Consider the following 115,343-nt stretch of genomic DNA (forward strand, 5'->3'; position numbering starts at 1 on the left):
CCCGGGGACGATCGTCGTCATCGCCATATCGGTGCTTGCGACGTTTACTTTGGTGAACCAGTCCCTGGTGAACATCGTCAGTCTGTTTCGCATTCTCGTGCTTCTGATCAGCGGGCTGTTGGGGTTGTTCGGCACGCTGTTCTGCCTGCTGGCTTTGGTCCTGTTCATGGTCAACCTGCGCTCTTTCGGCACGTTCTATTTGTCTCCGGTAAGTCCTCCGAGATTCAGGGAGTTGCATAAAATCCTGTTTCGGATGCCGTGGGGAAAAGGCGAGTTCACCAGCAAGGCGGGGAAAAAGGGATGAAAAACGTCATGCGTTGGGTCCGCTGCCTCCTTGCCGCGGCGCTCTTGATCGTTCCGCTTACGGGATGCTGGGGAGCAAGGGAAATCGAACATATGATTTACGTCAATACGATCGGGGTCGATTACGTTGAAAACCAGGTTGTCGTTTACATCCAAATGGTTAATTTCAGCGGCATCGCCAAAAAGGAGTCGGGACAGACGCAGCAGCAGAAGACCTCCGTCGGAAAAGCGGGAGGGGCTTCGTTCGATGAGGCGATTTTTAATTTGTACGCTTCCAGCCCGCAAAGGATCTCGTGGAGCAACGTAAAGTCGATCGTTTTCAGCGAGGCTGCCTTGAAGCATGGCATCGTGGATCAGGTGCTGGAGGTATGGGACCGTTATTACGAATTCCGGTATACCGTCTGGACGATGGCCACCCGGGATCCGTTGGAAGAGGTGCTCAATACGAAATCCATCAACGAGCTGTCGGTCGTATACTCCCAGCTTAACAGCCCGATGCGGATCTATGAACAGAGCTCGGTCATCGCCCCGCTGTACCTTTACAAGTTTATATGGAAATGGAAAGAGAAGGGCGAGACGGTTCTGCTGCCGTACGTCGAAATCATGCCGGGATGGACGGAAGACGGAAAACCTTCGCCCAACGTCAGCATGACCGGGGTCTGTTTTTTGAATAACCAGAAATTCCGGGGATGCCTCGTGTCGGAGGATATCCTGGGCCTGAGGTGGCTGGAAAAGAAAACGAGAAGAACCCCGCTTGCGGTCAAGCAGGAGAAAAAAGTACAGGCCATGTTGGTCATGAACAAAATCAAGCCCTCGATCCGTCCGAAGCTGAGGCAGGGCAAGCCCGTTTTCGACATTAGCGTGTCCATGCAGGCCATGATTCCGCAGCTGAACGCCAGACTGAACAAGAGGGAACTGGAAATGGAAGCCGCGAGGGAAGTGAGGCAACAGGTGATGAGAACCTACTTAAAAGCCCTGGAAATGGACGTCGACGCCTATGGGCTATCGGGCATACTCCGCCGGAATATGCCCGATGCCTGGCATCGATTAAGCGCCAAGGGGGAAATCGATCTGGATTCGGACAGCATCGGGAAGATCGATATCAAGGTGAACCTGATCAGCGGCGGCATTTCGAAATTGAAATAAACGCCGGTTGCCCGTCGATTGCTTCAGTTGCTGCAAGCCTCCTGCGCGATTTCCTGCCGTCGTTCGGCGGCTTGGAGCTGCCTGCGCTGCAAAACATAAGCCGCGAAGCTGAGCGCCACCATAAAAAGCGTAAACAAAGCGAGCATCCATGAGGTTTGGTTCACCTCCAGATGGTCCATGCACCAGCCGATGATCAGGGGCAGCACCGCTCCCCCGACGCCGCCCGAGGCGATCAGGATGCTTGGCGTCGATTCTTCGGTTCCTGCCAGCAGCTTGCTCGCAAAGACAAGGGCGATCGAAAAGATGCCGGACATAAACAACCCAAGCAGCAGGATGACGGCAAACGCGGACCAGACCGCGGCGGTAAAAGGAAATACGGCGAGCAGCACCAGCGTGGCGGCGCAGCTGTAAAGCACGTAAACGCGGTAATGGATCCGCTCGGCGACGGTCCCCGCGAAAATCCGCCCGATGGACATCGCGATCCAGAAGCAGGTGACGCTAAGCGCCGCGCCGGCTTCCTTCATGCCGATTTTTTCAATGAGAATGGCAGGCATGAAGTTGGCTAAACTCATTTCCGTGCCGACATAAAGAAAGAAAAAGACCATAAACAGCGCCAGGATTCCCCAGGATTTTCCCTGATACGGAAAACGTTTTTGGCGTGCAGCCTTGCTGATGTCCGAACCGCCGACGTTTGCTGCCGGCTTCTTGGCACGGAGCTCCGCGTCGATTTCCCCAAACGAGCTTTTGGCCCACAGCAGCAGCGTCGCCAGAGCGAACAAGGAAATGACGAGGAAGGAAAAACGCCACCAGCCTTGGGAGATGAATCCGCTGGCAATCAGCGGCATCACCATCGCGCCGACTCCGAATAAGACTTCGAGCCGGCTCATGGCAACCGCCGTTTTTTCCTTGATCGCCGCGATGATGATCGTCCCGATGACCGCTTCGATCATGCCGAACCCAAATCCGGCGCATACCGCGATCGGGTACAGCCATCCCCACGGCGGCAGCAGCAGGTACGCAAGCTCGGCTGCGCAAAGCAGGGAAATGGCGATCAGCAGCCCGCCCCTTTTGCCGAACCGCCGGTTGAGAAGCGGGGAGGCGAGGACGCCTGCCAGAAAACCGGCAAACTGGGTAAAAATGAGCGTGCCCCCTTGGCTGTATTCGCGGCCGTAATGTTCAAGCAGCACGGGGAGCACCGAGCCAAGCACCACATGGGCCAGCCCGATCAAAAAGTATGATAGACATCCGATCCATATCAATCGTTTCATGGTGACTCCTTTTAAAGGTGATATTTGCCTAATCCGGATTTCGACCGTCTTTCCCGATTAGTATGTATGTTTATCATACTCGAAAACGGCTTCCAAAAGGCAGCTAAATATTGAAAAATCTTTCTGAATGATTCATCCCGTTCCGAAGCGGGCACACTACCTTTACAGCAGTACACCGTTTTATTCGGAAGGAGAAGCATTGTACATGGAAACCCGGATCGTCATGGAGCAAAACATCGTCAAAATTTTGGACCACCATGAATATTGCGCGTTTGCCACCGTGGAGGGAAACAAGCCCAAGCAGCGGTACATGATGCTGTACAACAGGGGCCTCAGCATTTATCTCATTACGGACCGGAAGACGCATAAAGTGGAGGAGCTGGAGGAAAACCCGCATGTTTCCCTGCTGTTCGGGTATGAAAACGGGAGCGTCGAAGGCTGGGCGGAAATCGAAGGAACCTGCAGCATCACGAATGACGGGGAGCTTCGCGAACACTTCTGGAAACCCGAATTCAAAGCCAGCTTCACCGGACCCGAGGACCCGGACTACGTTGTTTTGAAAATCAAGCCGATCCGCATGATCCATGTGTCGGAAAACGGCGAAAGACATGAATGGATCGAGTAAAAACACGGGCTTTTTGCGGGATTTTAGGACTATATAAACGTATGTCACATCTTCCATAATACTCGGGACAGGGTCCCGGGTATTATTTTTTGGCCATTTGGATGCATTTGTCTTTATTTTGGCTGGAAATGGATTTAAACTACTAGTGGATCTAAAACATATTTAACCGCTGGTCACTTTAGAAAACGGTTACAAAAGGTCCATGCAATGTACTTATCAGGTACATATTTTCAAGGAGGGGTAACATGTCGAAGTCCCGTAAAAAAGTAGCAAAAACCATTACAGCCGCCGCCGTGGCATTCAATGTGCTGGCGCTCCCGTTTGCGGCCTATGCCGACGGAAGCACGGCGAACCCGAAGGTCAAACTCCGTTTGATGGAAACATCCGATTTGCATGTCAACATGGTCAACTATGACTACTATGCGGACAAGCCGACGGACGAATACGGATTCGCCAAAACGGCCAGCCTGATCAACGCTGCGCGCAAGGAAGCCAAGAACAGCCTGCTGTTCGACAACGGCGACCTGCTGCAGGGCAATCCGCTGGGCGATTACGTAGCGAAAGTAAACCCGCTCAAGCCGGGCCAAATTCATCCCGTGTATAAAGCCATGGACTTGATGGACTATGACGCGGGCGGCGTAGGGAACCATGAATTCAACTACGGGCTCGATTTTCTGAAGCTGGCCGAACAAGGAGCCGACTTCCCGATCGTCAACGCCAACATTTACAAGGACGACGGGGATCAGGATGAAAGCAATGACGTGAACTATTTCACCCCTTATACGATCCTGAACAAAAAAGTGATTGACGAAAACGGCCAGGAGCAGACCGTCAAAGTCGGCGTGATTGCTTTTGCTCCGCCGCAAATCATGCAGTGGGACAGCGCAAATCTGGTCGGCAAAGTCATCGCCAAGGACATCATCCAGACCGCCAAAAAGTTCGTGCCGCAAATGAAAAAAGAAGGCGCCGACATCGTCGTCGCGATTCCGCACTCCGGCTTCGAGGAGATTCCGCAAACGGAATTGATGGAAAACTCCGTGCTTTATTTGAGCCAGGTCGAAGGCATCGACGCGATCATGTTCGGGCATGCGCATAAAACCTTCCCGAGCGCCGAATTCAAGGGCAAAAAAGGGGTAGACCTCGAAAAAGGCACCATCAACGGCGTTCCTTCCGTCGAACCGGGGTATTGGGGGGACCATCTCGGCATCATCGATTTGGACCTTGAAAAGGTGGACGGCAAATGGAAGGTCGTCGATTCCAAAACCGAAACCCGCGCCGTATACGACGTAACCAACAAAAAGGCGCTGGTCGACGCCGACCCGAAAATCGTCGATGCGGTAAAAACCGAGCATGACGCCACGATCGAATACGTTCGCGGTCCGGTAGGCAAAACCACGGCGCCGATCAACAGCTATTTTGCGCTCGTGCAGGACGATCCGTCCATCCAAATCGTAACCAACGCGCAAAAATGGTACGTGGAAAAGAACCTGAAGGGCACGGAATACGAAAATCTTCCGGTGCTGTCCGCAGGCGCTCCGTTTAAGGCGGGCGGACGTTCGGGCGCTTCCTATTACACGAACATTCCGGCCGGCACGATCGCGATCAAAAACGTGTCCGACCTGTACGTATACCCGAATACGGTGCATGCCGTCGTCGTCAACGGCGAGGAATTGAAAAACTGGCTTGAATGGTCCGCGGGACAGTTCAATCAAATCGATCCTTCGAAAACGACGGAGCAGCCGCTTATCAATAACGACTTCCCGACGTACAACTATGACGTCATCGACGGCGTGACTTATCAAATCGACGTGACGCAGCCGAACAAATACGACCTGAAAGGCAACGTGGTCAACCCGAACGCGAACCGCATCAAAAACCTGCAATTCAACGGGAAACCGATCGATCCGAAGCAAAAATTCGTCGTGGCGACCAACAACTACCGCGCTTCGTCTTCCAAGCTGGCGAATCCGGACGGCAAACGGATCATCATGGCGGCTCCGGACGAAAACCGTCAGGTCATTATCGATTACATCCGCGACAACGGCACGATCAATCCTTCCGCGGACAACAACTGGTCGTTTGCTAAGGTCGACAAAAAGCTGAACGTCACGTTTACGTCGTCTCCGGACGCCAAAGATTTGGTAGCGAAGAGCAAAAACATGACGTATGTCGGAGACGGCGGCAACGGCTTTGCGAAATATGCGCTTGATCTGTCCGTAAGCGGGCCTGCGCCATCGACGGACACAACGACGCCTCCGGCGAAAACTCCAACTGTACCAACAAAACCGGAACAGCCTCCGGTTCCTGCGGTTCCGGAGAAACCGTCGCAGCCTGAAACGAAGCCTGCACCTAAACCGGAGACAGGCAAGCCGTCCGCAAACGGTAAAGTATACGTCATCAAAAAAGGCGACAACCTGTACCGCATCGGGCTTCGGTTCGGCGTGGACTGGGAGAAAATCGCCAAAGCAAACGGCATCACCAATGTCCGCGGCCTGAAAATCGGGCAGGAAATTATCATTCCGTAAGCCAAAGAGCCATATGAACAAGCCGGCAGCGATACGCTGCCGGCTTGTTTGGCGTTTGGAGAAGGATGGTTCAGGGATCGTCGATGTCTTTGCCGATCGTCAAAATTGGTATATATTTGAAGTGACTGCGTTTAGGAGGTGTTCTTTATAGTTAAGCGAAGCCATTATGCGTTACTTTTTTTGTCGATGTTGTTGGTATTGGTGATCGGCTGCAATCATAAGAAGCCAACAGTGATTCATGCTTCAACATCATGGGCTTTTAATTTTGTTAACTGGAACAACGCATTTTATAAAGAAACGGATGAAAAGCTGCACAAAGTCGGGCCGAAAATCGGCGAAGTTGAATCCTTTGCGACCGACGAAAACATAGAATATCACGGAACCTTTTCAAACGAATACGAAGTTGGTTCAGAGATTTACTCCGTTGAGGGAATAGATCCTGCGAAAGCCATCGCAGTGAAATCCAAGGGAGTGTTCACCTTGTTGATAGAACAATCATTGAACATGAATCAAATCCCCTAGGTCTGCAATACGTGGCATGGACGGGAGGCAACCATGAGCTAGCCTTGCAAAGCGTGCCCGATTTGGACATGGCTCAGGCCATGAACCGTATGTTTTTTTCCATAAACGCAAACTTCGGCTGCCGTTTCCGACTCGTTGGCCACGATCACGTCGTGCTCCCCGACAGTGACTTTCAGGCGCGATCCGCGGAACATGACCTTAAAGGAGAAGGACGTCCAGTGCCCCGGATTAAACGGATTCAGGCGCAGAACGCCGTCTTGAACCTTCAAGCCGCCGAAACCGTAAACCACGGACATCCAGGTGCCGGCCATGCTCGTAATATGACAGCCGTCCTCAGTGTCGTTGTTGTAATTGTCAAGGTCGAGGCGCGATGTGCGCAGGTACATTTCGTACGCTTTTTCCCTGTAGCCCAGCTCGCACGCGATGATGGAGTGAACGCAAGGCGAGAGGGAGGACTCGTGCACCGTGAGCGGCTCGTAGAAATCGAAGTTCCGTTTTTTAGTTTCCAGGTCGTAGCGGTCTCCCAGGAAGAACAGCCCTTGCAAGACATCGGCCTGCTTGATGTACGCCGAACGCAAAATGCGGTCCCAGGACCAGTTTTGGTTCAGCGGCAGGTGGACCGGATCCAGCTCTTTGACAGGCGTCAGGTCTTTGTCGAGGAAGCCGTCCTGCTGCAGGAATATTTGACGTTCGTCATCGAACGGATAATACATTTTGGCGATGATGTCCTTCCATTTCGAGGTTTCCGCTTCGGTCAATTCCAGCTTATCGATCAGCTCGCGATAACGCGATGGCTCGTTCTCCCGCAAATAATCGAGCACTTCGAGCGTATATTCCAGCGTCCAGGCCGCGATCCGGTTGGTGTACCAGTTGTTGTTGACGTTGTTTTCATATTCGTTCGGCCCCGTCACGCCAAGCATCATGTATTGATCCTTCGCGGCGACGTAGTTGACGCGCTCCTCCCAGAAACGCGAAATTTCGGCGAGCACCTCCAGGCCGTATTGGCCGAGGTAGTCGATATCCCCGGTGTAGTTCACGTAATTGTAAATGGCGTAAGCGATCGCGCCGTTCCGGTGAATTTCCTCGAAGGTGATTTCCCATTCGTTATGGCATTCTTCGCCGTTCATCGTCACCATCGGATACAGGGCGCCTTTCGCGAAGCCGAGCTTGCGCGCGTTTTCCTTCGCCTTTTCCAAATGCTTATAGCGGTATATGAGCAGGTTGCGGGCGATGGAGCTGTCGGCGGTGCTCAAGTAAAACGGCAGGCAATAAGCTTCGGTGTCCCAATAGGTGCTGCCGCCGTATTTTTCGCCGGTAAACCCTTTGGGGCCGATGTTTAGGCGGTCGTCTTCGCCGGTGTAGGTCTGGTTCAGCTGGAAAATGTTAAACCGGATCGCCTGCTGCGCCGCGACGTCTCCTTCGATCACGATGTCGCTGTCCCGCCATTTATCGGCCCATGCCTGAACCTGCTCCCGGTACAGCGTTTCAAAACCTGCTTCCAACGCGCTGCGGAGCGCTGCGCGCCCGGCTTCGATCAGCTGGCCCAGGCCATGGTCGCGGGAGGTGACGTTTGCCGCATATTTGTAAACGACGACCTGCTCATTTGCAGCCGCTTCGATTTGCGTGCGGAAGCCGACGTATTTCTCTTTCTCGACCTGCTCGGTTTCGAGCTTCACGGCTTCGCCGTTTTTGGCGACTTCAAAGGCCATGACCGAGGTCAGGTGGAAATCGAGCTTTTTCGTTTTGACGGTCAGCGCTGCATCGCGTTCCCCGAATTCCTTCGCAACTTCAACCCAAAATTTTTCGTCGTAGTTGGCGTCCCGGTTTTGCACGTCCCCGTCCAGATAAGGGGTGACCGTCAAGATGCCGTCAAAATTCAGCGGCGTAACCGCGTAACGAATGGCACCGATCTCTTGGCGGGCCATGCTGACGAAACGGATCGCATCGACGCGGATTTTTTTGCCGTCTTCGAATTCGGCCGTAAACGCGCGCGACAACGTGCCTTCCTTCATGTTCAGCACACGGGTGAAATCCGTGACCTTGCAGGATGCGAGGTCAAGCGGCTGTCCGTCGACGGCGATATCGATGCCGATCCAGTTGGTGCTGTTCAGCACTTTAGCAAAATACTCCGGGTAGCCGTTTTTCCACCAACCCACGCGGGTTTTGTCCGGATAATAAACGCCGGCCATGTAGCTGCCCTGAAGGGAAGGCCCGCTGTACGACTCCTCGAAATTGGCGCGCTGCCCCATGTATCCGTTTCCAATGCTGAAAATGCTTTCGGATATTTCATGCAGATGCGGCTGAAAATCCTCTTCAACGATATTCCATGGATCGAGCTTTAAATATGGTTTCATCATCATCGGCTCCTTTATGAGGTAAATGGGTGGGTGCAAATTTCTGGTCAAATTTCACGGCTCAAACTATAAATGAGTGGTTGACATTTGCGGTTACGGATCGTTCTTACGATCGCTGGTGCTCATAGATTTCTATGATTTAACTATTCAAAGTTGAAATCTGCTCACAAAGCATATGCTTTCGATGCTAGCTTTCCTTCGGAAAGCTTTCAGGTGACCGCAAGCTTATGCTTCCGAAGCAGCTTTTTTTCAAAAAGCTTTTAGCCAATTTCACAAACAAAATTTCCAGGGAAATATGTTGAAAATTAGCTGGATGGAAAGATTTCTGCAAGACGGTTCAGCGACATTTCCCGCAAAGACGACACAACCGCATCGGCCCGGCCCAGCGTCTTAGGAGAACCGACACCGATGCTGCGCATGCCTGCGCGGATCGCGGCTTCGATGCCGGCCTCGGCATCCTCGAACACGACGCAGGCGGCGGGATCGACGCTTAGTTCCCGGGCACCGAGCAAAAACACCTCCGGATCGGGCTTGGCGCTGACGGTTTTGGTCCCGTCGACGATGGCGTCAAAATAAGGAGCCAGCTTCGTATTGTTCAGAATCGTCATCGCGTTTTTGCTGGCCGAGCCAAGCGCGACAAGTATGCCGCCGGCTTTCAGCTCCTTCAGGAAGTCCAGCGCGCCCGGAAGGATTTCGGATTCATCCATGCGGGTAATGTAATCCACATACCAGCCGTTCTTTTTTTCGGCGAGCGCGAGCCGAGCGTCGTCATCGGGCGCGATGCCGCCGATGGAAAGCAAAATATCCAGCGAGGCCATCCGGCTTACGCCTTTCAGCCTTTCATTGTCCTGCTCGGTAAACTCGAAGCCAAGCTCTCCGGCAAGCCGCTTCCAGGCCAAATAGTGATATTTTGCGGTGTCGACCAACACGCCGTCCAAATCGAACAGGCAGGCGCGAATCGGAGTATGAAGCGTCATGGAAAGTCCCTCCTCGAAGTTTGTGCAAACGTTTGAACTCGAACGGAAAATAAAAGAAGCACCGTTGATGCTCCGCTTATTTTGTACTCGTTTCATGGGGGAACATGCCGCTTTGGCGCAGGGCATGCCTGCTGATCCCCAAGTTCCAAATCTATGCGGGAGAATCCCGCGGGGACGCCCCGATTGGGCGTCACGACTTCTTATCTGTCCGGCGGCCGGCCATCGCCCAGCGCGATTGGCAGCCATTCGTCCGGTTAGTTCTGTTTCGGCGGCGTGTAGACGGATGATTCCCGAATCACCAGCCGGTGGGGAATGATATAACGTTCTTGAAGATTTTTTTCCCCGTCGTGTTGAATGGACTGAATCAATGCTTGCGATGCGGTGTATCCGAGATTATATATGCCGATATCCATGCTGCTGACCGGAGGCGACGCGAGTTCCGAGATCGAAAGATTGTTGAAGCTGACGATGCATAAATCTTCGGGAACCTTGTAGCCCAATTCATGAAGGCCGCGCAGGACGCCCAGGGAAACAAAATCGTCCATCACCACCAGCGCCGTCGGGCGTTCGGGCAGATTCATGAAAAAGGACATGGCGCGGTAGCCGCTTTCCTGCAAAAATTCGCCTTCGACGATCCAGTCGCGGCGCATTTCGAGCCCGGATTCCTCCAGCGCGTTCGTGTAGCCCTTCAGGCGGTCGCGGGAAACGATATGGTTCGGCGGGCCGCTGACAAACCCGATCCGCCGATGCCCCAGCGAAATCAAATGTTTGGTAGCGTCGTAGGCTGCCTGCACGTTATCGTTGTCCACGGACAGGATGTCCGGATATTTTTCGCTTCGCCCGATCAGGACAAACGGGAACTGGTTTTTCTTCAGAAACTCGACGACCTGGTCGTCCCTTCGGGAATACAGCAAAATCGCGCCGTCGACCCGTTTGCCTTTGAGCAGCCGGGATACGGCTTCGATCTCCTCCTGTTCGCTTCCGCCGGAGCTGATCAGCACGTCATATCCCGAACGGTTGGCCTGGGTGACGATGCCGCGAATCAGCTCCATGAAGAACAAATTCAGAAACAACTCCTCGGCAGGCTTGGGAAGAATGACGCAAATGCTCTCGGTTGTTCTCGACACGAGGCTTTTGGCCATAATGTTCGGGTGGTATCCGAGCTCCTCCATCACGTCCCGCACCTTTTGAGACGTTTCCCGGCTGATTCTGGTATTGTTCGACAGCACACGGGACACGGTGGAGGGGGAAACGCCCGCCTTTTTGGCGACATCTTTTATCGTTACAGACATGGTGACCTCCCTGTGGAACCGTTTGCGTTCCTGGATAGACGGGAACCTTTGTTCAAATGTTCACCTTATTTTTTCACTTGATATCTTAATCCAAAGCATGTGCGCTTGTAAATACGGTTCATCCGGGTCTGTCCGAACAAGGCGCGGAAACGGCGAAAAATCCGGCAGATATCAGCCCGTTTCCAATATTGCAATCGCACCGGGCTGTCAAGGATCGGCCAAGCTTTGGCGTCGTTTTGGGGTGCCTGAAAGAAAAACGGCGAAGAAAAAAATGTCTTGCGCGTGCGTTTTCGGACAGCGTATCCTGCGTAGTAAGAAAGCACGGGCGGCAAACCATGGTGGTGCGGCAGTGCATGACATGCTGCCTGAACGTCCGTTTTCTTAACATTGTCTGATGACTTTGCGAAGGAGGAGAACATGAAGCATAGAGCGCAAACGGCAAGTCAGGCGTCCATTGGAAGATGGGGGCGCGGTGCGGCGGCTGCGGCATTGGCCGGCATGCTGCTGGCAGGCTGCGGCAGCGAAGGTCCCGGGGCGCAAAAAGCCCAACCGTCGGAACCGAACGCGGCAGTCGAAGGGCCGCGCGAATCCGCCGGAACAGATAGGAAAGGGGAAGCGCCCGGGGGAGCAGGAGAAACGAAAACGCAGGTTCGCGAGCAGCCGTCGACCGTTTATTACGAGGTATTCGTCCGGTCTTTCGCGGATTCCAACGGGGACGGCATCGGGGATCTCAAGGGACTGACGGAAAAGCTGGACTATTTAAACGACGGCAACCCGGATACCCATGACGATTTGGGAGTAGGGGGCATCTGGCTGATGCCGGTGCAGCCGTCTCCAAGCTACCACGGCTACGACATTACCGATTACCGGAGCATCAACCCCGATTACGGAACGCTGGAGGATATGAAAAAGCTGATCGAAGAAGCCCATAAGCGCGGGATCAAAGTGATCATGGATCTGGTCGTGAACCACACCAGCGTGAAACATCCCTGGTTCATCGAGGCGAGCCAAAGTAAAAACAGCCAACACCGCGACTGGTACGTATGGGCGGAGGATCAGGGCATCGCTCCATCCGGCGCCAGCGCGGCGGGCAGCGGCAATCCGTGGTTTCAACGCGGGGATTCGCATTATCTCGGCACCTTTTGGGAAGGCATGCCCGACCTTAATTTCGACAATCCGGAGGTGCGCAAGGAGGTCCAGGACATCGGGCAGTTTTGGTTGAAGCTTGGCGTGGACGGCTTTCGGGTGGACGGCGCCAAGCATATTTACGAAAACCTGCAAAGCGACCGCGGCACGGCAACCACGGACAAAAACGCGGCATGGTGGCAGGAGTTCCGCAGCGCCATGAATGCCGTCAACCCTGACGCATACATGGTGGGCGAGGTATGGGAACAATCCGCGGCCGTCATCGCTCCCTACTTGGACCGGGCCTTCGATTCGGCGTTCGATTTTAACCTTGCGGACAACATCCTCAGCGCCGTCCGGCAGGAGAAAGACAACAACTTGGCTTTTACGCTCGAGCGCACCCACCGGTTCTACATGGAGAAGTCCGGAAACCGGTTCGTCGACGCCGTGTTTTTGTCGAACCACGATCAGGACCGGGTCATGAGCCAGCTCGGAAACGACGAAAACCATGCCAGAATGGCCGCTGCGCTTTTGCTGACGCTGCCGGGCAACCCGTTTATTTATTACGGCGAAGAAATCGGCATGCTCGGCGCCAAGCCGGATGAGCATATCCGCGAACCGTTTGCATGGACGGCGGACGGGCAAAGCAAGGCCCAAACCTTTTGGGAAAAACCGGCCGTCAGCGGCGAAACCCGGGAGAAGGCCAATGTTCAAACCCAAACGGAGCAGGAGGATTCCCTGTTGTCTGCTTACCGGACGCTGATCCGCTGGAGAAACGAGCTGCCGGCCCTCCGCGACGGGGAACTGGCAAGCGTCGAAACCGGGAATCCGGCGATCGTTTCGTTCAAGCGCCAAAGCGCGGAGCAAACGGTGCTCGTGCTGCATAACCTTTCCGGCCAGACGCAGGAAGTATCGCTGGAAACCGCCGGCCTGTCGGCTTTCAAGGATCTCATTCAGAGCAGCAGCAATGCGGCCGCCATGAACAAAAATATCGTTTCGCTCCCAGCCTATTCCACCGTTATTTTGCATTAAATCCATCCGTAAATCGAAGGAAACCTGCGATAATCGGAGATACAGGAGGCTTTTGACCAGGAAATGAGCTAATTTAGCCGAAAATATGCTGTGCAAACGTTTTTACAAATCAAAAGACGGCGTGTATGATAAACCCATGATTAAAGCGCTTACTTGGAAATGAGACGATGGAAAATGGTCTGTCATACATAAAAAGCGGACCGTTATTGCTGATTGTGAAATCGTTTGCGCTAAAATCGGGACGTACAAAGATCAATTTCAGGAGAGGGGTTATTGCGAAATGAAAATGAAACAGTTTTTGGCTTTGGCTGCGACGCTGACCATGGCGTTTTCCATTACGGCTTGCGGCAGCTCGAACAAAACGGCCGAGGAGCCGGCACCGTCCAACAACAATACGGAATCGACGGCTCCGGCCGAAAATAACAACACCGAGGCTGGCGCGGAAGCGCTGCAACCGGAAGAGGGTGCTTCCCTGGTCGTTTGGGAGAGCAAAGACGAAAGAATGTTTACGGATGAAATCGCGAAGCAATTTACGGCGAAATATAATATTCCGGTCAAAATCGAAGAAGTCAATCCAACGGACCAAGTGACGAAGCTGTCCCAGGACGGACCTTCCGGGCTGGCCGCCGACGTCGTTATTTTCCCGCATGACAATTTGGGCAGAGCGGTTGAAGCCGGCCTCCTGCTTCCGAACGAAGCATTCAAGGACGAAATCACCAAAAACAATACCGAGGCAGCCGTTCAAGGCGTATCCTACGACGGCACGCTTTTCGGATATCCGAGAGCGGCTGAAACCTACGCGTTGTATTACAACAAATCCCTCGTGAAAGAAGCGCCTAAATCGTTTGAAGATGTCATCGCTTTCGGCAAAACGTTTACGGATAACGCCAAGAAAAAATACGCCATCATGTGGGAAACGGGCAACATGTACTTCAACTATCCGTTCATCGCCTCGACCGGCGGATATATTTTCGGCAAAAACGGCACCGACAAAGACGACATCGGCATCAACAACGAAGGCGCGCTGGAAAGTTTGAAAGTGTACCAGGAGCTGAAAACGATTTTGCCGGTGAAGAGCGGGGACATCAATCCGGACATCAAACGCAGCTTGTTTAACTCCGGCGACGTGGCCATGGACATCAACGGGCCTTGGGAGCTTGGCGGCTACAAAAAAGCGCTCGGCGACAACCTCGGCATCGCGCCGATTCCGACGATCGGCGGCAAAACAGCCATCTCCTTCTCCGGTATTAAAGCATGGTACGTCAACTCGTTTACGAAATACCCGAATGCGGCTCAATTGTTCGCCGAGTTCGCATCCACCAAAGACGCTCAGCTGCTGCTGAACGAAAAAGTCGGCTCCATCCCTACGAACAAGGAAGCGCTGGAATCCGACCAAATCAAAAACGACCCGTATATTTCGGCATTCGCAGAGCAAGCCAAAAACTCGCAGCCGATGCCTTCCATTCCTGAAATGGGCAACGTATGGAGTCCTGTGAATGCGGCGCTGCCGGAAATTTGGGACAACAATGCGGATCCGAAAGCAGCGATGGATAAAGCGGCTCAGCAAATTAAAGATTTGAACAACGGCGCAACCAAATAATAAAACAGAAGCTTGGCAGATCCTGTTGAATCGACCCGCCGCTCACCGAGCGGCGGGCGATTCTCCTTAAAACATCGTCATGTTTGCTGTTTTCGTCAAAAGAGCATTTTTCTCGCGTCGCTAGAGGAACTCCGCTTGGGGTCTGGTTTCACGCGGAACGCGTCAACAGATGCTTTCGCATAATTCGGGGAGGGGAGAGGGCTGATGCAAAGGCACCGCAGCAAGGCAACGATACTGTCGATTTTGAGCATGGGACTTGGACAAATATATAACCGCCAGTTCATCAAAGGCATCTTGTTCCTGCTTGTTGAAGCATGGGCTGTTTTTTATTTCAACAGCAATTTGGGTAGAGCGCTATGGGGGATCGTAACTCTTGGGGAAACACCCCGGAATATACCCAAAAAGATCGAGGGAGACCACTCCATTTTCCTTCTGGTCCAGAGCTTGATCACCCTTTTATTCTTGGTTCTGTTTATTATCGTCTACATCATGAACATCCGGGATGCCTATAAAACGGCGCAAAACCGGGAAAACGGCAAAAAGCCAAACAATTTTAAACAATCCGTCCGGTATGTGTTGGATTATAAATTTGCGCAATCCTTGTTGGCCCTTCCGACGATAGGCATTTTGTTTTTTACAATTATGCCGATTCTGTTTATGATCATGCTGGCATTCACGAACTATTCGTCGCCGAACCATATGCCTCCGGCGAAACTTGTCGATTGGGTCGGCTTTCAGACGTTTAAGGACCTACTGGCGCTGAAAACGTGGAGCCATACGTTTTTTGGCGTATTGACCTGGACGATTATCTGGGCGGTTCTGTCCACGCTAACCACTTATTTGGGAGGCCTGCTGGTGGCGCTTTTGATCAATCAGCAGGGCATCAAATTCAAAGGGCTGTGGAGGACGATCCTGGTTATACCATATGCGATTCCGCAGCTCATCTCGCTGCTTGTCATGCGGAACATGTTTAACGGCCAATTCGGCCCAATCAACCAATACCTTGGCTACTTCGGCCTTAGCGGTCTTCCCTGGCTTACGGATCCGTTCTGGGCGAAAGTGACCGTTATCGTCGTCAACATGTGGGTGGGTATTCCGGTATCCATGATTCTCATCATGGGTATCCTGACCACCATTCCGAAGGACATGTATGAAGCGGCGGAAATTGACGGGGCTAGCGGATACCAAAAATTCAAAATCGTCACGCTGCCGATGATCCTGTTCTCGACGGCGCCGACGCTGATCATGCAGTTTGCGGGCAACATCAACAACTTTAACGCCATCTACCTGCTGACGAACGGCAATCCGGTGGTCGGGGATTATCAATACGCCGGCGCGACGGACCTGCTCGTGACCTGGCTGTACAAACTGACGCTGGATCAGAATAAATACAACATGGCGTCGGCTGTCGGCATCATCATTTTCCTGATTATCGCCTCGTTCTCGATTTACAATTACCGGCGGACCAAGTCATTCAAAGAGGAGGATATGATCCAATGAGCGGACGCAAAGTGAGAAGAGGTTTCCGGCTGGGACTAAGTTATCTCGTTCTGGTCATCCTGTCCGTATGCGCGGTTTATCCTGCCCTTTGGGTGGTCTTGGGATCGTTCCGGCCGGGGAAATCGCTGTACAGCAAGACGCTGATTCCGGAAACCTTTACGCTGGACCATTATCGCGAGCTGTTTACTTCGAAAAGTTTCATGTTCGGCCAGTGGTATTTGAACACGCTGAAAATTGCCACGTGCTCAATGATCATCGGCGTATTATTGACGCTGCTGACCAGTTATGCCGTATCCCGGTTCCGTTTCCGTTGGCGGAAGACGGCGTTATCGACCGTGCTTATCCTGGGGATGTTTCCGGGCTTCATGAGCATGATCGCGATCTACCTTTTGTTAAAAGAGTGGCATCTGCTGGACACGCATCTGGCGCTGATCGTCGTGTATGCAGCCGGAGCTCCTCTCGGGGGGACGTTTATCGCTAAAGGTTTTCTCGATACGATCCCGCGCACGCTGGATGAAGCTGCCAGAATCGATGGAGCGAGCAACTGGAAGATTTTTACGCGCATCATTTTGCCGCTTTCTAAACCGATGATCACCTATATGGCATTAACGCAGTTTGTCGGCCCTTGGGTGGATTACATTTTTGCACGGCTCGTTCTGCGGACGAAGGAAAACTGGACGTTGGCGGTCGGGCTATACGATATGGTCGCTTCGAACCAAAACACGAACTTTACGGCGTTTTCCGCCGGAGCGGTCCTGATCGCCGTGCCGATCACCATTTTGTTTATTTTCCTGCAGCGCTTGCTTGTCGACGGATTGACGTCGGGCGCAAGCAAGGGGTAACGGTACGTTTATCGATGTCCATCATATAGAGACGTAATGAAGCCGCCAAATTGGCGGCTTTTTTCTATAGTAAAGCGATGAATATGAATCATGACCGACATTCCGATCATATCGATATAAATGGAAAGGGGCCCCTCATTAGTTTTAGAAAATGTTCAAGGAAGGGTTTGCTTGCCGCCATCTTGAAGTATAGAGAGAAGGGAATATTGGGGAGCGTGATCGTTATTGAAGAAACGTCCATTGCTGGTCGTTTGCGGGCTTGTGGTTGTCCTAGTCGTTGTCTTCGCTATTCAGCGGCTTTTTCAATCAGACCCGAACACAACATTTAAAAAAGAAATCATCGAGAAGATCGGGGATCGGGAAGTCTCCGCGGTGAAGCTGATAAAGTCGTCGGATGAAAAAACGTTCGCTCTTAGAAACAAAGAGGACATATACCGCATGTTGGATGCCATGTCTTCAGTAGAGCTTGAAAAAGCGAACCGCCATCAAGATGCTGCTAAAGATACGTATTCGATGCTCATATTAGTTCAGGGAAAGCCGACATTCAGCGTTTTTTGGGATGATAACAACAACGTGCAGATATTGGATTCGGAAAACGAAACTAATCATCTATACAAGGTCAAAAACGCTTCCGCTCTTGATCCGATTAAGAACTATTGGAATCATGAAACATGACTTAGCACGTTTAACATTCAGGCGAACTTACCGAGAAAATCATGTATGCATATACGGTGGAAGGACCAAAAGCCAAGCCCGTCTCGCCCGTTGAGAGGGGCTGTTTTTCCACGGGCATATCTCTATCTTGCTGTTATATTCTTAAAATCCGACTGTGCATGAATACGCGTGATATACTCCTAGTGACAAAACGGATGACTGGCAACGCATGATGAACGGAAGCCATAACTTCAAGGGAGGAGCGTGTTTGAAATGCACAAAGTGATAGAGCCCAAAATTCTTTATTTCGGAACCCCTGTCGTCCTGATCAGCACCTTAAACGAAGACGGTTCAGCCAATGTAGCCCCTATGTCTTCCGCATGGTGGTTAAACCAGACTTGCATGCTCGGGATGAGCCGCAAATCCAAGACCGTCCAGAACCTTATCCGCGAAAAAGAGTGCGTATTGAATCTTCCGTCGCCGGATCTTGTCGGCGCCGTCGACAAACTGGCTTTACTTACCGGCGCGAACCCAGTGCCCGATACCAAAATGCAGCTCGGATACCGATACGAACCCGACAAATTCGGAACGGCCGGACTCACCCCCGAACCTTCGGACTTGGTTAAGGCGCCCCGCGTTGCGGAATGCCCAGTTCAGTTAGAGGCATCTCTCGTTAAAGTACACGATATTGGCCAACCCAGCAGTCTGGTAGCGATCGAGGTTGCCGTCACTAGAGTGCATGTCGATGAAAACCTTCTAATGGCAGGGGAGAAGAATTACGTCGATCCGCTAAAATGGAATCCGCTCATCATGAACTTCTGCGAATATTTCGGATTAAGCGGCCAATTGCATCCCTCCAGGTTGGCGCCGGTATTCGGTCCGGTTTCCCGCGGTTGAACTGGCCCGTAAGCATCGACCCCCCGAAAGGATAAGCAAGTGAAAAAGGAGCAGTTGTCTCTCGGCAGCTGCTCCTTTTTTATGGATGATTTCAGGCGCGGCCCGGCATGGTACAATACTAGGCAAATACACCTCTTGCGAAGGAGAACGCCCGAATGTTCAAAATATTTATCGTCGAAGATGACAAGGGACTTGTCGGCCTGCTGAAGGAGCATTTGCACAAATTCGGCTACGATACGAAATGCGCGGCCGATTTTGGGGCGGTGATCGCCGAATTCGAACAGTTCCAGCCTCATCTCGTGCTGCTTGACGTCAATTTGCCGATGTTCGACGGATTTTATTGGTGCAGGCAAATCCGGAACGGCTCAACCTGCCCGATTATTTTCATCTCCGCGCGCGACGGCAAAATGGATCAGGTGATGGCGCTGGAGAACGGGGCCGACGATTATTTGACCAAACCGTTCGACTTCGAAATCGCCCTCGCCAAAATCAACAGCCAGCTCCGCCGGGCCTACGGGTCTTACGCGGCATCGCAGCAGCAGCGTACGGTGGGCGTCTCGGGGTTGACCCTCGATGTGGAACGGCTGGCGCTCTCCTTTAACGGGGACAAAACCGATTTGAGCCCGACCGAAGCCAAAATTTTGGACGAACTGATCGCAAGGTCCGGGCAAGTCGTCAGCCGGGACCGGCTGCTCGACAAAATTTGGGACGACCAATGGTTCGTTGACGACAACACGCTGAACGTCTATGTGACCCGGGTCCGCAAAAAGCTGGCGGCGGTCGGCATTCATGACGCCCTCCAAACGATCCGCGGGCAGGGATACCGTCTCCTGCCGAACTGGGGGGATGAAACATGAGGTTGTTCATCCGGGACCAGGCCCCTCTAGTCGCCGTCTATCTGCTGCAATTATTCCTCGTAACCCTCGTGTACTGGCTCGACGGCAGCCGCGATGTAAGCATCAGTCTCTACGCCGGTCTGCTCAGCGTATGTTTGTTGTCCGTTTACCTCGTGATCCGCTATATAAGAAACCGTATTTTTTACGTCCGGCTGGCCGCGGAGGTTTCTTCCACCGAGGAGCTGCTGAAAGACAAACATCAGACGCCGCTCGCCCAAAGCCTGCAGCGTTTGATCAAGCTCCAGTACCGGCGCTATCAGACCGATTTGCAGCATTACAAACATAAAATCGAATCCCATATGGAGTTCATTCATCAGTGGGTCCATCAGATGAAAACGCCGCTGTCCGTCATCCATTTGATGATCCGGAACAGGGACGAGGCCGAATTCGCCGCCATCGGCGACGAGCTGGACCGGATCCGCAAGGGACTCGACATCGTGCTGTACACCGCGCGCCTGGACACGTTCGAACGGGATTTCCATGTCGAGACGCTTGATTTGCGCCGGGTCGTGCGCGAGGTGACCTCGTCCCAGAAAAGGCTGTTTATCCGCAGCCATGTGTTTCCGCTGATCCGGCTGGACGAGCCCCTGCTCATTGCTTCGGATGAGAAATGGCTTGCTTTCGTGCTGACGCAGCTGATCACCAACGCGGTCCGTTATACGCGGGGCGAAAATCGCAAGATCGTGTTTTACGGCTATCGCCGCGGCGAACAAGCGGTGCTCGAGGTGCAGGACGAAGGGGTCGGCATTCCCCAAGGGGATTTGCCCCGCGTATTCGAGCCGTATTTCACCGGGGAGAACGGCAGAGAGTTCCAGGAATCGACAGGCATGGGGCTTTATTTGGCGAAGCAGATTTGCGGGAAGCTGGGGCATGACATTCAAGTGGAATCCGAGGCGGGGAAGGGGACGACGGTCCGGTTGGTTTTTTGAAAACTTGGTTCGCGCAGTGAAGCTTACAAAAGTGTAAGCTTGTGTAAGCTTACGGCATGGCAGCGGGAGAGGCATCTTCCCTATAATAAAACCATGAGATCGATCTTATGAAGCAAGGAGCCGGCAGCGTTGACGATTTTGGACGTGAAATACTTATCGAAAATTTACGAAGGGCAGGTGCCGCGGCAGGCGCTGGACAACGTTCGGTTCTCCCTTCGCGAGGAAGAATTCGTCGGGATCATGGGGCCGTCGGGAAGCGGGAAAACGACGCTCTTAAACGTCATTGCGACCATCGACGAACCGACCTCCGGCGAAATACAAATCAACGGCATCAATCCGCACCAGCTCGGCCGGACGGAAACGGCGCTATTCCGCCGCCGCGAGCTCGGATTCGTATTTCAGCATTTTAACCTTCTTGACGCCATGACCGTGGCCGAAAACATCGTGCTGCCGTTGTCGCTTGACGGCGTGCCGGTGGGGGAGATGGAGCAAAAATTAAATGATATCGCCTTAAAATTGGGCATTTCGGACATCTTGGACCGGCGGATTTACGAATTATCGGGCGGTCAGATGCAGCGTGTTGCCATTGCGCGGGCCATCATCCACAAGCCGTCGCTGATCCTTGCCGACGAGCCGACGGGCAACCTCGATTCCAAAGCATCGGACGACGTGATGAAGACGCTGCGGACCTTGAACGAGGAAGGGGCGACCATCTTGATGGTGACGCATGACCCGGTGGCGGCAAGCTTCTGCAAGCGCGTCATTTTCATCAAAGACGGCCGGTTTTACAACGAGATTTACCGGGGGGACAACCGCCAGGGATTTTTTCAGCGGATCATCGACATGCTGTCGCTCTTAGGAGGGGATCGTCGTGTCCTTTCTACAATTCGCTTATAGGAACGTCTCCCGCAACAAGCGCACGTATGCAGCCTATTTTTTGAGCAGCGCTTTTTCCGTCATGATCTTTTTCGTCTGCATGCTGTTTATTTTTAATCCGGGGATCCGCGAGTCCATCATGTATCCGATCGTCATGCAGACGATGATTACGGCGGTATGCGTCATGTATCTTTTTTTGTTCTTTTTTGTTCTGTATTCCGTAGGTTCGTTTTTGGCCTCGCGCAAGCATGAAATCGGGATTTGGCTGATGCACGGCATGACGAAAAGACAGCTGCACCGGATGATTTTTCTGGAAAACATGCTGATCGGCACCGGGGCCGTCGTCGCGGGCATCGCCTCGGGGCTCGTCACCGGGAAGCTGTTTCTGATGATCGGCTCCCTGGTGTTCGGCGTTCCCTCGATTCCGTTCCGCTTGACGTGGGAGGCGTTTGCGCTTACGACCGGCGCGTTTGCGGTGCTTTTTCTGATCATTTCGATGTGCACGTCGGGTTTGTTGCGGAATCTTTCCTTAATCGAGCTTTTTCAAGCCGGACGCCGTACCAAACTTGCTCCCAAAGGGTCCGCCTGGCTATCGGCAACAGCCGTCGTGCTCATCATCGCAGCCTACGGGTTTGCGGCGACGACGAGCGTTTCCGATCTGTACGTCCGCATGCTGCCCGTCACCGCCATGACCGTCGCGGGCACGTATCTGCTGTATAACCACGCAGGGGTATGGCTTGTCGAGCGGCTTCAGAAAAAGCGGGGCCTGTTTTGGAAAAAAACGAACATCGTCACGTTGTCCAATCTGTCCTACCGGTTAAAGGACCATTCCCGGATGCTGTTTATGGTGACGATCGTATCGACCGTCTCGTTCTGCGCCGTCGGGGTATCCGCCTCCATTAATACGCTGTCGGAACAGTTCCATAACGATTACCCGGCTGCGGTCAGTTATTTGGCGAAGGACGGCAATCCGGCGGAAGGGGAGCATCTGCAATCCATACACAGGGAGCTGCTGGCAAAAGGACTGCACCCGCGCATGCTCCAATTTCCGGTCAAAAATATTCTGGTCGCTCCGGAAGGCTCCGGCTCCGATCCGGAGGTGCTGTCCGTCATTTCGTTATCCAGTTATGAACGGGCGGTCCGGATGGCGGGCCTTTCGTACGGCGAACAGCCTCTAACCGGTTCGGATGCGCTCGCCATGGTCAGCTCCGAACGGGATCGGGCATTCATGAAAGCGAGGCCGCTGGCGGTGCATGCCGTTACTGGCGGGCGGCTGCATATCAAGGAAATCGGCTATACCCGGCATGTCGCCGTGCCGGAGCATATGCTCCGGACGGGGCTGCGGCAAATGGACGGCTATACCAACGGCCTCGTGGTCAGCGACGAATTGTTCGGCCGTTTGGAGTCCCGGGCGGGGATCGACCGCTATACCGCGTTTTACGTGGATGACTTCCGGAAAACGCTCGGAGTGGCGAACACGCTGGCCGATTCGGGCGAGGTGAGGTTTAACGAAAATCGCGGCTTTTCGATCGCCGTCAGCGGCACGCTGTACGTGCTGCAAATGGGGGCGTACCGCGCGATGCTTTTTGCCGCCCTGCTGATCGGCACGGTATTTTTCATCGCCGCGGGTTCCTTTCTGTATTTCCGCCTTTACGCGGATCTGGATTACGACCGGCGGCAATACGCCGCCATGGCCAAGCTGGGGCTGACGGACAAGGAGCTCAGCCGCATCGTGACGCGGCAGCTGGCGCTTTTGTTTTTCGTCCCGATCGTCCTGGCGGTCATTCACAGCAGCTTTGCCTTTATCGCGCTTCAAAGCCTCTTTTATTTATCGATCGCTTTGGAGATGGGGTTCGTCCTGCTTTGCTTTTTTTCGGCCCAGGCGATGTATTTTTTCTTCATTCGCTTCCACTACTTGCGGAACGTCAGGAAAAAGCTGCTGTAACGGGGCTTGGAGAAATCGAACGGGGCAACCGCGTTTTACCGAAAATCATATCGGCCTTTCTGATCATAAGAACGGAGGTTCTGCATGCAAAACTGGATAACGGATATCATGGAACAATTCGGATACGCCGGCATTGCGCTGGTCATTGCGCTCGAAAATTTGTTTCCGCCGATTCCGTCGGAGGTGATTCTAACCTTCGGGGGATTCATGACCACCAAAACCCATTTGACGGTGCCAGGGGTGATCCTCGCTTCGACGATCGGTTCGGTGGCAGGGGCGGTGGTGCTTTATTTGATCGGCTTGCTGCTGGAGGTCCGGCGGCTGGAGCGGATCGTCGAGCGGTGGGGGCATGTTCTGCGCGTCAAAAAAGAAGACATCCATCGGGCGGACCGGTGGTTTGCCAAATACGGATATTGGACCGTCTTTTTCTGCCGGATGATTCCGCTCGTGCGGAGCCTCATTTCGATTCCGGCCGGCATGGCCCGGATGAAATTCGGTTTGTTCCTGCTGTTTACGACGTTCGGGACGCTGATATGGAACACGGTCCTCGTGTATCTGGGCGCGGCTCTGGGCGAATCATGGGAAAGTATCGTGCACTATATGGACATGTACTCCCATTTCACCTATGCTGTAATCGGGCTGGTTGCTCTAGCAGTCCTATATCTTTATCTGCGCCGGGCGAGAAAAATGAAAGCCCAGCAATAACTTGAAGGAGTTGTGGAGAGTTTTGGAGTGGATGGAGTACATTAAAGCGGTGATCCTCGGGATCGTCGAAGGATTGACGGAATTTGCGCCGGTATCTTCCACCGGGCACATGATTATCGTGGACGACATGTGGCTGAAGACACAGCAGTTTTTATCCCAGCCGGTGGCGAACACCTTTAAGGTCGTCATTCAGCTCGGATCGATTTTGGCCGTCGTGGTGCTGTTCTGGAGCCGGTTCATGGATCTGCTGGGTCTCCGGAGAAGAAAACCGGCAGAGGGAAGCGGGGAGCAGGCGCAAGGCCGCCTCAAACTGACCCAGGTCATTGTCGGGCTGATCCCGGCGGGCATTTTGGGCGTGCTGTTTGAAGATTATATCGACGAGCATTTGTTTTCGACACGGACCGTGCTGATCGGCCTGGTCGTCGGGGCGCTTCTGATGATCGCAGCCGACCTGTGGCGCCCGAAGCGCCCGAAGACCGAAACGGTGGACCAGATCACTTACGGACAGGCCTTTTCGGTCGGTTTGATCCAGTGCCTGTCCTTATGGCCGGGATTTTCCCGATCCGGATCGACGATTTCCGGCGGGGTGCTGCTGGGGATGAGCCACCGGGCGGCGGCCGACTTCACGTTCATTATGGCCGTGCCGATCATGGCCGGCGCAAGCGGGATATCGCTGCTCAAAAACTGGGAATATTTCACGGCCGACATGCTGCCGTTTTTTGCCGCCGGGTTCATCAGCTCCTTTATCGTCGCGCTGATCGCCATCCGGTTTTTCCTGAAGCTCATCAACCGGATCAAACTCGTGCCGTTTGCGGTATACCGGATCGTGCTTGCCGGAATCATCTTTCTTATGTTATAAACCGTTACGTTATGAAGCCAAGCTCCCGAGTCCTTTGACGCGGGGGCTTTTTTTCTAAGTCCTTCCAAAGCGGGCGGGGCATCGTGTACAATAGGGTCGGCAGAGGAGGCCTGCGGATGAAAATTAAAGTGCTGATTGCAGACGATAATTCCTTTATTCGGGAAGGCATGAAAATCATTTTAAACACGTTTGGGGATTTTGACGTCGTCGCTACCGTCGCGGACGGGCGGGAGGCCGTGGAATATTGCCGGAACCATGAGGTGGACGTGGCTTTGCTGGATGTGCGGATGCCGAACATGAACGGGGTGGAAGCCACCAGAATGCTGAGCGGGGAAACGTCGGCCAAACCGCTGATCCTGACGACCTTCGACGACGATGAATACATATTGGATGCGATCCGTTTCGGGGCGAAAGGATATTTGCTGAAAAACAATGATCCGGAACGGATCCGCGACGCGATCAAAAGCGTGCACAACGGTCACAGCGTCCTGCAGGACGTGGTGCTGGATAAGCTGAAGTCCCAGGTCGGGGGAGGGCAGGAGGCGAAAGCCGGAAGCCTGCCAGAGGCTGACAGGAAGCAGGCAGAGGGAACTCCGAAAGAGACGGGAGACGGACGGGATGCCTGTCCTTTCGACCGCAGCTTGTTTACCGAACGGGAGCTTGAAGTGATGTCGCTGATCGCCCAAGGGTTGTCCAACAAGGAAATTTCCAAAGAGCTCTTTATATCGGAAGGGACGACGGCCAATTACATTACGTCCATTTTGAACAAAACGGCGCTGTCGCACCGCACGCAAATCGCGATCTATTACCTGACGGGAAAAACCCGTTAAAGCGAAAGGACAACATAAGCATGGAACTATGGACGGTCGGCAATAAAACGATCATGCTGCTGTTTGTCGTGACCGCAACCTACTTTACGGCGGCCGCAAGGGACGTATGGCTGGTGTTCCTGTTTCTGGCTTATTTGGCGCTGAACCTGATTCTGCATATCGTCAAGCAAGCCCGCACCAAAAAGGCGATTCTTTTGGCGATCATCCTGTTTTTGATCGGCTGCGCGGTCTACCATCCGTATTTTGCGCTGCTGCTTCCGCTTAGCTTCAATGAGTTCGCTTCCTTTTATTCCCGGTCCAACGGATTTTTGCTGCTTGCGATCTTGGCTCCGCTCATGGTTCTCCGCGATACGATGATGATTTTGTATGTGTTCGCGGCCGCGCTCGGCTTTTTCAACTATTGCATGGTGCGCCATTACATGGGGAGAGTTGGCAATCAGGAGGACGAGCTGGAAAACATGCGCAGGAATCTGCAAAAAATGGCCAAAAGCCTGAACGAAAACCAGGATTTTGCCCGGGCTTCCGAATATATGGTCAAACTCGAGGAGAGGAACCGGCTCACGCAGGAAATCCATGACGGCATCGGCCACGCGATGACAGGCGCGTTGATTCAGATGGAGGCGGCCAAACGGCTGCTGAACAGCGACCCGGCCACCGCGGAAACGTTGCTGCAAAACGCCATCGGCATTTCGAAGGAAGCGATCGAAGAAATCCGGGTTACGCTCAAAAACAACAAACCCCCGGTGGAGCAGCTTGGGCTCAGCCGCCTGAAGACGGCCGTCGAAGCCTTCAGCGGAAGGACCGGCCTCATGACCTCGGTCGTTCATGAAGGCAACATGGAAGTCATCACGCCGCTGCAGTGGAAAATCATTTACGAAAACGTGACGGAAGCGCTGACCAACTGCGCGAAATATTCCGGCGCCACGGCCGTTCACGTGGAAATCCGGGTGCTGAACCGGATGATCAAAGCGGTCGTCGCCGACAACGGCAAGGGCGCGGCCAAAATCGTCAAAGGCCTGGGCCTGATCGGGATGGAGGAGCGCACCGCGTCCGTCGGCGGGACGGTCGTAGCCGACGGCACGAACGGTTTCAGCATCACGACCCTGATTCCGTATGAGGGCAAGTGAGAATTTTCATCCGCCCCGCGGCGGATGCCCACAACAACATATGAAATTTCTCATGTACAAAGGATGAACTTATGCACTGACGTAAGGGCGTCCTTTTTTATTACCATAAGAGCATGAAGAGAACAACGAAACGGAGTGAAAAATAAATGAACATTTTGGATATTCGGGGCCTGACGAAAAAATTCGGCGAATTCGTCGCGGTCGACAACATGTCGCTGACGATCCGGGAAGGCGAAATTTTCGGGTTTCTCGGGGCCAACGGCGCCGGCAAAAGCACGACGATCAACATGATTTCGTCGCTGCTGCGGCCAACGAGCGGGGAAATTCGGATCTTGGAGAAGGACATCGTGAAGCAAAGCCGCTTCGCCAAGATGAATCTGGGCATCGTGCCGCAGGATCTGGCGATTTACGAAGACATGACCGCCTATGAAAATGTCAGCTTTTTTGCAGGGCTATACGGGCTGCGGGGCGACAAGCTCAAGGAAAGCGCGGAAGAAGCGCTGGAGTTCGTCGGGCTCAGCGACAAGGCGAAAAGCTTTCCGAAAAACTTTTCGGGCGGGATGAAGCGCCGCCTGAATATTGCCTGCGCGATCGCGCATAAACCGAAGCTCATCATTATGGACGAACCGACGGTAGGGATCGATCCCCAGTCGCGCAATTATATTTTGACCTCGGTGCGCAAGCTGAATGAATCGGGCTGCACGATCATTTACACAAGCCACTATATGGAAGAGGTTGAGGAAATCTGCTCGCGCATCGCGATCGTGGATCACGGCAAAATCATTGCCGAAGGCACGAAAGAACAGCTCAAGTCGACCATAACCGACGTGAAGGATATCCGGATCGAGCTGAAATCCGTGCAAGGAATGGAAGGGGAACTTTTGAAGCCGGTTCCGGGCGTACGGACCGTGCTGCAGGAGGAAAACGTGATCCGCGTGCACAGCGATGCGGCGGTCGATAATTTGAACCGGATATTGAAGCAGCTGATGGACGCTGGCAAGGAAATCCGCTCGGTCGAGGAACAGGAGCCGAATCTGGAGACGGTATTCCTGACGCTGACGGGTCGTAATTTACGGGATTAATATTCGCGAAAGGAGGTTATTGACGGGGTGAACATTTTATCGATTGCAATCAAAGAGATGAAACACGATTTCCGGGATCGGCGCACGATCCTGTTCATGCTCGGCTTTCCAATCGTGCTGATGCTGATTCTCGGCTTGGCGCTGACCAACGCCTTCAGCTCGGAAGTTTCGGTCGGGGACGTGAAGGTGGCCGTAAAAGACGCGACCGGGGGCGGCCCCCTTTCCGAAGCCTTTGCGGGTTTCGCGAAAGAGGTCGGCAAAACGGGCGTTGCATTCGAACCTTTAAAACCGGGCGTAAACGGAAGAGAAGAGGTCGAAAACAACCATGTTTCGGGTTACGTGGAGCTGACGAACCAAGGCATTTCCTTATACGGCAGCAGCCGGGACGCGATCGAAAGCAACATCGTGCAGGGGATGCTGGCTTCTTTTACGGATAAATACAACGCGGCGGCGGCGGTGGCCCGCATCGAACCGGCCAAGACGGAGATGGTGCTTGCAACCGGCGGAAGCGACTATATCCGGGAGTTGTCGGTCGACGCCAACCGGACGCCCGGCTCCGTCGATTATTACGCGCTGGCGATGACCGTCATGGTCGGCATGTGGGCGGCGATGGGCGCGGGGGCGCTCATTCAGGGCGAGGTTTTGCGGGGAACGGCCGTAAGGCTTGTCATTGCCCCGATCCGAAAAGGCGAGATATTCGTGGGCAAGATGTTGGGCGGGATCATCTCGAACTTATTATGCGTTATGGTGATCATCCTGTTCAGCAAATACGTGTTTAAAGCCTACTGGGGCCATCATATGGGAGTCGTCATCGCGGTTTTAGTGTCGGAGGTCATTATGGCGATGAGCCTGGGCCTGGCCGGCAGCTATTTGTTGAAGGGAAAGGCTTCGCGGGGCGTCATCAGTCTGGTCGTTCAGCTGATGTCCTTTTTCGGGGGCGCGTATTTCCCGATTCTCGACGAAGAAGGCGGCGGCCTCATGGGATTTCTCGTCAACCTGTCGCCGATCCGCTGGGCCAACCACGGGTTAACGCAGGTGATTTATGCCGATAACGTCTCGGCGGCCTGGCCGGTTTTGATGTTGAACATCGGTTTTGCCGCGTTGTTTTTGGGCGTATCGATATTGGCAATGAGACGCAGGGAGGGACTGTAACATGTGGAGAGATATATGGTTTTTGGCGACCCGAACGCTGCTCATGACGTTTCGCAAACGCAGCACGCTCATCCTGTACTTCGGTTTGCCGATCGCCGGCATCGTGGCTACCTTTTTGCTGTACGGTTCGGTCGGAACGACGGAGCTGAGGGTAGGGGTCGTCAACGAGGACAGCGGTCAACGGATCGCGGAGGACACGGTCGGATTCGTTAAAAATCTGGATCATGTCAGCATCGTTCATGTCGGCCGGAACGAATTAAAAGAGCTGCTGGCCGCAAACAAACTCGACAGCGGCTTGATCATCGATTCCGGCTTTTCGGAAAGCGTGCTCAGCGGCAGTCCCGATCATATCGCGATCGAATCGGTCAAAGGCGCCCAGGTCACGGGATATATGAAATCGATGCTGCGCGGGTATATCGACAACGTCGCGGCGATGGGCAAAATCGCTGGCGGAGACGGAACAAAATTTCAGCAGATCTACGATCAATACCGTTCTTCGGCATTCAAGCTCACGTCCGAATCCGTAAACGATATGTCCCTGGCCAAACAGATGTCGTACCAATCGATCGGTTTCCTGCTGTTGTTCATGTTGAATTCGGCCGCCAGCCTGGCGGAGTTGATGCTAAAACACCGGGAGAACCGGACCTATTACCGGATTTTGTCCTCCCCGATCAACGCGAAGACGTACGTGCTCGCCAACATTGCGGTGAATGCGGTCGTCATGCTCGCACAGATCGTGATTGCCCTCTTTTTCATGAAGGTCGTGTTTCATATGGATCCCGGCATTTCCGTCTTCGAAATGTTCGCCCTTCTGGCCATTTTCGCGGTCGTATCGATCAGCCTGTCGCTTGTGATCATCGCCTTCTCGAAAAGCTCGGGCATGGCCGGCGCGCTGCAAAACCTCATTATCGTGCCGACATGCCTGCTGTCCGGTTGCTTCTTTCCGCTCAGCATCATGCCGGAAACGCTTCGCCGGGTGTCCGACTTTTTGCCGCAAAGCTGGGTTCTGCAGTCCATCGAAAAACTTCAGGAAGGGGCAACGTTTGGTTCCATTGGGTTCCATCTGTCGATTTTGCTTGCCTTTGCGGTGGTGTTTTTCCTGATTGCGACCTATAAGTTCGGACGGAACAACGATACGAGAAATTTCGTTTAGAGGCCGGTTCATTCCGAAAGCAGTTGAATATATGTTATTCCAAATGGTGAAGGGGATGTCCCGCGTTGGCGGGCATCCCCTTTGCTGCTTGCAGTATGCTTATTTTTGTGTCCGCTGCAAAGCCCGAAGCATCGCGCAGCCGTAAGCCGGGAGCTTCATGCTGAGCACGCCGCCGTGGGCGGATACCGTTTCACCCGTGCGGATATCCTCCCAGCATTCCTCCGGCACCGGCACGTTGATGGTTTTCGCTTTGGCCGAATTATTCATGAAAATCACGATGCTGTCGTTTTCGTCCTCCCGGGTATAAACCAGGTTCGTGCTTCCCGCTTTCGCCGACAGGAACCGGAGCGAGCCGGTGCGCAGCGCACTGTACTTTTTGCGCAGGCCGATCAGCTCCCGGTAGAAGGAGAACAGATCCCGGTCCTGCTTGGTTTCATCCCACTCCATGCATTTGCGGCAGCCCGGATCATGTCCTCCGGTCAAGCCGACCTCATCCCCGTAATAAATGCAAGGGGCCCCGGTATAAGTGAATTGAAATTGGACGGCGAGTTTCATTTGCTCCTTGTTGCCGTTGCATTTGGTCAGCAGCCGGGCTGTATCATGGCTGTCCAGCAAATTGAAGGCAACCTCGTTCACCTGGCGCGGGTAGCGCACATACTGGCTGGCAAGGGCGTTCGCGAAACTTCGGGCGTCCCGGGTCCGGTCGACGAAGAAGTCCAGCACCGCATTCGTGAACGGATAATTCATGACGGCGTCGAACTGGTCGCCCATCAGCCAAGGGGAGGACTCATGCCAAATTTCGCCGAGAATGTAGGCGTCGGGTTTGATGCTTTTGACGACCTTGCGGAATTCGCGCCAAAACTCGTGATCGACCTCGTTTGCGACGTCCAGGCGCCAGCCGTCGATGTCGGCCTCTTGGATCCAATAGGCGGCGGCCTTCAGCAAATATTCCTTTACCTCGGGATTGGCGGTGTTCAGCTTCGGCATTAGCGGCTCGAAGGCAAACGTATCGTATGTCGGAATGCCGTCTTCGACGGCGATCGGGTATTTGCGGATGTAGAACCAGTCTTTGTAGCGCGATTTTTCCCCGTTTTTTTGCAGGTCCACGAAAGGCGCAAACGTCCGTCCGGAATGGTTGAACACCGCGTCGAGGACGACCCGGATGCCGCGCTCGTGACAGATGGCGACGAGCTTTTTCAGCGTTTCGAGATCCCCGAACTGCGGGTCGATCTGCATGTAGTCCTCGGTGTCGTATTTATGGTTGGTCGTCGCTTTGAAAATCGGCGTAAAATAGATGGCGTTGATGCCGAGTTCGGACAAATGGTCGATATGGTCGATGACGCCTTGAAGATCCCCGCCGAAAAAGTTGTCCGGCTTAGGCGTTCCGCCCCATGGAAGCGTGCCTTCCGGATCGTTGGACGGATCGCCGTTCGCGAACCGCTCGGGAAAAATTTGATAAAATACCGCGTCCTTCACCCAGTCCGGCGTTTCGAACACGTCGGCCGGATTGATGAACGGATATTCGAACAGGCGGTCCGGATTTTCGGGCTCCTGCTTAACGAAGTCGTATTCGGTCATCCAATATTTCTCCGCGCCTTTTTCGAGCAAAAATCCGTATTTCAAACGGCGATATTCGGGAACGATTTCGCATTCCCAATAATCGAACAGCTCGTCGGACGCCAGTTTGTTCATCGGAACGTAGGTCTTGGACCGGTCCCAGATGTATTTGTCCCCGGCCATCGCGGATACGGCCGTAACGTCGCTTCGTTTGGTGCGAATGCGCAGATGGATCGTGCGCCCGTCGTAGGCGTAACACCAGTTCAGTTTGGGACGGTGATAGACAGCTTCAAGCAGCATGGAAATTCCTCCTTAAGGCTCAAATATGATTTTTGTGCGTAAGAAAGCGATAGAGGCGAAGGGGACGGAATCGATCTGAAGAAGCGGCAGCGATCGGAAGAACGATCCGTAACCGAAGCAGCTACTATCGCAAAAAGTAAATACAAATCATGTTTGAGCTACCCGCCACATCAAAAAAGGTACAACCTGGACGGATAGCGTTGTCCGAGGTTGTACCTTGATTTCAGGGTAGCATAGCCTTTAAATTGATAATGAATGATACGTAAAATATACCATGGTTTCATGGACGACACAACCGGGTTTCTGCAGGGGCCGGGTGAGGAAGGATGGGCAATCATCATGGGCATTCATTTGTTATATATCGAAGACGACGCGGAAATCGGAACATGGGTAAACGAAGATTTGAAGGGGAGGGGGTATGAGGTGACCTGGCTGCAAAACGGGGAGCGGGCCGTCGATCATGCCGCAGGCTGCCGTCTCGTCATTCTTGACGTGATGCTCCCGGGGCTTGACGGCTTTACGGTCGGGCAGCGGCTGAAGAAAGCCTACCCGGATCTGCCGATCCTCATGCTGTCGGCCAGAACCTCCATCGACGACAAGCTCGAAGGGCTGCAGTTCGCCGACGATTATGTGACCAAGCCGTTCCACCCGGATGAGCTCGCCGCCCGGATCGAGGTGCTGCTGCGCCGCTCCGGCTCGTATTCGTCGGAGGCGCTTGCGCTGGGGCATCTCCTCGTGTACGAACGTGAAAACCGGATCATGAACAAGGATACGGGCGAGGAGATCGTGTTGACGGGCAAGCAGTTCCAAATTTTCATGTATCTGCTCCGCCATCTCGGGCAAATTTTGACCAAAGAGCAAATTTACGAGGGGGTTTGGGGAGATCCGTACCTGGACGGGGACAAAACGCTGATGGTGCACATCCGGTATTTGCGGGAAAAGCTGGAGCGCGATCCGGCGAACCCGGAGATCATTGAAACGATCCGCGGCGTCGGCTACAGGGTGAAGGCATGAGGGAAAAAAAGCTGCCGAAGCCCAGGTTTCGCGGGTCTTTGCTTTCCAGGTACCTGCTCCTTATCCTGATTGCTCTGCTGTTCATTCCGGTCTTGTTCCCTGCGTCGCTGATCGGTTACCAGGTCGTGCAGAACATGGCGATCGGGAACGCGTTGCCGGATGCGGGGATACAGCCGGAGGAGCGATACCAGACGATCCACCTCGAAAAGATGTGGCATAACGAAGCCAAACGGCTGAAGGGAAGCACCCCGGAGGAAATCGACCGCAGACTGCGGGAGCTTAGCGAGGAATATGCGAAGGTGGACATGTTCTGGGTGGACGCGGATTCGCATGTGCGGCAGCCCGCCGGCGGCCGATTGCATTTGCCCGAAACTTGGGATGCGGCCGACGCGATTTCCTACATGAAACGTTACCGGGGAGCGACGCAGCAGTTTTCCGTGATCGCATTTATCGGGGACGACGAAAAGCTGAACCGGGGATTTATGGTCATGCAGGTATCCAAAGCGGCGATAGGGCCAAGGGATGGCGGCCTGTCCGCCCGCGAATCGATGGTATTTTTCGGCATCATCCTGCTGATGTTCGTGCTTTTTATCATCGTTTCCTGGATGTTTTTCATGAACATGCGCCGCAGGCTGCTCCGCCTTCAATCCGCCATGACGGTCCAGGACGGAAGCGGGTTGCCTGACCCGATCGCGGTTCGGAAAAGCGATGAAATCGGGCAGCTGGAGGCGGCGTTTAACGGGATGGTGGACCGGCTCGACCGGAGCCTGAAACGGGAGCGCGAGGAGGAAGAGCTGCGCAAACGGCTGATCGCCAACCTGTCGCATGATTTAAGGACGCCGCTGACGGTCGTCCGCAGCCACGTGTATTCCCTGCAAAAGGAGCAGCTCTCCGAGCGCGGCCAGGAGCTGTTGAAATTGACGGAGACCAAGCTGGGCGATCTTGCGGGCCTCATCGACAACCTGCTGTCCTACAATTTGCTGACGAGCGGAAAATACACGCTTCACCCGGAACGCATCGACGTGCTCCGCATCGTCCGGGAGAGCGCCGCGGCCTGGTATCCGCTGTGGGAAAAAGAAGGTTTCGAGGCGGATATCGACCTGCCGGAGGGTCCCGTTTATTGGATGCTCGACGCGCAGTGGTTCCGGAGAATTCTGGATAACTTATTCCAAAACGTCGTCAGGCATGCCCGGAGCGGACAGTATATCGGCATCCGGACGGCGACGGATGCCGCCGGCGGCCTGGCGATCGTCATTGCAGATAAAGGCAAGGGAATGCAGGCCTCCTCGGGAGACAAGGGGGCGGGCATTGGCCTCGCGATCGTCGGTTTCCTGACGAGGGAAATGGGGCTCGGCATGGAGATTCGCAGCGACGAAGGCGGCACGAGTGTCATGATCTCTCCGGCCACAGGCGATGAGCCCGGATTGAAGTTGAGGTAGAAAGACGGTTCAGTTACAACCAACCTGATGCGAAAGTCACGGTGCTGCATCGAGCATCGTGACTTTGTTGTTTTGAGCTAAATAGTTAACTGTTGACAAAAATCAATTACAAGTGTAATTTTAAATCATCTGTATCGATTACAATTGTAGTCATAGGGGGATGATTGTTCAATGAAAGAAAAAATTCCGCGCATTTCGGAATCTGAATGGGAGGTCATGAAGGTATTTTGGAATCATTCACCTGCTTCGGCGAATGAAGTCATTGAATTGCTGGACTCCAAAACAGATTGGAAGCCAACGACAATTAAAACGCTTATAAATCGTTTGGTGAAGAAAGGAGCACTCGGATTCCATCAAAAGGGGAAAACCTATTCCTATTTCCCGCTGATCAGCGAAGAAGAATGCTTGAAGGCCGAAAGCAGTTCGTTTTTGAACAGATTGTACGGCGGAGCCTTGAAAGTGATGATCGTCAATTTTCTCAAAGATGAGAAGTTGACAGAAGCAGAGATTGATGAACTGAAGGAAATTCTCGACCAGAGGAAAAAAGAATCATGAACTATGTGAATTTCCTCCTGAATGATGTGGTTTCTTCTTTCCTCCGATGGATCGCAACTACATCTTTCATGGCTACCGTTATGGCTATTCTCATTCTTTTTATACGGCAGCTTCTGAAAAATCATCTTCCTGTCAAATGGCAATATTTAATGTGGTTTCTGCTGATGATTCGTATGGTGATTCCTTGGGCGCCGGAAAGCCATTTTAGCCTGTATAATGCGTTTACTTTCCACGCAGAGCAGCATCCTGAGGCGTTGTTCATCGATATGAAGCAAAAAAGCGTAGTGCCGGCAACGAATGTCGGTGACGAAGTCCCGTCTTCCGATTCGTCTAAGTTTTCTTCGATCGTACAAGATGATATGGATAAATCTCCGGCAACGGTTCTTCCTTGGAAGAAGATTGCTTTAATCTTAGGATGGCTTATTGGGGCAATAACACTCATTTGTTATCTGGTCAGAGTCAATCGCAAGTTTAGCCGCGAGATGAAGAAGTACGCCTCTATCGTATCGGACCCGGTCTTGGTCGGTGTTCTGGAGCAGTGCAAATCTGAACTGACTGTAAGGCGGAAGGTGCCTCTCATTATGAAAAATGGAGTTGATGGTCCCGCGCTTTATGGTGTGATCCACCCGAAAATATTACTTCCCGCAGGGATCGAAGACCTTCATCCCAATGAATTAAGGTTCATCTTTCTTCATGAGCTGGTGCATTACAAAAGGAAAGATATATTAGCGAACTGGCTCATGACTTGTCTGCTTGTGATACAGTGGTTCAATCCTATTCTGTGGTATGCATATCGAAAAATGAGAGAAGATCAAGAGCTTTCATGCGACGCGGCAACGATTTCCCGGCTGAGTGAAAATGAAATTAAGGAATATGGTTACACCATCATCAAGCTCCTGAAAAAAAGCTCCTCGAAGGCCGCACGATTGTTGACATCGACTAACTTTTCGACGGGTAAATCCCAACTTATGAGGAGGATTACGATGATTACTTATTTCAAAAAAGAGTCATCCAAATGGTCCGCGGCTGGTCTAGCTTTACTGGTTCTATTAGTCGCAGTGTCCTTAACTAATGCCAAGAATGCCCGGGCAGATGACTTCTCTTCCGCATTGGCTACGGAACTGGATGTTATGGAAAAAAACAATGCCCCTCTATTGGCCAAACTAGATTCAAAACTGAGAATTCAAGTGAAGAAGACAATCCGTCAAGTGATGAGGGATTTGGGACAAGCGCTTCCCCTGGAAAGTATAGAAGCTGTGCCTAATGAACACCAGTGGTTGCTCAAATTTACTGGTGATGGAACGGGTTTTGCAAACCTATGGGTTGATGATCAAACGGGTGAAATGGAGGTAGTGAAGTTCGGCCTGGATTTGTCCCCAGACCAGGTTGATCCAAGTTTGGTCGATCAGGCCAATCAGAGTCTGAAGGAAGCAGGATTCAACGGCAATTCAAAATTCAAAATTCATCGTAATATCGAATTGGATCCGACCCTGAATTTCCCTTATGAGGTTCAAACCAAATTCGAAGATGGCGAATCTGAAGTGTTGTTTTCCAATGGTCACTTGACCCGTTTGTTCATTCCATTAAGTCCTGACGAGGTAACTGAAAATCAGAACCAATTTGCCAAGCAAGCTCTCTCGGTTATACGTAAAGGTGCAGGTGATCAATTAATTAAGGCTCATCATTTGATTTCGGGTAAAAAGAAGTATCTTATCCTAGAATATATGGACGGTAGTCATGTGTATTTCGATTCAGAAACAAATGAAATTTCCCAAATCGGGGTTCCCAGATTGAGCAATCATATGCCTTCATCCATGAAGCCGGAACAGTTAAGCCAGACGGCAGCCCCTATAGCCTCCAAACTCTTTAATGTCGATTTGAATGAATATAGCTTAACGTTTAATAAGAAAGCCCCAGGAACAGGAACGTTTAGTAAACCGGGTGAACTCTATATCAATTTCTCTTATAACAATTTAGGAAATATTTATTTAATTACTAGAACGAACGTGAATTTTTCGAAATCATAATCTGCAACATCAATCCTTAGAAGACAAGGGAATATGGGGACGACGCCATTGCCAGCTCCTTGCTTTAAAGATGTTTGTTTTGAAGAAAGCCCAGGCGGCCTCAAGTTTAAAGAAATTTTAAACTTGAGGCCGCCCGTCTTTTAACCTGCGGGAGCTAATATAGTTCCCGAGGTGATTCATAGTGAGAGAACTCGTGATCGAGACGAAAGATTTGAATAAGAAATATCGCGGGCGTTATGCCGTCAGAAATTTGAACCTGGAAATCGGAAGAGGGGAAATTTACGGATTCCTGGGCCCGAACGGCGCGGGCAAAACGACGACGATCCGGATGCTGCTCGGACTCATCCGCCCGACGATGGGCTCCATCCACGTTTTCGGCAAGGATTTAAGAAAGGAAAAGCTGAACATCCTCCGCAAGGTCGGCTCGCTGGTGGAATATCCGTCCAACTACGGGCATCTGACGGCGGTGCAAAACCTGGAGGCGGTGCGCCGGATATTGGATGTGCCGAAATCGCGGATCGACGAGGTGCTGAGCATCGTATCGTTGACCAAGGACGCCAAACGCCCGGTGAAGGGGTATTCGCTCGGGATGAAACAGCGGCTGGGCATCGCGACGGCCCTTCTTGGCAATCCCGAGCTGCTGATTCTGGACGAACCGACCAACGGGCTGGATCCCGAAGGCATCCATGAAATCCGCGAGCTGATCCGCAGCATGCCGCAGCAGCACGGCATCACGGTTCTGGTCTCCAGCCACCTGTTGTCCGAGGTGGAGCAGATGGCCGGTACCGTAGGCATCATTCGCGAAGGAGAGATGGTCTTCCAAGATACGATCAGCAATTTGCAGCAGCAGGCGTCGGGAGGATTCCGGCTGGTCGTTTCCGAACCGGCTGAAGCGCTTCAGCTGATCCGGGGACAAGGTTATGCCGGGCGTTTGGAGGACGGAGGTCTCCGGCTGGATCAGTTAAGCGATCCGGAAGTGGCGCTGCTCGTCAAGCGGCTGGTGGACCATAACCATGCCATATACCGCGTGGAAGAGAAGCGGCGCACGCTCGAGGATATATTCATGCAGGTGATCGAGCAAGGGGGGCTTTCCTGATGATCGGCAAAGCGTTGTCGTCCGATTTTCTGAAAATTCGCAGAAAAGGCATCTGGCTTCTCGTTTTCCTCGGCTCCGTCGGGCTGTTAGCCATGCAGGCTTTGAATTTTGGACTGCGTTACGATTACTTGATCGACCGATATAAAGCGGATTTGTGGAAGGGGCTGATCGGGGAGATTTTCTCCTTCGTTCCGATCGCCCTTTACTTGGGGGCTACGCTGATCTCCTCGCAGATCGCCAACGTGGAGCATCAGAACAATTCGTGGAAGCAGCTGCTCGCTTTGCCGATTTCCAGAGCCTCCGTGTTTACCGCCAAGGTTTTGCTCGGCTTGATCGCGATGGGAGTCGCCTGCCTTATTTTATCCGCCGGCACCGTCGTGTTAGGCATTCTGCTGAAATTCGGGACCGACGATATCCCGTATTTGACGATCCTGAAGCTCAGCTTCCTGCCTTACCTGGGGGCGCTGCCGATGCTGGCGCTGCAGCTGTGGTTATCCTTAACGCTCAAAAACCAGGCCTTGCCCATCACGCTCGGCATCACGGCGGCCATCGCTTCGATGTTTGCCGCAAACTATCCGGAATTCCTACCGCTTTCTTGGCCGTTCCTGTCCTTTATCAGCGAAGCTAAACCGGCGCTTCCCGTTGGTGCGGGCATTATCCTTGCCTTTGTCGTCTACATGGTCGGCATGGGCCACTTTCGCGGAAAGGACGTGAACTGACATGGGAGGTTATTTTAAAATTTTGGCGTCGGAGCGGCTGAAAATGTCGCGGTCGTTTATCGTGCTGTTGTTGCTGCTGAGTCCGGCGATCTCCGTTCTGGTCGGGCTGATGTCCGACATCGAAGGGACGGACCGTCCTTGGCTGGTTCTGCTCGGGGTGATGGGCATGATCCATGCCCTGCTGTTTCTGCCGATTTTGTCCGGGATCTTCGCCGCTTTCATTTGCCGGTACGAGCACCATGGCGGCGGCTGGAAGCAGCTGCTGGTGCTGCCGGTCACGCGGACGGGCGTATATTTCGCCAAATATACGATCGTCGCTGCCATGCTGGCCTTCATCCAGCTGTTGTTTTTGGGAGCGTTGCTTCTTGTCGGAACGGTCAAAGGCATCGACGCCCCCGTCGACTGGGGGATCATCGGGCGCTGCCTGCTTGGCGGATGGGTCGCCTGCCTGCCGCTGGCGGCGCTGCAGCTCGCCGTTTCGCTGATGTGGAGCAGCTTTGCGGCTCCGCTGGCGCTGAACGTCGTATTTACCATCCCGAACATGCTCGTCGTGAACTCGGCCCAATTTGGTCCCTATTATCCTTGGGCACAGCCGTTTATTGCCACGGTTCCTGGTCAAGCGATGGAAGGAGGGGGCTTCGGGGCGATGAACCTGCCGTTCGAAAACCTGATGGTGACGGTACTCGGAAGCTTCGTGGTATTCCTGATTTTCGGCTGGACCTATTTCAAAATGAAGGAAGTATAGCAATAACGCCCTCTCCAAGTGGCGGTGAACCGCCAGGGAGCGGCCTTCCCATACCAAGCGTCTTCGCAGCGGCGAGGGCGCTTTTTGGTCTGCGCGGCATCAAAAAGGCGCCATTTCCGCATGAACACCGTACCGACGTTGCGGAGAGATTTCGGCATTCCTAAGGTTAGCTATTCACAAAGTAAATATAACATGATATATTATTATATAACGTTTACATATTGTAGAAATTGGCGCTATCTATCCAAACCGGATAGATATTTTCTTGTGGAGGGAACTTAACATGTCGCATGAAACATCCTCAAAACCGATGTACGAGCAAATATTCGAAGCGCTGCGCGAGCAGATCATATCCCGGAAATACGCGCCCGGCGAACGGATTCCTTCGGAGAAGGAATTGGGCGAGGCTTACAACGTCAGCCGGATTACGAGCAAAAAGGCGCTGGAGATGCTGACCCAGCATGGATACATCGTCAGGCAGCCAGGCCGGGGTTCGTTCGTTTCCGAGCATTTCGGTTCGGAAGGGACGCAGGCCGCCGCCGCGCAAGGAGCTGCAAAACCGCGCCGCAGCCTAGGCCAGCCGTTGATCGGGCTCGTCATGACGGACTTCGGGGACAGCTACGGGACAGGGCTCATATACGGCATGGAGGAAGCCTCCCGGCAGCACGACGGCTATTTGGTTCTGAGAAGATCGCTTGGCGTGATCGCCAGTGAGGAAGAGGCGATCCGCGGCCTGCTGGAGCTGGGCGTCGACGGGCTCATCATTTTCCCTGCGCAGGGGGAGTATTTTAATGCCGAAATCTTAAAGCTGGTCATCGGCCAATATCCTTTCGTGCTGCTGGATCGCCATCTGAAGGGCGTTTCGGCAAGTTCGATCAGCACGGACAACGCGGCAGCCGCCAAGCGCATGATCGAGTATCTTTTCGAGCTGGGGCATACCCGCATTTCGCTTTTGACGACCCCGCCGCAGGATACGACGGCCATCGAAGAGCGGATCGAAGGGTTTATCCAGGCCCATGCGGAAAACGGCATCGTCGCCGACCGCAGCCTGTGGATGGAGCAGATTACGGCCACGCTTCCGGCCGCATTCGTCCCCGAAAATAAAGAGAAGGAAAAGGAAAACATCAAAAAACATCTGCGGGAGCATCCCGAAATTACGGCGCTTTTTGCCATGGAGTACAACATTGCCCAGCTGGCTTACGAAGCCGCCCGCGAGTCGGGCCTTCGGGTTCCGGAGGACGTATCGATCGTCTGTTTTGACAGCCCGGATTACGCGGGAGAACCGCTGTTTACCCATATGCGCCAAAAGCAGGAAGAGATGGGCAGGCTGGCCTTCGAAAACGTGCTGAAGCTCAGAAACGGGGAAAGCGTGCCGAATAAAATGCTGCTTGATGCCGAATTGATCCTCGGCTCATCGACGGGACCGGTCCGCAAGGAGAAGTCTCCGGCGTAGGCGTATCGAAGCGGAATGCCATTCTTAGCGAATGGCGTTTTTTTTTGCGGATGTATGCTTATGACCTAATATTATATTGGTATATAAAAATGTTATAAAAAACATATTGACATGTTAATTGGCTGAATTTATAATGTGTCTATGCAAGCGCTCACAAGGTTGATATACAGTTGTTATTTGAAGTTTGGAAGCAATGGTATGACATCATAAACCAATCCGTACATAAAGGGGAATGAGCATGAAGACTTTGGGAAAAGAACCTGTTTCGCTCGGGCCGCTTACCGAAAGGATGTCCGCCCGGTTGGCCGGCAAACCGCGGCTTTTGGATATTTTCCGGAACGCCATCCGCAATACGTGGGGGACGACGTTCAAGAAAATGGCGGACGGGACCACGTTTGTCATCACCGGGGATATTCCCGCGATGTGGCTGCGCGATTCGGCGGCCCAGGTCAGACCGTTCTTGGCGCTGGCGGAAGAGGACGCAGAAACGGCGGATCTGATCGAAGGATTGGTGATTCGGCAGCTGAGGGGGATTTTGCACGATCCATATGCAAACGCTTTCAATGCGGAGGCGAACGGGCATGGACATCAAAACGACGACACGGACATGACGCCTTGGATTTGGGAACGGAAATACGAGATCGACTCGCTTTGTTATCCGCTGCAGCTGAGTTACCTGCTGTGGAAAAATACCGGAAGAACTTCGCATTTCGGCAAGGAATTCGTCATGGCCGCGGGCGCGATTTTGGATCTGTGGACCACGGAGCAGCGGCATGAGACGCATTCGGCCTACCGGTTCCAAAGGAAGGACTGCCCTCCAACCGACACGCTGGTCCGGGAAGGGAAGGGGGCGGAGACCGCTTATACCGGCATGACCTGGTCCGGATTCCGTCCGAGCGACGATGCCTGCGAATACGGGTATCTGATTCCATCCAACATGTTTGCGGTCGTGGTGCTCGGCTATCTGCAGGACATTGCCCGCGAAGTGCTTCATGATGAAAAGTTGTGCAGCCGGGCGGGCAAGCTCGCGGCGGAGATCGACCGCGGGATTCAAACATACGGCATTGTGCAGCATCCCGAATTCGGCCCCATCTACGCTTACGAGACGGACGGCCTCGGGAACCACAACCTGATGGACGACGCCAACGTGCCAAGCCTGCTGTCCATTCCTTACCTCGGATACCGGGGAGCGGACGACGAGATCTACCGGAATACGCGCCGGTTCATTTTAAGCGAACATAACCCTTACTACTACCGGGGGAGCGCGGCCGAGGGGATCGGCAGCCCGCATACGCCGCAAGGATATGTCTGGCATATCGCCTTGGCAATGCAGGGATTGACCGAGGAAAACCCGGAGGAAAAGGGGCGGCTGCTGCAGCTCATGAGCGAAACGGATGCCGGAACCGGACTGATGCATGAAAGCTTTAATGCCGATGATCCAAAGGCGTATACCAGGCCTTGGTTTTCCTGGGCGAACATGATGTTTTGCGAGCTGCTGATGGATTATTGCGGGATTCGGGTACGGCGGTGAAGGGCGATGGCGATGCAAAAACGCACGGGGTTGAACCATCGGACCGGCAGGAGATCGGGCTGCCGAACGGCCGGGCCGAGAACCATTTTGTCTTAACAATCGCATAAAGGAGGTATGTGAAACATGAGGGTCAACAATAGGAAACTTCGCGGCTGGACCAAGGGCTACCTGTTTATTTTGCCTTCGATCATCGGCTTCAGCGTGTTTGTCGCTTATCCGCTGCTCTCGTCCATGTATTACGCCTTAACGGAGTGGAGCGGTTACGATACGCCGCAATTTGTCGGCTTCGACAACTTCAAGTACATGTTCACGGAGGATCCGGCTTTTTGGCCTTCGGTCCGCGCGACGCTTTATTTCGTGCTTTTGAGCGTGCCCTCGTCGCTGATTTTGGGATTGCTGCTGGCGATGCTGCTCAACAAAAGCCTGCCCGGGATCAAATGGTTCCGCACGATCTATTATTTGCCCACGGTGGTGCCGTCCATCGCTTCGTTAACGTTGTGGTTGTTCATCTACCAGCCGCAATACGGCTTGGCCAATTCCCTGCTGCGCCTGCTGGGGCTGCCCGAAGGGACGTGGCTCACGAGCGAAAAAACGGCGCTGCCCTCGCTTGTGCTGATCGGGTTATGGCAGGTCGGATCAGGCGTCATCATCTTTCTGAGCGGCCTGCAGTCGGTTCCGCAGGAGCTGTACGAGGCGGCGGAGGTCGATGGTGCCGTCCGGTGGCGCACGGCGCTGCATATTACCGTCCCTATGATCACCCCGATTTTGTTCCTGCAGCTGATCCTCGGCATCATCGGCGCGTTTCAGGCCTTTAATCAGGTCCAAGTGCTGACGGGCGGCGGACCGAATTTTTCGACCTCGCTCCTCAATTTCAAAATTTACAATGACGCCTTCGGCGGCCGAATGTTCGGTTATGCGATCGCGGAGGTATGGGTCCTCTTCGTGATCATTATGATTTTTACGGCTTTGACCTACCGGTATTCCAACCGGTTCGTTTATTACGAAAGCGACAACGCGAGATAAGGAGGTAAGTTCGCCATGGCGATGCATACGGAAGCGCGGTTCCGGCGAAGACGGAAGTTCAGCTTGCTGGATACGCTGCGGTTTATCATCCTGGCGGTCGGCGCCGTCGCAATGCTGTTTCCCCTGCTGTGGATGGTGACCATTGCGCTCAAAGGCAACAATGACGTGTTCAAAATCCCTCCGGAATGGTTTCCGCGGGAGCTTCACTGGTCCAACTTCGTGACCGGAACGAAAGAAATCAACTTTTGGCAAACCTTCGGCAACTCGATGTTTATCGCGGTGATGTGCACGATCGGGCAGATCGTCAGCTCGGTGCTGGTCGGTTACGGGCTTGCCAGGCTGAATTTTCCGGGCCGCAAGCTGTGGTTTTCGCTGTTTGTCGGCAGCCTGATGCTTCCCGGATTCGTCGGCATGATCCCTCTTTTCAACCTGTATACCGAGCTGGGATGGTACGACACCTGGCTCCCGATCATCGTGCCCGCCTTTTTCGGCAATGCCACGTTTTCCTTTCTGTACGTCCAGTATTTGCGGACGATTTCCGTATCGTTTGACGAAGCGGCCAAAATCGACGGCGCCTCCGACCTGTACATTTTGACCAAGGTGCTGGTGCCGATGACGATGCCGGTCATCATGACGATGGTGATTTTCTCCTTCCAGGGGGCCTGGAACCAATACCTTGAGCCTCTGATTTACATCATCGATCCGAGCAAATGGACGTTGGCTCTGGCGATGGCTTCCTATAAAGGCACCTATGCGACCGCCTGGAACCTGTTCATGGCCGCGGACCTGATTTACATCCTTCCGATGCTGCTCATTTTCTTCTTCGGGCAGAAATATTTCATGCAGGGGCTCGGCTCCCTTAATTCCGCATCGCTGAAATAACCGGGTGGACCGGATCGGAGGTGGTGCGTGCCGGCTTGATGCGATGCTCAAGACATATCGGACTTTAGGCGTCATTTTATCCAATTCGTTTAGGGAGGTCTTTTTATGAAAAAGGGTGCCAGAAAATGGACCGCTGGAATGATCGCGCTTATGCTGTGTTCGAGCCTGCTCGCCGCTTGCGGGGGCAAGTCGGACACGGCCGATTCGCCGGGAACGGGGGACGGGACGGACAGCAAGGGAAAACAGGTCGAAGTCACGATGATCACCTGGGAATCGGCCGAGATGAACGATAAAATCATGGCCGCCATGAAAAGCTTCGAACAGGAAAATCCCGACATCAAAGTCAAGCTGATCCCTACCCCGCTCGATAACTACGGCGTCAAAATCAACGGCATGCTGACCGCGAAAAAAGCACCCGACATTTTTATGACGGGCAACGACATGCTGCTGGACAATGCCTCGAAGGGACTTCTGTACGACTGGACGCCGATGGCGGAGCAGGACAAAGAGTTTATGAACGGGTTTTATAAAGGCGTGGTCGACAGCTGGCACTTTGACGGCAAGTTGGTCGGTCTTCCGGGCCTCTTGAATACGTACGGCATTTTTTACAACAAAAAAGCGTTCAAGGATGCGGGCCTGACGGAACCGAAAATCGGCTGGACGTACGACGAATTTTTCGCGGATATGGAGAAGCTCTCGAGCAAGGAAGGCGGCGTGGATCAGTTCGGCTATTACGCTCCACTCGATCCGTTTTACGTCTCTTTGTATTCGGTATCCGCAGGCGGGGCACCGTTTGCCGATGCCATCATCAGCCCGTCGAAGGTGGGAATCAGCGACAAATTCGTCGAAGGCGTCGAAAAATACAAAAACGCGATCGCAAGCGGACATATGAACCCGCCGACTTTTGATCTGACGAACGTCATGAGCTCCTTCAAACAGGGGAAAGTGCCGATGACGCTGCAGGGGCAATGGGTGGCCGACGACCTGATCCGGACCGCGCCGAAAGATTTGGAATGGGGCTTCGTGCCGATGCCCGTCGTGAACAGCCAGACCGAAATTTACGATGCCGTAGGCTGGTGCAGCCCGACAACGATCGAACATCCCGAGGCCGTCTGGAAAGTGCTTAAATATCTGGATTCCAAAATGTACGAGAAAGTGCTGCCGAAAACGCCGGTCGCGCCGGCTGCTTACCAGGCATCCTCTTCCGCTTACTTTGACGCTTTGAAAACGGCAGGGCATCCGGAAGTCGGGGAAGGCATCGACCATATTTTGAAATCCCCGAGCACGCAGCCGGTCCGTTTCCTGGCGACCTGGACGGGGAAAGCGAATCCTTTTATCGAAGCCTCCTGGAAAAACGTCCTGATGGGCAAAGCGCCGACCACCGAGCTGAACACGATGGCGGACAAAATCAACAAAGTGATTTCCGAAGCAAAGTAAGCGCCTGGCGTTAAAGCATGAAGCCGATCCGGTTCCAACCCTGGGCGGAGGTCGGCTTCAAGCTTTCGCAAATATCCGCAACATAACCAGGGAGGGAATTGGGATGTCATGGAACAAATACCGCGCATGCAAGCTTTTTGCCGCTCCGCTCGCGGCGGTGCTCGCGTTCGGGGCGTTGTCCGAAACAGGAGGGTCGGCGGCCTACGCCTTTCAGGCAATCGACGGCGACGCGGCCATCAAGGCGTTTAACGCCGCGTTCTGGGATCCGTCCGCCAACATGTTTTGGGGTAACACGAATCGCAAAGACCATCAAGGCTTTTGGGTCGAAGCCGAGCTGTGGGAAATGGTGATGGACGCGTACCAGCATACCTCCGACCCCGGCCTGAAAGCCCAGCTCCGGGCCCAGATCGACGATATCTTCGACGGAACCGTGGCCAAATACGGCTCGGATTGGACGAACAATCCGTTTAACGACGATATCATGTGGTGGGTCATGGGAAGCGCCCGCGCGTATCAAATTACCGGAGAAGTCCGATATTTGGAGGCCGCAAAACGCCATTTCGCTTTTGTCTACGACACGCAGTGGGACGACGATTTTGCCGGCGGCGGCATCTGGTGGCTGAACAGCGAGCATAATACCAAAAACGCCTGCATCAACTTCCCGGCCGCCGAGGCGGCGGAATATTTGTACGACATTACGAAAGACCGGTATTACCTGGATGCGGCGACCCGCATCTTCCGCTGGGGCAAAACGATGTTGACGGACGGGAGCGGCAAAGTGTTCGACCGGATCGAAACGGAAAAAGGCGCGATCCCGGACGCCACGCATTACAATCAGGGCACTTACATCGGGGCTGCCGTCGGCCTGTACCGGATAACGGGGGATACGACATACCTCGACGATGCGGTCAAAGCGGGCGGTTTTACCCAAAACCATCTGGTGGATGCAAATGGTTTGCTGAACTACGAAGGCCCGAACGGCGATTTGAAGGGCGGCAAAACAATTTTGATGCGGAATTTGGCTCATCTCCAAAAGGCGCTGGACGAAAGAAGCGAAAGCAAATACAAGGAATTCAGCGCCGGGTTTGACGCCTGGGCGGCTTTCAACACGGAAATGGCATGGAGCCACCGGAATCCGGACAATATCGTCGACGGCAACTGGGCCGGCCAGCTGTTGTCCGGTACGTACGAATCCTGGTCGTCGGCCGCGGCCGTCGAAGCGCTGAACGTGATCAAACCGATGGATGCAGAGCTCCGCTACGCCGTTAAGGATCCTTACAATAAAATCGAAGCCGAGCGCTATAACATCGGCAAAGGATTCGTTTTGGAAGGGGCGCTCGAAGGCGGCCTGCAGCTTGGAGGCATCCAGCCTGGACACTACGCGGCCTACAAAAACGTCGATTTCGGATCGGCCGGCGCCAAAGGTTTTATTGCGAGAGCGGCCAGCGCCACGGGCGGGGGCAACATCGAAATTCGGCTCGACGCGTTGGACGGCCCGAAAGTCGGGACGCTGCACGTCGAAGGAACCGGCGGATGGAACAACTACATCGATGCCGTCACACTGCTGAAGGACGATCAAGGAAATCCAAGCACGATTACGGGAAAACATGACGTCTATCTCGTCTTTGCCAAGACAAACGATCCGTATCTGTTTAACCTGAACTGGTTTAAGTTCACCGCGGGCGATCCGACCAAAACCGACGCCTATGCGAAGCTGAAGGCAGGAGATTTCGAAAGCAGCGAGGGGCTGGGCAAAAATGCGGAGGGCGGTTATCTCGACGGCATCCGCAATAACGCCTTTGCCTCCTATAAGGGCATCGATTTCGGATCTGGCGCGTCCGGCATCAGCGTGCATGTATCCAGCGGCAGCCAGGGCGGCACGATCGAAGTCAAGCTGGATTCGCTGAACGGACCGACGGTAGGCACGGTGGACATTCCGGCGCTTGGAGGCTGGGACAAGTGGGTCGACATCATGGCCAACATCGATGACAAAGCGGCCGCAGGCGTGCATGACGTCTATCTCGTTTTCCATGGGGCGGGCGGCGGCGACTATCCTTGCAATCTGGACTGGTTCACGTTTACGACCATGAAAGGCAAAGCAAGGGATGCTTACGCTAAGCTCGAGGCCGAGGACAACAACGGCGGTGTTGGCTTTGGCACCGAATCGGGCGCCGGGCAAACGTATTTGGCGGGCATTAACGCCGCCAACAACCCGTATGTCATGTACAACTTTGTGGATTTCGGAAGTATAAGTCCTTCCAAATTCCATGTCCAAGCGGCCAGCGCGACCGGCGGCGGTACGATCGAGGTCCGATTGGACAGCATGAACGGCCCGGTCATCGCCGAAAACAAGATTGCGGGAACCGGCGGCTGGCAAAACTTCAAGGTGTTTTCGACCGACGTCACAACTCCTGTCACCGGAAAACATATCGTGTTCCTGTTATTTAAAGGAACCGACTATTTGTTCAACGTGGATAAGTTCACGTTCGGAGATCCGGCCGTATTCACGGCGCCGACGCCGCCGGTCGAACCTCCCAAAGACAATGTTCCTCCCGGAGACGTGGAGAATGTCCGGATGACGCGGGCAAACGGCCAGCTTACTTTGACGTGGGACGGTCCTTACGATATTGACGGCCAAAAGGTGCGAATCACCTTGTTTTCGGACGGGCGGCAGATCGGCGATCGGATTGAAGTTAAACGGGGCGTACAAACGGCGGCGATTCCGGGGATCGAACCGGGGAAGGAATACAGCATTCAGTTTCAATCCGTAGACCTGTCAGGCAACGTGTCCAAGGGGATTACGGTGGAAAGCAAAGAGCAGCCCGTCTATTCGCTCACCGTGGGCAGCCATGCGCTGATGGACGGCGACTCCTTTACCGATGATGCGGTCCTGACCCTTCAGGCGGGAGACGGTCTGCCGGCAGGCGGTTCCGTTACGCTTGGCTTTGACGGCAAAACGTATACGGTCGATTACCATACCCAAAACATCTCCATCGGATTGGCCGGTAAACTGGGCGATCGGACGGCGAAGGTAACGGTGAATGATGGCTCCGCGAATCCCGTTTCGAAAACGTTCCGGTTCCAAGTGACGACCGATCCGGGTTCTGTCCAAAATCTGATCAGCCGCTTCGCGGCGGCAGGCGACCTCGACGGCCCCCTTGTTCCTCAATTGACCAACGCCCTCAAGCAGGCGCAGCATCAACGAGATAACGGCAAAGCAGATCAGGCGATCAAACATCTGCAGGATTTCGTCAAGCATCTAAACAACGATGCGCTGGGAGGCCATGTCAAAGACAGCGTCAAAGCAGCGCTCAACGCGGATGCGGAGTTTCTGATTCGCGCTTGGCGGGCAGGGGCGGAATAGCCGCCATCGTTCAAAGAACATCCAGCCCCAAACCAACCGCTGCCATTTATAGCCGGTTTGGTTTATGCACTCCGCTCGTTTGAGCGGGGTGTTTTTGTGTTACGATGGGTAATAAAAGTTCCCCCTTGACCCTCCTCTAAGGTCAGACCTTAGACTTCACTGCAGAAGGGAGTGAAGCATTATGCTTCTTACAGTCAAAGAAGTGTCGGAGCTGTCCAAGGTGACGGTCAAGACGCTGCACCATTACCATAAAATCGGCCTGCTTGAGCCGGCTGAAATCACGGAAGCGGGATATCGGTTATATGGCGCAAAAGAGCTGGAACGGCTGCAGGCCATTCTGTTTTACCGCGAGCTTGATTTTTCGCTGGAGCAAATCGGGCAGCTGCTGGACCGGGAACCGAATCGAGCGGCGATGCTGGCGGAGCAGGAAGAGCTTTTGGAACAGCGCAGGCTCAGGCTGGAGAGGATCATGGACACGCTGCGGAAAACAAAAGCGGGCCTGGAGCGCGGAAAACCGCTGCCGCAGGAGGAATTGTTTATCGGCTTCGAAAGCGAGGATGAGTGGCGGGAAGCGTTGCGGGAACAAAGTGAATACCTCAAGGAGCAATACGGCGTAGAGCTTGAAGCGGAGCGGATCGATGTGCCGGAGATGAACGAGCAGGCTGCGGAGGCGGCGGCTTTTATGAAAAGTATGTCCGCTTTTCTGGCCGGAGGGGTCAAACATAACGACCCAAGGGTTCATCAATCGATCCGGGAACATTTGGCGTTCCTGAACAGTCACGGACATCGGGTTGCAGCCAAAAATTTTGCGGCACAAACGGCGTTTTTCCTGCAGGATGAGTTTCACCTCCGGATGCTGGAGGACCAGCAGACCGGGCTGGCTTATTATCTGAACGCGGCTGCGGCGGCGTACGCCGAAGCTGAACCCGATGCGTAACGCTATTCCGATTCATCCCGTTAAATTTTCATGAGATGAAACATTCCGTGAGGCGCGAGGATCATCCTGGATTCCATTTGCAGATACCAAAATCAAAGCACCCGACCAAGGGTGCTTTTTTATAATGGTTTTACGGATTTTGGCCTGGCGCCGAAATCCCGGTTACGGCCGTAACCGCATCCGGTCCAGTAGCAACCCGTCGGAATCCGGGTTTTCGCCTTCGACCCAGTCGCGCATGTAATAGCAGAGATATTTGCCGTAACGGCTGTCCGTCTGCAGTAGCAGCTCGTCGATGAAATAGACGCCCTCCGGAATCTTGTCCAACAGCAGCGTGCCAAGGGCTCCATAAATACCGCAGGCGACCTGAAAATAGGTGGCGTTGGTACGGTATTCCGGATATACGTCCGAACTGGCCATGATTTTCTAAGAATAAATCATATTATACGTAAGTTTATGGACTCCGTTTGAATATTGTTTCATGTCAACTAATTCCAAGTTCAAACGTGGCTTAGCACTACCAAACAAGGGGATGCCCGCTCCGATTATGACTGGATTTACTTTTAATACTAATTGGTCAATGAGTTTTTGCTCAATAAATGAACCTGCCAACTCTCCACCCCCAGAGAGCCACAACTTACCTGTCTCATTCATTTTGAGGTCCTTGATAAAGTCTACTGCGTTACCTTTGACAAGTTCGACTTTATCGTTGGATTCAAACTGCAAAGTGTTCGAGAAAACGTAATGTTTTAGCTCCTTAAAATAACCAGGTTCACCGGGTTTAGCACCGAATTGAAATCCGTACTCGTATGTTTTCCCCCCCATTAATACTGCATTGTATTGCTGGACATCGGTAATAAAGTCAGTAACGTGCTCCCCTTCATACAAAAAGATTGAGCTGTCAGCATTTCCATCTAAATCGGCGATGAAATTATCAAGTGTAGTTGCAATATGGTAGACTAACTTTGCCATACCGAGATCCCTCCATAAAATACAGACTACTCATTCATTCAAATTAGTTGTTCGAATTTCCTTTCATGACTGTTCTTAAGTCATCACCGAACTCCATTTATCGACTTTTTTGCTGAGAACGTCTTGAAGCTCATTTTCATCCTCGCTCAGCTTGTAAAATAACGCCAAGGCGACCAAGATCACGTCCACGCATTCTTCCTTCACGTCAGAGAGATCCAGCTTTTTATACTCGCTGCCGCTTGCCTGCCTGTAAGAAAGCATCGCTTGCGAAGTTTCCCCGACCTCTTCGGTCAGTTTTAAAACCATCTGCTCCAGCGTTTTCTTTTCCTTTTCGCTTAACTTCTTGATTTTTTGCAGTAATTGTTCCACGGTTCGTCTCCTCTTGAACGTATCGTTACATCTAAGATTGTACCATGTTTCATCGAATCGTTAACGCAATGCATTCGGCACCGGAACCGCAATCAGCCTCCCGTTATCTTGGGCCTGAATGATCAATGTGCTGCCGCTGCGCAGGGTCGGCCCGTAATTGCGTGATCCGGTGTTCACGGTAAAGGCGGGGGCGGTTGTCTGCAGGTTGTATCCATAAAACACGCCGTCGCTTTGCCCGATATACACGCCGTTGCCGTAGATTTCGGTCCGTACGACCGGGTTGTCGGCCCCCCATCGGACTTCCTGGCCGTCTACGAGCTTCATGCCTCCAATGGAATACCCATTGTAGGTCCAGAAATAAATCCTGCCGGCATGCACCGATCCGGTTAAATCGATGGGGTAGGATGGTTTATTCCACTTTTTCACCGGTTTGCCGTTTTTCTCGTAGTGCGCAAAATCGTATCGATGGATGGCATCTTCCGTCACAAGATACAGGTCATTGCCGCTGAGCAGCATGCTGCCTGCGACTCCCGCAGAACGGGAGCTGTTCGTACGGTTCCATGAGTAGACCCGTTCGCCGACCTTTTCGCCGGTTTTGGCATTCAGTACGGATAGGGTGACATGAGGAGATTCGTTCGCATCCGCTTCATCAAACAAAGAAGGTTCCCTTTGGGAATATACCAGCCCGTCCCGGACAGCCAGTGGCTCTGCCTGGAACGCTTCCTTCCATAAGGTTTTGCCCGTTTTTTTATCGATGGCTTTAAGCTGCGAATAGGAATACGCTCCGGAAATGCTATTGGACATAAAAATGATGCCTTCCGCTTCCAGGGACAGCTTGCCTGCGGTGTCTGCCTGATCCTCGACCGCCTTCCAGCGCGGTTTGCCTGTCGCCGCATCCAAAGCGATGAGGGTTTGCTTTTTCGTGACGTACACGGTATCGCCGATTACCACCGGCTCGTCCGCATCCGATAAACCTGCAGCCGTTTTCCACAACTCTTTGCCCGTTTTGACATGGAGAGCATATACATGTCCGTCTTCCCCGACGCCGTAGGCCGCTCCTTTTAAGTATTGCACCGACGGCTTCAGGTTGCTGCCGTAGGTAAAGGCCTTTTTGCCCGTGGACAGATTCAGCGCGATCAGCTTTTTCCAGGAAAAAGCAAGCACCGTTCCGTCATCGGTGACGGCGGCCTTGGAGCCGGGATCGACCGCTGCGGTCCACAGCGGCTTTTGCACGGGAGCCTTAATCTTCTGACCGCCCGAAAAACCGATCGAGACGGCCGGAGCATCGGCATGGATTGCCGCCGGCAGGGAGACCGTGCCGCAAAGCAAAGTTGCCGTTAGGGCAGTTACATGGATAAGCTTGGTTTGTTTCTTCATGATCATTGCGCCTCGTTTCCGCCATTATTTTTCGAATTTTGATAGGGTCATGGATGCCAAAATTTAACCGATCCTTAAATTAAACGCAATTTCCAATATAAGGTTGCTGATCGACCAGGCAAAAAAAGGTTAATATGGACGAAAGGTTTTCTTTTCATTCCTGAAAGCGGCGGACGGGACGATCCATTTTTTTGTTGCGTTTCGAATAAAGAGGTTTTATGCTGATAAATGCATGTTTCCATATTATGAGAGGTCTTGCTTTTCAGAGATGAGATAGCAAAACGACAATTTTCTCGAAAAAATGGAAACGGGAGATGGAACGGACCACGGTTTCCTTACGTATCAAAAGACATATCGATCAATTCAGAACAAGGGGTGGAGGCACAATGGGCAACGACATGAGCGTCATTTTAATCGAAAAAACGCCAAACGGCGAACTGCGTCACATCGAAGAGCGCAGTTGGAGCATGAATATGGTGGCGGCGCTGGAGCATGTGAATTATCTCGTCGTCAAAGGCCAGGAGTACGAAACGATCGAGGGCAGATTAAACGTGGACGAAGGCAAGCTGGAGCTGCTTCTCGTCCGGATTCGTAATGAATAGCCATCCAAGCGGGCAGAAAGGAGGAACAGACATGACGAACGAACAACAGCCGCAGAACAAGGACAAATACCCGGCCAAGCTGTTTACGCCGGACGGCAAGCCGGTTCGGGTGTTATCCACGTCGCTGGGCGTGGCGCTTTTGGCAAACGCTTTTTTGCTGGCGGGCGGAGTAACAGCGGACTCTGCAAGCGCGGCCGGGGAATCGGCGGATGAGCCGAAGCTCGTCGCATGGTCGACCGAGGAAGTCAAAGCCTATTTCGACAAAAACGTCGACTGGAACATCCCGCTTCCCGAAGAAATCGAAAAAGAAGGGGAACCGCAGGCCGGAAGCTCGGGCGGCAGCGGAAGCGGAGGAACGACGGTCATCAACAATTACGGCGCAAGCCATTCGGGGTTCGGCTGGGACGACTTGCTGCTGTACCATTTTTTGTTCAACAGCGGATCCAGCTACCAGCCCAGCACGTATTACGATAACCGCAAAACGTATTATACCGGCACGTCGCAAAGCTATAAGCCGCGCTCCTATTCCAGCGGCACGTTCCAAAACAAGCAGGTCGTCGGGTCGACGGTTACGCCAAAAACCTCCCGTTCGACGGGTTCGATCACCCGGCGCGGCACCTCTTCAAGCTCCGGCGGCATCGGCGGCAAATCGAGCGGCTACAGCTCGTCCGGCTCCAGCTCGAAATCCAGCATCTTTTCGGGATCAAGATCCAGCTCGAGGAGCGGATTCGGCGGATGACGGGCAGCGTATTCGAAGTGCTTAAGCCGGGCGGGTCCCCCCGCCAGGAACGGGTCGAAGAGCTCGCGAAGCTGGGCTTCACCTGGGCCAACCTGGAGGATGAGGAGTATTGGCTCGATCAGCTCGTCGTGATGAACCGGGATACGTACGCAGAGCTTGAACAAGCGTCGGCCCGTTTATGGCGGATCTTGGACCGGACGGTGCGTTATGTCCACGGGAACAGGGCGTTGTACGAACTCATCGGCATCCCGCCGATTTTGTGGGATATGCTCGACATTTGCCCGCTGCCCGAGGAGAACCTGATCAGCCGGTATGCGCGTTTTGATTACGCCGTCTCGCATGACGGGAGCATCAAGCTGTACGAACTCAATGCCGATACGCCTACCGGTTATGTGGAAGCATCGATCGCAACGCCGTGGATGTGCCGGGAAGCCGGCATCGATTCGCCCAATGTCCGCATGAAGGACCTTGTAGCCGCGGCTTGGGGCGCGGAGCGTCCGGATACTGCCGCATGCGTCGCTTACGGGGAGCATCTGGAGGACTCCGGTACCATCGAAGCGCTGGTGCGCCACAGCGGGCTGGACATTCGGTGCGTCGATTGCCTGGAGCTTACCATTGATCATGGCATCGTCAAGGACGGCAGCGGACGGGAAATCAAGCGGATGTTCGCCTTGTATCCGAAGGAATGGATGGCCGTTGACGACGGAGGCGACGCGCTTGCTTATGCGATCGAGACGGGCAAGCTGACGCTGTTCAACCCGCCCCACAGCATCCTGCTGCAGTCCAAAGGGCTGATTGCCGCGGCTTGGGGGCTGTTTGAGCTGGGGTTATTGTATACCGCCGAAGAGCGGGAGACGATCGAAAAATATCTTTTGCCGACGTACAACAAGCCCGTATTTTCGGGGAATTACGTCTCCAAATCGATGTTCGGGCGCGAAGGCGGCTCCGTGCAGATGTTCGACGGCAGCGGAGAGCTGGAAATCAAGGATGAGGACGGCTTTGACACCAGCGAGCTGTTCCCTTCCGTCTATCAGATGAGGGCCAATCTTCCGGAAATCGAGACGGTGGCCGGAACGCGGCGCCTGCTGACGGGGATGTTCATGATCAACGGGCAGCCATGCGGCCTGCTGGGCAGAGCCGGAGGGCTGATTACGGGAAATACGAGCCATTTTATAGCGATCGGAGTGAGATAGATGACAAGAAACGGAAAGAAACACCCGCGTTCCGGGCATACCTTCAGGCTTGCGGCCGTTTTGGCGCTTTCCATGCTGGCCATGCTGCTGCTGAGCGCCTGTTCGGACAACGAGCAATCCGTGTTCTACTCGGGTTCCTCGGCGGACGGGCAGGACATGGTGTCCCGCGTGCCGTGGGATTACCGGATCATTGAAGGCAGCGTCGGCGATTTGATCGGCAGCGACATGACCGTATTGCCGGACAACGAGCTGATGCCCAACGACGGGAACTATGCGACGGGGGACAAAATCTGGGTCCTGCAATACATGGATGCGGAAATGACGACGGATTCCAGCCAGCGCAGCAGCGTCCATTTGTCCTCCTGGAGCACGATCAAAACCTTCAAATCCCAGGCGGAAGCCAAAAAAGACATGGCTAATCTGAAAGTTCCCGTCACGACGGAAATCGATCTGGTTGGCGTGTACAAAACGCAGTACAAGGACAAAACGCGGAACTTCGCCGTGCTGGAGCTGCCTTCCGGCAACCGGATCAAGCAGCCGATCGACGACGCTCGCTACAAAGCATTGGAGAAGAAAAAGAAGGTATCCGTCAAGCTTGAAGAGATTCATGATTTTGCCGACTACGATTCGGCATACGCAAAATTCAGGGGGTGGGCGAGTTGACCGTCGTCGTTAATCTGGTCGTAAGTGTACTTGTCATCATTGTGCTGCAGCTGCTGGGCATGCTGATTTTCAGCTGGATGACGCCGTTTAAGGATATGGAGGAACTGAAAAAGGGAAACGTGGCCGTAGGGCTCGCGCTTGGCGGCAAATTCATGGCCACGGCCATCATCTTGGGCGTTGCGGCTTATACCAACACGTCGATCTGGTTTTTGGCGATGTGGTTTGCCGTCGGTTACGTATGTTTGATCGCGGCGTATTGGATATTCGAACTGGTCACCCCGAGCTTCAAAATCTCGGAGTCCCTGAAGCAAGGAAACGTGGCCGTGGCGACGCTGCTGTGCATGGTGTTCATCGGAACGGCCTTTGCCATCAGCAGTTTGATCGTCTAACGGTGTTGCAATCATCCCGATATCAAAAGCTCGTCTTCAGAAGGGAAGAGGCAAGTGCATTTTTTTCTCCAATTATCCGCACGCATGATGCGTATGCGCAAAACGACCCTGGCCCTGATCGTATTTTTTTTCGTGACGGGCAGCGCAACCATCGCTTATCTCCTGGAGCAATCCACGTTTGGCACCTGGTTTAACGCCCTGTATTGGGTGATGACGACCATGGCCACCGTCGGGTACGGCGACTTTTTCGCCACGACGGTTGGGGGCAAGCTGTTTACGCTGTTTTTGTACATTTTCGGCATCGGTCTTCTCAGCTTGGTCATCGGCAAAGTGATCGATTCCATCGGAAGCATTCAGCGGCAGAGGGAGGCAGGAACCTTGAGTTACCACGGACGGGATCACGTCATCATTATGAACTGGAGCAAAAAGGCGAAATCCGCCGTCCAAGAAATTTTGACGTACGACGAAAAAGCCCAAATCGTCATTATCGACGAGCTGGAGCGGCATCCGATCAAGGATGTGCACCAGGTGCATTTTATCAGCGGCGATCCATCGGCGGAGGATGTGTTGCGGAAAGCGGGGTTGGAAACGGCGAAGGCCGCTATTGTTTTCGCGGATACCCGGATCGAAGATACTTCCTTGATCGACGGCAAATCGCTGATGATCGCCTCCAGCATCGAACGGATCGCTCCGCAGGTGCATACGACGGTCGAGATCATGCATGAAAAGCACATCCAAAATTTTCGGTTCGTCCAGGTGAACGAATTTGTGCTCTCCCATGACGCCATCTCCAGCCTGGCGGTGCGCGCCGCCCTTCAGGAAGGGAATTCGGCGGTGATCAACCAGCTGATCAGCCGCGAACAGGGGGACGACATCTACGAGGTTCCGCGGAAATCGGAGTGGCGGACTTACGGAGACGCTTTTCAGGATTTGCTCCGGCAGGGGGCAACCTTGCTCGCCGACCGCAGCGATCTGTCCATCAACCGCAGGCTGAACGACCCGATTCCTTCCGAGGCCCGGCTGTATGTGGTATCGGATGAAGCGACGTACCGGCGCATTGCGGGCAAATCATGATGGAAGAAATGGCATCGATACATTACCAACATAGGCAGGATTCGCCCGGCAGCTTGTGGAAGCAAGTTTGGCGGGCGTTTTTTATATCGGGCCTTGGCGTCATTCGTCGAACATCCTATAGGTAGAGCCGAAGCAAGACGCATACATATGAGACAGATGCCGGGAAATGAACACCTATAAGCGAGGGGGAGTTTGGTGGATTTACGTCCTTATCCAAATTTGTGGATCTTCATGGCGTCCAATCTATTGATGTTCGGATTGTTTTGTTTCCGGCTTGTTCTGGATATCCAGCTCCAGGTTATGCCTGCATTTGCATGGCTCTCTTTTCTCGTCTGTCTGGGCAGTTTGACGGGGATTCTGTTCACGGGAGCGGACCTGGCGACAAAAAAGCAGGAGCGTTTTCAAGGGAAAGTCATCAATATAGAAGGCCGGATCATCCATGTCTTAACGACGGAAAACCGGCTGAAACGGCTTCGAATCAACGCTGCCTGGGCGCGCGAAAGGCTGAAGGCCGATCAGGAAGTGGAAATCAGGCTGACTCATTATACCAAAATGCCGGTAAGCATAACGGTTTTGAAGGATTCTGCGCGGACGGAAACGGAGTAGGCCGTGGAAAGGGCAGAGATTCGTTATTTTTTTGAAAGGATGCATGCAGCATGAACCAAACCATATATGAAGATTGGAACGGCCACAAAATCAAGTTGACCTGGTTGCCCGGAGACGAGCCTCCCGATCCCGCGCTGGTGACGAGCGTGCACGGCATTTGCCTGCATCAGGGGCTTGTTCTTGCCGTGCATGTGCAGGGCCGGGGTTACAACGTGCCGGGAGGGCATGTGGAGCCGGGAGAAACGCCGGAGGAAGCTTTTCACCGGGAAGCATTGGAGGAAGGCAGCGTCAAGGGGACGATCGCTTACCTTGGAAAAATGGAGGTCAGCCACGAAGAAAACGAACGGTTTGATCCGAACGGGAAATATCCGATGGTCGGGTATCAGCTGTTTTACCGGATGGACGTGACCGAGCGGCTGCCGTTTAACCGGGAGCATGAATGTTTAACGCGGATTTGGGTCGAGCCTGAGGAGTTTCGTTATGTCGTAAATGATCATGAACTGGTCGGACAGGTTCTGTATGAGGCGCTGCATAAGAATGGGGAACAAAAATAGATTTTTGCGGACATACCTATAGAAAACGCAGGGCTGGGGGGCGAAAGCGTGAAAAAACGGATCGTATTATGGAGCGGCATCGGCATCGTCTTTCTTGCGGCGATCACGGCGGGTTCCTACGTCCAAAATATCGGAGTCCAAAACATCAAGCTTATGTATGCGCTGCATGCGACCGACAAGACGATCGTTTTGATGGATCAAGGTTTGAACGGAACCGTTAATTATCTGACGAAAGCTAAGAATCCGGCCGAATTAGTAAAACAAAAGATGAACAAGGAAGGCTGGAGTTATGCTGAACAGGAGGGGGCGGGCTATTTTTTCGAAAAAGACCGGCAGCGCTGCATTGTGACCGTCAGGCAGTGGAACCACAGCTATTTTATACTATCGGTTGAAAAGAATCTCGTCGATCTTGCGGGATAAGTTTCTAAAAAACGGGAAAAGAACTTGCCGGCATGGCGGCCGGCGGGTTCTTTTCCCGCGTTTTATTGCGGATGGGTTCGCCCGGATTGATGCTCGTAGTTGCGAATCAGCATCCCCTGGGCTTTCCGCATGCCGAGTTTTTCGTAGAATGGCTGGAGATCGGGATCGCAGAGCAGATCCACCATGTAAATTCCTCTCAGCTTCTCGATCATCCGCCGGGCCAGCTCTTGTCCGATTCCCTGTTTCTGATAGGCGGGAACGACCTCCAGCAGCGGGATATAGGCCGTCAGCACGCCATCCGACAACGCGGTAATAAATCCGACGACTTTCCCCGTTTGCTCATCCTTGGCCAATATGCAAGAGGACGCATTGCGGAGAATCTGCATAAAAACGGCATAAGAAGGCGGGTTCGGCCACCCGTCGAAAAATCCCTCCGCCAGCGAAGCTTCGGTAATATCGCGTAAATGATCCTGATATTGAATCATGTCATGTTCCTCCTCCTGAATCGGTTCTCTACACCTTACCTTGATTTCGCGCAGTAAACAACCGTTTTAACGATTTTTTAGGTAGCGCCGCGAATCTTGGGGCTGTTATGATGGGGAGGAGAAATTTGGAATATTGCTCGCTTCGCGTTCGATGCGGGCTGAAAGAAGGAGATTCCATGAGACAGGTGATCGCGCTTGGCGGAGGCGGTTTTTCCATGGAGCCGGACAATCTGCTGCTGGACCGATATATTTTGAGCCAGTCCGCGGCCCGTAAGCCCAAGGTATGTTTTATCCCGACGGCCAGCGGGGACGCGGAAGGTTACATTGAGGGATTTCGCAAAGCTTTTTCGGCGTTCGACTGCATTCCTTCCCATCTGGCGCTGTCCAGGCCGCCTGCAGCCGACTTGGAGGATTACGTCCTGGAAAAGGATATCCTTTACGTGGGCGGAGGCGATACCGTGCAGATGCTGGAGACCTGGCGGGAACACGGTTTGGACCGCATCCTTCGGCAGGCGTGGGAGCAGGGCGTCGTGCTGGCGGGCCTCAGCGCAGGTTCCATGTGCTGGTATGAAGAGGGAGTCAACTGCGATGATGACGGGCAGGCGAAAGTGGTCCAAGGATTGGGTCTCATCCCCGGGAGCCACAGTCCGCATTACGACTCGGAGCCGGAGTACAGGCGGGGGTATCATGAGCTGCTGCGCAGCGGCCGAATCCGCGCGGGCGTCGGCGTAAGCGATGGAGCGGGCATTCATTATATCGGCTGCAGAATTCATCGGGTCGTCAGTTCGCGGCGGGATGCCCGGATCTACGGGGTCGAAGCCTTTGACGGCAAAGTCGCGGAAACGGAGATGATTCCCGAATATTTGGGAACGCTTTAAGACTGGGAGTTAATGCAAAATAATACAGGCCAATCTGAAAGGGCAGCGCCAATATACATAGGGAGTGGTTTCTCATGTTTGATGAAGCCATGGCGGCGGTCGAAGCGTACCGCAGAGTTATCCATGAAGGGACCGCGGAAGAGGTGAACGCATGGATATCGGATGACTTTATCGGTTATTTTGGTTATTACCCGGATCGGGATTACGAGGTTTACCGGTCCGGGCATTATAAAACGGACAACCTTGAAACGCTGGCCATGTATGAGGGTAAGGAACCTCATTGGGAGTATAGCGACCTCGCAAGGAACATGCGTACGGAAAATGAATTGGTCCTATCGTCCATCGTGAACTTCAGCCTGCACGGCAAACAAGTCGCGAGCGTGTTGGCCATGGAAGTATTTCGCAAGGAACAAGGAGCATGGAAGCTGTACAGGCAGCATATGGAGAAATATGCCTCTGTCTGAAATGATGCAGCCATGCCCTACTTAAAACCCGGGGGTGAGGACAAATGGAAAATCCACTGAATATCGAGGAATGGATCGTGGAGCTGGATATCCGCAGCATGCAGGCTGCCATGGAATCGGGCGAAACCACCTCTGAAGAAATCGTCAAAGCCTATCTGAAACGGATTGAGCGCTACGACGGCAAGCTGAAATCCATCATAGAAGTGAATCCGGCTGCCCTGAGGATCGCAAGGGAGCTCGATGACGAACGTTACGAAAAAGGAACCCGGGGGCCGCTCCATGGCATCCCCCTGCTCTTAAAGGATAACATCGATACCCGCGACGCGATGCATACCAGCGCCGGCACGCTGGCTTTGGCGGAGCACGTCGCGGCGGAGGACTCGTTCGTAGCGGCTCAGCTAAGAAAGGCCGGGGCGGTATTCCTCGGGAAGGCGAACATGACCGAGTGGGCGAATTTTATGGCGAGCGGCATGTGGGCCGGTTACAGCAGCCGCCGGGGATTATGCCTTAATCCGTACGGACCGGGGGAATTGTTCGTCGGCGGGTCCAGCTCCGGCTCGGCCGCAGCCGTGGCGGCAAACCTGGCCGCCGCGGCGATCGGCACGGAAACGTCCGGGTCGATCATCAGCCCGGCCAGCCAGCAGATGCTGGTCGGCATTAAGCCGACGGTCGGGCTGGTCAGCCGTTCGGGCATCATTCCGATCACGCACACGCAGGATACGGCCGGACCGATGGCCCGAACCGTCGCCGATGCCGCGATCCTGCTGGGGGCCATGACCGGAATAGATGAGCGGGACCCGGCCACGGAGGCAAGCGCAGGGCGGTTTTTGCAGGATTATACGCCATTTCTTGACGCTTCCTGCTTAAAGCAAGTGCGCATCGGCATTCCGAGGCATTATTTCCGCGACCTGGATCCGGCCCGAAAGGCCGTTCTCGAAGCGGCGATCGAAGCGCTCCGCAGGGAAGGGGCAACGATCGTCGATCCGGTAGAGCTCCCTTGTCAGGATGCGTCCTGGAACGGAAACGTGCTGGTCTACGAATTCAAAAAGGGCGTCAACGATTATCTCGCGCAGCTTCCTGAAAGCATTCCCGTTCATACGCTGGCCGAAGTGATCGCGTTCAACAACGGGCACGCCGACCGGTGCCTGAAATACGGGCAGGACCTGCTGGAGAAATGCGAAGCGACCAGCGGGACCCTAACCGAACCGGAATATTTGGAGACGCTCCGTTACAATCAGGAGATGTCGCGGGCTAAGGGGATCGATTACGCGATTGAAACCTACCGTCTTGACGCGTTGCTGTTCCTCGGCTGCGACGAAGGGGACGATATCGCGGCCAGAGCTGGCTATCCGGCGATTACGGTGCCGGGAGGTTACGCGGAGGACGGCGTCATCGCTCCGGGAGGCTACATCACCAAAGGCCCTGTCGGAATAACGTTTATCGGAACCGCGTTCAGCGAACCGACGCTGATCAAGATTGCCTATGGATACGAGCAGGCGACCCGACACCGCGTACCGCCGGATATGAGCAGGCTGGAGGAGCAGTAACAGCCTCATCGTTCGGATCATCGCCGGCAATCGCTTGATCTTCCGGCCGATGAAAAAAGGAGCCGTTCCCCCGCCAATCCGGATGCCGGAAAGCGGGGGAGGCTCCTTTTATTATTTGTGCTCACGCAAGCTGCGAACGAGGATGATGGCCGTGACGGCAACGGAAGGTTAACTTAACGTATCGGCTCGAGCTGGAGACCCTCCAAATTGCGGCGGATCAGGGCGCAGGAATCCTCGAACCGTTTCCGTTCGTCTTCGCTTAACTTAAGCTCCAGCAGTTCCTGAATGCCGTCGCTGCTAATGATGGCCGGAACCCCGGCGCACACGCCGTGTTCGCCGTACTCCCCGTCGAGTATGGCGGATACGGCGATAATTTTATGTTCGTCGTTCAGGACGGCACGGGTAATATGGGCGATGGCGCTGCCGATCCCGAAATGGGTCGATCCCTTCCGCGTGAAAATTTCCCATCCGGCATCCTTCGTTTTGCGCGCGATATCGTTCAAATCGACATGCTTAAAACGTTCCGGGTGCTGCTCCAAAATATCGAGGATCGGCTTGCCGCCGATCGTGACGTGCGACCATGCGACGAATTGCGATTCGCCGTGTTCGCCCAACGCATACCCGCTGACGCTGCGCGGATCGATGGAAAACACGTCCGAGAGCAGCGTTTTGAGCCGCGAAGTATCGATGGAAGTGCCCGTACCGATGACGCGATGGCGCGGAAAACCGGTAAGCTTCCAAATCATGTACGTAACGAGATCCACCGGATTGGCGGCCGTGATGAAGATCCCCTGAAAACCGCTCTCCACGATCGGCGTCACGATTTGACGCGTAATTTCGGCGGCTTCGGCCAGGACGTCCATCCGGTTTTGCCCCGGCTTCGGATTGGCGCCGGCCGTCAGGATGACGACGTCGACGTCGGCGCAGTCCGCATAGGTTCCTGCGTACACGGTCGTCCGCGTATGCGTAAAATCGATGCAATGCGACAAGTCCAGCGCCTGGGCAAGCGCCCGGTCGTATGTGCGGTCGATCATCATGATCTCGTCGCAGATGGATTGGTTGATCATCGCGTAAGCGCAGCTGGATCCGACCATGCCGGAGCCTACGACGGCAACTCTTCTTCTTTTGCGTTTCATGTTTCATTCGCTCCTTCAATCCTATTGTACACGAGATTGTGATAAAAATCCCATAATCGGCCGCTTCGGCGAAATTCGGTCCATTACGGCCCTAAAACGATAAAAACCGGCAGCGCGGCGGCTTCCGGTGAGAGTCCTTTTGGAGCTTCGTTCAGGGGGCTGAAGGACTCCAGGGCCGCCGGATCCATGTGCCTGGCCGCAGCCTTAAAAAAAGACCCCGACAGCGCAAATATCTGCATAAATGCGTCCCGATGGAGCTCCCCAAAATCGCGATCGTTTCATGTCCGTTGATCCGTCTGAGCCCGGCATACAGGGCGGTGCTGAACATCACGTCGACGATGACGAACTTTGCCAGATCCGCGCGCGTAAATACCCAGACCTGAAACTCCTTTTGGTGAATCCCCGCAAGCTTTCGCATGCCGCCCTCCTTCCCTTTCGCCATAAATCCCTCGCTTTTTTAGGATATATCAAAGCAAAACGTTTGAGAACACGCGGACAAGATCGAATTTTGTTCGGCGGTCATACTTTCTTCGTCCCATGGCCATATTGAATATAGCCCAAAACGCCGATCGGCAGCGTCTCCTGCCGATTCCGGAGCTGCCCGGGCTTGAGGGCATCCCGAAAGTCCCGTCACGACCTGTTATGGATGCAGACCGCGCTTGCACAAAGCCTGGCATCGTAAAAAACAGGGTATCCCCGGTCGCCAAGACCGTGAGGATACCCTGTTTGCCGCTTCAAGCGGTTGTTGTTATGAAGATTAGTAAGCCAGCGTATACAATGCTTTGATGTGGGAGAGGTAACGGATGTTACTTGCTTCCTTCATCAGCGTCGCAGGCAGACCTTTCAGCGAAATGTTGTTTTCGCCGATGGTTGCTACAGCGTCTTTGCGGCCAAGGCTAGCCAGCGTACCGGAGTTTACCGGAGCAAACGTTTCGAACGCTTTATCGTTCAGGAACGCGTACAGGTTGTAGCCGATCAGCTCGCCCATTTGCCATGCAATTTGCGCGGTTGGAGGGTAAGGACGTCCGGTTTCGTCGAAGTATACGGCGCTGTCGCCGGCAACGAATACGTCTTTATGGGACGTGGATTGCAGGAATTCGTTGACGGTTGCGCGTCCGCGGTTGACTTCCAGGCCGGATTCGCCGACAAGCGGATTGCCTTGCACGCCGCCGGTCCATACGAAGGTGTTGGTGACGATTTTTTGGCCGTCTTTCAGGTCAACAACGTTACCTTCCACGTTCGTTACAGGCAGTCCGGTCAAGAACGTTACGCCGCGGTTTTCAAGGCTTTTGGTCGCGCGCTCGATCAGATGGTCAGGAAGCACAGGCAAAATTTTAGGGCCGGCTTCAACGAGCATCAATTTGATTTCGCTGCGGTCAATGCCGTATTTTTTGGTCAGGCTTGGCAAGATGTCGGCGATTTCGCCCACGAGTTCGACGCCGGTCAAGCCGCCGCCGCCGATGAGGATCGTTGCGTCAGCCGGATCTTTGGATTGGGAGTAAGCTTGGATGCGTTCTTCGATATGGCGGTGGATGCGGTTGGCATCGTCAGCGGATTTGAGCACCATGCTGTATTTGTCGAGGCCGGGAATGCCGAAGTAAGCGGTGATGCTGCCGAGGCCGACGACAAGCGCGTCGTAAGTCAGCTTGGAACCGTCCGAAAGCTTCACTTCTTTGTTGTCCACGGAGAAAGACTCGACCTTGGCGATTTTCAGATCGATGTCTTTGCCTTTGAACAGTTTTTCAAGCGGCATGGCGATCGCTTTTTCTTCGATGCTGCCCGCAGCCAGGCGGTGAAGCTCGGTAATGATTTGGTGAGTCGGATATTGGTTCACCACGGTCACGCGCGCTTGGTCTTTGTTCATGTATTTGCGAACGGTCAGCGCGGAGAGGAGTCCGCCATATCCTGCACCCAAAATGACAATATGTTTTGACATAGTTTTTCCTCCGTCCTTACCTAAATATTAAAGTGGATTATTTTTGTTCTTTCGCGTTTTCAGCAGAGACTTGGAGATAAGCGTTCACGAAACGGAACATTTTTTGTGCTTGCGGATCTTTCAGCAATTTGAGCAGGCCAAAAAGACCGATCACTTCTTGACTGCTTTCTGCGCGGTCTTTTGCTTCGATCACGTTTGCAGCGACGGATTTCACCGATTTGATAACCGGGGTTGCCATCTCCTGAATGGCGCCAACCGTGTCGCTTTTCAGCGTTTTGTCCGTAGCCACGGCTTGAGCGAAATCGTAAGACTTTGTCAATACATTCACAAGCTCGGTCAGCTTTGGAAGATGGTTGACCAGCGTGGTCAAAGATTCCTGAACCTCGGGCTTGAGCAGCTGGTCGAGCAAATCCTGTTGATTTTGGCTGACAGGCTCGTTCGCTTGTTCAGTCTTTGCATCAGTAATTGTTTCCGACATGTCCATTTCTCCTTTGCGTAAGCAGCAGTGCTTAATTTTATTTTAAAAAGGGCTAATAGACCCTTTTTGGGCAGAGGGGTCTAGAAGCAACAGACCTTCCTCAAGTGAAAAAGGCCGCAATCTAACTCATCATTACCTATGTTAACATAATGTTCACCAAAAGGATAATGAGGCATTTCAAGCCTTACGCACAAATTGTGAAGTTTTACACAAGTATACGTCTTCTTGGTCCGAATCTCTCTGTTTTCCTCCATTTTTGTGCGCAAATTGTGACAAATTCAACAAAGTGTCGCTGAACGGATGAAACATGTTGCCGCTTTTTGTCCTTCTCCCCTAGGTTCTGCATTTCCATAATGCAATATACCTTTGAATGCAGCAAGATGCAAGGGGAAAGGGCTCCGCCTCGCATAAAAAAACCGCCTTCTGCGGCGGGCCGCGGAAGACGGTGAAAGGATGCGTAAATATCGTTGTTATTTTGCATTCGTCGAGGTCGGGGGTTCCTGGGGCAGCGGGGTGCTTTGCAGTTCGCCCGACGCTTCGATGGAGCGGTATTGTTTCAGCATGAACACTCTCCAGCGGACGATCATGCCGAACGCCAGCAAGAAAAACAGGGCGCCGGACTGCGGAATCGAAACATACTCGTCGATCACCTGATGAAGCACGGTACGGACGATCAGCAGAACGAACAAGATGACCACGAAGCTTTTGGAACGTCTGGCGAACACCTGGCCCTCCGAGACCTCGAATTTGGTGCTGCGAATGAGCGGATATGAAAATATGAACCAGCCGACAAGGAAGGCGGCCAACGCCCAGAGCCACGGAACCCGGACTTGCGGCGCCACGAACATCAGGAAGCCGGTGGCCATGCCTAGCGGCGGAATAATGATTTTTTTGATCGTTACCGGTCTGTTGCTGGCCTTCAAGCGGACAAAAATGACCAGAAGAGCCATCAATAAAGCCCCTACGGTGGATCCGATTTGAAGATATGAGGGACTGATATGAGCCACGTTCAAGACTCCTCTCTTCATAATGATATAATTAATCACGTATAACTATATTATATCACACCCGGCAAGAAGTAAACTTGAACGCCATATGACATTCTTTACTTATGGATCGGCTTTTTGCTCGTGTGCAGCCCTTCCAAAAAAGCCCGCAAAACGTATTCCAGGCTTTCATCCACCTTCAGGTCCATTTGAAATCCTCCGTGCTGCTCAAGCGACGCAAACCCGTGCAAAAGGCTGCGCAGTCCGCGGATCGCGTGCAGCGTTTCCGTTTCGCCGAGCCCGTAAGGCTCCATAATCCGCAAAAAAAGGTTCAGCAGCTCCTGTTTCGCCGATTCCAGCTCTTCGTGCCGCTGCGTGTTTACCTTATAAAAGGCTTCGTACAACCCGGGGCGGGAACGTGCGAACCGGAGGTAAGCGCCGCATAAGCTGAGGATCGCATCGTCGCCCGTTTTGCCGATGACCGCGTCCCGTGTCGTTTCGACAAGCAAGCGGATGCAGTGAACGGTCAGCGCCGCCCGCAAATCGGGAAGGCCGTTCACGTGGTTATACAGGGAAGGCGAACGCACCTTCAGCTTTTGCGCAAGCGCAGCCAAGGTCAGCGAATCCAAGCCGGATTCGTCGGCGATTTCGGCGGCGGCAACGAGGAGGGTGTGACGGTCGAGGCCCATTTTCGCCATCTTATTTCACCTCCCGAAAAGCGGCTTCGGCCCGCAGAATGGCCTGGTTCATGGCAGCGGCGGGCTGCTCCAGCATCCGGCCGTGGCCGACGGCCAGCCAGGACGGCTTCAGGTCGGCCAGGCGGCGGGCGCTTGCCAATGCGGCTTCTTTATTCCAGGTCGCCATCGCGGGGAAAGGGAAAAGCGGCCGCGTGTCGCCGGATACGGCCATCCCGCCCCGGATTTGGAACGCGTCGCCGGCGATCAGGACGCCGCTCCGGGTATCGTAGAAGGCCATATGGCCGGGCGTGTGCCCCGGAGAGGCGATGGCCAGGAGGGAACCTATCCGATCCCCGTCCGCCAGGAGGCGATCCGGTTTCGTACGGACTTTTTGCGGGACGTCCCCCTTGATCGGCGTTTGCGGTTCTCCCGCTTCCAGGGCGCGGCTGCCGGCCAAAAGGGCTTGATCCCGGCGCGATATAAGCACTTCGGCGTTTGGGAGGGCTTCCTTTAATCCGTCCAAAGCCCCGACATGGTCTCCATGCGCATGGGTGAGCAAAATGCGGGTAATCGGTTTACCGAGCGAATCCGCAGCGTTGAGAATCCCCTTCAGGCTGAACGGCATGCCGGCGTCGATCAGGGTCAGGCCGTCCGCTTCTTCGACGAGATACACGTTGACGGGGAACAGGCGGGGCAAAAAGGAAAGCTGGGTGACTTGATGAACGGTCGTTTTTTTCATGAAAATCATCCTCCCATACGCTAAGACTAATCTTATTAGCATTATAACTAATGGTATTAGTTTTTGGCAATCATTTATTTTCCATAATCAACCCATTTTTTTATAAGGCATCTTCAACGTTCGATTCCGGACGCTCTCCGGACACAACGTTATAGTTGGACGAATGCGTTTCACGCCAAGGCTGCTTGGCGGAAAGCCGCTGCTCGGATGTTTGCAGCATTCTCTTTCAAAAAAGCGTTTTCAAAAGGACAAAATCATACTATAATGGTAAATGTAAACCCTTTCATATGTCTAATCTGATTTGGGCCCTTCATTCGGAGGGCTCCTTTTTTTTCGGGGTTCCCCGCAGAAGCGCTTGAACCGGCTCGCAGCCCGGGCCCGCTTGACGGGGACTTTTTGTATAAAAAGCGAGAGGAAAAACCTGCCTCCTTCGTCTACTAGATATGTAAAATGGTCAGAGGAAGAGAGAGCAGGGGAGGATCGTTATGATAGACCCGTCACGGGACGCTGCGCTGGTCAAACAGGTGCTTGCCGGACATAAGGACAGCTTTGCGCAGCTGGTCGATACACATAAAAACAAAATATACGGTTTGCTTCTGGGCATGGGGGCAAACCCGCAGGACGCCCAGGATTATACGCAGGAAGCTTTTCTGAAGGCTTACCGCAAGCTGGCAAGCTTCAGGGAAGACTCCAGCTTCGCCTCATGGCTGTACACGATTGCCGTGAACGTCATGCGGGACGCGATGCGGAAAAAAAAAGACCTGCTGGCGGATGACGGCGTCCTGGGCGAGGGAAGGCACCATGCCGAAACGCCGGAATTAGCCTTTCTGCGCAAGGAGACCGGCGGAGAAGTGCAGCAGCTTATCAACCAACTGCCCGAAAAATACCGCATCGTGCTGCTGCTGCGATATACGAACGAGCTCAGTTACGAAGAAATCGCCGAAATTGCCGGCATTAAGGTAAACCAGGTGCGGAACCGGCTTCACCGAGCCAAGAAGTCCTTATGCAAAATGGTCAAGGATAAGGAGGGGATAAAGCATGAAATGCTGGAATCTGTCTCAGACAAGAGAATTCATTCGGTCTGGAAATAACGCAATGGATGAAGAGGCGCGCCTCCATATGCAAACTTGTCCGGAGTGCCGTTTGCTGCTGCAGCTGGCGGAAGAGGGGGAAAAGGCGTGGGAAGAGCTGCTCTTTCGCAAGGCATTGCCCGACGGGTTCACGGAGCGGGTGATGGCGTCTTTGGCCGACATTGAAATCGAGGACGGGGACGGAACCATGGAGCATGGGCATCCGGCATCTTTTCGGCGCAAGCGCAGATACGGACGGATCATCCGAAAAAGCGCGCTGTGGATCGCATCGCTGGCCATCGTCACGGCTGCCCTCACCTTATATGCCCAGCCGTCCATCGCCGATTGGGTAAGGTCCATTTTTTCCAAAGAGACGACGGACAGCGGGATGCTCGATGCGCGCAAGCTGGGCATTGTGCAGAATCCCCATGTGAAGGTGAAGGATAAAGGGTACGCGCTGGAAATCGACGAGGTCGTTGCGGATGCCACCAGGCTCGTCATGGGCGTGAAGGTGACGGATCCCCAAGGGAAGCCTTTGGTTTACGCGATCGACTGGCATGATCTCCATATTACGGATTTGAACGGAAATGAGGTCGCGGAGCTGAGAGGCATCGAGGGATCGGACACGGTCGAAAAATTAACGTTTGTTTTTGTGAAGGAAATCCCGGCGGATGCGCTGATCGTGCAGGCCCGCGTCGACCATCTGCAGATTCCGTACACCGGAAAGGTCGTCGACGGGAAATGGGACTTCCGGTTCGAGCTGGACATGAAAAAGGCGAACGCGATGAACATCACGACGCCTTTGCGTGAGAAATATACGACCCCCGACGGTCTGCGGATCGAAATGGAGAAGCTGGTTCGCACGCCAAGCGGAGTGCGGCTCGAGTTAAGCACGTCGTTAAGCCCCCGGGCGGCCCGGCGTTCTCCGGGCGAACTGGAGTCCAAGCAGCAGCTGATGTTTCATTTTGAAAATGAGCAGGGGGAAGACATTTCGAGCGTCAACAACATCAAGTTCCCGCATATGGAAACCATCATTTCGCAAAACAGCGAACTCCGGGGCGGGAAACGCCACTGGACGTTCACGTTCCGTTATCTTCCCTATGACCGCCAGAAGCTGCGTTTCGTGTTGGACGGATATTCCATCCCGGTCCGAAGCAGCGGTTCGGTGGAGCTTGTTCCAAGCGAGCTGAAACACCATCCGGCCGTGTTCAAGGATCAAGGAGACGAACTGACGTTAAGCGATTTCTGGGTCGACAACGATCCCAACCAGAAAGAGGGGGCAGGCCCGAATGTCAGCCTGATCCGGATGAAGGGCAAATTCCGCAACATGTTCAACCATGACGAATGGATCGTAAAGGATTCGGACGGAAAGGAATACCTGGTGACGTACAGAGGATCGGTCGGGTGGGGTGAATGGAACGAGGTGACGGGGGACCCTGGCTTTATCGTGAACGGAATGAAACGGCTGCCCGAAAAAGCGACGCTTATCCGCATCGTTACGGACAAATGGTACAACAACGTGGAATGGTCCTTTGAGCTGCCGAAGGGTAAATCGATCCCCGGTCTGGAGCATGCGGACCCGCCGACGTATTAACGGAATCGGCGCGGGCTTGGCCTGAACGACAAAAGCGTACCCCTTCCAGGGAGCCTGGAAGGGGTACGCTTTTTGGGCTAAAACATTCATTAGCAAAAATATTCATCCGATAAACGGTTTTCCCCATAAAATATAAAAATCAAACGTCAGCCTAAAGGAGCTACGGGCGAGCAGCCCTCGGACCTGTTCCTCGGTGGCTTGCCAGGACAGCGGCGTCATCCGGAGCATGGCTTCCAAATGATGCGGTTCCAGCTCGGCTTCGTACCGCACGCGGCGCTGCTTCATGTCCGGAAAATGTTTGGCGAACAACGCGGCCGTATTTTCCGCAGCCTTCGTGCGGCGGGCACGCTCCCCGTACAGAAACTGCCTGAACTCCCGCAAATACTCCGGTCCCGGAACCACCTTCGCAAGCATGCCGTTCGGTTTGAGCAGCCGACGGAATTCCCCGTAATTGGAGGGGGACAATATATTCGTGACGACGTCAAACGCTTGATCCCGAAACGGACTGCGGGCCAAATCGGCCACGACCCAGATGGCGCGGGCGTTTCTTTTGGCGGCCGTCACGATGCCCGGCTTGGACAGATCGGCCCCTACCGCGACGATGTCTTGGTTCATGGCAGACTCCAGTCTGGCTTGAAGAGCGGATACGTGCGATCCTTCGCCGCATCCGGCATCCAACAGCGCCAAGGCATCGGCCGGACCCGGCCGCATGTTGCCGTTGATGACGGAAAATAAATGTTCGAGCAGCAAATCGAAATAACCGGCGTCGTTGATCAGCCTGCGCGCCGCGAACAATTCCTTTTCGTATTTGCCCGGCTTGGCGTTCGGCAGCAGATGGACGTACCCGTCGCGGGACAGATCAAAAAGGTGGCCGGCCGTGCATGACAGGCTTCGTTCGCCCGCCATGTTCATGGCCCCGCCGCAGACGGGACAGCGGAAGATGGTTGCGTGGCGGGCTAAAAGGCTCGCCAAATGATGCAGATGTTCTTTTTTGGACAATGCAAATACACCCCATTCATTCGTTTGGTTCGGGATATTGCAAATCCCGGGTCAAATGAAAAAGGCGCAGCTAAATAAACCTCGGCTTCAGGCTTCAAAAAAAGCGGCCGGGTCGATTTAAACCTGCACCTCTCATTAACGCAAACGAATGTAATGGATCATGGCCTTGTCCAGCTCCTTGCCCAAAAATAGGCGGAAGCATTTTCTTCCGCCGTTCTATTGTAACACGAACCCGAAACAAGATAAAATCACAAGGATGGGGTTTATCTTTCCGGCGGCTTGATACACTAGAAATAAAGGTTGTAGATTTCGTGTCCGGCCCCCCAAAGGAACGTAAAGGAAATGGTCCGCCCCGGTTGACACCGGCAACTGTTAACCATATAATTACAGTATAAGGAGGAGCAAAAATGAATAGTGAGTTTAACATTGCCGTCCATTGTTTAACCCTTCTTAGCGTAAAAGAGGATCATATGGCTAACAGCGAGGAAATCGCCAAAAGCGTATGCACGCATCCTGCCCGCATACGCAAGGTGCTCGGCCTGCTGCGCAAACATGGGTACGTGGCGACAAAAGAAGGCGTCGGCGGAGGGTATCTGCTGAATCCGGACACCGAAAACGCGACGCTGGGAGACTTGTATCGTTTGCTCGCCCGAGGCTCCTTGAAGCCGGGCTGGTGCTCCGGCGGCGAAGAGCTGAATTGCGAGGTTGCAGCCAATATCCAGGGGATCATGGATCAAATATACAGCGGCGGAGAATCCGCGCTGGAACGATATCTGGACGGGATTACGATGAAGGACGTCAAACGCCAGATCGTTGAAGCCGGAACCGCGGACCCGGTTTAATATCGCAGTTATAGACAGGCAGCTTCCGAAGGGGCTGCTTTTTTGCTGCGCTTTTTTATGGAGCGATGTGGCAAAATCGATGGACAAAAAATAAAACCGTTTACGCTTCTGCGCTGTCTTAAATATACGGAATGACAACATCCGTTATCGATCCTGGAACGGTTCGATGAATCTTCACCGGCCGGTGAAAATGCAGGAAAGGGGTTAAGCGTGATGAGCGACCCGGAACTTACGGCCGCTGCCTGCCATGGGGATGAAGAAGCGTTTTACGCGCTGGTATCCGGATTAAAGAGAAAGCTGTACGGCATTGCGTTCAGCTATTTGGGCAATGAGGCGGACGCTCTCGAAGCCATGCAGGAAGCGGTGTGCAAAGCCTGGGCGAACTGCGGCAAGCTGAAAGAAGCTTCGGCCTTCGAGGCGTGGCTGGTCCGCATTCTGATCCGCTGCTGCATCGACGAACAGAAGCGGAGGAAACGGACCCTGCCGCTTCTGTTCGACAAAGATGAGCGCATGGCCGAGATGGTCAGCGACAGCAGGCTGGACTTGCATCAGGCGATGGGGCGGCTGAGGCCGAAATACAGGCATGTGCTTGTGCTGAAATACTATCAGGATATGACGCTTGCCGAAATTGCCAACGTGTTGGACAAACCGGAGGGCACGGTAAAAACATGGCTTCATCAAGGCTTGAAGCAGCTGCGCGGCAAACTGAACGCAGGGGGCGAGGTATATCATGGGGAATGAACAAGAACGGCTGCTCGAGCAATATTTCGAGCCGGCGCATATCGCCAGGCGGAGAATTCCCGAACAGCGGCTTGATGCCGCGATCAAAAACGGAATGGGGCGAGGGGGAAAAGCCCAATACCGGCGGCGGGTCGGCAGGGTGGCTGCATCCTGCGCGGCAGCATTACTTTTGCTTGTTGCGGCTGCCGTCTATGTGCCCGAGCTGACTTTTGGAGGCCGTTCGGCATCCTTGCAGAGTGCAGCCGAACGGCAAATTCCGGCTTACGTCGAATGGTCCGTCGGCAAACGGGGGATGCTGCGCGAAGCTTTGGATCAGGGGAAATATCAGGCGGTCGGCGCAACGGCATCCTATGAGGGTTACCATGTCACGGTGGACGGAATCATGACGGACCGGAAGCATGTCGTGCTGTTTTATACATCGAAAAGCGATCAAGGGGATCGGATCACGCCCGTAAATCCCGGCCTGTACACGAAAACCTACGATAAGCTGCCGTTTCGGCAATTCGTGCGCGACGATCGTCAAAAAACGGGATATTACGACGAGGGAAGCTACCGGGATATGCTGATCTTCGATCTGGCTGGCAGCACGCAGCTTCCGGACGAGTTTTATTTTTCGGGTAAGTGGAGCAACGGCGAGCCGGTATCGACGCAAAAATTTCTGGAGGTAAAGATTCCCGTAGACCTATCCAAGCTTGCGGTTCTTGAACGAACGATACCGGCTGGCCAATCGTTTGATTTGGAAGGACAGAAGATCAAGCTGGAGACGATGGTGCAGGTTCCCGAACGTTTGAACTTAATACTGACTTCGGATGCCGGCACGCCCAATATCGCCCGTTTTTTGGATTGGGGACTCTACACGAAAAATGACCGCGGAAACATGCTTCAGCCAGCCATGGGCCCGATAAAGGAAAACGGCGAGCTCATCTTTAGTTTCCATGCTCCGGACTATGTGAAGGGAGACCCGCTTGAACTGCGGGGATCAGGGATTGAAACGGCTTTTCGGGGGAAAAGGAAGCTCGTGATCGACACGAAACAGTTTAAGCTGATTCAAGCGCCGGACAGCAGGCTGAAGCTGGCTTCCATCGAAACGTCATACGAACGGATCCGCATCACCTCGGGGTTCCCGAGTTTTGATCCGCGGATTACCCAGTTTATGAAAGTAAACCCCGAATTCACGGACGGAAAAGGAAACAAACATAAGTTGATCGCCAACAATGCCGAGGTGATTCACGAGGGGTGGAGAAAGGATGCCGATACCGGATTGGATGCGTATTATTTCGACATTCCCGGCAAGGCCTATCCGCAGCCCCTAACCTTCGAGGCGGAGGAATATCCCGGTACGTTCATCCCAAAAACATTCAGCCTCACGATTCAAAAATAACGAAAAAAACAGACCGGGCGCGGCAGGCCCCCGGTCTGTTTTTGGCTTCATCTATGTTACGTTTGGTCAGGCTTGAGAAAGGTTTTGACGGCCGGCGGCTCGTAGGCGCCGAACTGGTCGAGCAAGCGGCCCGGGTCGGTGTCGACCAAAGCCATGGTCAAATATTTTTCGTGCAGGAACTGCTCGCGGGCCATATGCTTGAAAAACTCGAGCAGAGGATCGTAATAATGGTTGATGTTCAGGAATCCGAGCGGCTTGCGGTGCAGCCCGAGCTGGGCCCACGTAAAGATTTCGAAAAATTCCTCCATCGTTCCCGGCCCTCCCGGCAGGGTCATGAATCCTTCGGACAATTCGGCCATTTTGGCCTTCCGTTCGTGCATCGAATCGACGATGATCAGCTCCGTGAGATGTTTGTGGGATATTTCCCTTTTGTCCAAAAACCCCGGCATGACGCCGATCGCCTGTCCGCCTTCCGCCAGGACGGCATCCGCGACCGCCCCCATCACGCCGATGCTGGAACCGCCGTACACCAGCGTAATGCCGCGCCGTGCCAGTTCCTTCCCGAGCTGCTTTGCGCCTTCCGCGTACACGTCCGACGCACCTTTGCTTGAACCGCAAAATACGGCTACCGATTTCAATCCAATCTCCTCCTCCAAAACGTTTTCTCTCATCTAGACATTGCCGATTGCTTCGGAAGCTTACGCTTTCCAGCCGGACTTACATCAATGCGATCCAAGCCCGGAAACGCAGAGTCTCCCTCACAGCATGTCCGCATGCAAGAGGGCTCATGCGTTCACGTCCTAAAAATGGAAGAACTTGCGTTCCGATACCATTATACCTGCAAAAAGTTTTGTCATAAAGGATGGGAATGCAGCAAAAAGAATGGGGAAGGGCGTTTTTTCGCCGGCCGAAAAAAGCGAAGTTAGCGTTGCCCCGCGGCACGGAAAAGATTATTGTTAGAGTAACGGACAAGCGACATGGACACAGCAAGGGAAAATAGAATGAAGGAGCGGGATGAAAAGGATGAGCGACAACAAAAGATGGTTTTACGCCGGTACATACGCGGGTGCGGACGAAGAAGGCATTTTTTTGTGCGCCCTCGACATGGATAACGGCAGCATGGAAATCGTGCGCGGAACGGACGGCATCGCGAATGCGTCGTTCCTTGCGCTGGATGCGGCCAAAGACCGTTTGTATGCCGTGAGCGAGACGGAGGAAGGCGAAGTGTACGCCTACGCGGTAGATGGGGAAACCGGCGAACTGCAGCTGCTGGACCGCAAGCCGACCCACGGCTCGGCCCCTTGCTACATCGCGTTAACCCGGGATGGAAGCCATGTGCTGGCGGCCAATTATTCCAGCGGCCACGTGAACGCCTACCGGATCGAAGGCGACGGGAAACTTGCCGAGACAAGCCTCGTCCGCCATAGCGGCAGCAGCGTCAATAAGGAACGCCAGGAAGGGGCGCATCCGCATTCCGTGTTCCAGGACCCGACCGGGACATACGCGCTGGTATGCGATCTCGGCTTGGATGAAATCGTGTTTTACCGTTTGGACGGCGGCAAGCTTCAAGAGCATAACAGGGTTAAAATCGCTCCGGGGGCGGGTCCGCGCCATTTCGAATTCCATCCTTCGGGCAAGTGGGCGTACGGTATCAACGAGCTGGACGATACGGTCAATGTGTATGCGTTCGATGGGGAGGCCGGGAACCTGGAGCTTTTGCAGACCTTGTCGGCATTGCCGGAAGGAGCCGCAACCGGAAGCAGCAGCGCGGACATCCATATTTCGCCATGCGGACTTTTCCTGTACGCCTCGAACCGCAGCGACGACAGCATCGGGCTGTATCACGTCGACCCGATGACGGGGCTCCTCAAGGCGGTCGAGTGGGTATCGACGGGGGGCCGAACCCCGCGCAACTTCGCGGTCGTCAAAGGCGGTTATGTGCTTGCCGCGAACCAGAACAGCGACTCGGTCGTTTCCTTCCGCATCGACAAGGAAAGCGGACGATTGACGCCGACGGGGCATACGCTATCGCTGCCGAAACCGGTTTGCGTCGTCCCGGTGTATAAATAATATTTTGCGTGCGGCTTTAGGCAGCTTTCGCTTGAATGCGAAGGCTGCCTTTTTATGCGGGTTCGCCGCTGTTTGAAAAAAGCCGCTTTTTTTCTAAAAAAAGGATTGACGGCGCTAAGAGTCATGATTACAATACCAATATAACATACTAAACAGGTAGGATTAATCAAAAATAACAACGCAACATTATCCGAATCACATCGTTCCCGCCGTACAAACGGAGGAACCGCCGATCCGAATGGCAAGATGCGCTTTTTTAGCACGCGCAGATCATTGGACAGGGGTTTCTCCGTTTTTTTGTGGCTTGAAGCTTAGGCGGGGAACATCATTTAAGAAATGGGAGTGGGACCATGATGAATCGCAAGGGGATCCAAATCGCAAAAAAAGGAGCGGCAATCACGCTCGCAGTGCTGCTGACGGCGGCGCTGGCCGCTTGCGGCGCAAAAAAAGAAGCCGGTCAGTCCGCAGCGGCGGGGGGACAGAGCCAAGGCAGCGAGGCCAAAAGCGAAACCAAAAGCGAAGCCAAAGAGATTCAATTGCTGAACGTTTCGTATGACCCGACCCGGGAGCTGTATGAAAATTACAACAAGGCGTTTGCGGCGTATTGGGAAAAAGAAAAGGGGCAAAAAGTCACGATCAAGCAGTCCCATGGCGGTTCCGGCGCGCAAAGCCGCTCCGTGATCGACGGATTGGAGGCGGACGTGGTGACGCTCGCTTTGGGTTACGACATCGACGCCATCCAGAAAAAAGGGCTCATTCAAGAGGGATGGCAGGACAAATTCGAGCTGAACAGCACGCCGTACAATTCAACCATCGTCTTTTTGGTGCGGAAAGGCAACCCGAAGGGCATCAAGGACTGGAACGACCTGATCAAGGGCGACGTGCAGGTCATTACGCCGAATCCGAAAACGTCGGGCGGAGCAAGGTGGAATTACCTGGCCGCTTGGGGATACGCCCTGAAGCAGAACAACAACGACGAGCAAAAAGCAAAAGAATTCGTGCGCGAGCTGTTCAAGCATGTGCCCGTGCTGGACACCGGCGCCCGCGGGGCGACGACGACGTTCGTGGAGCGGGGCATCGGCGACGTGCTGCTGGCGTGGGAAAACGAAGCGCTGTTGTCGGTCAAGGAGCTGGGCCCGGACAAATTCGACATCGTTTATCCTTCGGTCAGCATTTTGGCGGAACCGCCGGTGGCGGTCGTGGATAAAGTCGTGGACAAAAAAGGGACGCGCGAGGTCGCGGAAGCTTACCTGAAGTATCTATATTCGGAGGAAGGGCAAAAAATCGCCGCGGAAAACTTCTACCGCCCGACGCTTTCATCGGTGCTGGACCAATATAAAGACACGTTTAAAACGCTCGATCTGTTTACGCTAAAGGATATTTTCGGGACATGGGCCGAAACGCAAGCGAAACATTTTAACGACGGCGGGGTATTCGACGAGATCTATACGCCGGGCAAATAATGGGGACCGAGCAAGGGAAGGGGTGAACGCATGAGCCGAAGAAAAACGGGCCAAAGCCGGGTGCTTCCCGGCTTCGGCCTGACGCTGGGATTCAGCGTCGCGTATTTGAGCCTGGTCGTGCTGGTGCCGCTCTCGGCGCTGCTCATCAACTCGACCGGTCTCGACTGGGCCAAGTTCTGGCAGGTGGCGACCGACCCGCGCGTGCTTGCCTCGTACCGGATCAGCTTCACGACGTCGGCCGCGGCCGCGCTCGTGGATGCCGTGCTTGGCCTGCTGTTGGCCTGGGTACTCGTCCGTTACGAATTTCCGGGAAGGAAGCTGTGCGACGCGCTGATCGATTTGCCGTTTGCGCTGCCGACGGCGGTGGCTGGCGTGTCGCTGACTGCCTTATATGCCCCGAACGGATGGATCGGCTCGCTGCTGGCGCCGCTTGGCGTTAAAGTCGCCTTTTCGCAGCTTGGCATCACGCTGGCGCTGATGTTCATCGGCCTGCCGTTTGTCGTCCGGACGCTCCAGCCGGTCCTGCAGGATATGGACCGCGATGCCGAGGAGGCTTCCGCCACGCTTGGGGCCGGCAGGTTCCGGACGTTCCGCAGCATCGTGCTGCCGGCGCTGGTTCCGCCGCTGCTTACCGGCTTTGCTCTCGCTTTTGCCAGAGGCATCGGGGAGTACGGCTCGGTCGTGTTTATATCCGGCAATATGCCGATGAAAACGGAAATCGCGCCGCTGCTCATCATGTCCAAGTTGGAGCAGTACGATTACGCGGGAGCGTCGGCCGTAGCGGTGCTGCTGCTGCTCATTTCGTTCCTGATGCTGCTGGTCATCAATTCGTTGCAGCGATGGTCCAGCCGGAAAAAGGAGGCGGTATAGATGGCGGGAGGCGTACCTGGAGCCGCTGCCGTGAAGCAAGTGCAGGCGTCGCGGGCCGCAACGGAAAGACCGTTCGTCAAATGGCTGCTGATCGCCGGCGCAGGCCTGGTTTTGTTGTGGTTGATCGTGCTGCCGCTTGTCGTCGTCCTGACGCAGGCGCTGAAAAAGGGATGGGACGTGTATATCACCGCTTTGTCGGATCCGGATGCGCTGTCGGCGCTGAAACTGACGCTTTTTGTGGCGCTTGCGACCGTTCCCTTGAATACGATTTTCGGGGTGGCCGCCGCTTGGGCAATCGCCAAATTCAAATTTAAAGGCAAGGGCGTTTTGATCACGCTGATCGATTTGCCGTTTGCGGTTTCCCCGGTCATCGGCGGGCTGATCTTCGTGCTGGTGTTCGGGGCGAACGGCTGGTTCGGCCCGTGGCTGGCGGACCATGACGTCAAAATCATTTATGCCGTCCCCGGCATCGTGCTGGCGACGCTTTTTGTCACCTTTCCTTTCGTGGCGAGGGAACTGATCCCGCTCATGGAAGATCAGGGCCAGCAGGAAGAGGAGGCGGCCATCACGCTTGGCGCGAAAGGCTGGACCGTGTTTACGAAGGTGACGCTGCCGAACATCAAATGGGGCCTGATTTACGGAATCATCCTTTGCAATGCGAGGGCGATGGGGGAATTCGGCGCGGTATCGGTCGTGTCGGGACATATCCGCGGAGAGACGAACACGCTGCCGCTGCATGTGGAGATTCTGTACAACGAGTACCAGTTTTCGGCCTCGTTTGCCGTCGCTTCGCTGCTTCTGCTGCTGGCTCTCGCGACCCTGCTGATCAAGAGCCTGTATGCAAGAAAACATGAGCATTGACGCGGCCCCGGGAGCGGCCGGAGCAAATTTTACAAAATCCGGATTGACAGCGATTTTGGCGGCATGATAATGTAACTGTAACATCATAAAACAAAGTAAATTGGTTGGAAAAGAATGAATTGATTGTGTATGCAATTCATGAATATCGTTCTGAAGCAAAGGAGGCGCTTGTCATGGCAAAAGGGCTCCAGTTAAATGAGGTATGGCTTGAGAGGATCGCCGGCCAGCTAAACGACATGGAATTCGGTTCCCTGCATATCGTCGTGCATGAAGGCCAAATCGTGCAAATGGAACGGACGGAGCGGAAGCGCTTTGAGAATACGCCCTCCAAGCCGGCGAAGGCGGGAATCGCAGCCAGATCGAGGCAGGATTTGAAAAAGGCCGCGCCGGACCGCCGGTAGCGGCGGCCGGGCAAATCTGCTTCAGCTCCCGGAATCTTCCCGGGCAGGGACCCGAACAGAACAGACACGGAAGGACGGAACGGAAAAAGTCAAAACCCGCTGATGCAGCAAGCCGTAATCGAAGGCTTGCCGTCAGCGGGTTATTTGTTGTGCCGCGTCGGGTCGCCAGGCTCCAACAAGTCGGCGGAACCCGCGTACGGACGGTCCCTCCGCGAACGTTTCGGTCCCAATCCGAAACCGCACAAAAACAAGAGAATTTGAACCGCTAATATGTAAGGGGCAGCCTGCAGGCCGGCAAGATGGGCCGCTGCCGCGGCGGTGATGCATAAGGCCAGCATCCGATAAGCGAATTTGGGCGAATCCTTGCGGGGCGTCATCACGGCAAAATGAAAGGAAACGACGGCCACGAGGCATGAAACATACCGCATCCACAGCTCGACTCCGGTCCAGGAAAGCGCCGGGATACGATGATCATGGAACTGCCCGTAAAGCCCCAGGCTCCAATAGACGATGCAAGCCAAAAGGAAAAAAGGCACCGCAGGCCGCACGAGCTTCCAAAAGGCCGTTCCCCACCCCGGGTTGTCCAACGAGCGGATAATGGAAGCCTGCTCGGCGATTTTTTTCTTGATCTCGCGGTCCAGCAGCCGTTCAAGCTGGGCATGGCGCGAGGCGTCCCGGTCCCTGGCATAAGCGTCGATGGCTTCGATCATCTCCGTCGTCACCAGAGGGGCAGCTTTGCATTGCTGCAGGAGCAGATGCAGCGGTTCGGGCTCATGCTCCGCTTCATCCGGAGCGGCATCCGCATCGCCGCTCAGCATGCCTGCCGCGCGGCAGTACGGATCAAGCGTCTGGCGCAGCCTTTCAAGCCGTTCCGAGGCGGCCTTTCGAAAAGAGCGGGCGGTGCGGACGTATATCCATATGAACGCGATCACCGCAAATCCCGTAAAGATGATTCCGGACTGCGTACCGGTGAGATCATCTGCATGAATCCAAGCCGCAAACGGCAATGCGCAACCCTCCTTTATCGCGTTTGATTCCACTATTGCACAATAGGCTCCGGATTTCAATATTTCCTGAATTATTCCAGCTTCGCCGACAAAATATGCGGCAAACTGTCCAGATCCTCGAGCAGCTCCTGCAGGGTCCCGTTATATTTCGTTTTGGCATCGATTTTAAGATGGTACATGCCAAGGCGTTCGGGGTCCTGCTCCATTTCGTACGACGAGATGGAGATTTTCCGCGACGTTAGCGACTCCAATATCGGCTTGACGGATGATTTGGAATCCAGCTCGAAGGAAATCTGCAGCGCCCGCCCGGATTTGAAAATCATGCTGAGCAGTTCCAGGCCGATCATGACAAGGACCGTCGCGCTGATGCCCGCGGCATACATGCCCGAACCGATCGTCAAGCCGATGCCCGAGGTCGCCCATACCCCGGCCGCCGTCGTCAATCCGCGCACCATTTTCCGTTCAATGATGATCATGCCGGCCCCGAGAAAACCGATGCCGCTGACCGCCTGCGCCGCGACGCGGCTCGGATCCAGCGAGACATGGCCGTGTTCCAGCACCTGGGAAAAGCCGTATTGCGACACAAGCATAATAAGCGCGCTGCCGACCGCGACGAGAAAATGGGTTCTGAGCCCCGCCTCCTTGGCCCGCAGCTCCCGCTCCAGGCCGATGATCGCGCCCAGCAGCCCGGCTACCGCCAGACGGATGATGTACTCTGCAACCATGCATTCATCAGCTCCTTTGCAAAATATAGAATCGATCCTGATCGCCGCTTTTGGATTTGCCGGCGGCACACCATTTGGATAGAAATGGGTTATCCCATATGATAACAGAAAAGAACGAGCTTCGAGGACGGCCGTCCTGATATCGGAAGAAAAATTGGCGCGGATAACGGGTGTCTATATTTTTATGGTTATAAGAAAGTTTAAACATAAAGAACGCTTTTATATCCGGCGAACCGCTTTCGCCGCCGGCCGGATAGTGTAAAATCTCTGTGGGTGTAGGAATTGGAAAAAGCGGATATAGAAAAAGAGCTTCTCCCTTGGTAAAGTGATGTTTGACGCACAACACACCAAGAAGGAGGAAGCTCCTGTGAGCCACTTTACCACAATAATGCCGACGATGAAAGAGATTGAGCAATGGATTTTCCGGAAAATGCAGGAGGAATTCGCTCGTGCGATGAAGCAGGTGCTGGAGGCGCTGGATCAGCAGATCCTGGAGCAACGGGACCGAGAGCGTTATCGAGTAAAGGACGAGCGTGAAACAAGCGTCAACACAGTGTTCGGGAATGTGCGCTTTAAGCGGAGATTGTACTGTGACCGTAGAAGCGGCAAACACGTGTATCTGCTGGATCAGCTGTTGCAATTCGAAGGGCGCGGGAAAGTCAGTCCGCATTTGGAAGAGACAGCAATCGCATTCGCAAGCCAAGGACCGTCGTACCGGGACAGCGCAAAGCGGCTGGAGCAGCTTTTGGGCTACAATGTGCTGAGCCACCAAGCGATCAGGGAAAAACTGATGGAGCGTGCGCAACAGCCGATGCCAGCGGTGAAACGGCGCGCTGCCCGCGTGCTGTTCGTGGAAGTGGATGGGCTGTACACGAAGCTGCAGCGGAGCAAAAAGCGCGGGATGGAGAACGCAATTGCAGTCGTACACGAAGGCTGGGAGAAGAACGGCAAGCGGGTACAGCTGAAGAACAAACAGCATTACCTGCATACGAGCGGCGGCGACTTCTGGGAAGGGTTCGGGGACTTTCTGGTGGAGCGTTACGAAATCGACGAGAACACGTGGCTTGTGGTGAACGGAGACGGCGCGGCGTGGATCGGGGAATGTACATCCTACTTTCACCAATGTCTGTACATGCTGGACCGCTTTCATGTGGCGCGTGATTTGAAACGCTTTGTTGGTCATTTGCCGCAGGTGTGGGAGACCGTGAGACGGTCTTTGGCCAAACAGGATGCAGCCGCGCTTATGGCGGTCCTGGAAGGCGTGTCGGAGCAAGAGATAGCGGAAGAGAACCGGAAGGATTGGAAGCCGTATAAAAGATTTCTAAAGCGGCATGAGAAGCATTTGGACGACTACCGAAAAACACTCCAGGCGAAGGGGATCGACACAAGCGGCATGCGCCCGATGGGAAGCGCGGAATCGCAGATGCGTATATTCGCCAAGCGGACGAAGCGTGGCGGGTACAGTTGGAGTGAGCGAGGCGTCAGGGCGATGCTGAGGACGATGATGAGGATTCAAGAAGCGGGCACGGTGGTAAGAACGGTTGAAGGACAAGCGAGTAAGCAGGCAACGCCGCAGCAGTCGATAAACATGCGGCAATTGCTCAAGAACGTGACGCAACCGGTCAAGGGTTGTATCGCTGGAATGATTCGCATGCTGCAAGGACCGAAGCAAAGCAGCACAACGGGTATGGCACTCAAAGCACTTCGCGGATAACGGCAAAAAATTCTGACAAATCACTTGTGTTTGATGAAAGAACGAAGCAAAGCGCTTACAAGGAAGAGGTTCCTTCGGGGTTCGCGTTCCAGGCATCTTAAATGACTGCCCACGCTAGCTTGACACTGACCGCCGGCCGAAGCGGGTAGACACCGCTTACATTTTGATTTATAATGAATCGCAAGTTCATAAAAGTGGCGGAGAAAAGGAGAACACGCGAATGAAGTCCCTCTGGGGACCGTTTGGTGTTTTTCTTTTCTCTTTTTCGTTTTATCGTAAAAAGGAACAGGGATGGGGGAGCGACATGACCTTTACGAATCAACGCATTTTGCCGGCCGCCCGTAAAGTGAAGGACCTGGAAAAACTGATGAAATTGTCGTACGAGCATATCGTCATTTTGGATACGCACATCAGCCAAATCAGTTCGATCGTTCAACTCGCGAAATCGCACGGCAAAAAGCCGCTGCTCCACGCGGATCTGATCGAGGGGCTGAAAAACGACGAATACGCGGCGGAGTATTTGTGCCAGGTCGTGAAGCCGGCGGGCATCGTTTCGACCCGGGCTGGGGTCATCGCGAAAACGAAGCAAAACGGGCTGCTTGCGATTCAGCGCTTATTCCTGCTGGATACGAATGCATTGGAGAAAAGCTACGCGATGTTCAAGCGGACGCAGCCCGATTACATCGAAGTGCTGCCCGGCGTGATCCCGCATATGATTACCGAAGTGTCCGAACGAACCGGGATTCCGGTGTTCGCGGGCGGGCTGATCCGCACGGTGAACGACGTGGAACAGGCGATTGCCGCGGGAGCGTCGGCCGTGACGACGTCGAACGTCGAGCTGTGGAAGCATTTTGAGCATAAGGAGGGGGACTAGGTTGCCGCAAACCTATATTATGGCTCTCGATCAAGGGACGACCAGCTCCCGGGCCATCATTTTCGATAAAAACGGGCAGGTCGTCAGCTCGGCGCAGCAAGAAATCAAGCAGTATTTTCCGGAACCGGGCTGGGTCGAACACGATGCGAACGAAATCTGGGTTTCGGTGCTGGCCGTGATTGCCGGGTCGTTGTCGATGGCGGGCATCGGGCCCGAGCAGATCGAAGCGATCGGCATTACGAACCAGCGGGAGACGGCGGTCGTGTGGGACAGAACTACGGGGAGGCCGATCCATCGCGCGATCGTATGGCAGTCCAGGCAATCGGCCGACATTTGCGAAGACTTAAAGGGCCGGGGATATGAAGAGCTGTTCCGCCAAAAGACGGGCCTTGTCATCGATGCTTATTTTTCAGGAACGAAAATCAAATGGCTCCTCGACCACGTCGAGGGAGCCCGTGAAAAGGCGGAAAAAGGCGAGCTGCTGTTCGGCACGATCGATGCCTGGCTCGTATGGAAGCTGACCGGCGGCAAGGCGCATGTGACCGATTATTCCAATGCGTCGAGGACGCTTCTTTATAACATCCACGAGCTCGCTTGGGACGACCAATTGCTTCAAATTTTAGATATTCCGAAAGCGATGCTCCCGGAGGTGCGTTCGTCCTCCGAGGTATACGGAAGCACCGTGGAGCATCATTTCTTCGGCAGGCAGGTGCCGATCGCCGGCATCGCGGGGGACCAGCAGGCGGCACTGTTCGGTCAGGCCTGTTTCGAGAAAGGGATGGCCAAAAACACGTATGGAACCGGCTGCTTCATGCTGATGAATACCGGGCATGAGGCGGTCGACTCCAAACACGGCCTGCTGACGACCATTGCCTGGGGGATTGGCGGCCGGATCGAATACGCGCTTGAAGGCAGCGTGTTTGTGGCCGGATCGGCTTTGCAGTGGCTGCGGGATTCGCTACGGATGCTGAAAACCGCGGCGGACAGCGAGCAATATGCGGCACGCGTCCCGTCGACCGAAGGCGTATACGTCGTGCCTGCATTCGTCGGCATGGGCACGCCCTATTGGGACGGCGACATGCGGGGAGCCGTTTTCGGGCTGACGCGCGGAACGACAAAAGAGCATTTCGTTCGGGCGACGCTGGAATCGCTGGCGTATCAGAGCAAGGACGTGCTGGACGTGATGGCCGTCGATTCCGGACTGAAGCTGACCAGCCTGCGCGTGGACGGGGGCGCGGTGCGCAACGAATTTCTGATGCAGTTTCAAAGCGATCTGCTCGATACGGAAGTGGAGCGGCCGATCGTCAACGAAACGACGGCGCTGGGCGCCGCTTATTTGGCCGGGCTTGCGGTCGGCTATTGGAAGGACCAGGACGAGATCAAAGGGAGCTGGAGGCTCGACCGGTCTTTTAAACCGGCCATGCCCGATGATGAGAGGCGCCGCCTGTATGAAGGGTGGCAAAAGGCGGTTCGGGCAGCGATGGCTTACAAATAGGGATACTGCAATCGCCGTTTGCATGCTATAATGATTACAAGTTCATACGATGGTAGGAGACGTTTGAGACAACCACGAACGCCCGCGCTTCGCGTTTTGCACGCGAAAGCTGCGGGATCTTCGTGGTTTTTTTACTTTATCGAAAGAGGGGCTGCGATATGAAGCATAGGTTTTCCGGAATGGATCGCCGAACCAGGCTTGAGGAAATGGCAAACGGGATTTATGACGTTCTGATTATCGGCGGCGGCATCACAGGGGCAGGCATTGCCCTGGATGCGCAGAAGCGGGGAATGAAAACGGCCTTGATCGAGATGCAGGATTTTGCGGCGGGAACGTCCAGCCGATCGACCAAGCTGGTCCACGGCGGGCTTCGCTACTTGAAGCAGTTCGAGGTGAAGATGGTGGCCGAGGTCGGAAAGGAACGCGCCGTGGTTTATGAAAACGGGCCCCACGTCACGACGCCGGAGTGGATGCTCTTGCCGTTTTACGAAGACGGCACGTTCGGGGCGTTCACGACGTCGGTCGGGCTGCGCGTGTACGATTTCCTGGCAGGGGTTAAACCCGAAGAACGACGCAAAATGTTAAGCAAAGAAGAGACGCTCGGCAAAGAGCCGCTGCTGCGGAAGCAGGGCTTAAGAGGCGGCGGTTATTACGTGGAGTACCGCACGGATGACGCGCGCTTGACGATCGAAGTCATGAAAAAAGCGGTGGAAGCCGGGGCGAGCGCCGTCAATTACGCCAAAGCGGAGGAGCTTGTATACGAAGGCGGCAAACTGGTCGGGGTGAAGGCAAGAGACGTCATCGGCGGGGGCGTATACGAGATCCGGGCCCGGAAAGTCGTCAATGCAACCGGGCCTTGGGTCGATACGCTGCGGGAGCTGGACCGGTCCAAATCCGGCAAAACGCTGCGCCTGACCAAAGGCGTGCATCTGGTTTTCGACGGCTCGCGTTTTCCGCTCCGGCAGGCGATTTACTTCGATACGGCCGACAAACGGATGGTGTTTGCCATTCCCCGCGACGGAAAAACGTACGTGGGCACGACCGATACCGACTATGCGGGAGACACGGTTCATCCGCGCGCGACGGCCGAGGACCGGGATTATTTGTTGGCCGCCTGCAATCATATGTTTCCAGAGCTGCTGCTGACGGCGAAGGATATCGAATCCAGCTGGGCGGGCCTGCGTCCGCTGATCTACGAGGAAGGCAAATCGCCTTCGGAAGTCTCGCGGCGCGACGAAATTTTCGTTTCGCCTTCGGGCATGCTGACGATCGCCGGCGGCAAACTGACGGGTTATCGCAAAATGGCCGAAACCATCACGGATCTGCTCGCCCGGAAGCTCCAGGCCGAAGGGTTCGGGCCGTTCGCCCCGTGCGCTACGCGGACGCTGCCCATTTCCGGCGGGGATGTAGGCGGCTCGGCGCGTTTTCCCGAATTCGTTCGCGAAATGACGGAAAAAGGCAAGCAAATCGGCCTCGCGCCGGAATCGGCCCAACGGCTTGCGCTCCGTTACGGCTCGAACGTTCCGGCCGTATTCGACCGGATCCTTTCGGCGCAAAAGGCCGGTACGGGCCGCGGACTGTCCCGGGAAGTGCAGGCAATGCTTCTGTACGCGATCGAGGAGGAAACGGCGGCAAAACCCGTCGACTTTTTCATCCGGCGGACCGGGGCGCTGTTTTTCGATATCGCATGGGTGCGACAGTGGAAAGAACCCGTCGTCAGCTTCATGGCGGAGCAGTTGGGCTATAGCGAAGAACAGGTTCGGGAATACGCGGAAGAGCTTGAGCTGGAACTGAAGGCGGCCGTCGTGCCGGCGGAAGAGCTGGAACCGGTGTATTCGTAACGCAGGGCTCGCCGGCTCTTTCCCACCTCCGAAACGGGATGCGATGGCGCCGGAACGGACGCCGCGGCATAAACGAATACATGAGCTTGCAAGGCTAACGAAGGCCAAGGCGCCGCGACTCCCGTACCCGGGAGCGCGGCGCTTTTTTTTGCGGGATAATAGGAAAAAATATTCGACAAAGCTTGGATGAAGCGGCACTTGGTCATTCGGCAGATGTTAATAAGACAAGTCAACGGATAGAATCGTCGAATGAATTGAAACGTGGGCTGCGGTCGCGGGCGGCGACAGTCCCATGAATCGTTCGGTCTATAAAGGATGGATGGGGGAAATCGCGTGTTTTCTGTGCCGCGTGTTGAACGCCACCCGAAGATTTGCGGGCATAAAACGGCTTTTAAGGGTAATATAGGAATAGCGGAAAAGAGATCATTTGGACTAAAGCTTCGGCAGGTTCAAAGCAAATTGAGACAGAGGAGACATCTTCATGACAGAAACCATTCACCCCATGAACATAACGATTTTCGGAGCCACCGGCAAAGTCGGGCAGGCCTTGGTCCGGGAGGCGCTAAACCGCGGCCATGACATAACGGCTGTCGTACGCGACGCCTCCCGGTTAAAGATAGAGCATGAACGTCTGCATGCCGTGGAGGGGAATTTGTTGGACCCCGCGACGGTCGAAAGAAATGCGAAAGGACGCGAGGCGGTGATCAGCGCCTACGGACCGAAGCCGGGAGAAGAGGAGGAGCTGCTTGAAGCGGCGCGTTCGCTGATCGAAGGGGTACGCCGTTCGGGAACGAAACGCCTGCTTGTCGTAGGCGGCGCCGGCAGCCTGCTGACCGATGACGGCACCCGGCTGATGGATACGCCTTCGTTTCCGGAAGAATGGTTTCCGCTGGCTGCGGCGCATGCCGACGCCTACGTGATTTACAGCCGTTCCGACCTGGATTGGACGTATTTGAGTCCGGCGGCCGCACTGGAAGACGGCCCCCGCAGCGGCAATTTCAGAATCGGCATCGACCGGCTGATCACCGACGAGCTCGGCAGCAGCCGGATCACGATCGCCGATTTGGCCGCGGCGCTTGTGGATGAACTGGAGGATCCTTATTTCGTCCGTTCAAGATTTACGGTGGGGTATTGAGGCAAGCACGCGGGCTCCGCTTCCCTCAAAGCGGAACATGCGGTCGGTTTACGCGAAAATGATGGGTGCGGACCTGCTGACAAGGAGGTAGACTTGAATGCATATCGTAACTTCGGCGCAGATGCGGGAGCTCGATCGCCGCGCAATAGAGGAGATCGGCATTCCTTCCATGGCGCTGATGGAAAACGCCGGCAAGGCGATCGCGGAGGAAGTGATCCGGCTTTGCCGCGAGCGGCAGCCTGCACGGGCAGACCGGAATGAGGCGGAAGGCATCGGCCGGCAAGCAGGAGGGCGCGGATGCATCCGGGGCGACGCCGGCCTTGCGCTGGATCAGCCGGAACGCGAGCATTGGCTGATCCTCGCCGGCAAGGGCAACAACGGCGGCGACGGTTTGGTGGCCGCGCGTCATTTGCGCGAGGCGGGCATCCGCGTGACGGTGGTCTATGCCCTGCCGCCGGAGCAGCTGCAAGGGGATGCCGCCCTGCAGCGGGACGCCGCCGCGGCCCTTGGCATCCCCTTGCTTGTCCACGGGCGCGATGCCGTGGACTATGACGGATGCACGGGCATCGTTGATGCCCTGCTTGGGACCGGCGCCCACGGCCAGCCGCGGGGCGCGTACGCGGACATGATTGCCGCGGCGAATGCCAGCGGCAAGACCATCGTGTCGGCGGACATCCCCAGCGGGCTGGACGCCGACACGGGGGAAGTCGGCCGGCCGTGCATCGCGGCCCGGCTGACCGTTTGCCTCGCGTTCCTGAAGCGAGGCTTGACGCAGTACCCCGGCGCGGAAGCCGCCGGGGAGGTGGTGGTGCGCTCCATCGGGATACCCTCGGAGCTGTGCGGTCAGCAGGAAGGGGGCGCCTTCCTGCTGACCGAAGCGGTGCTGCGCGGCCGCTTGCGCGTAGACACGGCGCGCCGCCGCTCGCCGGACGGCCACAAAGGCACGTATGGCCACGTGCTTGTGGCGGCCGGAAGCCCGCGCATGAGCGGCGCGGGCCTGCTGTGCAGCCGGGCGGCTTTGCGTGCGGGCAGCGGCCTCGTGACCTGGGCGTTGCCTGCACCGCTGCTGCCGCATATGGCCGGGGCCGCGCCGGAAATTATGCTCGCCCCCGCCGCGGACGGGGACTGGGACGAGGCTTCGGCCGAAACGGTGCTTCAGCTTGCCGCAAGCCGCAGCGTGCTGGCCATCGGCCCCGGGCTGGGGCGGTTTGAAGGAGACGGTCGCTGGCTGCGGCGCATATGGGAGCAGTCCGAGCGTCCGCTTGTCGTGGATGCCGATGCGCTGAATATGCTCGCGGACTGCAAAGACTTGCCCGTCTGGCAGGGAAGGAAGGCGGATGCGGTGCTGACGCCGCATCCGGGCGAGATGGCCCGCCTGACCGGCTTGTCCGTCAAGGAGGTCCAGCGGGACCGGATCGGCGCCGCTTCGCTGTATGCGGCAACCCATCGGGTTACGCTTGTGCTCAAAGGGGCGCGCACGGTCATTGCCGGGCCGGACGGTACCGTTTATGTCAATACGACGGGCAATGCGGGCATGGCGACGGCCGGATCGGGAGACGTACTGACGGGCATCATCGCCGGATTGTTGGCCCAGGGGCTGGACGGCGTCCAAGCGGCCGCTTACGGCGTTTACCTGCACGGACTTGCCGGCGAAGCTGCGGCCGAAAGACGCGGACACCCGTCCTCCCTGATCGCGGGCGATTTGATCGAGGCGCTTTAACCGACGGAAAACCGTGCTCAACTTACAGCCAAAACAGGCAAATGAGCGGAACGACAAGCGCAAACAGCGGGGTAAGCAGGGAGCGGTCGGAGAACATCCGCTTTCCCAGGAAAAAAACGAGCACCGTGCATACGCCCGCGGCCGCCCCGATGTCGCGGTAACCGTCAAACGCGGGATTAGCGGCGAACAGGCCGTAAAAAGCGCTATACGCCGCAGCCGCATACAAGGCGGCCTGCTTCATTTTGCTCAGCGGCGGCAGCACGGCGAGGATCGCATCGGACGCGATGGAGATCAGCATGGCGTAGCTGTAAACCCAAATTTCGGGCGTAATGGACATTTCGGGGTCCGCCGCGTTCCAAGGCGTTTCCGGAACGGGAAACATCCGGGAAATCAGCAGGAGCATCAGCAGCGTCAATCCCGCGGAGGCCAATTTGTTCATCGTATATTTTCCCGACTTCAGCCGGGCATGGATAAAGGAATAATCCGGTTTCATCATTCGTTTTCACCTTGCCCCATCGTCATTCTCGTCAGGATTTTGCCAATCCTCATGGTACAGCATAATCACAAGCCGCGGGAAAGGTTACAGGAGAAGTCCGGCTTTTAAGGGGGGACGGACCCCAAACCGATTTGCGGGCAGGTGCTTGCCGCCAAAACGCTGCTCGATGTCTGTTTTTGGAACATGGAGAAAGTAGATTCTTTGGGTTGGAACATGAATTCGGGCCTGTTTTGCGGGAACGGGAACTTGGATTCGGTCGATGAAAAGGGAGTGGGTGCATGAAGAAATTCATGGCAGGCGTCGGCCTTTTTTTCGGTGCGGCGGTTGTGTTGTCTACGGTTTATCTGCTGGCGGGCGGTTTGGCGGATATAGTGCTGATCGTCGGTTTTAGTATCGTGATCGCCATGTTGGGCGTCGTGTTGTACGACCGGCATCGGGAGCTGGATGCAAGAAAAAGGGCGGAGAAACGTCGGCAAATGAACCGGAGTATGTAACACCAGGGCCTAATCCACGAAAGGATCAGGGACCGATGGCGGACGATCGCTACCTCACATGGAGTAGTGTGGAATCGGACTCATCAAATCTTTGAGAATGTTTAGTCCCGGGTTCCGGGAAATCGCCGCGAAAATGGAACCGCATAGAATTCAGCCTCCCGCCAAAAAAGGCGCGGGAGGCTTTTTTCTTAAGATCCCGGGCTGTTGTTCCGGATATCTTTATTCGACAAGAACCGGGCGGTACGAAAATCACGCTTTTTTTCTTTTCGGTGTGCTAAGCGTCTGCCATTCGTCGCCTTGAATCATTTTGGCCAGATAAATGATTTGGCCGACATGGCCTGAATAATGCGACATCTGGCGCTCGACGGCTTCAAGCACGGAATGCGGCTTCTGCTTAATATAGACGGTCCTCAGCAGGTCCTCGCCTTTGAGTTCCGAAAGCGTCCGTAAAAATACGTCCCAGCCCCGGTTCCACACGGCGAGGAGCTCTTCCCGGGACGAAAGCGTGCCTTCGAATTCCTCGTCCCGGTTGCGTCCGGGTTTTTCGCCGTCCGTCGTCAGAAAATCCGTCCATCGCGAGATCATGTGGCCGCTGATGTGTTTAACGATAATCGCGATGCTGTTGGACTCTTCGCCCGGAGCCCAATTCAGTCTGGCATCGTCCTTGATTTGGCTGATGGCCTTTTCGGCCGACGCTTTGAGCTCTTTGAATCCGGCGGTTGCGATTTGAAGATAAAGATTGGCTACATCCTGTACGTTCGAAGGAGTTTCCATCCCAACACCTCCAGCATGAATGTGAGACGTTCGCAGCGATGACTTGTTGTTGTGTACAACCAGTATATTCCTGAAGGTCCGGCGTCTGCAACAACAGGAAAATGCTTTTGGTACCGGTCGTAACCGGACAGGTCGGCTATGCACTTCATCGTTCAGGATCAAGGGCAGCCCTCGTGGGAATGCCAAAATTCCCGGCCGCATCGGGTGCAGCGCGTTGTTAGTATTGTATGAGGGGGATCCTGGTAAATGCCGGTTGAATACTTTTTCTGTCCTAAAGTTATTCCTCGGGTTCGGGTGGCGTGAGCCGCTCGATGCCGCCCATGTACGGCCGCAACGCTTGCGGGATATCTATGCTGCCGTCCGGCCGCTGATGGTTTTCGAGGAGCGGGATCAGAATGCGCGGCGAAGCGACGGCCGTGTTGTTTAGCGTATGGCAGTACTGGAGATTGCCGTCCTCGTCCCGGTAACGGATATTCGAACGCCGGGCCTGAAAATCCAGCAGGTTCGACGACGAGTGCGTTTCGCCGTAGGCGCCGCGGCTTGGCATCCACGTCTCGATATCATATTGTTTATACGTTTTTTGCGACATATCGCCGGTGCACACGGCCATCACCCGGTATGGAAGCTCCAGCATCCGCAAAATCGCTTCGGCATGGCCGGTGATCTCCTGCAAAATAGCCTCCGATACGCTAGGGTCGTTTTGGCAGAGAACGACCTGCTCGACCTTGGCAAACTGATGAACCCGGTACAGTCCACGGACGTCCCGACCCGCCGAGCCGATCTCGCGCCGGTAGCAGGCCGACATGCCTGCCAGTCGGATCGGCTGGCCCACGTCGACGATTTCGTCGCTGTAATACGACACAAGCGATACCTCCGACGTGCCGACAAGCCATTTTCCTTCGTCCGCGATCCCGAAGGTCTGATCCTGCCCAGCGGGGAAGAACCCTGTGCGGGTCAAGGCTTCCGGCCGGACCATGACCGGCACGTCCATCGGCGTAAACCCGTGCGCCGCCAAATAATCCAGCGCCAGCCGCTGCACCGCAAGGTGGAGGTAAAGGCCCGCGCCCTTCAAATAATAATTGCGCGTCCCTGCGGTTTTTACGCCCCGCGGAATGTCGAATAAATCATGCATTTCCCCGAGGGCGACATGGTCCCGCGGCTCGAAATCAAAAACCGGCGCTTCGCCGAAACGGCGAACCTCGACGTTGTCGCCGTCGTCCTTGCCGATCGGCGTATCCTCCGACACGACATTGGGAACGAGCAGAAGCAGCTCCGATACCCGGCCTTCGGCCGCCTGAAGTTCCGTTTCGAGGGCGCCCAGCGTTTCGTTCATGTCTTTCACCTGTGCCATCAGCGGTTCTGCTGCCCCCCGGTTCCCTTGCTTCATGAGGGGAGCGACTTCCTTGCTCAGCTCGTTTCGCCGGGCCCGGATCGCTTCCGTTTGCCGGAGAAGTTCCTTTCGTTTGGCATCCCACGCGAGCAGCTCCTCCACCTGAAAGGGGATGTTTTTGTGGATGGCCGTTTGCTGCACCCGCTTTTGATTGTTGCGGATAAATTGCATGCTTAACATGATTTTGACAGCTCCTTTGTCCGAAAAAATACAAAAAGCGCCCTCATCCTTTGGGACGAGGAGCGCTTGCTCGCGGTGCCACCCAAATTGACCGGTTTGACGCTGCATTCAGCGGCAGGGACCGATCCCCTTGGTTCCGCGGTAACGGACGGAAAGCCGGTTAACTTAGAGAGCAACACCTGTTATTGCTCCGGTCGAAAACGCCTCGCAGTTGGATGCTGGTCATCGGCATAATATCGGTGTTCAATTCTTGCCGCTAAGTATAGCGTAATCCGTTTTCCCGCGCAATATGCATTTGCTGCTTGCATTAAATCAAATGCGCGAATCCCGTTACAAGCGGGATGGAGGACATTTCTAACCGGTATGCCGCTTTTCGGGCAAAGGGCGCCTCGTAAAGCTTTGCACACGGTCAATCGATGTTTCGGAGGCTTTGCTATCTTTTCCGGAGTTGGATACAATAGGGGGAGATGAACGGGCCCGATTCAGGTTGCCCGAGCAAAGGACAGGGAGGCAAAAACATGGCGATTGCGGAAGTGACGGTCATTCCGATCGGAACGGCGACGACCAGCCTGAGCGCTTACGTGGCCGATATGCAAAAGGTGTTGGCGAATCAGCAGGGCATCAGTTATCAATTAACGTCGATGAGCACGATTATCGAGGGTTCGCTTGAGGACGTATGGAAAGCCATTGCGGCGCTTCATGAAGCTCCGTTCCTTGCGGGAGCGCAGCGGGTATCCACTTCTGTCAAAATCGACGACCGGCGCGACAAACCATCCTCGAGCGCGCAGAAGCTGCAATCGGTGCGGGCGAAGCTGCAATAGCGCCTCCTAAATTTTTTTGGGATAAACTATTGCATTTCCCCGGAAAAGCTGTATAATAGTTTATGTTTCGTTTGATTGTTTGAATGAAACGCCTTGTTAAGCTGGTGTAGCTCAGGGGTAGAGCAACGCACTCGTAATGCGTAGGTCGGGGGTTCAATTCCCTTCACCAGCATCCTTATCGCAATTTTCCCGTAATATCAACGTCTGGACGATCGTTGAATGTAACGGATAGGCAACGTCAGGTCGACGCATTCTATTCGTTGAAATGGACGAACGTTGGCGCAGAAATACGGTCAAATCGGAGTCTCCTACAGTACATTGTAGGGGGCTTTTTGCTATGAACACGGATCCGCGCAAAGGAAAACAAGCGATTATAAACAAACGTAAGGGCCGCGGCCAAGAAATCGGAGCAACACCGTTAGATATTGGGTTCGACCTATTTTTTAGCGCCAAACGTACAGAGGGCGTACGCAGTCGGACGCTCGCAGATTACAAAAGCTACTGGCGATATTTTCGGGAATGGCTCGCGCAAGCACATCCGGAAATCCAATTTATCGGGCAAATTACGGTAGTAACTCTCCGGGAATACATAGAGTATATGTCGCACGAACATAAGAGATATGAGGGCGTGGAGTGCCGGAAACAGGACGGAAAGACTCTTTCACCTGCAACTGTAGCCTCGAGACTTCGAGCATTACAGACGATGTGCAAGTTTTGGGCTGCGGAGGGGTTGGCGCAAACAAATCCAGCAGAGAAGATAAAAGCGCCGCGTAAGGACATGGCTGAAAAAAGTATCATCACCGACGAGCAGTTATCGGCTATTATCGCGGCAGCCGACACAAGTACATTCGCAGGCTATAGAGATAGGGCCCTAATGTTACTGCTTGCCGATACCGGACTCCGGATTAACGAGGCCTTACATTTAGAGGAATCCTTTATCGATATTCAGTCGCGATGCATTCGTCTTCCAGGCCATCTAAATAAAAATCGCAAGCCTCGTGTTGTTCCGGTCTCCGCATCGGTCTTGCGTGAGATCGTTCGCTTAATGGATGAGAATCGGGAATACTTCGATACGACCTATATTTTTGTCTCTAACTACGGCGATCGATTAAAGGCTGATCAGTTCCGCAAGAGGCTTCGCCAGTATGCGACAGATGCCGGCATTGATACTACTAAAACGAAAGTTTCTCCGCACCGTTTTCGGGATTACTTCATAACGAATTATTTGCTAAACGGTGGCGATCTGTTTACCCTACAGCGAATTGTAGCGCATGCGGATATTAAGACCACGCAGGGATACGTGAAGGTAAACGAAGAGGCAATGCGTGATAGCCATACGCAATTTTCTCAGATTGCGCGTCTGGGGTTACCACGACCTAGAAAGAGAGGTCGCTGAGTATGACGAAGCAGTCAGGCGGAATTGTTCGCGTATCCAAACGCGAGAGCGGCTACACGATTATGGACCCGTATTTTTTATCGGATGAGCGTCTGTCCTGGAAATCGAAAGGTGTTCTCGCGTACCTACTGTCTAAGCCGAGTAACTGGCGCGTATTCGTTTCGGATCTCGTCAAACGTTCAAAAGATGGCCGCGATGCCGTATATTCCGCGCTAAAGGAACTCGAACAAGCCGGATATGTTGAGCGCCGTCAAACGCGCGACGAATCGAATAGGATAACCGGGTTGGAAACGGTAATTTACGAGCGGCCGATTGTCGATGATCCGGACCCGGATATTCCACATACGGAAATTCCCGACGTGGCAAAACCGAACGCGGAAAAAACGACACAAGTTATTAATAATTTAAAGACTACTGATTCTAAAAGAGAAATAAATAAAAGCGCCAATGAAGCCATTTTACAAGCACTAGCAAAGGCACTGCATAGGCTGCCGCTCAACGATACGGCAACCCTCTATGACTTCTATTTCGCCGATATATACGCGATGCTGACGCGTAGATTTAGCGATCGATTAGAGGAGGACGTTATCGCTTTAGCTGCCGATCGGTATTTCCAGAAGGCCGTTGATCTGCGGACCGGATTGCCGAAACCTAGCGTCTATTCACCGGTCGGTGTGTTTTACGATGCGTATGCCGAGGCATGGGCGGAGTGGGAAGCCGCAAATTTCAAGCGTAAGTTGGCGGGCGGTTAAGAATCGTCCAAAAGCATATCAGTCGCGTACATTCCAGTGCGTCGGATTGTCGGGATGACTTCGTGTGTGATCCACCGTTTAAATTGTTTTGCTTCGGGTTTGCGGCTGCCGAGGATCAAGGAGTAAAGGCCAGGTTCGTTTACTGCTAATTGGAGTCTGTCCTGCCTGCCATCATTTAAAATGACATCAGCTTTTTCATCTTGCTCTAGTCTGGTGAGAGCTTGAGCAGGGTTTCCGATTTTCAATACGTTACAGACATCCTTCGCGCCTATAATACGTCTACGTTTACGTAGCCATGACAATCAATAACTACTATGGTAGAATTGCAAAATAATTAGGGGAGGGGAAACTTTGGCGAGGAAAACTGTAACGAAAATGATGGAGGAATGGATGGAGAGGGAGAGGAATAAACCCAAAATTGTACGTAATAAAAGCGCGTTATACGAAGTCTTTTTGGGACCAATAGAGACCAAAAAAGACTGTGTTGAGGAAAACGAAAATAATCTAAAAGGACCGCGCCCATAAACGGGTTGGCGGTCTCTTTTTTTTTACTTCTCTTCGTTCAAAAACTGAATTATCCCGGCTATAGTACGTCCAAGCCCCGGTTTCTGCGTTCCGAATACGTACATAGTCCGGCGTATATCGATCGATATATCCGCGCTCTGCCTCGATATACACTCCGCAAGGATCTTCCTCCCAAACGGATATTAGCGCGCCGGAAAGGGCTGCTGCAAAGAATTGGACATCTTGTGATAGTGTCTTACTCATCCGGTACCTCAACCAAAGTAATTATCTTGCTTATATCATTAACATCGAGGGCTTCCGCTATTTTGGCGATGTGTTCAAAATTAATATTCCCCCTTTTACCGTTCACCAATTCGGACAATGCGGCCCGCCGAACATCGGCTTTTAGAGAAAGCTCATTAAGCGTCATCCCACGTTCATGCAGCAACCCTCCGAATACTACCTTAACTTTGTACGCCAATTAAAATACCTCCAAATTAATAGTTGACTGTACTCATAAGCGTACATTATAATCAAAACAAATGATGTACGCATAAGCGTACGTTTTGAAAAATAGGAGGTTTCAAAATGAACGGAATTATCATCGTTCCTACATACGCAGTTTCTTTCGAACGCACGTCCCGGCGCGGATACTATATCGTCACCCTGGACGGCAACAAACGCTATATTCCTTCCCGCCTTTTTAGCGCAGTATTCCCGCGGATCGACCGCAGACTTACGGCCGGTTCCCTCGAAGCAAGCGCACGCGAAATCGAAGCCCTCGGTACCCTCGCGGAGATCGTGGACAAGCATCGGTACCAAATCCGTTATACAGTCGAACTCGGCTACGATATCTACGGCCGCCCGTGCGCAACCAACTACATAGTCAACGCGGTCGATCTCGGTCAGTCTATCGCAATAACTTCTGCAGCCTTCCTCCGGATAACTGGCGCGGACAAGCGTGCGACGATCGGATGCATGGACGTAACGGCCGCACAGCTCGACGATTTAGGCTTTGTACGGAAGGAGGTTGCGGCAGATGTACGCAATGAGCGCCCTGTCCAGGGGAATTCGTCGATGTCGACTAATCTTCCTTTCGGGATACTCGTAACAACAGATTATCACGCAAGACACGACGCCGGATTATCGCTGCGCTTCGCCTGTTCTACGCGCTAGTCGTTATTGCTAAAGAAATCCTCTCGTAATTACGCTCCGATGATGCCCGCGCAGCCACGCGGATGAGCGGAGGGGTGACCGGTTGTTATCCGACGGTCCTTGCGCCAACATTGACCGCCGAAGTCCCGTACCTGCCGGCCGCCAACAGGTGGGATCGCCATGCGGGAGTTTTATCGTCGGACGGCGCCAAACGTTCGGCGGAAATCCGGTCGGTTCTGCGCCAACAGTTCCGGACGGGTACACAATTTCCTACGGTAAACACCGCGATTATCGCAAGCGGGCGGCCGGTTAAATCCGGTATAGGGCACCGCTCGTTTGCGTTTTATATTAAGTAATACGTACAATGCGAACATACGTTCCGACTTTTTTTGAAAAATAAACGTATATTTTTATGGTGTTTGCGGACCTAAAAAGGGGAGGTATTTTTTTCAGGACATGTATTTTTAATAGTTTTGTGGCTACAGGTAGTGGATAACCCGTATTTTTCGCCGTTTTGTGACCTCTAAAGTAGGGGGCTTACATTTTGCCCGTCCTCAGGACCTAGAAGTTGAAGGGAAATTTCCTTTCGAAGATACCTGTATAGCGCTTCTCTTTTCGTTTAAATGTGAACATTTTGTGAATTTTGTGTGTTGATACGTGTATTTATCGTCTGCTCACGGCTATACGTTACAACCGCAGGTTTAAGCACTGCAAACGTGCCGGATGCTCGGCGGCGCGGGAGCGGTTCTTTTTTATTTGCTCAAGTAGTAAGAAAATTTATTAACGCGAAAGGAGAGAACGGTATGGGGATTACGCGCAGAGATTTGCACAAAATCCGGAAGGCGCTCGGCTTGACACTCGATGAAATGGGAGCGCTCATGAACGTGTCCGGGCCGCATTTGCATTATATCGAAAAGGGAAGCCGTCCGTTGCGCGGTGAACAAGTTGCGATGTTGATTCGTGAAATCGGACTCACGTCGGAAAGACTAGCGTCCCTTATTGCGGCGTACGATGCGGCGAATACCGCGAAAGAACTGGCGCGGCAGAAGCTAGTTAGACTTGCGCGGTAAGACGCTACAAAGGCCGGGCTATTACGTATGTTCCCGTACGTCCATTATGGACGAGCGCGAACATGGTTGAGTCGCTACGCTCCTCACCACTGCGGCCAAAACCGGGCCTTGTGGGATTATTATATATCTTTTGCCGCGTCAGAGAAGTTGATGATCTTTATCCGCGGTAGAAATAGATATGGTCCGAAGGCGCGAATGCGACAAGGGGCGGAGCCGAAGGCGACGGTGGGTACTTGGTTGGTGTGTGATAGGTTGTACCGCGGGGGCATTGAAAAGGAGAATGACTGAATATAAGAGTCATAGAACATATGAAAAATGGAGGAAAACAGAGAAAACGGCCGATAAACAGAGGTATTTCGGGATAATCAGCAATTTCGTTTGTTCCTGAAAAGCATGGTATTTCCCCTCATTTGTTCCCGAAAAGCATGGTGTTCCTAATTTCACAAAGGAGGAAATAAGTTGGCAGTTAATAGATTGGAAGAGCAGCGCAGGTGGCTGGACCTGCCAAGAAAGACTAAACGTGGGGTCGTCGCACAGAAGGCGGCAGCCGAGGAGCTACTCGGCGATAAGCTGGCCGGCATGGAGATCGTTCTCAAAACATCCGACAAGCAGATCCGCGGTCTCCAGGTACGCGACGAACTGACGGCGCACGAGGCGGAAAACGGAGGCTTTGTCTTCGCTCTGTTTCGCGGCTGTGTAACGATGGCGGAACGCTTCCCAACGCTGACACAATCGGATCTTGCGCGCCTGATGTATATCGGAACGTACACGCAGTATAGCGGTCGCCTGCAGCACGACAACGGGCGCCCGATCGACCGAAAGAAGCTCGAATCGCTTCTCGGTATGAGCCGCGCTAGGTTCTCGGAGTTCTTCGGCCGCCTGGTTGACGCAGATATCATTACCGCCGGCGACGAGCATGGGGATATCTACATCAATCCATCGATATTCTACCGCGGTGAGTTAAAAAAATCCGAGTACGATTTGTCTGAATACCGCCACACACGGTTATTTCGGAGTACGGTTCGCGACCTGTACGAGCGATACAATGGGCGCGCGATCAAGCAGCTTGCGCTCATCTATTCGGTGCTTCCTTTCGTGAACTTCGCATGCAATGTCGTTTGCTTCAATCCAGAGGAAGGAGACGAGGACCGCGTGCAACCGATGGACTTGGACAACCTAGCAGCGCTACTCCATTATCAGGACACGCAAAAGCTCAAGAAGGCGCTCGAAGCGATCAAGCTTGACGGCAAGCCGGTGTTCTACCTGCCGCACAACATCCATGACAAACGTAAGCGCCGTGTCATCGTCAATCCGCGAATTGTCTTTGCGGGGCCGGCTAAAAGTCTGGCCGCCATCAAAGTTCTATTCAATTAAGCGCTATTTTTTATGTCCTACGGGCCGGACGTTAAACTGCCTGGAACACGCGGGATAAAAATTCGAGGGTGCAGACCGCAGCGACCCGGACAAGGAATGATTTATATGCTATACGATTATGTCAGAGTAACCCACACCGTCAAAGACGGCAACCACATCGTGAAGGTCTATGCGCCGGACGGCCTGGAATACACCAAAGGGGTCTGGCCGGTCACGGACGAGGATACGAGTTTGGATGCGATATGGGCCGGTATCTTTCAGGGCGACGATGTAGCGAAGATTTTCGGGGTCAGCAAAGTCGCGATCCACTCAACCGATGCCGAAGCGTTCGCGGCGTACTGCGCCGAGTGCGACGAGGTGGACAAACATGGCGAATAAACTTTGGCGCGCCGGCGATCGGCTTGTCGCTTACGTGGAGGATCCGGAAGTCATCCGCAAGATCAACCGCAGTCATCCGTATTTCACTGAGACAACGCAATATTACGAGGGCGGCGTCTGCGTCGCAAGACAGTACAACGTACCCGACTCGAAGAAACGGAATGCGCGCCGGTTGCTCGGCGTGAACGTCGAGAGATAACGGTACGGTAAACGCCGATATAACGTCGATACAGACGCGAGAGGTCCGGAAGGTATAAACACCTTCGGGGCTTATTTGTCGCGCCCAAAATCCAGCGAAAACGGCGTTCTGAGTGCCATATATGCACGATTTTACGGAGGGGAGGTTGACGGATGGATGAAAAACAAACAGACGCAAAACATTACTGTCCATATTTTCGCGAGGATCATGGATGCGTTCTTTTGCAGGCGATGAACAAGACGGACACACGTTGCAGGGTCTGGCGCGGTGCTGAGTCGATTCGCTGCCGATACTTGGATACGCAAATATGTAAAAGGGGATGACGCGGAATGACCGTAACAGTCTATCAGTACGTTTTTGCGGACCGTGATAAAACGCGCGTCCATACGACGCTGGTAAACGAGGCCGGCGTGGTGCTCAACCGGCGGATCGAGAATTACGCTGCTTACCCGCTCAAGCAAATCGCCGATGAGCACGCGAAGTATATGCTCCGGGTACTTAGACGCAGCCTATCGCCGGATCGCGTCATTTACGACTGCAATATCCGGGGCCGCGTTGAATATACGGCTACGGAGAGCGGATTTAAAGGCGAGTTAACATATCATCCGCGCATGGACAAGGCGGATAACGTGCGCTTGCAATGGGCGGAGCCGGAAGAAGCAGACGAAGAGGAGATGGGGGAGTAAGTATGTCATATCCAGCAGCAATTACGTGGCAAGGACTAAAAGGCGAGGAAATGGTGGAGGTTCATTCGTTGATCGGGCCGAGCCTGGGTAAGTCACCGGTCGCACCGCCGAAGCCCAAACGTGAGAAAACGAAGTCCAGTCGCCGACAGGGCAGGGTAAAAATGTATCTCGCCGAGAAAGGATACGGGTTCATCCGGAGTGGGAAAGCTGACTACTTCTTTCATGCATCCGCGGCCGAACCAGGCCTGACATATCTCATGAGTGGGGAACGCGTAACGTTTGAAGTCGGTGAGGATAAGCAAGGGCGTCCGATTGCCGTTAAGGTGGCGTTAGCATCGTGAGGCCATTATTTCAAACAGTCGTTACGGAGATAGGCGCGACAAAATTAATCGCTATCAACTTTTTCGACGAAACCGGGACACACGCAGATCAGATAATTCGCGGTATTGACGGCGTAGAGGAACTCGCGATTATCGATAATGTCCTCGATGCTATGCGCCTCCACAACGTCGATACTGTCGACATCGAAACGGACAGCGAGACCCTTTTCAAGTTGTTTCTGCCGGTAGCAGGCGTAAAGGTGACGCTTGTTCCTTCGAGTACGCTTAGCGGTTTGTACAGGCAACTATCGCCCGGCTCTCCTATATACCCGATACTTGAGGACATTTTCTTTGAAAAGGAAGAAGACGAGCCGACCGAAGAAATCGAAGAGAATCCGGAGCCGCGGAAGCCGTGGTACATCCGGTTTTTTCAATACATTAAAGGAGTGTTTTCTAAATGATTAATTGGGAATTGAAATCTAGGTACGATGTCCAGGACGCGCGCTTTATCGAGCTACGAAACAAACACGATGGACTGGTAAGAGAGGCCGAGCAAAAGGTCGCCGATCTCATCGCGGAGAAACAGCGGATTCTAGTCCGTGAGTTCGAGGGTGAGGACGTAGCTGCGGAACGTGACGCAATCACCCAAAAGATTGAAGCTGCCGAGAAAGACGTAGATGAGGCGAAGAGCGTGCGAGCTGCCGCTTATGCATATACAACCGAGAAGTCGCGAGAGGGCCGCATTACCGTGTTGGACCTAACTATGGACTGGAACAACAATGTCATTCCGGAGATCCGCGAGAAGGAGCTAAAGCCGATTGTTAAACGGATGGACGCGGCCAGGACCGAAATGTATAACGCACTCTTGGATTACTATGACCTCATTGACAGGTACGATCATCAACGCCGAGAGGTCGCAGAACTTGAACAAAGAGATTCCCATCACCTTGGGAGAGTGTCATACGGCGTCCAATCAATTGAGCAAGAATACAACCTACCACTCGTAACAACATCAGATATGCGCATGATCAAGGAACGTCGTGCATTGCCAAACGGAATTGCGCGCAAACCAACCGAGAAGGGGGTGAAGTAATTTGAAACTTGATACAAGCCTCGCCAAGCTAGAGGAAATGAAGACAATGGCTGCCGGCCATCCCGAAAAAATCGCAGCTTATACGATGGCTGAGCGCCGATATAGGGACACTGTTGCGGAATTATTCCCCGAAGATTCCGGCGTTAAATTTTTAGAGCATCCGCCTGAGTCGTACGTCGCGGAGCTAGAGGCCAAGGCGGAAGAAAGCGGAGATCCGGCCGACAAAGCACGAGCCGTCATTTTGCGCGATAGGCTCGATTACTATGCCGCGAAGAAGACGGCACATATCGACTGGCGTATCGGCCGTGAGCGGTTGCGAAACCTTCTCGTCAACGACGAAAAGGTGACGGACGCAGACGTGCAGGAGGCGTATAGGTTAGCTCGACATAACCCTAGCGCTCTGATGATGAGTCTTTATACGCAAATAAAACGGAAATATGAAGGAGGGCTCGCTTAAAAAGCGGGCTCTTTTTTATTTTCAAAGGGGGAAACGAGTTGAATCCAGTTATGGAATTTGCCTTGAGCTCGATCGAGAAGGATATCGTAAGTATGCTCGCAATCAAAGGCGCGGCCGGCTCGGAAGAGGAGAAAGCGGAGGTTATGCGGTTTGGTGCCGAAGCTATGACGAAGAAGTTGACGGATGCCGGATTCATTCCGGTTTTGGGTGAGTCGGACCGGGAATTATTTATCGGCACTATTATCGACATTATGAGCGCCGTATCTGAGGCGGTGGATAAATGACGACTGATGCAGTAGATATCGGTGGTATCCGCGCCAAACTAGAGCTTGATATTTCACAGTATAAAAGCGGAGTAGATAAGGCGAAATCCCAATTAGATGATTTGGGTAAATCAGCCACCGACGTGACCAAGTCATTCGATGGACTCAGTTCGAAGCTTTCGAGCCTCGGCCTGTCATCGTCGCAAATCTCGAAAATTACCGAAGCGCTTCGCAAGGCAAACCCGGATTTATTGCGTAAACAAATCGCCGAAGTAACCGACGAATTGCGGAAGCTCGGCATGTCCTCCGCCGAAATCGACAAGGTAACGAAGGGATTGGAAAGAAGCGCCGCCGGTGCCTCCGGAATGTCAAAAGAGATTAAGGCGTTGGGCCTCGCATACGCCGGTTTGTCTGCGGCAATGGGTGCGGTTATAACAAAATCTGTCGAAACGGCTGCTGAGTTCGAGCAGTCAATGGCAAACGTCAAAGCGATCTCCCAAGCGACCGGCGACGAGTTCGAGAGTTTGCGGAAACAAGCGCTCGAACTCGGTGCAACGACTAAATTTACAGCGGCGCAAGTTGCGGACGGCTCCGCACTATTGGCACAAGCCGGGTTTAAAACGAAGGACATACTTGCGGCGATGCCCGGCGTTCTCTCGTTGGCGGCTGCGGGCCAGGTCGATCTTGCAACGACCGCTGACGTGACGGCGTCCGCGCTGAATGGGTTCGGCCTTGAGGCAACCGAGGCGGCGCGTGTTGCGGACGTCTTGGCGAAATCGTCTATCGATACAAATGCGGACGTCACGGACCTCGCGTACTCGCTCAAGTATGTCGCGCCTGTGGCTGCGAATATGGGCGTGAGCATCGAGGAAGCCGTAGCCGCTATTGGCGAACTCAGTAACGCCGGTATCAAGGGCGAAATGGCCGGCACACAACTCCGTGCTATCTTGTTAGCCTTGGCTTCGCCATCGAAGGATGCTGCCTTCTACTTGGAGCGACTTGGCGTCAGTATTAAAGACTCCGCCGGAAACATCAAACCGCTGAGTACGATAGTTGGCGACCTTCAAAAATCCTTTACGAAGCTGACGCAAGCACAACAGGCCGACGTGTCCGCAACTCTCGTAGGTCGAGAAGCGGCATCCGGCTTTTTAACGTTGATTGCACAGGGAAAAGACACGCTCGACGAATACACGACGAGCCTTCAAAATGCCGGCGGAACAGCGCAGGAAGTCGCAGATACACAGATGGACACGCTCAAAGGCGCCACGCTCGAACTTCAAGCCGCATTAGAGGCCGCGGGAATCGCAGTCGGGGACAAGCTTGCGCCGGCAGTCCGTAAAATGGCGGAGTTTATCACCGGGTTGCTACAAGGCTTTACGCAACTTAATCCAACGCTGCAGTCTGCAATCGTCGCATTTGCGGGAGTGACGGCGGGTGTTTTAGGGCTCATAGCAGCTATCGGCGCACTTGCGATCGCATTCAAAGCCCTTGAAGTATCATTTCCTATATTACTTGGGATTTCTGTCGCAATTGGTGCGGTGTCTGCCGGGATTGCGGCGATTGTTTCGAAGTCAAACGAGGCGGCTGAGGCAGTCAAAAAGCACGACGAGGCGCAAAAATCGCTGAATGAGACGTTGAACAAATCTCCACTGCAAAATACGGTCGAGGATCTCGAAGCCCTGAAGCAGAAATCCGAGGAGCTTCAAGAGGTACTTGAGCGGCGTGCAGAAATCGAGCAGAGAATACAAGAACTTGATGCTAACGGGGATCAATCTCTCGGTGGGGTAGTTTCGGAGCTCGATGTAATGAAGGAAGCTCTTGAAAAGGTTGATGATGAGCTTAAAGGCATGGGGTATGACAACATCGACGACGCCAAGGAAAAGTACAGTGAACTCAACAAAGCAATAGAAGACTCCATACCCGCGCTCTTAAAAGCCCAAGAGGCAGAGGTTGCCAAACTCGGAACTCAAGTCCAGCATATCGATAAGATGAAAGCGCTCCGGGCGGAATACGACAGTCTGAGCAGTGAGCAAAAACTTTCCGAACAACAGACGACACGACTTGCCCAGGTAGTAGAGGCGCTGACGAGGGAGTATCCGGGGCTGATTGCGGAGCTGGGCGAGGAAAATAAATGGCGCATCACCAATCGTGATTCCTTAGATGACCTAATCAAAGCTGAGTCCGACTCAGTCGCGGCCTCTGCTCAAAAGTCAAAAGAGCGGCTACAGCACTGGAAGATCGAAACCGAAGCGAAGTTGAAGCTCGCGCAAGCACAAATTGAGGCGCTCCAAAAAATTAACGGGTTCAACTTCTCAGGAACCAAGATAGGACAAGCACTGCCTAAAGACCTGAGTAAAACAGTTGACATTTTCGGCGGAATGGTCCTTCAAGGGAAGAAGAATCAGCTTCAAAGCGAGGTTAACCAGTCTAAGCTACTAATAAATGATTTGGATAAGAAAATCGCAGATATTACGTCAGGGGCCTACGACAAATTCAACAAAGCTACGACCGGCTCCGGTATTGATCTGACCAAGCCTGAGAAGCAAAAGAAAGCCAAAGCTCCTAAGAAGAAGAAGAAGGAGAAAAAGGGCAAGACCGCCGACGAACTGGCAGCAGAAGCTCGCAAAAAGGCATATGACGCGGACGTCGCAACAATTCGTTATCAGGCGGAAATGTTCGACTGGACTGCGGAACAACAAATCGCAGCATATGAAAAAATCCGGACGAAGCACAAACAGTTCTTAAAGGAATCTATCGAGGACGAACGGTCGCTTAACCTGCAGATCAAGCGGCTGACCGAAGACAGCGCCAGATCACGTTACGAGTTCTCGGCAGAGTGGATCAAGAAAGAGGAGCGCCGGATGGAAGACTCCGGAAAGTCCGAATTAGCTATCGCGCAAATGAAAATTGACGCCTGGACTCGCATGCGAAACCGCTACAAGAAAGACTCGGAGGAGTACAAACAGGCGGACGAGTCGCTATACCAAGCCCGCAAGGAACTCGCAAGAGCGCAGGAAACCGAGCAGGCCCGTCAATTCCAAGTCTCCTCGGACTGGATTAAGGCGGAAGAACGCCGCATGCAGGACGCCGGCAAGTCCGAACAAGAGATAGCACAGATGAAGCTTGATGCGTGGACTCGGGTACGTGGCCGATACGCGAAAGATACCGAATGGTACAAGCAAGCCGACGAAGGTATGTATCAGGCGCGCAAATCCCTCGTCGAGAAAACGCAGAAGCTTGCGGACGATCTCGTCAAAACCGAGAAAAAGGCAATTACCGACGCTAAAAAGGCGGAACTAGACGCGATCGAGGAGCGCAAAAAGGCGTATGTCGAGGCGCAGGACGCGAAGATTAAGGCAATTGACGACCTTATTGCGAAGGAAGCCGAACTAAACGTCGACGCCGACTACGAGACGCAACTAGCGGAGAAACAGGCCCGTGCCGATTTGCTCGCAAGCGCCGTCAGTCCGGATGGTATCCAGGAACGCGAGGATATTTTAAAAGAGATTGAGCGCATGAAGCTCGAACATGATCGGGACCTCCGGAAACGTGAGCTTGAGTCGCAAAAGACCGCATTACAAGACGAGAAAAACACGCAGCTTGCCGCGTTCGATGCCGAGAAAGCCGCAACTGAGGCGCAGTATAACGAGCTCACACAAGCCTTCGAAAACTATTCCGGCGATATCCAGACGATTGAGGCCGCTATTTCGACGTTCCGAGTACGGGAGAATGCGAACGCTAATACGCAGATCCTGGCCGATCTGGACACGTTCGTGGCCCAATACAACGCGAAAATGGCGACAATCACGGCCGCAAATGAGGCGTCTCAACGAGCCAGTGACCTCGCGGAATACAACGCCAATAAAGACGCATGGGCCGCCGCCAAGGCGCGGGGTGACTCGGCCGCAATGGCGCAGCTCGCCGCCCGTAACGAGGAATTGCGCAAGAAGTATGGCATCGAAAAGGATACCGGCAAGCTTCAATCATTCAGCACCGGCGGAATCGTTCAGGGAAATCGCGGCGAACCGGTTATCGCGCAGGTTCATGCCGGCGAATTTGTTCTTAATCCGCAGCAACAAGCGGCCTTGTGGGACGCGTTGAACGGCGGCCGCACGATGACACCGGCCGGAACTGCGCCGACGCCTGCGCCGAGTGTTACGAACATCGATATGTCGATCCAAAACGTCGAAGTTGCGGACCCGGATACGGCAGAAGCGCTGTACAACGAGCGCGAACGTGTTGCCATCCGCCTACAGTCTCAGGGCGTCAAGATGCGATAAATAAGGGGGAAATCAGTTTGAGTTTATGCCTAAGTTTGTACCACGATAACAAGTTCTTTGTTTGGGCAGATAGCCGTTTAAGTGCAGAGATTGGGGGAAAGAGCTTCGTCGTTTCGGATGATTACGATAAAATCCGTCAGGTCGGAAACCGCGTGATTTTTATGTCGGGCCTGGCGGAGATCGTTGAAGAAGTGTTCGATCGAATTAAGCCCGAAAGCTCTTATGAGGAGATTCAGAACGAGGCTCGGAAGGCTTACGACTCTTTCACCGTCGCGCACAAGGATTCGCCGGGCTACGCGGATTCAAAGCACGGCATCGAGTTTGGGATCTACCTGCACGAAATCGTTGATGGGGCGCCGGTTTACGTTCAGCTCGCATACTGCGATAACTTCGAGATTAAGAAGGAAACGCCATCTAATGCGGACGTCTACGGCGTGGCTGCGCATTCGGACGTTGCGTTGCCGCTGTTTGTGCGGAAGATTAATTCAAGCACACCGGTTGAGTTCGCGGCACGTCGCACCTTCGAGTATGTCGCGGACGAGGTAGTCGGTGGCTATTTAACGATGTTTATTATTCAGCCGGAAGGGGTCGTAAGCAGTCGGTGCGCTATCCGTGACCGTAAGCCGGTCCGGTGGCTGCGGGATCTTTCAATTCCCATTCACGCGGATATGCAGGGGAATGCGGTCCTTAATAAGCTGACGGCCAATAGTGCGAACATTCTTAGTTCTAACATTAAGGACGGGTCGATCGTCGGATCGTCGATTAACGTGGGTAACGGTAAATTTACGGTAAGCTCCGCCGGCGACGTCTATACGCAAGGTGGCGTATTTGTGGGCGGAACGATTACAGGTGCGTTGCTCCGGACCGCTGCGAGCGGCGCGCGCGTTGAGGTCGATCGGCAAGGGTGGCGGACGTACGATTCCAGCGGTAGACAGCGTATATATATTAACGCTAATGATTCGCAGGGAATGAGCGCGATTAACTTCGCTGGAACTAACGGCGGTGGCGGGTATGTCAACGGTGGAGATTCGGTATTTAGTATCATCACGACTAACGATATGCTTATCGCGGCGCTTGGCGGTAACCTTACGATCCAGGGCAACGTTAAATTTTCCGGTAGTGTTTCAGGTATCGGGATCAGCTCTATTAGCCAACTACAGACGCGCCTTAATTCGATTGATACGGCCATTTCCGATCGCGCATATATAAGCAGTGTTGTTGCTAATGCCGCGTTTGATCCGTCTTCTAGGAATCTTAAATTCTACAATCAATACGGCTCTCAGCTGTTTGCGGTTAACATTCCAGCATAACCCAGTCCCGCGGATTGATGTATAATGGTGTCAAAAACATCGGAGGAAATATTATGAAGAAATTAATATATTCATCGGTTATAGCCATTATGACGGTCGCCTCAGTAACAGCGGTGGCTTCAGCCGCGGGAAGCAGTCTTATCGGTAAGAAGGTTCAACGCGTTATATCGCTCGCAGTAGACGGGAAGGCAATAAAAGACGCGGTCGTAATTGATGGCGTTACCTATGCGCCTGTTCGTAGCTTGTCTGACGCTGCAGGATACGCGCTGAAAGTTGAAGGAGGTTCGGTAGAATTGACGACAGGTACAACCGACGTTACTAAAGAAAATGACCAAGCGCCTGCTATCCGCGAACAAATATATAAGCTCGGAGAACAAGTGAAATGGTATCAAATCGATATCAAAATAGCCTCTGAGGAGACGATCCCACCTTTGGAGGAGCAACTGAAAAAGGAAAAGGCATATACCACCGATGTTGATGCACATGCACTGATCATCGAGGGCGTAGAAAAGAAGCTCAAGGAAGAGCGCGCACGAATCGCGGATTTACAATCGAAAGTAGATGCCGCCAACGCCGAGATTGCGAAGCTGCAGGAACAATTGAAATAGGCAACTAAAACGAAGGGCTCGCGCCTACACGCGGGCTCTTTTAATTTGGGGAGGAAGAGAATGGCTTACCAAACGAACGAAGAGATCCGCACGAGTATCGCAGACTTAACGGAGAGACTGCGCCAGATCCGTATTGAACAAGGGCGGCCGGCCGATCCACCAAAACGGAAGAAATGCGTTGATATTCCGTTATCGCTCGCGTTGGTTGAGCGGTTGCAACCGTTCCGAGCGATTGCAGTAAAGTACGCGTCGATTCTTGCGGCTGGCCAGGTTATGCGGATTGATACGGATAAGCTTGCGGAATATGGTGAAATGGCGCGCCTCTTGCGTCACTCAGTGGGCTTCTTCTGCGGGCTACATGCGCTCGGAGCTGACGGAGTGCTTGCGGCCATGCAGCGGATTAATGCGTTGATTGACGCCGGAAGAATTGACGAGATCAACACAAACAAGGAGATGCGCGGCGTCCACTTTTGTATTGAGTTGATGACAAAAGATGAAGGGCTACGACATGATGCGTTCGATCACCGCGATAAATACGATTTCGACGCACGGAAGGAAGCAGAGCGCTTGTTATCCGATCCGGTCGCGCTACAGGCCGCGATTGATAAAGCGCTTAAAGAAATAGAGGAGGAACTATCCTATGAGTAAATTACGGAAACAACTCGAAGCACAACTAACCCCGCAAAAGATTCAGGCCGCGCATCTCCTTGTACTGAATGACTGGGCGGACATTCTCGGCGACGATTCGATCCAAAAGCGCACGATGCAGGAGATTGCGGACGCGGTCGGATGTAGTCGCTCGACATTAACGGGCTGGCGTACCGAGGAGGACTTCACCGCGTACACGAATTATCTGGCGGAGAGACAACTCGACGCCATGCGCTCGAAAATGTACACGCAGCTCGTACGGGCAGCCATGGGCGGTAGCAACGGCATCCCGTCGGTTAGAGCGCTTGACCTGTACTTCCGCCATTATGCGCTACTGACCGACCGCCACGAAGTCGTAACCAACGAACGGGAACTCGCCGGCAAGCGCAAGACTGACGAGGAGATCCAGCGTGAAATTGCCGAACTTGATCGGATGGTTAACGGTGAGTAAGCGGAAGAGGAAGAAGCGCGCGCGTCCTCCGTTAGACAAGCGTCATCACAGAGCGATCGAGTTAATGGCGCGCCGATCGACTCATACTTCGATGGATGATATTGCCGCGGAGGTTGGCGTCAGTCGGCGCCAGCTTTACCGCTGGATGGAACGGAGGGACTTCCGTTCGGCCTTGCGGAAGGCGATCGCAGAATATATCGATGAGATTCGCGCAGAGATGCCGAAGATTAATCTTGTCGGATGTGATGCGGAGACACTTCGGAGGTACTTCGTTGCGGCCGAACTCTTGCGGGAGTAAGGCGAGGAGAGCGCTGATGGGGCGAGATTATCACGTCACATTCTTGCGCATAAGTGGCCGAAATTCAACGACGCGGGCTCGGCGGACGGTCGCCAGAAAATCGGGGGTTGGCGCTGCATAAACGGATGCATATCGTATAGATTACGATTATTTAGTGTGCTAAAGTGGATCGCATAACGGTGCGGTTTTCGGCGAATGTATAAACGATGCATAAACGGTGTGCGCGGTATAAATCGAAAGAATGGCGTAGTGGTGCGGGTTTGAGGCATGCGCTGTGGCCTACGTATTACTTGTGCGTTGCCCCTGCGATTGCATACGGATGCATAACGCTTTATTGCGGTGAAGCACGACCCCCCAAGGGGGCACCTCAAAGGCACCGCATCAGGCCCTCATAAAATCCGCGCAACAAAAATAACTCGGCAGGTTAAATATGGTTGAATTGCTAACCGTTGCGCTGTATAATCGTCAGTACGTAGGACTCCGAGAAATCCGTAAGACACGTTTGAATGTCCGTTATAGGCAGCGTTCAGGTATCGGAGGAAATTGCGAAGTATTAACGCACTCGTAATGCGTAGGTCGGGGGTTCAATTCCCTTCACCAGCATCCTTATGAAGCCTTACAGGACGCGGGATTCCGAATTTCGGAAGCCGCGTCTTTTTTGTTTAACCACATCTTTTCGGAAGGGGAAAATCATGCTCGTCACGATCGGGTACACCGTCTCCATGTTGTTGTACGTCGGAATCATGGTTTATCGTATCCTGGCCAAGTCATTTTCGCGGTATCTCAGGGAAGAAAGCGGTTTTGTCTTGATCTTTTTGATTTTAAGTTTGGCCGTACAAGTCCCCATTATCCTTAAGGCGTGTTATATTTTCGCCGTTGTGCTGACATTTATGTTTGGGTATATCGGGAAGGGACACCATCCTACTCGATAATTGCATTTCACAAAAAATACAAAAATCGAAATCGTTCCTATCCTTACTATGTGGAAATTTATGGTACGCTAGAAACATCTCTAGGCGAACCGGCACCATGTTATGACGCATTGCATGTCGATGAGATCAGAACTTTGGCTGCAAAGGAGCGGAAACGATGAATTTTTTCAGTGCAACATCCCTGCCTTCGATGGTGATGTCCCTCATTGCGTTTTTGGTTTTATATTTTTTGTTAAGCAAGTATGCATTTGGACCGTTGTTTAAGGTTATGGAGGAAAGGGAGGCCCGCACGAAACAGCATCTGGAGTCGGCTGAACAGCTTCGGGAGGAGATGCAGAGGCTTGAAGCCGAAAGAAACGCGGTGCTGCAGTCCGCGGTGCAGGATGCGAATAACGCCGTACAGCGTACGATCCGTGAAAGCTTGGCGAAAGCGGAGCAGGTCATCAAGGAAGCAAGGGACGAGTCGGATCGGCATGTGGCAGAGGCGCTGGCGGAGCTGGAGCTGGAAAAACGAAAAGCGATGGAAGCCATCCAAGGGGAGACGCAGGATCTTTCGAAGCAAATCGTGCAGAAGCTTATTCCCGACCGGATTCATTGAACTATATTACATCGAGGAATTATTGAAAGATATAGGGATGGGATAGTAATTGTTCTGTTGTCGAATTATTACCGGATAATTATGAATAAAAGGATTCATGTACCATGTTAGTAGACAGATAAAAGCAGAAGATGGCCCCCCTCGGAACCATCTTCTGCTTTAGTTAAATTCTAGGGATATTCTTTAACTCATACAATCCATTACATTAATCCTGCTGGCTTCAAATTAGCGCGATTTAGGACCACAGAACCTTTGATTTTTGTGAAATAAACCATGGTGCCATTCTGTGCAGCAACCGCTCTTTCTTCATTTTCTTTGAGGTCGAGAGCGTTGATGTTTAGGATAACGTCATTTCCCTTTAGAATCTTATACACATCCGGTTTCTCTTGATCCGGCTCAACCTGTAGATTAGTTGCAATTGAGAAATCCAGGAGAGAAATCCATTTATTCTGATTACTATCTTTTGAACTAAAATGTATCGTTTTATTTGGACCGTCAAATGTTGCATAATAACCAAAAAGGTTGCCAGCTTCACGAAGTTGAATATATGTATTGCCATTGTAAAGTAACTGATTTGCAGATACTGTCTGGTTTTTGCCACTGATCATAATACGATACTTAACAAGGTTTGCTTTTACTGTATTCGATGTAGCCGCTAAAGCAACGGTAGAAGATCCAATTAACATGCCTATGGTCAGTCCTATGATCATTTTTTTCATTGAATAAATCATCTCCTTGGTTAAATTAATTACTAGCATTTTATGCCTCTACAGAACACATTTGACTTTTAAATTATATATAAAAAATGTTTTTTATTGCAGAGTGATAAATGTACTAAAACAATGGGAGGGATATTATGCCTTCAGAACTAGTGTGATTATTTCGTTTTCTGACCGTGGACATCGGAACTTTGGGTGTACCCTTAGGAGCTTCTCGGATAGCGGTCGTCTTAGGTACTTGGCAGCCTTTTAAACATTTTGGACATAGTTCCTTCCTCCCGTTTTCCCTTTCTCCGTCCCGTGTATATAAGAAGTGAA

The 115,343-nt window shown here is 53.7% G+C and carries 112 protein-coding genes, 2 tRNA genes and 1 pseudogene (1 of these 115 only partly in view); 88 read left to right on the top strand and 27 right to left on the bottom strand.

Annotated features, from left to right (window positions below; all coding sequences use genetic code 11):
- Window positions 1-304, top strand: partial view of a spore germination protein gene (locus MKY58_RS01385; protein WP_339323138.1) — the end only. The gene continues 1,136 nt to the left of window position 1, outside the view; 304 of the gene's 1,440 nt are visible here — the last part of the coding sequence; its start codon lies beyond the left edge, outside the window; its stop codon occupies window positions 302-304.
- On the top strand, window positions 301-1,449 hold the full coding sequence (locus MKY58_RS01390) for a Ger(x)C family spore germination protein (protein ID WP_339323139.1): 1,149 nt from the start codon (window positions 301-303) through the stop codon (window positions 1,447-1,449). The genes MKY58_RS01385 and MKY58_RS01390 overlap by 4 nt, the downstream gene beginning before the upstream one ends.
- Window positions 1,450-1,472: 23 nt before the next feature.
- Here MKY58_RS01390 and MKY58_RS01395 read toward each other — a convergent pair whose 3' ends face one another.
- Window positions 1,473-2,717 (bottom strand): MFS transporter, encoded by a 1,245-nt coding sequence (locus MKY58_RS01395; RefSeq protein ID WP_339323140.1) that lies wholly within the window; start codon window positions 2,715-2,717, stop codon window positions 1,473-1,475.
- 205 nt (window positions 2,718-2,922) lie between these two features.
- Between MKY58_RS01395 and MKY58_RS01400 the strand changes: the two genes are divergently transcribed.
- The 3 genes from MKY58_RS01400 to MKY58_RS01410 all read left to right on the top strand — a co-directional run bounded on the left by MKY58_RS01400 (window position 2,923) and on the right by MKY58_RS01410 (window position 6,389).
- Window positions 2,923-3,342: a pyridoxamine 5'-phosphate oxidase family protein gene (locus tag MKY58_RS01400; RefSeq protein ID WP_339323141.1), complete on the top strand. Its 420-nt coding sequence runs from the start codon at window positions 2,923-2,925 to the stop codon at window positions 3,340-3,342.
- Window positions 3,343-3,587: 245 nt separating this feature from the next.
- Window positions 3,588-5,867 carry a bifunctional 2',3'-cyclic-nucleotide 2'-phosphodiesterase/3'-nucleotidase gene (locus MKY58_RS01405; RefSeq protein ID WP_339323142.1) on the top strand — a complete coding sequence of 760 codons (2,280 nt, stop codon included), beginning with the start codon at window positions 3,588-3,590 and terminating at the stop codon, window positions 5,865-5,867.
- A gap of 180 nt (window positions 5,868-6,047) precedes the next feature.
- Window positions 6,048-6,389 carry a hypothetical protein gene (locus tag MKY58_RS01410; RefSeq protein WP_339323143.1) on the top strand — a complete coding sequence of 114 codons (342 nt, stop codon included), beginning with the start codon at window positions 6,048-6,050 and terminating at the stop codon, window positions 6,387-6,389.
- A 38-nt stretch (window positions 6,390-6,427) separates the two neighbouring features.
- Here MKY58_RS01410 and MKY58_RS01415 read toward each other — a convergent pair whose 3' ends face one another.
- From MKY58_RS01415 to MKY58_RS01425, 3 genes are all read right to left on the bottom strand, one after another.
- Window positions 6,428-8,743 (bottom strand): glycoside hydrolase family 65 protein, encoded by a 2,316-nt coding sequence (locus MKY58_RS01415; protein WP_339323144.1) that lies wholly within the window; start codon window positions 8,741-8,743, stop codon window positions 6,428-6,430.
- Window positions 8,744-9,048: 305 nt separating this feature from the next.
- On the bottom strand, window positions 9,049-9,720 hold the full coding sequence (gene pgmB, locus MKY58_RS01420; protein ID WP_339323145.1) for a beta-phosphoglucomutase: 672 nt from the start codon (window positions 9,718-9,720) through the stop codon (window positions 9,049-9,051).
- A 254-nt stretch (window positions 9,721-9,974) separates the two neighbouring features.
- Entirely contained in the window at window positions 9,975-11,012 is a 1,038-nt protein-coding gene (locus tag MKY58_RS01425) for a LacI family DNA-binding transcriptional regulator (RefSeq protein WP_339323146.1), read from the bottom strand.
- 417 nt (window positions 11,013-11,429) lie between these two features.
- Here MKY58_RS01425 and MKY58_RS01430 point away from each other — a divergent pair, with 417 nt between their 5' ends.
- The 17 genes from MKY58_RS01430 (at window position 11,430) to MKY58_RS01510 (ending at window position 30,216) form a co-directional block, all read left to right on the top strand.
- Window positions 11,430-13,169, top strand: coding sequence for an alpha-amylase family glycosyl hydrolase (locus MKY58_RS01430; RefSeq protein WP_339323147.1), 1,740 nt, complete (start codon window positions 11,430-11,432; stop codon window positions 13,167-13,169).
- A gap of 280 nt (window positions 13,170-13,449) precedes the next feature.
- Complete coding sequence (locus tag MKY58_RS01435) at window positions 13,450-14,769, top strand: maltose ABC transporter substrate-binding protein (RefSeq protein ID WP_339323148.1); 1,320 nt, start codon at window positions 13,450-13,452, stop codon at window positions 14,767-14,769.
- A gap of 204 nt (window positions 14,770-14,973) precedes the next feature.
- Window positions 14,974-16,269: an ABC transporter permease subunit gene (locus MKY58_RS01440; RefSeq protein WP_339323149.1), complete on the top strand. Its 1,296-nt coding sequence runs from the start codon at window positions 14,974-14,976 to the stop codon at window positions 16,267-16,269.
- A complete protein-coding gene (locus MKY58_RS01445; RefSeq protein ID WP_339323150.1) occupies window positions 16,266-17,111 on the top strand; it encodes a sugar ABC transporter permease in 846 nt (281 codons plus the stop codon). The genes MKY58_RS01440 and MKY58_RS01445 overlap by 4 nt, the downstream gene beginning before the upstream one ends.
- Before the next feature lie 225 nt (window positions 17,112-17,336).
- Window positions 17,337-17,786, top strand: a complete 450-nt coding sequence (locus MKY58_RS01450; RefSeq protein ID WP_339323151.1) for a hypothetical protein — start codon at window positions 17,337-17,339, stop codon at window positions 17,784-17,786.
- Between the two features lie 252 nt (window positions 17,787-18,038).
- A complete protein-coding gene (locus MKY58_RS01455; protein ID WP_339323152.1) occupies window positions 18,039-18,662 on the top strand; it encodes a flavin reductase family protein in 624 nt (207 codons plus the stop codon).
- A gap of 155 nt (window positions 18,663-18,817) precedes the next feature.
- Complete coding sequence (locus tag MKY58_RS01460; protein WP_339323153.1) at window positions 18,818-19,519, top strand: response regulator transcription factor; 702 nt, start codon at window positions 18,818-18,820, stop codon at window positions 19,517-19,519.
- Window positions 19,516-20,487, top strand: coding sequence for a sensor histidine kinase (locus MKY58_RS01465; protein WP_339323154.1), 972 nt, complete (start codon window positions 19,516-19,518; stop codon window positions 20,485-20,487). The genes MKY58_RS01460 and MKY58_RS01465 overlap by 4 nt, the downstream gene beginning before the upstream one ends.
- Window positions 20,488-20,616: 129 nt before the next feature.
- The gene (locus MKY58_RS01470; RefSeq protein WP_339323155.1) at window positions 20,617-21,384 is read left to right on the top strand and encodes an ABC transporter ATP-binding protein; all 768 of its coding nucleotides are present in this window, start codon (window positions 20,617-20,619) and stop codon (window positions 21,382-21,384) included.
- Window positions 21,359-23,308: an ABC transporter permease gene (locus MKY58_RS01475; RefSeq protein WP_339323156.1), complete on the top strand. Its 1,950-nt coding sequence runs from the start codon at window positions 21,359-21,361 to the stop codon at window positions 23,306-23,308. Before MKY58_RS01470 ends, MKY58_RS01475 begins: the two co-directional genes overlap by 26 nt.
- A gap of 84 nt (window positions 23,309-23,392) precedes the next feature.
- Window positions 23,393-24,013: a DedA family protein gene (locus MKY58_RS01480; protein WP_339323157.1), complete on the top strand. Its 621-nt coding sequence runs from the start codon at window positions 23,393-23,395 to the stop codon at window positions 24,011-24,013.
- A 22-nt stretch (window positions 24,014-24,035) separates the two neighbouring features.
- The gene (locus MKY58_RS01485; protein WP_339323158.1) at window positions 24,036-24,872 is read left to right on the top strand and encodes an undecaprenyl-diphosphate phosphatase; all 837 of its coding nucleotides are present in this window, start codon (window positions 24,036-24,038) and stop codon (window positions 24,870-24,872) included.
- Window positions 24,873-24,988: 116 nt separating this feature from the next.
- Window positions 24,989-25,702, top strand: coding sequence for a response regulator transcription factor (locus tag MKY58_RS01490; protein WP_339323159.1), 714 nt, complete (start codon window positions 24,989-24,991; stop codon window positions 25,700-25,702).
- A gap of 20 nt (window positions 25,703-25,722) precedes the next feature.
- Entirely contained in the window at window positions 25,723-26,829 is a 1,107-nt protein-coding gene (locus tag MKY58_RS01495) for a sensor histidine kinase (protein WP_339323160.1), read from the top strand.
- A gap of 146 nt (window positions 26,830-26,975) precedes the next feature.
- Window positions 26,976-27,911, top strand: coding sequence for an ABC transporter ATP-binding protein (locus tag MKY58_RS01500; RefSeq protein ID WP_339323161.1), 936 nt, complete (start codon window positions 26,976-26,978; stop codon window positions 27,909-27,911).
- Window positions 27,912-27,938: 27 nt separating this feature from the next.
- Complete coding sequence (locus MKY58_RS01505) at window positions 27,939-29,063, top strand: ABC transporter permease (RefSeq protein WP_339323162.1); 1,125 nt, start codon at window positions 27,939-27,941, stop codon at window positions 29,061-29,063.
- Window position 29,064: 1 nt separating this feature from the next.
- Window positions 29,065-30,216 carry an ABC transporter permease gene (locus MKY58_RS01510; RefSeq protein ID WP_339323163.1) on the top strand — a complete coding sequence of 384 codons (1,152 nt, stop codon included), beginning with the start codon at window positions 29,065-29,067 and terminating at the stop codon, window positions 30,214-30,216.
- 99 nt (window positions 30,217-30,315) lie between these two features.
- On the opposite strand, the gene MKY58_RS01515 is transcribed toward MKY58_RS01510, so the two are convergent.
- A complete protein-coding gene (locus MKY58_RS01515) occupies window positions 30,316-32,073 on the bottom strand; it encodes an alpha-glycosidase (protein WP_339323164.1) in 1,758 nt (585 codons plus the stop codon).
- A 339-nt stretch (window positions 32,074-32,412) separates the two neighbouring features.
- On the opposite strand from MKY58_RS01515, the gene MKY58_RS01520 reads away from it, so the two are divergent.
- From MKY58_RS01520 to MKY58_RS01585, 14 genes are all read left to right on the top strand, one after another.
- Complete coding sequence (locus tag MKY58_RS01520) at window positions 32,413-33,087, top strand: response regulator transcription factor (RefSeq protein ID WP_036714246.1); 675 nt, start codon at window positions 32,413-32,415, stop codon at window positions 33,085-33,087.
- Entirely contained in the window at window positions 33,084-34,526 is a 1,443-nt protein-coding gene (locus tag MKY58_RS01525) for a HAMP domain-containing sensor histidine kinase (RefSeq protein WP_339323165.1), read from the top strand. The genes MKY58_RS01520 and MKY58_RS01525 overlap by 4 nt, the downstream gene beginning before the upstream one ends.
- 171 nt (window positions 34,527-34,697) lie before the next feature.
- Window positions 34,698-35,081 (top strand): BlaI/MecI/CopY family transcriptional regulator, encoded by a 384-nt coding sequence (locus tag MKY58_RS01530; protein WP_339323166.1) that lies wholly within the window; start codon window positions 34,698-34,700, stop codon window positions 35,079-35,081.
- A complete protein-coding gene (locus MKY58_RS01535) occupies window positions 35,078-37,108 on the top strand; it encodes a M56 family metallopeptidase (RefSeq protein ID WP_339323167.1) in 2,031 nt (676 codons plus the stop codon). The genes MKY58_RS01530 and MKY58_RS01535 overlap by 4 nt, the downstream gene beginning before the upstream one ends.
- Before the next feature lie 181 nt (window positions 37,109-37,289).
- A complete protein-coding gene (locus MKY58_RS01540; protein WP_339323168.1) occupies window positions 37,290-38,204 on the top strand; it encodes an ABC transporter ATP-binding protein in 915 nt (304 codons plus the stop codon).
- Window positions 38,204-38,923: an ABC transporter permease gene (locus MKY58_RS01545; protein WP_339323169.1), complete on the top strand. Its 720-nt coding sequence runs from the start codon at window positions 38,204-38,206 to the stop codon at window positions 38,921-38,923. The genes MKY58_RS01540 and MKY58_RS01545 overlap by 1 nt, the downstream gene beginning before the upstream one ends.
- A gap of 1 nt (window position 38,924) precedes the next feature.
- Entirely contained in the window at window positions 38,925-39,668 is a 744-nt protein-coding gene (locus tag MKY58_RS01550; protein WP_339323170.1) for an ABC transporter permease, read from the top strand.
- A 283-nt stretch (window positions 39,669-39,951) separates the two neighbouring features.
- A complete protein-coding gene (locus MKY58_RS01555; protein WP_339323171.1) occupies window positions 39,952-41,121 on the top strand; it encodes a GntR family transcriptional regulator in 1,170 nt (389 codons plus the stop codon).
- Between the two features lie 289 nt (window positions 41,122-41,410).
- On the top strand, window positions 41,411-42,652 hold the full coding sequence (locus MKY58_RS01560) for a glycoside hydrolase family 125 protein (protein WP_339325014.1): 1,242 nt from the start codon (window positions 41,411-41,413) through the stop codon (window positions 42,650-42,652).
- Between the two features lie 123 nt (window positions 42,653-42,775).
- Entirely contained in the window at window positions 42,776-43,675 is a 900-nt protein-coding gene (locus MKY58_RS01565) for a sugar ABC transporter permease (protein WP_212948733.1), read from the top strand.
- Between the two features lie 15 nt (window positions 43,676-43,690).
- The gene (locus tag MKY58_RS01570; protein WP_212948735.1) at window positions 43,691-44,557 is read left to right on the top strand and encodes a carbohydrate ABC transporter permease; all 867 of its coding nucleotides are present in this window, start codon (window positions 43,691-43,693) and stop codon (window positions 44,555-44,557) included.
- 105 nt (window positions 44,558-44,662) lie between these two features.
- Window positions 44,663-45,994: a sugar ABC transporter substrate-binding protein gene (locus MKY58_RS01575; RefSeq protein ID WP_339323172.1), complete on the top strand. Its 1,332-nt coding sequence runs from the start codon at window positions 44,663-44,665 to the stop codon at window positions 45,992-45,994.
- A 103-nt stretch (window positions 45,995-46,097) separates the two neighbouring features.
- Window positions 46,098-49,358: a carbohydrate-binding protein gene (locus MKY58_RS01580; protein WP_339323173.1), complete on the top strand. Its 3,261-nt coding sequence runs from the start codon at window positions 46,098-46,100 to the stop codon at window positions 49,356-49,358.
- A 181-nt stretch (window positions 49,359-49,539) separates the two neighbouring features.
- Complete coding sequence (locus tag MKY58_RS01585) at window positions 49,540-50,295, top strand: MerR family transcriptional regulator (protein WP_339323174.1); 756 nt, start codon at window positions 49,540-49,542, stop codon at window positions 50,293-50,295.
- Window positions 50,296-50,457: 162 nt separating this feature from the next.
- Here the strand turns inward: MKY58_RS01585 and MKY58_RS01590 are convergent, their stop codons facing one another.
- From MKY58_RS01590 to MKY58_RS01605, 4 genes are all read right to left on the bottom strand, one after another.
- The gene (locus MKY58_RS01590; protein WP_339323175.1) at window positions 50,458-50,712 is read right to left on the bottom strand and encodes a hypothetical protein; all 255 of its coding nucleotides are present in this window, start codon (window positions 50,710-50,712) and stop codon (window positions 50,458-50,460) included.
- A gap of 6 nt (window positions 50,713-50,718) precedes the next feature.
- Window positions 50,719-51,264 carry a dihydrofolate reductase family protein gene (locus tag MKY58_RS01595; protein WP_339323176.1) on the bottom strand — a complete coding sequence of 182 codons (546 nt, stop codon included), beginning with the start codon at window positions 51,262-51,264 and terminating at the stop codon, window positions 50,719-50,721.
- 75 nt (window positions 51,265-51,339) lie between these two features.
- Window positions 51,340-51,633 carry a MazG-like family protein gene (locus MKY58_RS01600; RefSeq protein ID WP_339323177.1) on the bottom strand — a complete coding sequence of 98 codons (294 nt, stop codon included), beginning with the start codon at window positions 51,631-51,633 and terminating at the stop codon, window positions 51,340-51,342.
- A 60-nt stretch (window positions 51,634-51,693) separates the two neighbouring features.
- Window positions 51,694-53,010, bottom strand: a complete 1,317-nt coding sequence (locus MKY58_RS01605) for a PQQ-binding-like beta-propeller repeat protein (protein ID WP_339323178.1) — start codon at window positions 53,008-53,010, stop codon at window positions 51,694-51,696.
- A gap of 386 nt (window positions 53,011-53,396) precedes the next feature.
- Here MKY58_RS01605 and MKY58_RS01610 point away from each other — a divergent pair, with 386 nt between their 5' ends.
- The 9 genes from MKY58_RS01610 to MKY58_RS01650 all read left to right on the top strand — a co-directional run bounded on the left by MKY58_RS01610 (window position 53,397) and on the right by MKY58_RS01650 (window position 59,250).
- Window positions 53,397-53,612, top strand: coding sequence for a hypothetical protein (locus tag MKY58_RS01610; RefSeq protein ID WP_339323179.1), 216 nt, complete (start codon window positions 53,397-53,399; stop codon window positions 53,610-53,612).
- 31 nt (window positions 53,613-53,643) lie between these two features.
- Window positions 53,644-54,351 carry a hypothetical protein gene (locus MKY58_RS01615; RefSeq protein WP_339323180.1) on the top strand — a complete coding sequence of 236 codons (708 nt, stop codon included), beginning with the start codon at window positions 53,644-53,646 and terminating at the stop codon, window positions 54,349-54,351.
- Window positions 54,348-55,544, top strand: coding sequence for a glutathionylspermidine synthase family protein (locus MKY58_RS01620; protein ID WP_339323181.1), 1,197 nt, complete (start codon window positions 54,348-54,350; stop codon window positions 55,542-55,544). Before MKY58_RS01615 ends, MKY58_RS01620 begins: the two co-directional genes overlap by 4 nt.
- Complete coding sequence (locus tag MKY58_RS01625) at window positions 55,545-56,207, top strand: signal peptide protein (RefSeq protein WP_339323182.1); 663 nt, start codon at window positions 55,545-55,547, stop codon at window positions 56,205-56,207. It begins immediately after the preceding gene.
- On the top strand, window positions 56,204-56,596 hold the full coding sequence (locus MKY58_RS01630) for a DUF350 domain-containing protein (RefSeq protein WP_036714242.1): 393 nt from the start codon (window positions 56,204-56,206) through the stop codon (window positions 56,594-56,596). The genes MKY58_RS01625 and MKY58_RS01630 overlap by 4 nt, the downstream gene beginning before the upstream one ends.
- 54 nt (window positions 56,597-56,650) lie before the next feature.
- Window positions 56,651-57,670, top strand: a complete 1,020-nt coding sequence (locus MKY58_RS01635; protein ID WP_339323183.1) for an ion channel — start codon at window positions 56,651-56,653, stop codon at window positions 57,668-57,670.
- Between the two features lie 195 nt (window positions 57,671-57,865).
- Window positions 57,866-58,276, top strand: coding sequence for a hypothetical protein (locus MKY58_RS01640; protein ID WP_339323184.1), 411 nt, complete (start codon window positions 57,866-57,868; stop codon window positions 58,274-58,276).
- 50 nt (window positions 58,277-58,326) lie between these two features.
- Window positions 58,327-58,830: an NUDIX domain-containing protein gene (locus MKY58_RS01645; protein WP_339323185.1), complete on the top strand. Its 504-nt coding sequence runs from the start codon at window positions 58,327-58,329 to the stop codon at window positions 58,828-58,830.
- A 48-nt stretch (window positions 58,831-58,878) separates the two neighbouring features.
- Entirely contained in the window at window positions 58,879-59,250 is a 372-nt protein-coding gene (locus MKY58_RS01650) for a hypothetical protein (RefSeq protein WP_339323186.1), read from the top strand.
- 62 nt (window positions 59,251-59,312) lie between these two features.
- On the opposite strand, the gene MKY58_RS01655 is transcribed toward MKY58_RS01650, so the two are convergent.
- Window positions 59,313-59,735: a GNAT family N-acetyltransferase gene (locus MKY58_RS01655; protein WP_339323187.1), complete on the bottom strand. Its 423-nt coding sequence runs from the start codon at window positions 59,733-59,735 to the stop codon at window positions 59,313-59,315.
- A 176-nt stretch (window positions 59,736-59,911) separates the two neighbouring features.
- On the opposite strand from MKY58_RS01655, the gene MKY58_RS01660 reads away from it, so the two are divergent.
- From MKY58_RS01660 to MKY58_RS01670, 3 genes are all read left to right on the top strand, one after another.
- Window positions 59,912-60,613: a peptidase E gene (locus MKY58_RS01660; protein WP_339323188.1), complete on the top strand. Its 702-nt coding sequence runs from the start codon at window positions 59,912-59,914 to the stop codon at window positions 60,611-60,613.
- Between the two features lie 74 nt (window positions 60,614-60,687).
- A complete protein-coding gene (locus tag MKY58_RS01665; RefSeq protein WP_339323189.1) occupies window positions 60,688-61,077 on the top strand; it encodes a DUF4440 domain-containing protein in 390 nt (129 codons plus the stop codon).
- A gap of 44 nt (window positions 61,078-61,121) precedes the next feature.
- Window positions 61,122-62,624, top strand: a complete 1,503-nt coding sequence (locus MKY58_RS01670; protein ID WP_339323190.1) for an amidase family protein — start codon at window positions 61,122-61,124, stop codon at window positions 62,622-62,624.
- Window positions 62,625-62,797: 173 nt separating this feature from the next.
- Here the strand turns inward: MKY58_RS01670 and MKY58_RS01675 are convergent, their stop codons facing one another.
- From MKY58_RS01675 to MKY58_RS01705, 7 genes are all read right to left on the bottom strand, one after another.
- Window positions 62,798-63,760, bottom strand: a complete 963-nt coding sequence (locus tag MKY58_RS01675; RefSeq protein ID WP_339323191.1) for an L-lactate dehydrogenase — start codon at window positions 63,758-63,760, stop codon at window positions 62,798-62,800.
- A 151-nt stretch (window positions 63,761-63,911) separates the two neighbouring features.
- A complete protein-coding gene (locus MKY58_RS01680) occupies window positions 63,912-64,178 on the bottom strand; it encodes a hypothetical protein (RefSeq protein WP_339323192.1) in 267 nt (88 codons plus the stop codon).
- 339 nt (window positions 64,179-64,517) lie between these two features.
- The gene (locus MKY58_RS01685; RefSeq protein WP_339323193.1) at window positions 64,518-65,696 is read right to left on the bottom strand and encodes an NAD(P)/FAD-dependent oxidoreductase; all 1,179 of its coding nucleotides are present in this window, start codon (window positions 65,694-65,696) and stop codon (window positions 64,518-64,520) included.
- 37 nt (window positions 65,697-65,733) lie between these two features.
- Window positions 65,734-66,174 carry a DUF1641 domain-containing protein gene (locus tag MKY58_RS01690; RefSeq protein WP_339323194.1) on the bottom strand — a complete coding sequence of 147 codons (441 nt, stop codon included), beginning with the start codon at window positions 66,172-66,174 and terminating at the stop codon, window positions 65,734-65,736.
- 470 nt (window positions 66,175-66,644) lie between these two features.
- Window positions 66,645-67,181: a cytochrome c biogenesis protein CcdC gene (locus MKY58_RS01695; RefSeq protein WP_339323195.1), complete on the bottom strand. Its 537-nt coding sequence runs from the start codon at window positions 67,179-67,181 to the stop codon at window positions 66,645-66,647.
- A 98-nt stretch (window positions 67,182-67,279) separates the two neighbouring features.
- A complete protein-coding gene (locus MKY58_RS01700) occupies window positions 67,280-67,858 on the bottom strand; it encodes a WHG domain-containing protein (RefSeq protein ID WP_339323196.1) in 579 nt (192 codons plus the stop codon).
- Window position 67,859: 1 nt separating this feature from the next.
- A complete protein-coding gene (locus tag MKY58_RS01705) occupies window positions 67,860-68,576 on the bottom strand; it encodes an MBL fold metallo-hydrolase (protein ID WP_339323197.1) in 717 nt (238 codons plus the stop codon).
- A gap of 485 nt (window positions 68,577-69,061) precedes the next feature.
- Between MKY58_RS01705 and MKY58_RS01710 the strand changes: the two genes are divergently transcribed.
- Together MKY58_RS01710 and MKY58_RS01715 are read left to right on the top strand one after the other, a co-directional pair.
- Window positions 69,062-69,667 (top strand): sigma-70 family RNA polymerase sigma factor, encoded by a 606-nt coding sequence (locus MKY58_RS01710; RefSeq protein WP_339323198.1) that lies wholly within the window; start codon window positions 69,062-69,064, stop codon window positions 69,665-69,667.
- Window positions 69,615-71,240, top strand: coding sequence for a DUF4179 domain-containing protein (locus tag MKY58_RS01715; RefSeq protein ID WP_339323199.1), 1,626 nt, complete (start codon window positions 69,615-69,617; stop codon window positions 71,238-71,240). Before MKY58_RS01710 ends, MKY58_RS01715 begins: the two co-directional genes overlap by 53 nt.
- Window positions 71,241-71,342: 102 nt before the next feature.
- Here the strand turns inward: MKY58_RS01715 and MKY58_RS01720 are convergent, their stop codons facing one another.
- On the bottom strand, window positions 71,343-72,239 hold the full coding sequence (locus tag MKY58_RS01720) for a putative RNA methyltransferase (RefSeq protein ID WP_339323200.1): 897 nt from the start codon (window positions 72,237-72,239) through the stop codon (window positions 71,343-71,345).
- A 407-nt stretch (window positions 72,240-72,646) separates the two neighbouring features.
- On the opposite strand from MKY58_RS01720, the gene MKY58_RS01725 reads away from it, so the two are divergent.
- From MKY58_RS01725 to MKY58_RS01735, 3 genes are all read left to right on the top strand, one after another.
- Window positions 72,647-73,081, top strand: a complete 435-nt coding sequence (locus MKY58_RS01725; RefSeq protein WP_212948779.1) for an Rrf2 family transcriptional regulator — start codon at window positions 72,647-72,649, stop codon at window positions 73,079-73,081.
- 213 nt (window positions 73,082-73,294) lie between these two features.
- Window positions 73,295-73,822, top strand: coding sequence for a sigma-70 family RNA polymerase sigma factor (locus MKY58_RS01730; protein WP_339323201.1), 528 nt, complete (start codon window positions 73,295-73,297; stop codon window positions 73,820-73,822).
- Window positions 73,812-75,203, top strand: a complete 1,392-nt coding sequence (locus MKY58_RS01735) for a DUF4179 domain-containing protein (RefSeq protein ID WP_339323202.1) — start codon at window positions 73,812-73,814, stop codon at window positions 75,201-75,203. Before MKY58_RS01730 ends, MKY58_RS01735 begins: the two co-directional genes overlap by 11 nt.
- A gap of 56 nt (window positions 75,204-75,259) precedes the next feature.
- Here MKY58_RS01735 and MKY58_RS01740 read toward each other — a convergent pair whose 3' ends face one another.
- A complete protein-coding gene (locus tag MKY58_RS01740; RefSeq protein WP_339323203.1) occupies window positions 75,260-75,841 on the bottom strand; it encodes a TIGR00730 family Rossman fold protein in 582 nt (193 codons plus the stop codon).
- Window positions 75,842-76,226: 385 nt separating this feature from the next.
- Here MKY58_RS01740 and MKY58_RS01745 point away from each other — a divergent pair, with 385 nt between their 5' ends.
- The 5 genes from MKY58_RS01745 (at window position 76,227) to MKY58_RS01765 (ending at window position 80,868) form a co-directional block, all read left to right on the top strand.
- On the top strand, window positions 76,227-77,273 hold the full coding sequence (locus tag MKY58_RS01745) for a lactonase family protein (protein WP_339323204.1): 1,047 nt from the start codon (window positions 76,227-76,229) through the stop codon (window positions 77,271-77,273).
- Between the two features lie 353 nt (window positions 77,274-77,626).
- On the top strand, window positions 77,627-78,736 hold the full coding sequence (locus MKY58_RS01750; RefSeq protein WP_339325015.1) for a sulfate ABC transporter substrate-binding protein: 1,110 nt from the start codon (window positions 77,627-77,629) through the stop codon (window positions 78,734-78,736).
- Window positions 78,737-78,766: 30 nt separating this feature from the next.
- Entirely contained in the window at window positions 78,767-79,606 is an 840-nt protein-coding gene (cysT, locus tag MKY58_RS01755; RefSeq protein ID WP_036708671.1) for a sulfate ABC transporter permease subunit CysT, read from the top strand.
- Window positions 79,607-80,467 carry a sulfate ABC transporter permease subunit CysW gene (gene cysW, locus MKY58_RS01760; RefSeq protein WP_339323205.1) on the top strand — a complete coding sequence of 287 codons (861 nt, stop codon included), beginning with the start codon at window positions 79,607-79,609 and terminating at the stop codon, window positions 80,465-80,467.
- A gap of 173 nt (window positions 80,468-80,640) precedes the next feature.
- Window positions 80,641-80,868 carry a YezD family protein gene (locus MKY58_RS01765; protein WP_339323206.1) on the top strand — a complete coding sequence of 76 codons (228 nt, stop codon included), beginning with the start codon at window positions 80,641-80,643 and terminating at the stop codon, window positions 80,866-80,868.
- A 140-nt stretch (window positions 80,869-81,008) separates the two neighbouring features.
- On the opposite strand, the gene MKY58_RS01770 is transcribed toward MKY58_RS01765, so the two are convergent.
- Both MKY58_RS01770 and MKY58_RS01775 read right to left on the bottom strand, forming a co-directional pair.
- Entirely contained in the window at window positions 81,009-81,875 is an 867-nt protein-coding gene (locus tag MKY58_RS01770; protein ID WP_339323207.1) for a hypothetical protein, read from the bottom strand.
- 71 nt (window positions 81,876-81,946) lie between these two features.
- Window positions 81,947-82,600 (bottom strand): MgtC/SapB family protein, encoded by a 654-nt coding sequence (locus MKY58_RS01775; protein ID WP_339323208.1) that lies wholly within the window; start codon window positions 82,598-82,600, stop codon window positions 81,947-81,949.
- 367 nt (window positions 82,601-82,967) lie between these two features.
- Here MKY58_RS01775 and MKY58_RS01780 point away from each other — a divergent pair, with 367 nt between their 5' ends.
- From MKY58_RS01780 to MKY58_RS01805, 6 genes are all read left to right on the top strand, one after another.
- Window positions 82,968-84,314, top strand: coding sequence for an ISLre2-like element ISTco1 family transposase (locus MKY58_RS01780; RefSeq protein WP_339320778.1), 1,347 nt, complete (start codon window positions 82,968-82,970; stop codon window positions 84,312-84,314).
- A 304-nt stretch (window positions 84,315-84,618) separates the two neighbouring features.
- On the top strand, window positions 84,619-85,188 hold the full coding sequence (locus tag MKY58_RS01785; protein ID WP_339325016.1) for a glycerol-3-phosphate responsive antiterminator: 570 nt from the start codon (window positions 84,619-84,621) through the stop codon (window positions 85,186-85,188).
- A gap of 19 nt (window positions 85,189-85,207) precedes the next feature.
- Window positions 85,208-86,683, top strand: coding sequence for a glycerol kinase GlpK (gene glpK / locus MKY58_RS01790; protein ID WP_339325017.1), 1,476 nt, complete (start codon window positions 85,208-85,210; stop codon window positions 86,681-86,683).
- A gap of 158 nt (window positions 86,684-86,841) precedes the next feature.
- Window positions 86,842-88,524, top strand: coding sequence for an FAD-dependent oxidoreductase (locus MKY58_RS01795; protein WP_339323209.1), 1,683 nt, complete (start codon window positions 86,842-86,844; stop codon window positions 88,522-88,524).
- A 502-nt stretch (window positions 88,525-89,026) separates the two neighbouring features.
- Window positions 89,027-89,659 carry an NAD(P)H-binding protein gene (locus MKY58_RS01800; protein WP_339325018.1) on the top strand — a complete coding sequence of 211 codons (633 nt, stop codon included), beginning with the start codon at window positions 89,027-89,029 and terminating at the stop codon, window positions 89,657-89,659.
- A gap of 97 nt (window positions 89,660-89,756) precedes the next feature.
- Window positions 89,757-91,379, top strand: a complete 1,623-nt coding sequence (locus MKY58_RS01805; RefSeq protein WP_339323210.1) for an NAD(P)H-hydrate dehydratase — start codon at window positions 89,757-89,759, stop codon at window positions 91,377-91,379.
- Window positions 91,380-91,401: 22 nt separating this feature from the next.
- On the opposite strand, the gene MKY58_RS01810 is transcribed toward MKY58_RS01805, so the two are convergent.
- Window positions 91,402-91,875, bottom strand: a complete 474-nt coding sequence (locus MKY58_RS01810; protein ID WP_036708685.1) for a hypothetical protein — start codon at window positions 91,873-91,875, stop codon at window positions 91,402-91,404.
- Between the two features lie 278 nt (window positions 91,876-92,153).
- On the opposite strand from MKY58_RS01810, the gene MKY58_RS01815 reads away from it, so the two are divergent.
- Window positions 92,154-92,369 (top strand): hypothetical protein, encoded by a 216-nt coding sequence (locus tag MKY58_RS01815; RefSeq protein WP_339323211.1) that lies wholly within the window; start codon window positions 92,154-92,156, stop codon window positions 92,367-92,369.
- 249 nt (window positions 92,370-92,618) lie between these two features.
- Here the strand turns inward: MKY58_RS01815 and MKY58_RS01820 are convergent, their stop codons facing one another.
- Together MKY58_RS01820 and serS are read right to left on the bottom strand one after the other, a co-directional pair.
- Window positions 92,619-93,143 (bottom strand): DUF1572 family protein, encoded by a 525-nt coding sequence (locus tag MKY58_RS01820; RefSeq protein WP_339323212.1) that lies wholly within the window; start codon window positions 93,141-93,143, stop codon window positions 92,619-92,621.
- Between the two features lie 277 nt (window positions 93,144-93,420).
- Window positions 93,421-94,713 (bottom strand): serine--tRNA ligase, encoded by a 1,293-nt coding sequence (gene serS / locus MKY58_RS01825; protein ID WP_339323213.1) that lies wholly within the window; start codon window positions 94,711-94,713, stop codon window positions 93,421-93,423.
- Between the two features lie 518 nt (window positions 94,714-95,231).
- Here serS and MKY58_RS01830 point away from each other — a divergent pair.
- From MKY58_RS01830 to MKY58_RS01845, 4 genes are all read left to right on the top strand, one after another.
- Window positions 95,232-95,534, top strand: coding sequence for an MTH1187 family thiamine-binding protein (locus MKY58_RS01830; RefSeq protein WP_036708885.1), 303 nt, complete (start codon window positions 95,232-95,234; stop codon window positions 95,532-95,534).
- 100 nt (window positions 95,535-95,634) lie between these two features.
- A tRNA-Thr gene (locus MKY58_RS01835) sits at window positions 95,635-95,706 on the top strand.
- A gap of 165 nt (window positions 95,707-95,871) precedes the next feature.
- A complete protein-coding gene (locus MKY58_RS01840) occupies window positions 95,872-96,930 on the top strand; it encodes a tyrosine-type recombinase/integrase (RefSeq protein ID WP_339323214.1) in 1,059 nt (352 codons plus the stop codon).
- Between the two features lie 2 nt (window positions 96,931-96,932).
- A complete protein-coding gene (locus tag MKY58_RS01845) occupies window positions 96,933-97,682 on the top strand; it encodes a helix-turn-helix domain-containing protein (protein WP_339323215.1) in 750 nt (249 codons plus the stop codon).
- A gap of 26 nt (window positions 97,683-97,708) precedes the next feature.
- On the opposite strand, the pseudogene MKY58_RS01850 reads toward MKY58_RS01845, so the two are convergent.
- Window positions 97,709-97,948, bottom strand: a pseudogene (locus tag MKY58_RS01850) (Bro-N domain-containing protein); the annotation flags it as partial.
- 494 nt (window positions 97,949-98,442) lie between these two features.
- Window positions 98,443-98,667: a helix-turn-helix transcriptional regulator gene (locus tag MKY58_RS01855; RefSeq protein ID WP_339323216.1), complete on the bottom strand. Its 225-nt coding sequence runs from the start codon at window positions 98,665-98,667 to the stop codon at window positions 98,443-98,445.
- A 107-nt stretch (window positions 98,668-98,774) separates the two neighbouring features.
- On the opposite strand from MKY58_RS01855, the gene MKY58_RS01860 reads away from it, so the two are divergent.
- The 19 genes from MKY58_RS01860 to atpF all read left to right on the top strand — a co-directional run bounded on the left by MKY58_RS01860 (window position 98,775) and on the right by atpF (window position 114,306).
- Window positions 98,775-99,362 carry a hypothetical protein gene (locus MKY58_RS01860; RefSeq protein ID WP_339323217.1) on the top strand — a complete coding sequence of 196 codons (588 nt, stop codon included), beginning with the start codon at window positions 98,775-98,777 and terminating at the stop codon, window positions 99,360-99,362.
- 62 nt (window positions 99,363-99,424) lie between these two features.
- Window positions 99,425-99,697, top strand: coding sequence for a hypothetical protein (locus tag MKY58_RS01865; protein WP_339323218.1), 273 nt, complete (start codon window positions 99,425-99,427; stop codon window positions 99,695-99,697).
- Window positions 99,698-100,144: 447 nt separating this feature from the next.
- Window positions 100,145-100,411, top strand: a complete 267-nt coding sequence (locus MKY58_RS01870) for a helix-turn-helix transcriptional regulator (RefSeq protein WP_339323219.1) — start codon at window positions 100,145-100,147, stop codon at window positions 100,409-100,411.
- A gap of 459 nt (window positions 100,412-100,870) precedes the next feature.
- Window positions 100,871-101,785, top strand: coding sequence for a hypothetical protein (locus MKY58_RS01875; protein ID WP_339323220.1), 915 nt, complete (start codon window positions 100,871-100,873; stop codon window positions 101,783-101,785).
- A gap of 105 nt (window positions 101,786-101,890) precedes the next feature.
- Window positions 101,891-102,163 carry a hypothetical protein gene (locus MKY58_RS01880; RefSeq protein ID WP_339323221.1) on the top strand — a complete coding sequence of 91 codons (273 nt, stop codon included), beginning with the start codon at window positions 101,891-101,893 and terminating at the stop codon, window positions 102,161-102,163.
- Window positions 102,153-102,362: a hypothetical protein gene (locus MKY58_RS01885; RefSeq protein ID WP_339323222.1), complete on the top strand. Its 210-nt coding sequence runs from the start codon at window positions 102,153-102,155 to the stop codon at window positions 102,360-102,362. Before MKY58_RS01880 ends, MKY58_RS01885 begins: the two co-directional genes overlap by 11 nt.
- A gap of 329 nt (window positions 102,363-102,691) precedes the next feature.
- On the top strand, window positions 102,692-103,048 hold the full coding sequence (locus tag MKY58_RS01890; RefSeq protein ID WP_339323223.1) for a hypothetical protein: 357 nt from the start codon (window positions 102,692-102,694) through the stop codon (window positions 103,046-103,048).
- A gap of 2 nt (window positions 103,049-103,050) precedes the next feature.
- A complete protein-coding gene (locus MKY58_RS01895) occupies window positions 103,051-103,389 on the top strand; it encodes a cold shock domain-containing protein (RefSeq protein WP_339323224.1) in 339 nt (112 codons plus the stop codon).
- Window positions 103,386-103,829 (top strand): hypothetical protein, encoded by a 444-nt coding sequence (locus MKY58_RS01900; protein ID WP_339323225.1) that lies wholly within the window; start codon window positions 103,386-103,388, stop codon window positions 103,827-103,829. Before MKY58_RS01895 ends, MKY58_RS01900 begins: the two co-directional genes overlap by 4 nt.
- Window positions 103,826-104,461 (top strand): hypothetical protein, encoded by a 636-nt coding sequence (locus MKY58_RS01905; protein WP_339323226.1) that lies wholly within the window; start codon window positions 103,826-103,828, stop codon window positions 104,459-104,461. Before MKY58_RS01900 ends, MKY58_RS01905 begins: the two co-directional genes overlap by 4 nt.
- 1 nt (window position 104,462) lies before the next feature.
- Complete coding sequence (locus tag MKY58_RS01910; RefSeq protein ID WP_339323227.1) at window positions 104,463-104,918, top strand: hypothetical protein; 456 nt, start codon at window positions 104,463-104,465, stop codon at window positions 104,916-104,918.
- Window positions 104,919-104,956: 38 nt separating this feature from the next.
- Window positions 104,957-105,202, top strand: a complete 246-nt coding sequence (locus MKY58_RS01915; protein WP_339323228.1) for a hypothetical protein — start codon at window positions 104,957-104,959, stop codon at window positions 105,200-105,202.
- Window positions 105,199-109,461, top strand: coding sequence for a phage tail tape measure protein (locus MKY58_RS01920; protein WP_339323229.1), 4,263 nt, complete (start codon window positions 105,199-105,201; stop codon window positions 109,459-109,461). The genes MKY58_RS01915 and MKY58_RS01920 overlap by 4 nt, the downstream gene beginning before the upstream one ends.
- A gap of 17 nt (window positions 109,462-109,478) precedes the next feature.
- Window positions 109,479-110,771: a hypothetical protein gene (locus MKY58_RS01925; RefSeq protein WP_339323230.1), complete on the top strand. Its 1,293-nt coding sequence runs from the start codon at window positions 109,479-109,481 to the stop codon at window positions 110,769-110,771.
- A gap of 53 nt (window positions 110,772-110,824) precedes the next feature.
- Entirely contained in the window at window positions 110,825-111,379 is a 555-nt protein-coding gene (locus MKY58_RS01930; RefSeq protein ID WP_339323231.1) for a hypothetical protein, read from the top strand.
- Window positions 111,380-111,439: 60 nt separating this feature from the next.
- Window positions 111,440-112,027 (top strand): hypothetical protein, encoded by a 588-nt coding sequence (locus tag MKY58_RS01935; protein WP_339323232.1) that lies wholly within the window; start codon window positions 111,440-111,442, stop codon window positions 112,025-112,027.
- On the top strand, window positions 112,020-112,478 hold the full coding sequence (locus tag MKY58_RS01940; protein ID WP_339323233.1) for a phBC6A51 family helix-turn-helix protein: 459 nt from the start codon (window positions 112,020-112,022) through the stop codon (window positions 112,476-112,478). Before MKY58_RS01935 ends, MKY58_RS01940 begins: the two co-directional genes overlap by 8 nt.
- 836 nt (window positions 112,479-113,314) lie before the next feature.
- Window positions 113,315-113,376, top strand: a tRNA-OTHER gene (locus tag MKY58_RS01945).
- Between the two features lie 489 nt (window positions 113,377-113,865).
- The gene (gene atpF, locus MKY58_RS01950) at window positions 113,866-114,306 is read left to right on the top strand and encodes a F0F1 ATP synthase subunit B (protein ID WP_339323234.1); all 441 of its coding nucleotides are present in this window, start codon (window positions 113,866-113,868) and stop codon (window positions 114,304-114,306) included.
- A 200-nt stretch (window positions 114,307-114,506) separates the two neighbouring features.
- Here atpF and MKY58_RS01955 read toward each other — a convergent pair whose 3' ends face one another.
- A complete protein-coding gene (locus MKY58_RS01955; RefSeq protein WP_339323235.1) occupies window positions 114,507-115,025 on the bottom strand; it encodes a hypothetical protein in 519 nt (172 codons plus the stop codon).
- Window positions 115,026-115,343: the final 318 nt, after the last annotated feature.

It is taken from the genome of Paenibacillus sp. FSL W8-0194, from assembly GCF_037969745.1.
GTDB classification, from domain to species: domain Bacteria; phylum Bacillota; class Bacilli; order Paenibacillales; family Paenibacillaceae; genus Paenibacillus_AQ; species Paenibacillus_AQ cookii.

Excerpts from the sequence above, each read along its gene's own strand:
- MKY58_RS01390 (WP_339323139.1), top strand. The coding sequence starts at position 301 with ATGAAAAACGTCATGCGTTGGGTCCGCTGCCTCCTTGCCGCGGCGCTC.
- MKY58_RS01395 (WP_339323140.1), bottom strand. The coding sequence starts at position 2,717 with ATGAAACGATTGATATGGATCGGATGTCTATCATACTTTTTGATCGGG.
- MKY58_RS01400 (WP_339323141.1), top strand. The coding sequence starts at position 2,923 with ATGGAAACCCGGATCGTCATGGAGCAAAACATCGTCAAAATTTTGGAC.
- MKY58_RS01405 (WP_339323142.1), top strand. The coding sequence starts at position 3,588 with ATGTCGAAGTCCCGTAAAAAAGTAGCAAAAACCATTACAGCCGCCGCC.
- MKY58_RS01415 (WP_339323144.1), bottom strand. The coding sequence starts at position 8,743 with ATGAAACCATATTTAAAGCTCGATCCATGGAATATCGTTGAAGAGGAT.
- pgmB (WP_339323145.1), bottom strand. The coding sequence starts at position 9,720 with ATGACGCTTCATACTCCGATTCGCGCCTGCCTGTTCGATTTGGACGGC.
- MKY58_RS01425 (WP_339323146.1), bottom strand. The coding sequence starts at position 11,012 with ATGTCTGTAACGATAAAAGATGTCGCCAAAAAGGCGGGCGTTTCCCCC.
- MKY58_RS01430 (WP_339323147.1), top strand. The coding sequence starts at position 11,430 with ATGAAGCATAGAGCGCAAACGGCAAGTCAGGCGTCCATTGGAAGATGG.
- MKY58_RS01435 (WP_339323148.1), top strand. The coding sequence starts at position 13,450 with ATGAAAATGAAACAGTTTTTGGCTTTGGCTGCGACGCTGACCATGGCG.
- MKY58_RS01440 (WP_339323149.1), top strand. The coding sequence starts at position 14,974 with ATGCAAAGGCACCGCAGCAAGGCAACGATACTGTCGATTTTGAGCATG.
- MKY58_RS01445 (WP_339323150.1), top strand. The coding sequence starts at position 16,266 with ATGAGCGGACGCAAAGTGAGAAGAGGTTTCCGGCTGGGACTAAGTTAT.
- MKY58_RS01455 (WP_339323152.1), top strand. The coding sequence starts at position 18,039 with ATGCACAAAGTGATAGAGCCCAAAATTCTTTATTTCGGAACCCCTGTC.
- MKY58_RS01460 (WP_339323153.1), top strand. The coding sequence starts at position 18,818 with ATGTTCAAAATATTTATCGTCGAAGATGACAAGGGACTTGTCGGCCTG.
- MKY58_RS01465 (WP_339323154.1), top strand. The coding sequence starts at position 19,516 with ATGAGGTTGTTCATCCGGGACCAGGCCCCTCTAGTCGCCGTCTATCTG.
- MKY58_RS01480 (WP_339323157.1), top strand. The coding sequence starts at position 23,393 with ATGCAAAACTGGATAACGGATATCATGGAACAATTCGGATACGCCGGC.
- MKY58_RS01490 (WP_339323159.1), top strand. The coding sequence starts at position 24,989 with ATGAAAATTAAAGTGCTGATTGCAGACGATAATTCCTTTATTCGGGAA.
- MKY58_RS01495 (WP_339323160.1), top strand. The coding sequence starts at position 25,723 with ATGGAACTATGGACGGTCGGCAATAAAACGATCATGCTGCTGTTTGTC.
- MKY58_RS01500 (WP_339323161.1), top strand. The coding sequence starts at position 26,976 with ATGAACATTTTGGATATTCGGGGCCTGACGAAAAAATTCGGCGAATTC.
- MKY58_RS01510 (WP_339323163.1), top strand. The coding sequence starts at position 29,065 with ATGTGGAGAGATATATGGTTTTTGGCGACCCGAACGCTGCTCATGACG.
- MKY58_RS01515 (WP_339323164.1), bottom strand. The coding sequence starts at position 32,073 with ATGCTGCTTGAAGCTGTCTATCACCGTCCCAAACTGAACTGGTGTTAC.
- MKY58_RS01520 (WP_036714246.1), top strand. The coding sequence starts at position 32,413 with ATGGGCATTCATTTGTTATATATCGAAGACGACGCGGAAATCGGAACA.
- MKY58_RS01525 (WP_339323165.1), top strand. The coding sequence starts at position 33,084 with ATGAGGGAAAAAAAGCTGCCGAAGCCCAGGTTTCGCGGGTCTTTGCTT.
- MKY58_RS01530 (WP_339323166.1), top strand. The coding sequence starts at position 34,698 with ATGAAAGAAAAAATTCCGCGCATTTCGGAATCTGAATGGGAGGTCATG.
- MKY58_RS01535 (WP_339323167.1), top strand. The coding sequence starts at position 35,078 with ATGAACTATGTGAATTTCCTCCTGAATGATGTGGTTTCTTCTTTCCTC.
- MKY58_RS01545 (WP_339323169.1), top strand. The coding sequence starts at position 38,204 with ATGATCGGCAAAGCGTTGTCGTCCGATTTTCTGAAAATTCGCAGAAAA.
- MKY58_RS01550 (WP_339323170.1), top strand. The coding sequence starts at position 38,925 with ATGGGAGGTTATTTTAAAATTTTGGCGTCGGAGCGGCTGAAAATGTCG.
- MKY58_RS01555 (WP_339323171.1), top strand. The coding sequence starts at position 39,952 with ATGTCGCATGAAACATCCTCAAAACCGATGTACGAGCAAATATTCGAA.
- MKY58_RS01560 (WP_339325014.1), top strand. The coding sequence starts at position 41,411 with ATGTCCGCCCGGTTGGCCGGCAAACCGCGGCTTTTGGATATTTTCCGG.
- MKY58_RS01565 (WP_212948733.1), top strand. The coding sequence starts at position 42,776 with ATGAGGGTCAACAATAGGAAACTTCGCGGCTGGACCAAGGGCTACCTG.
- MKY58_RS01570 (WP_212948735.1), top strand. The coding sequence starts at position 43,691 with ATGGCGATGCATACGGAAGCGCGGTTCCGGCGAAGACGGAAGTTCAGC.
- MKY58_RS01575 (WP_339323172.1), top strand. The coding sequence starts at position 44,663 with ATGAAAAAGGGTGCCAGAAAATGGACCGCTGGAATGATCGCGCTTATG.
- MKY58_RS01580 (WP_339323173.1), top strand. The coding sequence starts at position 46,098 with ATGTCATGGAACAAATACCGCGCATGCAAGCTTTTTGCCGCTCCGCTC.
- MKY58_RS01585 (WP_339323174.1), top strand. The coding sequence starts at position 49,540 with ATGCTTCTTACAGTCAAAGAAGTGTCGGAGCTGTCCAAGGTGACGGTC.
- MKY58_RS01590 (WP_339323175.1), bottom strand. The coding sequence starts at position 50,712 with ATGGCCAGTTCGGACGTATATCCGGAATACCGTACCAACGCCACCTAT.
- MKY58_RS01595 (WP_339323176.1), bottom strand. The coding sequence starts at position 51,264 with ATGGCAAAGTTAGTCTACCATATTGCAACTACACTTGATAATTTCATC.
- MKY58_RS01605 (WP_339323178.1), bottom strand. The coding sequence starts at position 53,010 with ATGAAGAAACAAACCAAGCTTATCCATGTAACTGCCCTAACGGCAACT.
- MKY58_RS01610 (WP_339323179.1), top strand. The coding sequence starts at position 53,397 with ATGGGCAACGACATGAGCGTCATTTTAATCGAAAAAACGCCAAACGGC.
- MKY58_RS01615 (WP_339323180.1), top strand. The coding sequence starts at position 53,644 with ATGACGAACGAACAACAGCCGCAGAACAAGGACAAATACCCGGCCAAG.
- MKY58_RS01620 (WP_339323181.1), top strand. The coding sequence starts at position 54,348 with ATGACGGGCAGCGTATTCGAAGTGCTTAAGCCGGGCGGGTCCCCCCGC.
- MKY58_RS01625 (WP_339323182.1), top strand. The coding sequence starts at position 55,545 with ATGACAAGAAACGGAAAGAAACACCCGCGTTCCGGGCATACCTTCAGG.
- MKY58_RS01645 (WP_339323185.1), top strand. The coding sequence starts at position 58,327 with ATGAACCAAACCATATATGAAGATTGGAACGGCCACAAAATCAAGTTG.
- MKY58_RS01655 (WP_339323187.1), bottom strand. The coding sequence starts at position 59,735 with ATGATTCAATATCAGGATCATTTACGCGATATTACCGAAGCTTCGCTG.
- MKY58_RS01660 (WP_339323188.1), top strand. The coding sequence starts at position 59,912 with ATGAGACAGGTGATCGCGCTTGGCGGAGGCGGTTTTTCCATGGAGCCG.
- MKY58_RS01665 (WP_339323189.1), top strand. The coding sequence starts at position 60,688 with ATGTTTGATGAAGCCATGGCGGCGGTCGAAGCGTACCGCAGAGTTATC.
- MKY58_RS01670 (WP_339323190.1), top strand. The coding sequence starts at position 61,122 with ATGGAAAATCCACTGAATATCGAGGAATGGATCGTGGAGCTGGATATC.
- MKY58_RS01675 (WP_339323191.1), bottom strand. The coding sequence starts at position 63,760 with ATGAAACGCAAAAGAAGAAGAGTTGCCGTCGTAGGCTCCGGCATGGTC.
- MKY58_RS01680 (WP_339323192.1), bottom strand. The coding sequence starts at position 64,178 with ATGCGAAAGCTTGCGGGGATTCACCAAAAGGAGTTTCAGGTCTGGGTA.
- MKY58_RS01685 (WP_339323193.1), bottom strand. The coding sequence starts at position 65,696 with ATGTCAAAACATATTGTCATTTTGGGTGCAGGATATGGCGGACTCCTC.
- MKY58_RS01690 (WP_339323194.1), bottom strand. The coding sequence starts at position 66,174 with ATGTCGGAAACAATTACTGATGCAAAGACTGAACAAGCGAACGAGCCT.
- MKY58_RS01700 (WP_339323196.1), bottom strand. The coding sequence starts at position 67,858 with ATGGCGAAAATGGGCCTCGACCGTCACACCCTCCTCGTTGCCGCCGCC.
- MKY58_RS01705 (WP_339323197.1), bottom strand. The coding sequence starts at position 68,576 with ATGAAAAAAACGACCGTTCATCAAGTCACCCAGCTTTCCTTTTTGCCC.
- MKY58_RS01710 (WP_339323198.1), top strand. The coding sequence starts at position 69,062 with ATGATAGACCCGTCACGGGACGCTGCGCTGGTCAAACAGGTGCTTGCC.
- MKY58_RS01715 (WP_339323199.1), top strand. The coding sequence starts at position 69,615 with ATGAAATGCTGGAATCTGTCTCAGACAAGAGAATTCATTCGGTCTGGA.
- MKY58_RS01725 (WP_212948779.1), top strand. The coding sequence starts at position 72,647 with ATGAATAGTGAGTTTAACATTGCCGTCCATTGTTTAACCCTTCTTAGC.
- MKY58_RS01730 (WP_339323201.1), top strand. The coding sequence starts at position 73,295 with ATGAGCGACCCGGAACTTACGGCCGCTGCCTGCCATGGGGATGAAGAA.
- MKY58_RS01735 (WP_339323202.1), top strand. The coding sequence starts at position 73,812 with ATGGGGAATGAACAAGAACGGCTGCTCGAGCAATATTTCGAGCCGGCG.
- MKY58_RS01745 (WP_339323204.1), top strand. The coding sequence starts at position 76,227 with ATGAGCGACAACAAAAGATGGTTTTACGCCGGTACATACGCGGGTGCG.
- MKY58_RS01750 (WP_339325015.1), top strand. The coding sequence starts at position 77,627 with ATGAATCGCAAGGGGATCCAAATCGCAAAAAAAGGAGCGGCAATCACG.
- cysT (WP_036708671.1), top strand. The coding sequence starts at position 78,767 with ATGAGCCGAAGAAAAACGGGCCAAAGCCGGGTGCTTCCCGGCTTCGGC.
- cysW (WP_339323205.1), top strand. The coding sequence starts at position 79,607 with ATGGCGGGAGGCGTACCTGGAGCCGCTGCCGTGAAGCAAGTGCAGGCG.
- MKY58_RS01765 (WP_339323206.1), top strand. The coding sequence starts at position 80,641 with ATGGCAAAAGGGCTCCAGTTAAATGAGGTATGGCTTGAGAGGATCGCC.
- MKY58_RS01775 (WP_339323208.1), bottom strand. The coding sequence starts at position 82,600 with ATGGTTGCAGAGTACATCATCCGTCTGGCGGTAGCCGGGCTGCTGGGC.
- MKY58_RS01785 (WP_339325016.1), top strand. The coding sequence starts at position 84,619 with ATGACCTTTACGAATCAACGCATTTTGCCGGCCGCCCGTAAAGTGAAG.
- glpK (WP_339325017.1), top strand. The coding sequence starts at position 85,208 with ATGGCTCTCGATCAAGGGACGACCAGCTCCCGGGCCATCATTTTCGAT.
- MKY58_RS01795 (WP_339323209.1), top strand. The coding sequence starts at position 86,842 with ATGAAGCATAGGTTTTCCGGAATGGATCGCCGAACCAGGCTTGAGGAA.
- MKY58_RS01800 (WP_339325018.1), top strand. The coding sequence starts at position 89,027 with ATGAACATAACGATTTTCGGAGCCACCGGCAAAGTCGGGCAGGCCTTG.
- MKY58_RS01805 (WP_339323210.1), top strand. The coding sequence starts at position 89,757 with ATGCATATCGTAACTTCGGCGCAGATGCGGGAGCTCGATCGCCGCGCA.
- MKY58_RS01810 (WP_036708685.1), bottom strand. The coding sequence starts at position 91,875 with ATGATGAAACCGGATTATTCCTTTATCCATGCCCGGCTGAAGTCGGGA.
- MKY58_RS01815 (WP_339323211.1), top strand. The coding sequence starts at position 92,154 with ATGAAGAAATTCATGGCAGGCGTCGGCCTTTTTTTCGGTGCGGCGGTT.
- MKY58_RS01820 (WP_339323212.1), bottom strand. The coding sequence starts at position 93,143 with ATGGAAACTCCTTCGAACGTACAGGATGTAGCCAATCTTTATCTTCAA.
- serS (WP_339323213.1), bottom strand. The coding sequence starts at position 94,713 with ATGTTAAGCATGCAATTTATCCGCAACAATCAAAAGCGGGTGCAGCAA.
- MKY58_RS01830 (WP_036708885.1), top strand. The coding sequence starts at position 95,232 with ATGGCGATTGCGGAAGTGACGGTCATTCCGATCGGAACGGCGACGACC.
- MKY58_RS01840 (WP_339323214.1), top strand. The coding sequence starts at position 95,872 with ATGAACACGGATCCGCGCAAAGGAAAACAAGCGATTATAAACAAACGT.
- MKY58_RS01845 (WP_339323215.1), top strand. The coding sequence starts at position 96,933 with ATGACGAAGCAGTCAGGCGGAATTGTTCGCGTATCCAAACGCGAGAGC.
- MKY58_RS01860 (WP_339323217.1), top strand. The coding sequence starts at position 98,775 with ATGAACGGAATTATCATCGTTCCTACATACGCAGTTTCTTTCGAACGC.
- MKY58_RS01865 (WP_339323218.1), top strand. The coding sequence starts at position 99,425 with ATGAGCGGAGGGGTGACCGGTTGTTATCCGACGGTCCTTGCGCCAACA.
- MKY58_RS01870 (WP_339323219.1), top strand. The coding sequence starts at position 100,145 with ATGGGGATTACGCGCAGAGATTTGCACAAAATCCGGAAGGCGCTCGGC.
- MKY58_RS01880 (WP_339323221.1), top strand. The coding sequence starts at position 101,891 with ATGCTATACGATTATGTCAGAGTAACCCACACCGTCAAAGACGGCAAC.
- MKY58_RS01885 (WP_339323222.1), top strand. The coding sequence starts at position 102,153 with ATGGCGAATAAACTTTGGCGCGCCGGCGATCGGCTTGTCGCTTACGTG.
- MKY58_RS01890 (WP_339323223.1), top strand. The coding sequence starts at position 102,692 with ATGACCGTAACAGTCTATCAGTACGTTTTTGCGGACCGTGATAAAACG.
- MKY58_RS01895 (WP_339323224.1), top strand. The coding sequence starts at position 103,051 with ATGTCATATCCAGCAGCAATTACGTGGCAAGGACTAAAAGGCGAGGAA.
- MKY58_RS01905 (WP_339323226.1), top strand. The coding sequence starts at position 103,826 with ATGATTAATTGGGAATTGAAATCTAGGTACGATGTCCAGGACGCGCGC.
- MKY58_RS01920 (WP_339323229.1), top strand. The coding sequence starts at position 105,199 with ATGACGACTGATGCAGTAGATATCGGTGGTATCCGCGCCAAACTAGAG.
- MKY58_RS01930 (WP_339323231.1), top strand. The coding sequence starts at position 110,825 with ATGAAGAAATTAATATATTCATCGGTTATAGCCATTATGACGGTCGCC.
- MKY58_RS01935 (WP_339323232.1), top strand. The coding sequence starts at position 111,440 with ATGGCTTACCAAACGAACGAAGAGATCCGCACGAGTATCGCAGACTTA.
- MKY58_RS01940 (WP_339323233.1), top strand. The coding sequence starts at position 112,020 with ATGAGTAAATTACGGAAACAACTCGAAGCACAACTAACCCCGCAAAAG.
- atpF (WP_339323234.1), top strand. The coding sequence starts at position 113,866 with ATGAATTTTTTCAGTGCAACATCCCTGCCTTCGATGGTGATGTCCCTC.
- MKY58_RS01955 (WP_339323235.1), bottom strand. The coding sequence starts at position 115,025 with ATGAAAAAAATGATCATAGGACTGACCATAGGCATGTTAATTGGATCT.